Origin of the sequence: Streptomyces sp. NBC_01306 (assembly GCF_026340465.1) — a bacterium.
GTDB lineage: Bacteria > Actinomycetota > Actinomycetes > Streptomycetales > Streptomycetaceae > Streptomyces.
In genome coordinates, this window is the sequence record NZ_JAPEPC010000001.1 from 1,367,501 (window position 1) to 1,482,843 (window position 115,343).

Genomic DNA, 115,343 nt, shown 5'->3' on the forward strand with positions numbered 1-115,343 from the left:
GTTTAAAGTTCTACCCCGCCGGCGGCAAGATCGATCTTGAGCTGGGCCGTTTCCTCAGGGGCAAGTTCCACCAGAGGAAGCCGGAGCGGTCCGGCAGGCAGGCCCTGGAGGCCCAGCGCGGCCTTCGTCGTGATCACTCCCTGCGTCCGGAACATGCCGGTGAAGACGGGCAGCAGACGCTGGTGGATCTCGGTCGCCTTCTGGACGTCGCCCGCGAGGTACGCCTCCAGGAGGGCTCGCAGCTCAGGGGTGACGAGATGGCCGACGACGGAGACGAATCCGCACGCGCCCACCGAGAAGAGCGGCAGGTTCAGCATGTCGTCGCCGGAGTACCAGGCCAGGCCGCTGCGCGCGATGGCCCAGCTGGCACGGCCGAGGTCGCCCTTGGCGTCCTTGTTGGCCACGATGCGCGGGTGCTCTGCCAGCCTGACGATCGTCTCGGTGTTGATCGGCACACCGCTGCGGCCCGGAATGTCGTACAGCATGACGGGCAGCCCGGTGGAGTCCGCGATGGCGGTGAAGTGCCGGAGCAGGCCTTCCTGCGGCGGCTTGTTGTAGTACGGCGTCACGGCGAGCAGGCCGTGCGCGCCCGCGGTCTCGGCCGCTCGGGCCAGCTCCAGGCTGTGCCGGGTGTCGTTGGTGCCTACACCCGCGATGACGTGAGCACGGTCTCCGACCGCTTCCCGTACCGCCCGCACGAGGTCGTTTTTCTCCGCGTCGCTGGTGGTCGGGGACTCGCCCGTGGTGCCGTTGACGACCAGGCCGTCATTGCCTGCTTCCACCAGATGGGTGGCAAGCCGCTGCGCGCCGTCGATGTCGAGCGCGCCGTCCGCCGTGAAGGGCGTGACCATGGCGGTGAGGACCCGCCCGAAGGGGGTCTGCGGAGTGGAGATCGGAGCCATGGGTACCACGCTACTCGCTGCTCAGTGCGGCGCGTCCCCTCGGGGGACGGGAGCTACGGAGCCCGGCACTGCCTGCTCGGGGGTTCAAGCAGTGCCGGGTCCGTTTGATCAGCCTAGATGAACTTCACCAAAGGGTGCAATCCGGACACCTCACGCGGCCCAGTCGCACATCCGTGCACTACGGGGCGACCCGTCCGTTGGCATTGAAGGCCGCATGAGTCAGCGGCATGAGCTTGTTCCAGTGCTCTTCCATCTGCTCCCCGACCATCTCGATCTCCCGCTGCGGGAAGGACGGCGTCCGCGCCAGCTCGTGCTGCGTGCGCAGGCCGAGGAAGTGCATCAGCGACCGGGCATTGCACGTCGCGTACATCGACGAGAACAGGCCGACGGGCAGCACCGCCCTGGCCACCTCGCGGGCCACGCCGGCGGCCAGCATCTCCTGGTAGGCGTCGTAGGCCTGCCGGTAGGAGTCCTCCATGACGCGACCGGTGAGCTCCTGCTGGGCCGCGGTGCCCTCGACGAACTCGTACTTGCCGGGACGGCCCTGCTGGACCAGCTTGCGGGACTCGCCCGGTACGTAGAAGACCGACTCCAGCTCCCTGTAGCGGCCGGATTCCTCGTTGTACGACCAGCCGACGCGGTGCCGCATGAACTCACGGAACACGAAGATCGGGGCGCTGATGAAGAAGGTCATCGAGTTGTGCTCGAAGGGGCTGCCGTGCCGGTCCCGCATCAGATAGTTGATGAGCCCCTTGGAGCGCTCGGGGTCCTTCCGGAGCTCTTCGAGCGACTGCTCACCCGCCGTGGAGACTCGGGCCGCCCACAGCACGTCCGAATCGCTCGCGCTGTGCTTCACCAGCTCGACGGTGACGTCGCTGCGGAAGCTCGGCTTGGGGTCTGAGGTGGGAGTGTCACTCACCGGCGGGTCCTTCCAGTTGCATCGCTCGGGCGGCGCCCACTCTACGGCGCGGCACCGACAACCAGGACCGGACGAACCGTCAGCAGAAAAGTTCTGCCCATTCGTGGAAATCGGGCACCGATCGGCTGCTTTGGACGTCTGAATCAGTGGAACCAGAGTGGAACCGAAAGTCTCGTGATCCAAGGAGAAGTGCCCCTATGTTCCGCCGGCGAGAGGCCGTCCCGTTCGCATTCGTCGCTGACGCAGACCGCTTCCGTAGCAACATCGAACCGCCGCCCCGTCAACGCCCCACCGCATCCCAGCTCGCAGGCCGTGCGCTCGTCGGCCTCACCGTCGTCGCAGGGATCGCGGGCTCGCTGCTGTTCGGTCTGCCTGCTCTGGCAGCCGATCAGACGCCCGCACAGACACATCAGTCCGAAGCAGCCCACGACCACTGACTCGTCCGGACCCCTGGGGTGGTCGGGCGATGATCTCATCGGTAGCCTCACCGGGCACAGCCAATCGAGCGTGCTTGTGAGTGAGGATCAGTCGTGCCCCTGCCTTTCCTGACGGCCGACCGCGCGTTTGACGCAGCCGCCGAGAATGCCGACGACATCGCGTTGCCGTTCGACGACCACGACCAGTGGCGCCGCCCCTACCGCCCAGGACCCTGGCGGGTCGGGGCGGCGGCCGTGTTGCTGCTGCTCGCCTCGTTCATCCTGCTGGCGGCGATGATCATCGCTTTCGCCGGCGCGGTGTCGGGTGCGGGCGTCACCCTCGCCCTCGGCCTCGTGGTCGTGGCCTGCGCCCTGCGGCTGCTGCGGATGGGCACCTGGGTGAGCAGGCACGGAGTGCGGCGGGTGGGCTTCTTCAAGACGGTCACCGTGCCGTGGGGCCGTACCGCGGCCGTACGCACGGTGCAGCAGCCGGTCCGCTGGCTCGGGCTGCCGCGCACGGTGCAGGGCGAGGCGCTCCTGCTCGTACAGCGCAGCGGTGAGCAGCTGCCGCCGCTGCTCACCGACCACAGTGCCGACTTCCTGGCACGCCACGAGGCCTTCGACCGCGCGGCGGACACGGTCGAGGCCTGGGGTGCGGAGTACCGGCTCGGCTGAGCGGGTCGCCGGGATCAGCAGCCCGGCCGGGCGGATGCCCCCGGCGACACGCAGGCCCGTCAGATCACGCAGGCCCGTCAGATACTGACGGGCCTGCCCGCATGCAGGGCAATGGCACGCTGCATGGCCTTGCGGGCGCGCGGGGTGTCCCTGGCATCCTGGTAGGCGACCGCGAGACGGAACCAGCAGCGCCAGTCGTCCGGGCTGTCCTCGGTCTCCTCCTTGCGGCGGACGAAGACCTGGTCGGCCGAGTCGCGGTCGATCCGGCCGCTGGGCGTACGCACCAACTCGTCGACGGGCAGGCCGCCTTCGGCGTCCAGTTCGGCGGCGAGCCGGTTGGCCCGCCGGACGAACTGGGTGTTCTTCCACAGGAACCAGATGCCGATCAGCGGCAGGATCAGCACGGCCACGCCGAAGGTGACCGTGAGCAGCGTGCCGTTCTCGATGAGCAGCACGCCCCGGCTGCCGACCAGGACGAAGTAGAAGACCAGGACGGCGGCCGTGACGAGGTAGGTGATCTTTGCGCGCATCGGGTCAGCTCAGATCGAGGAAGTGTTCCAGGCCGAAGGTGAGGCCGGGGGTGGTGACCACGCGGCGCGTGCCGAGCAGGATGCCCGGCATGAAGCTGCTGTGGTGCAGGGAGTCGTGCCGGATGGTGAGGGTCTCGCCCTCACCGCCCAGGAGCACCTCCTGGTGGGCCAGGAGGCCGCGCAGCCGTACGGAGTGCACCGGGACGCCGTCGACATCGGCGCCACGGGCACCGTCCAGTGCGGTGCTCGTGGCGTCCGGCTGCGGGGCGCAGCCGGCCATCTCCCGGGCGGCCGCGATGAGCTGAGCGGTGCGCTGCGCGGTGCCCGACGGGGCGTCCGCCTTGTTCGGGTGGTGCAGCTCGATCACTTCGACGGACTCGAAGAAGCGCGCTGCCGCCTGGGCGAACGTCATGGTGAGCACGGCACCGATGGAGAAGTTCGGGGCGATGAGGACGCCCGTCTCCGGGGAGGCGTCGAGCCAGGAGCGGAGCTGCGCGACGCGGTCGTCGGTCCAGCCCGTGGTGCCGACGACGCCGTGGATTCCGTTGCGTACGCAGAATTCCAGATTGCTCATCACCGAGTCGGGATGCGTCAGGTCGATGGCCACCTGGGCACCGGACACGGTGAGCGCGTCGAGCTCGTCGTCGCGGTCGAGGGCGGCGACCAGTTCCAGGTCGTCGGCGGCGTCGACGGCCCGTGCGGCTTCGGAGCCGATACGGCCCCGGGCGCCGAGGACCGCGACGCGCAGCTTGCTGCTCATGCTTGCTCTTCCTTCATCGCTCGCGTTTCACACGTCATGGCTGACGCGTTTCACAGACGGTTCGGCTCAGGAGACCGCTTCGTGGAGGCGGTCCGCCTGCTTGTCCTTCAGCGGCCCGATCACCGACAGCGAGGGGCGCTGTCCCAATATGTCGTGGGCGACCGCGCGGACTTCATCCGGGGTGACCGCGGTGATCCGCTCCAGCATCTCGTCGACCGACATCTGGGTGCCCCAGCACAGTTCGCTCTTGCCTATGCGGTTCATCAGCGCCCCGGTGTCCTCCATGCCGAGCACCGTGGAACCGGCGAGCTGGCCGACCGCGCGGCGGATCTCCTCGTCGGTCACCCCTTCGTTCGCGGCCCGGTCGAGCTCGTCCCGGCAGATCTTCAGGACGTCGTGGACCTGGTTGGGGCGGCAGCCGGCGTAGATGCCGAAGAGACCGCAGTCGGCGAAGCCCGAGGTGTACGAGTACACGCTGTAGGCGAGGCCGCGCTTCTCCCGTACCTCCTGGAAGAGGCGGGAGCTCATGCCGCCGCCGAGCGCGGTGTTGAGGACGCCGAGCGCCCACCGCCGGTCGTCGGTCCTGGCCAGGCCCGGCATCCCGAGGACGATGTGCGCCTGCTCGGTCTTGCGGTTCAGCAGGTCGACGCCGCCCGCGGAGCGCAGGATGCGGGAGCCGGAGCGCGGGTCCACCGGTACGGCGTCGGTACGGGACAGCGCGCCCGCGCGCTCGAACGCCTCGCTGACCTGGCGTACCACCGTGTCGTGGTCGATGTTGCCGGCGGCGGCGACGACGAGGTGCGTCGGGTCGTAGTGCTTCTTGTAGAAGCGGGCGATCTGGCTGCGGCTGAGCCCGTTGACGGTGTCGACGGTGCCGAGGACCGGGCGGCCGAGCGGGGTGTCGCCGAACATCGTCTGTGCGAAGAGGTCGTGGACGACGTCGCCGGGGTCGTCCTCGGTCATCGCGATCTCTTCGAGGATGACGCCGCGCTCGGCCTCGACGTCCTCGGCGGTGATCAGCGAACCGGTCAGCATGTCGCAGACGACGTCTATGGCCAGCGGCAGATCACTGTCCAGGACCCGGGCGTAGTAGCAGGTGTACTCCTTCGCCGTGAAGGCGTTCATCTCGCCGCCGACCGCGTCGATCGTGGCGGAGATGTCGAGGGCGCTGCGCTTCTCGGTGCCCTTGAAGAGGAGGTGTTCCAGGTAGTGGGTGGCTCCGTTGAGGGACGGCGTCTCGTCCCGGGATCCGACGTTCGCCCAGATCCCGAATGTCGCCGAGCGCACTGAGGGGACGGTCTCGGTGACGATGCGCAGACCGCCGGGGAGGACGGTCCTGCGGACCGTGTCGCTGGGTGCTCCGGCGTTGCTCACGTTTCCGTCCTTGAATGCACTGCTGCCGTTCTCGTCCGTGAGGTGGCTCTGGGTACGGGCGACGGCCCGCGCCTCCGATGAGGTGCGGGCCGTCGTCACGGAACTACGGGACGTCACTTGTCGGCGTCGTCCTTCTTCTCGTCTTCTTCGCCCTCGATGACGGGGACGAGGGAGAGCTTGCCGCGGGAGTCGATCTCGCCGATCTCGACCTGGACCTTGGAGCCGACCGCGAGCACGTCCTCGACGTTCTCCACGCGCTTGCCACCGGCGAGCTTGCGGATCTGCGAGATGTGCAGCAGGCCGTCCTTGCCCGGCATGAGCGACACGAACGCACCGAAGGTCGTGGTCTTGACGACCGTGCCCAGGTAACGCTCGCCGACCTCCGGCATGGTCGGGTTGGCGATCGAGTTGATCGTGGTGCGCGCGGCCTCGGCCTGCGAACCCTGCTGGGCACCGATGTAGATGGTGCCGTCGTCCTCGATCGTGATGTCGGCGCCGGTGTCCTCCTGGATCTGGTTGATCATCTTGCCCTTGGGGCCGATGACCTCACCGATCTTGTCCACCGGGATCTTGACGGTGATGATCCGCGGGGCGTTCGGGGACATCTCGTCCGGGACGTCGATGGCCTCGTTCATCACGTCGAGGATGTGGAGGCGTGCGTCACGGGCCTGCTTCAGCGCGGCGGCCAGGACCGAGGCGGGGATGCCGTCGAGCTTGGTGTCGAGCTGGAGCGCGGTCACGAACTGCTTCGTGCCGGCGACCTTGAAGTCCATGTCGCCGTAGGCGTCCTCCGCACCGAGGATGTCGGTGAGGGCGACGTAGTGCGTCTTGCCGTCGATCTCCTGCGAGATGAGGCCCATGGCGATACCGGCGACGGCGGCCTTGAGGGGCACACCGGCGTTCAGCAGGGACATGGTGGAGGCGCAGACCGAGCCCATGGACGTCGAGCCGTTGGAGCCCAGCGCCTCGGAGACCTGGCGGATCGCGTACGGGAACTCCTCGCGCGTCGGCAGCACCGGCACGATGGCGCGCTCGGCGAGCGCTCCGTGGCCGATCTCGCGGCGCTTGGGCGAGCCCACGCGGCCGGTCTCACCGACGGAGTACGGCGGGAAGTTGTAGTTGTGCATGTAGCGCTTGCGGGTCACCGGGGAGAGGGTGTCCAGCTGCTGCTCCATGCGGAGCATGTTGAGGGTGGTGACGCCCAGGATCTGGGTCTCGCCACGCTCGAAGAGCGCCGAGCCGTGCACGCGCGGGATGGCCTCGACCTCGGCGGCGAGCGTACGGATGTCCGTGACGCCGCGGCCGTCGATGCGGACCTTGTCCTTGATGACGCGCTCACGCACGACGGACTTGGTCAGCGCGCGGTACGCGCCGGAGATCTCCTTCTCGCGGCCCTCGAACTTCGGGAGCAGCTTCTCGACGGCGATCTCCTTGACGCGGTCCAGCTCGGCCTCGCGCTCCTGCTTGCCGGCGATGGTGAGCGCCTTGGCGAGCTCGGTCCTGACCGCGGCGGTGAGCGCCTCCAGGACGTCGTCCTGGTAGTCGAGGAAGACCGGGAACTCGCCGGTGGGCTTGGCGGCCTTGGCGGCGAGGTCGGACTGGGCCTTGCAGAGCGCCTTGATGAAGGGCTTCGCGGCTTCGAGACCGGCGGCGACGACCTCTTCGGTCGGAGCCTCGGCGCCGTCCTTGACGAGCTGGATGGTCTTCTCGGTGGCCTCGGCCTCGACCATCATGATCGCGACGTCGCCGTCATCGAGCACGCGGCCCGCGACGACCATGTCGAAGACGGCGTCCTCAAGCTCGGTGTGCGTCGGGAAGGCGACCCACTGGCCCTTGATCAGAGCGACGCGGGTGCCGCCGATCGGGCCGGAGAAGGGCAGGCCGGCCAGCATCGTGGAGCAGGAGGCGGCGTTGATCGCGACCACGTCGTACAGGTGGTCGGGGTTGAGCGCCATGATCGTCTCGACGATCTGGATCTCGTTGCGCAGGCCCTTCTTGAAGGAGGGGCGCAGCGGCCGGTCGATCAGGCGGCAGGTGAGGATCGCGTCCTCGGAGGGGCGGCCCTCGCGGCGGAAGAAGGAGCCGGGGATCTTGCCGGCCGCGTACTGCCGCTCCTCGACGTCCACCGTGAGGGGGAAGAAGTCGAGCTGGTCCTTGGGCTTCTTGGAAGCGCTGGTGGCCGACAGCACCATGGTGTCGTCGTCCAGGTACGCCACGGCGGAGCCGGCGGCCTGCTTGGCCAGGCGGCCCGTCTCGAAGCGGATGGTGCGGGTGCCGAAGGTTCCGTTGTCAATAACGGCCTCGGCGTAGTGGGTCTCGTTCTCCACTAGCGTTTTCTCCATACTCGTCGTCTTTCGTCCCCCAGCCCGTGTGGCGGGGAACGGGGCGGAGAAGCGCTCCATGGTTGCGGGGCCGGTCTTCGATCGAAGCACCCGGGTGATGTTCCCGGGGGCCACTACCGAGGACCGGCGGCGGCTGGAGGGCGCTTCCCCTCGTTCGGTACTGCAGCATTCGGTACTGCGGTTCTACGTACTCGGTACTGCCGTGCACACCCAGGTTACTGAGCCAGGTCCGGGTTCCGCACGTACAGCGGCCGCACGTACGGCAAAGGGAGCGGTCCCCAGGAAATGGGGCCCGCTCCCTCGCACAACGTTCTTACTTGGCGCCGCCGGCCGCACCACGGCGGATGCCGAGGCGGTCGACCAGCGCACGGAAGCGCTGGATGTCCTTCTTGGCCAGGTACTGGAGAAGGCGGCGACGCTGGCCGACCAGGATCAGCAGACCCCGGCGGGAGTGGTGGTCGTGCTTGTGCATCTTGAGGTGCTCAGTCAGGTCCGAGATGCGGCGCGAGAGCATGGCGACCTGAACCTCGGGGGAACCGGTGTCGCCTTCCTTCTGGCCGAACTCGGTCATGATCTGCTTCTTCGTAGCGGCGTCGAGCGACACGCGTACTCCTCGTGAGTCTTCAGGCCACCGAGTGCCCCAGGTCGAATACTCTGGGGAGCTTCCGTAACTCGGGAGGCGGGGATCCGCTGGGCGCAGCCTCCAGGTCATCCGGAGGCGCGTACACAGACGGCCGTCACACAGCGTATCAGCCTTTCCGAGTCGGCCGGCCCGGCCCCCGGGCCCCGTCCGTAGACCCGAACGGCTCAAGCCGCGCGCCACGCCACACCGCCTCAGAACCCTTCGGCGTGAGCTGCGCCATGCTCCTGTGCTGTCCAGCCCGTCAGGGCGCGACCACAGCAGCAGGAGCACCGCAGTGACGACGAGGGCCACCGAGGATTCACCCACGTCCGATGACGATTACGACAGCGAGGTACCGGTACGCCGCAGGCGTCCCGGAAGCATCATCGTCAGCTGGGCGACCACGACCGATCACAAGACGATCGGCACGATGTATCTGGCCACATCGTTCGCCTTCTTCTGCATCGGCGGCGTGATGGCGCTCCTGATGCGTGCCGAGCTGGCGCGGCCCGGTACGCAGATCGTGTCGAACGAGCAGTTCAACCAGGCGTTCACGATGCACGGCACGATCATGCTGCTGATGTTCGCGACGCCGCTGTTCATCGGCTTCACCAACTGGATCATGCCGTTGCAGATCGGGGCGCCCGATGTGGCGTTCCCCCGGCTGAACCTCTTCGCCTACTGGCTGTATCTGCTGGGCGCACTGATCGTGATGGGCGGCTTCCTCACCCCGGACGGGGCGGCCGACTTCGGCTGGTTCGCGTACTCGCCACTGACCAGCACGGTCCACTCCCCCGGGGTCGGCGCGGATCTGTGGATCATGGGGCTGGCCTTCCAGGGCTTCGGCACGATCCTCGGTTCGGTCAACTTCATCACCACGATCATCTGTATGCGCGCACCCGGCATGACGATGTTCCGTATGCCGATCTTCGTGTGGAACGCGCTGCTGACCGCCGTGCTCGTGCTGCTGGCCTTCCCCGTACTGGCCGCCGCGCTGCTCGTGCTGGAGGCGGACCGGAAGTTCGGCGCCCATGTCTTCGACGCGGCCAATGGCGGGGCCCTGCTGTGGCAGCACCTCTTCTGGTTCTTCGGGCATCCGGAGGTGTACATCATCGCGTTGCCGTTCTTCGGGATCGTCACCGAGATCATTCCGGTGTTCTCCCGCAAGCCGGTCTTCGGTTACATCGGCCTGGTCGGGGCCACGATCTCCATCGCCGGGCTCTCGGTGACGGTGTGGGCCCACCACATGTTCGTCACCGGCGGTGTGCTCCTGCCGTTCTTCTCCTTCATGACCTTCCTGATCGCGGTGCCGACCGGTGTGAAGTTCTTCAACTGGATCGGCACGATGTGGAAGGGGTCGTTGTCCTTCGAGACACCGATGCTCTGGTCCATCGGCTTCCTGGTCACGTTCCTCTTCGGTGGTCTGACCGGTGTCATCCTGGCTTCGCCCCCGATGGACTTCCACGTGTCCGACTCGTACTTCGTGGTCGCGCACTTCCATTACGTGGTGTTCGGGACCGTGGTCTTCGCGATGTTCGCCGGCTTCTATTTCTGGTGGCCGAAGTTCACCGGCAAGATGCTGGACGAGCGGCTCGGCAAGATCAACTTCTGGACGCTGTTCGTGGGCTTCCACGGCACGTTCCTGGTACAGCACTGGCTGGGCGCCGAGGGTATGCCCCGGCGTTACGCGGACTACCTCGCCGCTGACGGCTTCACCACGCTGAACACCATTTCGAGCATCAGCTCCTTCCTGCTGGGGCTTTCGCTGCTGCCGTTCTTCTACAACGTCTGGAAGACGGCCAAGTACGGCAAGCCGGTCATGGTCGACGACCCGTGGGGCTACGGCCGTTCGCTCGAATGGGCGACGTCCTGCCCGCCGCCCCGGCACAACTTCACGACCCTCCCGAGGATCCGCTCCGAGGGCCCGGCGTTCGACCTCCACTACCCCGCGATCAACGCTCTCGAAGCTGCGGGGCACGCGGCGGCCTCCTCCCCCTCGTCAGCCACGGGCGCCGGAGACGAGTAGCCCGGCGGAGAAGAGCGGAAGAGAAGAAGAGAAGCGGAAGCGACGGCGAGGAGAAGGCGTGGCAACCGACGAGGACACCGCGCGCGGTCTCGTGCGGATCGAGGGGTACCTGCTGTGGAGCGCGGAGCTGGAGGAGGCCCGACGGCAGGCGGCCCGCTTCGCGGGCCAGTTGCCCTGGCTGACCACCGCCCAGCGGGACGATGTGGAACGCGTCTACACGGCCGACCGGGTGGCCGTCTCCCGGGCCGTGCTCGTACGGATCTCCGACCGGGCGGCCGAACTGCGCGGCGAGTACACGGCGCGCTATGAGCAGTTGAAGCGGCGCTGTGTGTCGGTGACAGTGATGGCAGTCGGTGCGGTGAGCGGCACATATACGGCGATCACGCTGCTCAGCCGGTGATCGCCCAGCACCCTTTACCATCCCGGATCCACGTCACCCGGAACCCATGAGCGGGACCGGTCCCGCCAAGTAGGGTGAGCGAACAGCTTGTTCGTACGTGGTGAAGGGACCGGGCAGCCATGGCTGACGCACACGACAAGGACCGCAAGGAACGCGAGAAGGAAGAGCTCTACGCCCTCGACATCTCCGGTGTCGAGTGGCAGGGCGCACCCGGCACCTCGGAGCACGAGGAGCGGGTCGAGATCGCGTACCTGCCGGACGGGGCCGTGGCCATGAGGTCGTCCATCGACCACGGAACAGTGCTGCGGTACACGGAAGCGGAATGGCGCGCCTTCGTGCTGGGCGCCCGCGACGGCGAATTCGACCTGGAGCCCGCACCGCACAACGGCGGGACCACGAGCGCCGCCGCGGAGTAGGCGAGGGGCGTCGGGGCGACTGCGGCAGATCGATTTTGGGTGGATTTTGGCGCCTTCTTTCCGTTATCGCCGCTGCCTTGTGGCGTAACAGGGCCTGATTCGGGCGCCCCTTGACGGAAAGGTCACGCCCGACGGTGCACTCCGTCATGCCGTCCCGGTACGAATGGTGATTAGGCTGGGACGGGGGCACGGGCCAGAACCCGCAAGCGGGGTGTTCGCGTCCTCACGGGGAGAGCCAGGCGGATCGGACGACAACGGTCGCCCCCCATCCACTACGGCACGAGGGTGCTAGAGCACACCAGCGGGAGGCATTGTGAACAGCGATCGGGACGAGATTCGCGGGGGACCGAACACACCCGTCGACGATCAGTCCGACGCGGATCCCGCCGAGACGGGTGAGTTCACCATCGACTACACCCCTCCCGCCTGGTACACGCAGAACGCTTCGGACGCTCAGGCCAAGGAGCCGGCACCGGCCACTCCGCCGCCCGCGCCCGCTCCGGCCCCCACTCCCCCGCCGCCCGCTCCGCCGGTGCCTCAGACGCCTCCGGTGTCTCAGGTGCCTCCGGTGTCTCAGGTGCCTCCGGTGCAGCCCACCGGTCCGGTCGGTGGGCCTGCCGCTGTGCCGGGGCTGCCGCTGACGGGAGGGTTCCAGCCGAACTGGGGCCCGACGCCGGCCGCCGCGGAGAAGGACGAGCCGGAGACGGGAGCCGGACGTCCGGCGGAGCTGGGTGCCGGCTCGGTGCCCGGAGCCGACCCGGTGTCCGAGCCCGAACAGGAGCCGGAGTACGGGGCGGAGCAGGTTCAGGAGTCGGAGTCCGAGCCAGTGTCGGTTCTGGCTTCCGAAGGTGAGCCGGCGGACGACGCCGATGCGGAATCCGGCCCGAAGCCATTCGGTGATTCCGCGTCCGAGGCCGGAGATGAGCCTGAGCCCGCGTCCGAGCCCGTCGCACCGGTCGTTCATGACCAGGAACCGGAACCGGTAGCAGCGGAACAGCCCCCGAAGGCTGTGCCCGAGAAGGCAGCCGAGTCGTTCGGTGGGGGTGAGGTGCGGAGCGCGGACACCATGAAGTTCTCCCCCGCCGCGCTGAAGCGTGAGTTCGAGAAGCTCGAAGCGGCCGCGAAGGCCGCGCGGGAGCGGCCCGAGGCCCCTCCGGCCCCCGAGCAGAAGAGCACCCCGCCCGCCCCCGCTCCGACGGCCGGAACGTCCGGTGGGGCCTCCGGTCCCTACCGGTCCGACGCGTTCGCGGATCTCGCCGCCTCGTTCGGCATGCCCGGTGCTCCGCGCGGCACTGACAGCCGGAGTGACTTCGGAGCAGAGTCCGGCGCGGAGTCCGGACCGGCGGCCGGATCCGTTGGAGAGCCCGCCGATGCCGTGCCCGTGCCCACCGACGCGGTCGCGGACGCGGTGCCGCCGCACGTTCCGGACGCCCCGGAGCCGCAGGACGCGCCTCCGGCGGCGCCCGCCCAGCCCTGGGCGCCCGCGCCTTCCGCGTCGCCGCAGAGTGAACTGCCGCCGCTGCCGCCCGCGTTCCAGCCCGCCGCGCCGCCGCCCGCTCCGCAGTGGCCGGTCAGCACGCCGAGCGCCGAACAGTCACAGCCGTACCCCGGGCCGCCCCAGCAGCAGCCGGGTCCGCCGCCCGCGGTCGGTCCGGCGGCTCCCCCGGCCCAGCCGTCCTGGCCCGCGCAGAGCGCCGAGCCGGCCGGCGAGCAGGGTGGTTACGGCTTCCCGCGGCCCGCCGAGCCTGCCCCCCAGCAGGTACAGCAGCCACAGCAGCAGACGCCGGGCACGCCTCCCCCGGCTCAGGCTCCGCAGGGACAGGCCGGTTACGGATTCCCGCAGCCGGCCCCCAACCTGCCCGCACCGCAGCAGCACCAGCCCGGTTACGGGTTCCCGCAGCAGCCCCGGCCTGCGGAGTCCGCGCAGCAGCCTCTGCCGCCGCAGGCACCTCAGAACCCCCAGGCCACTCAGCCACCGCACAGCGGCTATGGGTTCCCGCAGCAGGCGCCGCAGGGACAGGCCGGTTACGGGTTCCCGCAGCCGACTCCCCATCTCCCCGCACCGCAGCAGCCACAGGCACCCCAGGCACAACAGCCACCGCAGCAGCACCCCGAATCCGGCTACGGCTTCCCGCAGCCCGGTGCCCCTGCCCCGAACCTGCCCGCGCAGCAGAACCCGCAGGCCCAGGACCCCCAGCAGGCACAGCAGCAGCCCGGCGCCCCCGTCGACCCCCGTACCGGAGCCGGCTGGCCGCAGCCCGTTGCCCATGATCAGCGGGAGCGTTCCGTTCCCGGTGCGCCGCTGGGGTACACGGCGGCCGTCGAGCTGTCGTCCGACCGGCTGATCCGCAACAAGCAGAAGACGAAGAGCAGTCGCAGCGGCCCGGCCGGTGCCTCGCGCTTCAAGATCGGCGGCAAGAAGGAGGAGGCCGAGCGGCAGCGCAAGCTCGAACTCATCCGGACGCCGGTCCTCTCCTGCTACCGGATCGCCGTCATCAGCCTCAAGGGCGGTGTCGGAAAGACCACCACGACGACCGCGCTGGGCGCCACGCTCGCGACCGAACGGCAGGACAAGATCCTGGCGATCGACGCCAACCCGGACGCGGGAACGCTCGGCAGGCGGGTGCGGCGTGAGACCGGGGCCACCATCCGCGACCTGGTCCAGGCGATCCCGTACCTCAACTCGTACATGGACATCCGCCGGTTCACCTCGCAGGCGCCCTCCGGGCTGGAGATCATCGCCAACGACGTGGACCCCGCCGTCTCCACCACGTTCAACGACGAGGACTACCGCCGGGCCATCGACGTCCTGGGCAAGCAGTACCCGGTCATCCTGACCGACTCCGGTACGGGTCTGCTCTACAGCGCGATGCGGGGCGTACTCGACCTCGCCGACCAGTTGATCATCGTCTCCACCCCGTCCGTCGACGGCGCGTCCAGCGCGAGCACCACGCTCGACTGGCTCTCGGCGCACGGCTATTCGGAGCTGGTCGCGCGGTCCCTCACAGTGATCTCCGGGGTCCGCGAGACCGGAAAGATGATCAAGGTCGATGACATCGTGCAGCACTTCGAGACCCGCTGCCGTGCGGTCGTCGTAGTGCCGTTCGACGAGCATCTGTCGGCGGGTGCCGAGGTCGACCTGGACATGATGCGGCCGAAGACCCGTGAGGCGTACTTCAACCTCTCCGCCCTGGTCGCCGAGGACTTCCAACGCGCCCAGCAGGCACAGGGGTTGTGGACCGGCAGCGGCCAGGCACCCCCTCCGCACATGGCCCCGCCGATGCCCGGCCAGCAGCAGCCCTATCCGCCCCAGGGCCCGCAGGCACCTCAGGGACCGCAAGGGCCGCAACAGCCCTACGGAGGTCAGCAGCCCCCGCAGGGCCAGCCCCCGCAACAGCCCTATCCGCCGCAGCAGCAGGGCTGGCAGCAGCAGCCGGTGCAGCCCGGCCGGCAGGGGCCGGGCCAGCAGGGACAGGGGCATCCCGGACAGCCGGTGCAGCCTCCCGCGCAGGGGCAGCCGTGGCAGCAGCAGCCGGGACAGCCGCTCCCCCAGCCGCAGCAGCAGGGCCCCTCGGATCAGCCCGGCCGGCCCGGTCAAGCAGGTCAGGCAGGTCAGCCGGAGTTGCAGGGGCCCGTGCCGCCCGCCGGGTGGCCTCAGCAGCAGCCCCCGCAGGCACCGCCGGCCCCTCAGCAGTAAGGCGATAAGGGTATAGACCACTGAAGGCCCACACCGTGCGAACGGTGTGGGCCTTCAGACATTTGTGCAGACCAGGCACGGTCTTGACGACCGTTGACATGTCTAAACCAGCGCTGATAAACCTTCGCTTCACCAGCTGGCGACTCCATGATTCACCCTGACGCGAGGTCAACGCCCATGGACAGAAGAGTTCCGACCGGCACAATCCGGCACCGATCCCGTTCCCGTCTGCTTCTGGCCACCGGTGCGACCGCCTTCGCCCTGGTGGCCGCCGCCGCGACCCCGCTGAATCCTGCTCCCCAGCAGGCACACGCCGCAACAGCCAAGTCCACCTCCGCCGCTGACGCCGACTCAGGCTCCGGCTCCGGCTCCGGCTCCGGCTCCGGCTCCGGCTCCGGTGGCAAGAAGGTCCTCACCGTCGCCGTCAATCAGAGCGTCGACTCGATGAGTCCGTTCCTCGCCACGCGTCTGGTGTCCACCACCGCGCTGCGCCTGATGTACGACTACCTGACCAACTACGACGTCAAGGACGGCCACACCGTCCCGGGCCTCGCCACCGCGTGGAAGCCGTCGGCCGACAAGCTGACGTGGACCTTCACCATCCGTAAGAACTCCAAGTGGTCCGACGGGCAGCAGGCCACCGCCGACGACGCGGCCTGGACGTTCAACAAGATGATGACCGACGGCGCGGCCGCCACCGCCAACGGCAGCTTCACCGCGAACTTCAAGAAGGTCACGGCCCCCGATCCGCAGACGCTGGTCGTGCAGCTGAAGAAGCCGCAGGCCACGATGACCGCGCTCGACGTGCCGATCGTGCCGAAGCACGTCTGGGAGAAGGTCGGGGACTTCTCGAAGTTCAACAACGACAAGCAGTTCCCGGTCGTCGGCAACGGCCCCTTCATCCTCACCGACTACAAGGTCGACCAGTATCTGAAGTTCAAGCCGAACAAGACGTTCTGGCGTGGCGCCCCCAAGTTCGACGAGCTGGACTTCAAGTACTACAAGGACAACGACGCCGCCGTCGCCGCCCTGGAGAAGGGCGAGGTCTCCTTCGTCCAGGACCTCACACCTGCTCAGGCCGCAGCCCTGAAGACCGAGAAGAACATCAAGGTCAACGACGCCCCCGGCCGCCGCTTCTACGCGCTCGCCACCAACCCGGGCGCCAAGGCCAAGAACGGCCAGAAGATCGGCAACGGCAACCCGGCGCTGCTCGACCCCCGGGTCCGCCGGGCGCTGTTCGCCGCGACCGACACCAAGACCATCATCGACAAGGTCTTCCAGGGCCATGCCGTCCAGGGCGCCGGCTACATCCCGCCGCGCTTCGCCGGCTACTTCTGGAAGCCGTCCGCGAGCCAGCAGGTCGCCTACGACCCGGCCAAGGCCGCAGCCCTGCTGGACCAGGCGGGCTACAAGAAGAACAGCGACGGAAAACGCGTCGGCAAGAACGGCAAGCCGCTGAGCTTCCGGCTGCTCTGCCACGCCACCGACCCGAATGACAAGGCCATCGGCCAGTACATGAAGGAGTGGTGGGGCAAGCTGGGCATCGGGCTGCAGATGAGCTGTCTCGACAACGTCTCCGACCCCTGGCTGGCCGGCCAGTACGACCTGGCCTTCGACGGGTACTCGGTCAATCCCGACCCGGACTACGTCCTCTCCATCCACACCTGTGCGGCGCTGCCCGACACGCCCAAGGACACCGGTTCCACCGACAACTTCATCTGCGACAAGAAGTTCGACACCCTCTACGCCAAGCAGGCCGCCGAGTACAACCCGGCCAAGCGCGCCGATCTGGTGAAGCAGATGGAGTCACGGCTGTACGACACCGGGTACATGAATGTCATGGCCTATCCGAACGCGGTCGAGGCGTACCGTACCGACCAGATCAAGTCCATCGACACGATGCCCCAGGCAGCGGGCAACATCTGGGGCCAGGACGGCTACTGGAGCTGGTGGTCGGCGGTCCCCGCCGACCACAGCGCCTCGAAGTCGTCGGGTTCCTCGACGGGGCTCATCATCGGCATCGTGGCAGCAGTCATCGTCATCGGGCTCGGAGGCTTCGTCGCCCTGCGCCGCCGTTCCACCGCGGAAGACCGTGAATAACCCATGAGCGCTGCTAGCACCACTCCGCTCGCGGAGGGTGCGGCCGACGGCCCGGTCCAGGTCAAGACCGGGCCGTCCGGCCCCCGCACCCGTAACGCGACCGCGTATCTGCTGTACGTCGCGGGCAAGCTGGGCGGCGCGGCCGTCTCGCTGTTCGCTGTCCTGGTCACCAGCTTCTTCCTGTTCCGGATCATCCCGGGCGACCCCGTCCGTACGATGACGCACGGCCGTCCGGTCACCCATCAGCAGCTGCTCGCCCTCCGCAAGCAGCTGGGGCTCGATCTGCCGGTCTGGCACCAGTTCACCCAGTACTGCACCAAGGCGCTCAGCGGCGATCTGGGTACCTCGTACCAGTTCCACGCCCCCGTCGGTCAGCTGATCGCGCAGAAACTGCCCGCGACACTGCTGCTCACCGGCGTCGCCGTGGTGATCTACTCCGCGCTCGGCCTCTGGCTCGGCACCCGCTCCGCGTGGGGGCACGGCGGGCTCGGCGACAGGCTCTCGACCGGGGTGGCGCTGACTCTGTGGTCGGTGCCCGCCTTCTGGCTCGGGCTGCTGCTGATCATCGTGTTCTCGGTGGGTATCGGCCCGATCCCGGGGATGTTCCCGACCGGCGGCATGGAGTCCGGCGGTCTGTCGGGCTTCGCGTACGTCACCGATGTGGCGCATCACATGGTGCTGCCGGTCATCACCCTCGTCGCGGTCGGTTACGCGCAGACCCTCCTGGTGATGCGCTCCTCGCTGCTGGACGAGATGGGCAGCGACTATCTGACGACGGCGCGGGCCAAGGGGCTGCGCGACGTTCTCGTGCGCCGCCGGCACGCGGTGCCCAACGCCATGCTGCCGACCATGACCATGGTCTTCATCAACTTCGGGCATGTGGCGGCCGGTTCGATCCTGGTCGAGACGGTGTTCTCCTGGCCCGGTATCGGCGGTCTCTTCTACTCGGCGCTGAGCGTGCCCGATCTGCCGCTGGTGCAGGGGCTGTTCGTGGTCTTCGCGGGCGCGATGATCGTGATGAACCTGCTCGCCGATCTGCTCTATCCGCTGCTCGATCCCAGGGTGGGCCGATGACGACCGCACAACCGACGGCGGGCTCGCTCGCCCGGGCCAGGCAGCGCGACTCCCTGGCCCGCTTCTGGCAGCAGTACCGCACCCACCGGGCCGGAGTCTTCGGGCTGGCCGGTCTCGTCCTCATCGCGGCCATCGCGCTGGCCGCGCCCCTGCTGGTCGGCAGCGACGTGCAGAGTGTGACGAAGGCGCCCGGCACGGCGCTGGAGGATCCGAGCGGGAGGTTCCCCCTCGGCACCGACCAGTTCGGGCGGTCCGTGCTCGCCCTGCTGGTCTGGGGCGCCCGGATCTCGCTCACCGTGGGGCTGCTGGCCGCCGCTCTCTCGGTGGCCATCGGCACCCTGGTCGGGATCATCGCGGGCCACTTCGGCGGCTGGTTCGCGACGGTACTGATGCGGATCACCGACTGGTTCCTGGTGATGCCGACGCTGGTGCTGGCCATCGTGCTGGCGACCGTGCTCGACCACTCGGTCTGGACGGTGATCCTGGCGATCGGCGTCACCTCATGGCCGACCACGGCGCGGCTCGTGCGGGCGCAGACCATCGCCGTGGAGTCCCGTCCGTACATCGAACGGGCCAGGGCGCTCGGCGGCGGCCACCGCCATGTGATGACCCGGCACGTGCTGCCCAACGTCACCCCGCTGGTGCTCGCGCAGACCACTCTGGGCATCTCGGCCGCCATCCTCACCGAGGCGACCCTGGCCTTCCTCGGACTCGGCGACCCGACGGTGATCTCCTGGGGCGGCATGCTGCAGGACGCCCGCGAGGCGGGCGCGGTGTCCTCGGGGCACTTCTGGTATCTGGCGCCCCCCGGTATCGCCATCGCACTGGTGGCGCTCTCCTTCACCCTCTGCGGCCGCGCCGTGGAGGCCGTGCTCAACCCGAAGCTGGGGGTGGGACGTTGAGCCTCCTCGAAATCAAGGACCTGCACGTGACCTACGGGTCAGGGCCGGCCGCCGTGCCCGCCGTGCGCGGGGTGGACCTGACCGTCGGGGCCGGGCAGAAGCTCGGGATCGCCGGGGAGTCGGGGTGCGGGAAGTCGACTCTGGCGCTGGCGCTGCTGCGGCTGCTGCCCGCGTCGGCGACGCTGAGCGGCGAGATCCTGCTCGACGGCGAGGACGTCCTCACCATGAAGTGGGGGCGGCTGCGGGCCGTCCGCTGGGCAGGCGCCTCCATCGTCTTCCAGGGCGCGATGCACTCCCTCAACGCGGTGCACCGGATCGGCGACCAGATCGCGGAGCCGCTGCTCGTACACCACCAGGCGACCCCGGCCGCAGCTCACGGGCGCGCCCGTGAGCTGCTGGAGCAGGTCGGGCTGCCCGCGGCGCGGGCCGATGCCTATCCGCACGAGCTCTCCGGCGGGCAGCGGCAGCGCGTGATGATCGCTATGGCGCTGGCGTGCGGCCCGCAGGTGATCGTCGCCGACGAGCCGACCACCGCGCTGGACGTGATGATCCAGGCCCAGATCCTGCGGCTGATCGAGCAGTTGGTCACGGACCAGGACATCAGCCTGCTGATGATCAGCCACGATCTGGCGGTGCTCGCCGACACCTGCGACCGGCTGGCCGTGATGTACGCGGGCCGGGTGGTCGAGGAGGGACCGGCGCAGCAGGTGTTCACCGCTGCGGCGCACCCGTACGGCACCGCGCTGTCCGGGTCCTTCCCGCGCATCGGCGATCCCGCGTCCCGGCGTGCCCCGCGCGGACTGCCGGGTGACCCGCCGGACCCGGCCGCGCTGCCGTCGGGCTGTACGTTCCATCCGCGCTGCCCGGTGGCCCTGGACGAGTGCGCGACCAGCGAGCAGGAGCTGCGGGACGCCGGGCCGGGGCGGCAGGCGGCCTGTCTGCTCGTGAAGCCGGGCGTCGGCGCGGTCGCGGAGCCGGGTGACGGCGCGGTCGCCGGGCCGGTCGGCGGCACGATCGCGGAGCCCGGCGCAGAGGAAGCAAGGAGCACCTCATGACCACCCCTCCCCTGCTCAGCACCACCGCGCTGGAGGTCGCCTTCCCCGGCAGGCGCGGAGCCTCCCCGGCGCGCGCCGTCGACGGGGTGGACCTCCATATCGGGCCCGGCGAGATCGTGGCCCTGGTCGGAGAGTCGGGGTGCGGCAAGACGACGCTCGCCCGCACGCTGCTCGGACTCGTACGGCCGACGTCCGGTGAGGTCAGCTTCGCCGGCGAGCCGCTGGACCTCTCCGCCCGCGCCCTCAAGGCGTACCGCAAGCGCGTCCAGCTGGTGCTCCAGGACCCGAGCGGTTCACTCAACCCCCGGCACACCGTGTACGAGGCGGTGGCCGAGGGCCTGCGGATCCACGGGTTCACGGGCGACGAGCGGTCCAAGGTGTCCGAGGCGCTGTCCCGGGCGGGGCTGCGGCCCCCCGAGCGGTTCTTCCTGAAGTATCCGCACGAGCTGTCGGGCGGCCAGCGCCAGCGGGTGGTGATCGCGGGGGCGCTGGTGCTCGATCCCGAACTGATCGTGGCGGACGAGCCGGTGGCGTCCCTGGACGCGTCGGTGCGCGGTGAGATCCTCGCCCTGCTGCTGCGGCTGCGGGACGAGCTGGGTCTCTCGGCCCTGGTCGTCACCCACGATCTGGGGCTCGCGTGGAATATCGCCGACCGGGTCGCGGTGATGTATCTCGGCCGGATCGTGGAGATGGGTGACGTCGACCGGATCCTCACGGCGCCCCAACACCCGTACACCCAGGCGCTGCTGTCGGTGATGCCGGACGCCCCGACCGATCCGGTGGTCCTCAGCGGTGAGCCGCCGGACCCGTCCAGGGTGCCGTCCGGGTGCCGGTTCCACGCCCGCTGCCACATCCTCGCCTCGGGCGAGGCGGAGCGTGCGGGGGTCGCCGACGCCTGCCGTACGAAGGACCTTCCGGTGCTGGCGGGCGGCGGGGCGGACGCGGTGGCGTGCCACTGGGCCGCGGCGTCGAAGACCGCGGGGCCGGTTCCGGCCTCCTGAGGCGGTGTCGCCGGGGCGGTAATTCCGGCGTGCCGCCGAGGTGAGCACGGCAGGGTGCGGAGGTGTTGCAGCAGACCCCGACCCGGCCGGCACCGCCCGCGACCCGGCCGCATCCGGCGCGGACGTGCCCGCACGCCGACAGGTGACGAGTCAGGGAACTGGCACCGCGGTCGCCGGTGCCCGCGTCCGCAGCCCCGGTGTCAGGGCCAGTGTTACGGCGACGGACGCCGCGGCCATCACCGCCATGGCCGTCGCGGCGGAGGTGTGCTGGGCCACTGCGCCGGCCAGGGCGGCGCCCACGCCCTGGAGTGTGAGCATCCCCGAGGTGTGCAGACCGAGCGACTGGCCCTGGATGTCGTCCGGCGTCAGCTCCACCAGACGCTCCATCAGGACCAGGCTCGCCGCGTATCCGGCCGAGGCGAGCACGATGGCGGACACCGCGAGCGGCGGCCCCGGCCGGAGGGCGAACAGCAGATAGGGCGCAGCGAGCAGGAGCAGCAGCGGGGTGGCGAGCCGGGGCCGCCATCGGGGCGGCACGAACCGGCCGACGGCCACGTCCCCGGCCAGCATCCCGGACGCGGCGGCCGCCAGCAGCAGCCCCGCGTGCCCGGGCGCGTACGGCACGAAGACCGACTCGCAGCCCACGATCAGGCCGTTGGGCACCCAGAGCGCGAGGTAGACGTACCGGCGCGGCGCGGACGACCAGATCAGCCGGTTGACGCGCCAGGTCTCCCGGACCGATGGGCGGCCCGCCGACCGGGCCGGCCGGCTGCTGAGGCCGCCGAGCGCGACGGCCGCGGCGGACAGGGCGAGAGCGGCGGCGACGAGGAGCGCGCCACGCGGGGACAGTGCGGCGACGAGCACACCGCCGACCGCGAACCCGGCGATCTGCGTGACCCCGGCCACCATGTTCAGCGCCGAACGCCCCAGGACGTACGCCTCCTTGGGGAGGATCTCGGCCAGCAGGCCGTACCGCACTCCGCCGCCCACCGAGCCCGCAAGGCCGAGGCCGAACAGCACCGCGAAGGCGGCCCGGAGCGGCAGTCCCGGGAGCGCGAGGACGGCGGCGCCCGCGCCGGTGATCGCCGCGAGGACGGTCTCGGCGGCCCGGGGCGGCAGCCGGTCGGCGGCGGAGAGCAGCGCCACCGCGCCGAGGGCCTGGGCGAAGGAGCCGCCGAACATGCTCAGCGCGGCGAACAGCGGTGAGTGGGTGGCGGAGTAGACCAGCGAGGCCAGTGCGATGCCGCTGACGGTCGACCCCACGCCCAGAAGCGAGACGGAGACGAAGAGGGGCGTGAACTCCGGTACTCCGAAGAGCTGTCGGTAGGTGCGCATGCGCCGGATTCTGACCGGGTGCCAGGGGCGGAGGTTAATGTTTCGCCGGGGGGCGAAACATGGGGCTGTGGGTCATCGACGCGGACACGCTGGCGCGCAGCCGGTTTGTGATCTCGCAGTTCAGCGAGGCTTTCGCCTGTCTGGTGATGCTGGAGTCCGGGCAGACCGGGCACCCCGGTGAGCAGTCCTGGCTGGCCGTGCACCGGCCCGCCTACCGGGAGTTGCTGGACGCCGACCCGGTGACCCGGCTGCTGGTACGGACGGGTCTGCGGCCGCACTGGATCGCCGACTTCCTGTCGCCCACGCCCCCGTCCGATGACGAGTCGGACTTCCACTGCGAGCTGGCCGGGGTCCGCGCCACCCCGCCGGCCGAGGCCCGCCACGACCTGGCCTTCGGGGCGGGCGGCCGGCTGCCCGCCGCCCTGCACCGGGACGATCTGCCGGACCGCGCGGCCGACCTGCTGGAGTGGGTGTGGACGGAGACCGTGCTGCCGTACTGGCCCCGGCGGCGACGCCTCTTCGAGGCGGACATCCTGGCGCGCACCCGGCTGCTCACCAAGGGCGGCTGGGCGGCGGCGCTCGACGACATCCGGCCGGGGATGCGCTGGCTGGGCGAGGGGCGGCTGCGGGTCAACCACGGTGCCTATGAGCCGCAGGAGCTCTCGGGCGCGCAGCTGCTGTTCGTGCCGGCGAGCGGGCGCAGCGGCTGGGTCTCGTGGGAGAGGCCGCACCGCTTCTCCGCCGTCTACCCCTGTACGGGACAGCTGTCGGAGCCCGCGCCGACGGCTGCGCCCGCTGATGCCCTCGGCAGGCTGCTGGGCAGTGGCCGGGCGGGTGTTCTGCTGCTGCTCGACACCCCCAAGAGCACCACGCAGCTGGTCGCGCTCTCGGGCCAGGCCCTGGGATCGGTGGGCCGCCATCTCAAGGTCCTGCTGGACGCCGGTCTGGTGTTCAGGCGGCGGGCCGGGCGGTCGGTGCTCTACTGCCGGACGACGGCCGGGGATGTGCTGGTGGCGGCGGAGCGCTGAGCGCGCGCCCCGGCCGGGGCGCCGCCGTCAGTGCGACTCGTACGCCTCGATCAGCGTCCGGCAGCGCTTCACATCGTCCGCCATCGCCACGAGCAGGGCGTCGATCGAGTCGAACTTCTCCATGCCGCGCACATAGGCGAGGAAGTCGACGGCGACGTGCATCCCGTACAGGTCGAGGCCGACGCGGTCGATGGCGTACGCCTCGACGGTGCGCTCGCTGCCGTCGAACTGGGGGTTGCTGCCCACCGAGATCGCCGCGGGCATCCGTTCGCCGTCCGCGGTCAGCCACCCCGCGTACACCCCGTCCACCGGGACCGCGGTGTGCGGCAGCGTCTCGACGTTCGCCGTGGGGAAGCCCAGCTCGCGGCCGCGCTGCGCGCCACGGACCACCACGCCCTCGACGCGGTGCGGGCGGCCAAGGATCTCGGCCGCGCCCGTCATGTCGCCCTCGGCGACCAGGCGGCGGGTCAGGGTGGACGAGAACGGCTCGCCGCCGCCCGCCTCCCCGCTCACCGAGAGGTCGATGATGTCGACCTCGTAGTCGTACGTCGCGCCCAGCTCGGCGAGGAAACCGACGTTTCCGGCCGCCTTGTGGCCGAAGCGGAAGTTGGGGCCCTCGATGACGGCGCGCGCATGCAACTTGTCGACCAGGACCTTCACGATGAAGTCGGCGGGCGACAGCTTCGAGAACTCGCTGGTGAAGGGGAGGATCAGCTGCGCGTCCACGCCCAGCTCCGCCATCAGTTCGGCGCGGCGGTGGTGCGGCGCGAGCAGCGGCGGGTGGCTGCCGGGGCGTACGACCTCGCTGGGGTGCGGGTCGAAGGTGACGACCACCGAGGGAACGCCCAGCTCACGCGCGCGCCGCACGGCCCGCCCGATGATCAGCTGATGGCCGCGGTGCACCCCGTCGTAGGAGCCGATGGTGACGACGCTGCGTCCCCAGTCCTGGGGAATGTCCTCCAAGCCACGCCAGCGCTGCACTGAGACCGCTCCTCGCCCGAACCCGTGTACATGATCAATGCCCTGCAGTTACGCAGGTCTAAGACTGCCATGTCCGGCGCTCGCGGCGTGCATCGGCATCGGGGCACCCGGCTTCCCGACCGTGCGGCGGGTGTCCGGGCCGACGACCGCGGCCCACTCCTGCGGCGCGCAGGCCAGCCAGTCGGCGAGCTGTCCGGCGAAGACGGGCCACTGTGTGGACAGTTCGGCCAGGAGCCGGTCGAGGACGGCCGCTCCGTCGGGCGTACGGACCAGCAGCAGTCCGGCGCGGTGGACCAGATCGCGGGTCCGGGGCTCCGCGCGGCGGCCCGCACCCTGCGCCGCGGCCCGCACCAGGGCCTCAAGGGCGGCGAGTCCGTCCCTGGCCTCGTACCGCTCGTACTCCAGGAGTACGTCGAGCAGCTCGGCCCGCATCGCGCGCGATCCCTGGCCCCCCGGCGCGGCGAGCACCGGGGCGAGCGCCGCGCGCACGGAGCTCGGACGGCCCCGCAGCAGACTGGTGACCAGCGGGAAGATGACGGCGCGGGCGGCCGGGCCGTCCTCCAGGCGGCGGTCGACGAACGCGGCGGCATGCCCGGCGCCCGCCGGGTGACGGTCGATGTACTCGTGGACGAGCGCGGCGGCGCGGCGGGCCGGGGCGGGGGTGCTGATCCCGGCGAGCGCGCTCAGCACCGGGCCCGCGCTGTCCGGCCGCGCCCGCAGGACGGCCTCGAAGGCGGCGAACACCGGCTCGGGATGGGTGGGCAGGGCGGCGGCGAGCGCCGCGGCGGGCAGCTGCGTCCCGCCGGACTCGAACAGGGCCAGGGCACGCGGCAGATGCCGGGCACGGGTGTGCGGGTCGCCGACGAGCAGGGCCAGTGCGGGGCCGTGCAGCGCGCTGTCGTCGGGGCGGGCGAGCAGGGCCAGTGCGGCGTACCGCAGCAGCTCGCGGTCGGCGGCGGTCGTGGCGTGCACTGCGGCGCGCACGGCCTGGCGGGCTGCGGTCGCCCGGCGCTCGGGCCGGTCGTCGTGCGCCCAGCGGTCCACGGCACGGCAGAGCGCGGACGTCTCGTCCTCGGCGAGCGCGGCGAGCAGTTCGTCGGCGCGGGGGTGATCGGTGGCGGCGAGCGCTTCGGCGAGGTCGTCGACGGCCAGCCCGCGCCGGGCGTACAGCAGCGCCTGTGCGGCCCCCGCGACGGTGGGCCGCAGCTCGGCGCTGTCGTCGGACGGCAGCAGCCGTTCGTCGCCGAACCAGAGGCACAGTAGCGGCTGTACGGTCCTGGGCTCGGCGGCGAGTCGCCGGGCTGCGGCGTCCAGATAGCGGTCGGCGGTCCGCGCGCCGGGGGCTCCGTCGGCGGGCACCAGCCGCCGCAGGAGGTCGATGCGCCGGCTCTCGCCGAGCCGCAGCCGCTCCCAGAACGCACTGTCGAAAGCGCGGAACCCGCCGAGCCCGCGCGGTCCGCCCGCGCGGACCGACAGGAGGGTGATCCGGTCGGCGAGCAGCCGCAGTACGCCGATGTACGGGCCGGCGTCGGGGACGCGGAGCAGCACATCGGCGAGCAGCCGCGCGGCCCACCACTCCGGGTCGGCGAGCGGCACGGGCTCCGCCCCGGTGCCCGCCTCCCGGCTCGGTCGCGGCACGCGCGGCTCAGCGGGCACGTCCTGCATCCGGTCCAGCGCCTCGATCAACTCGCGCAGCCGGCGGCCCAGTTCGTGGTGGCCGTGCCGGCGCCCGAGCAGCAGCAGCGCCTGGACCACCGGCCCGGCCCGGTGCCGGGGCACGGTCGGCGGAGGCCGCACAGCGGCGGCTTCGGTGCGCTCCGGGAGCCTGGTGGCGGTCCCGGGCGGTTCCGCCGCTCGGCGGTGCACCAGCGCGTACAGGGCGCCGTCCACGTCGAGGTGCTCGCCCTGCACCCAGTCGGCGAGCTCGCCGTGCGCGAAGCGGTATCCGGCGCCCGCCGGGGTGAGCAGCCCCTCGGTGAGCACGGCCGAAGCCCAGCCGGTACGCCACGGGAAGAGCTCCTCGAAGGAGGCCCGGTCCAGCTCGCCCTGCCCGGGGCCCAGGCAGCGCCGCGCCGCCTCGTGCACCCGGCCCGAGACCCCGGCGGCGAGGCGCCGCACCGCCGTGCCCCGGGGCGCGGGGCGCCGGTCGGCCGCGATCCGTACGGCGGTCCGCAGACAGAGCAGATCCAGGTACGCGGTGAACACGTCCTCACGGGCCGGCCTGCCGTCCACCCCGTCGGGGAGCGCGGCCCGCACCTCGGCGAGCATCCGCAGTGTGAGCGGATGGCCCGCGTCCTCCGGGGCGAGCATCTCCTCGGGGATGCCGTAGCGCTGCCGGGCCCGCTCGGCCTCGTGCGGCGGCAGGTCCCCGATCCGCACGCAGTCCGCACCCCGGGGGCCGAGGAGCCCGGCCGCCTGCTCCCAGTACTCGGGGCGGCAGGCGACCACCATCCGCACCCCGTGCGCGCCCAGCCAGCGCGTGGTGGCCGCGGCCCACTCCGGCAGCGCGCCGGCCGGCAGCGGTGCCATCTCCTCCGGGCCGTCCAGCAGGATGAGCAGGGGCTGACCGGCGGCGGCCGCGAGGCGGGCGATCCGCTCCGGGGTGGCACGGTCCAGTCCGCCACTTCGATCGGCGCCCACGATCCGCCCGGCCTGCCGGACCGTACGGGCCACCGCGTCGGCGACCGAGACATCGGCGGCGCGCAGATCGGCGCCGCGCAGCCAGACCGTGGGGGCGGGCTGCGCGCCACGGGCCCGGCGGGCCGCGAGGGCGGTCAGCTCCGTCGTCCGTCCCGTGCCGGGGGCGCCGACCAGGCCGAGCACGGGTCCGCCGGCCGACTGGAAGGCGTCCAGCGGGGCGGCGATGCCGGGCCGCTCGACCGGGTCGTGCCACAGCTCGGCGGAGCCGGCGGCGCCGACCGAGGTGGCGGTCAGCTCCAGGACGCCGGCGAGGTTGAGGTCCTGGCCGTAGCCGGGGACCGTCGCGGCGTTGCGCCGCAGCAGCGGGGCGAGCGCGGCGCCGCGCAGCGGAACGGCGAGGCCGGCCACCGGGTGATCACCCCGGAGAGCGGTGCCGACGACTCCGAGCACGGCACCGGTCGACGCGTCCACGACGGGCCCGCCGGCCGCCGCGCTGCCCGGCCGGAGCGCGTCGCTGCCCTGCGTGCCGAGCGCCAGTTCCAGGGCGGCGGCGAGCCGGTGGTGGTGGCCGTCCGCCGCGTAGGTCACGGCGGTCTCGCCCAGGACGCGCGCGGCGCGCCAGCCGAGTGCGGCGACGCGGACATAGGTGCCGGTGCCGACCGTGTCCCGGACGGCCAGCGGCAGGGGTGGTACGCCGAGGTCCTCGCCGCTGAGCAGGGCGAGGCCCAGTTCGGGCAGGGCGGTGATCGCTTCGGACCCGGCACGGCACGTCCGGCCGTCCGCTCCGTGCAGCACGGCTCCGGTGAGGCCGGCGACCACCTCATGGCTGGTCACCACCGTGCCCCGGTCGTCGGCGACGAAGCCGGTGCCCCTCTGCCGTCCCGCCGGATCGCAGATGCGTACCAGCGTCTCCCGGTCCCCGCTTCCCACCCCGCTTCCCATGGTCCGACCGTAGGCGCGCGGTGATCGCCGGGAGAAGGACACCGGCCGAAAGCGCCCCCTTGCGCTCCGGGCATTCACTCCGAGCGCCTGGCCGAACGAGTGAATCCCGGGGCCACGATGGACAGACCCCTTGCGAGGGGGATCGTGGAGCGGGCAAGCGGCCCTGCCCGCTCCACGGTGGGCCGGACGAAGACGGGCCGGCCGGCCGAAGAGGTCAGCCGAAGACGGCAAGGCTCTTCGCCTTGCCGTTCTCCTCCTCGACCAGGGCGAGAAGGCGATCGTCGGGACCGAAGGCGGCCACGGCCCCGGCCGGGTAGCCGGGCATGTCGAGCCGGACGCCGTTGAGCAGCAGCCTGGCCCGCCTCTCGTCCACGTCCCAGCGGGGGAACGCGGCAGCTGCGGCGTCGGCGGCCGGCATGACGGTCAGCTCCTCCTGGAGCTGGTCCAGCGTCCGGGCCGTGTCGAGCCCGTACGGGCCGACCCGGGTCCGGCGCAGCGCCGTCAGATGGCCGCCGACCCCGGTAGCGGTGCCGAGGTCGCGGGCGATGGCGCGGATGTACGTACCGGAGGAGCAGACCACCGAGACGACCAGGTCGACGACGGGCGTCCCGTCATCGGCGACGGCCGGGCGGACGTCGTACACCCGGAACGAGGAGACCGTCACCGGGCGGGCCGGGATGTCGAACTCCTCGCCGCCGCGCACCCGCGCGTACGAACGCTTTCCGTCGATCTTGATGGCGCTGACCTTGGACGGCACCTGCATGATGGCGCCGGTCTGCTCGGCCACCCCGGCGTCGATGGCCTCACGGGTCACCGCAGATGCGTCGGTGGACGAGGTGATCTCGCCCTCGGCGTCGTCGGTGACGGTGTTCTGGCCGAGCCGGATCGTACCGAGGTACTCCTTCTCGGTCAGCGCCAGATGGCCGAGCATCTTGGTGGCCTTCTCGACGCCGAGGACGAGGACGCCCGTGGCCATCGGGTCGAGGGTGCCCGCGTGGCCGACCCGGCGGGTCTTCGCGATCCCGCGCATCTTGGCCACGACGTCGTGCGAAGTGAAGCCGGACGGCTTGTCGACGATGACAAGGCCGTCCGGCACGGTGTTCTGCTGTGTCATGCGGAGGCGTTGTCCCCGTCGTCGTCGCTGGATCCGGTGGCCTCGTCGGTCTCGTCCTCCGGCTTGCGGTACGGGTCGGCGCCGCCGGCGTACGTGGCGCCGGACGACGCCTCGCGCACCTTGGCGTCCGACGCCCTGGCCCGGTCGAGGAGATCCTCGATCGCCTTGGCGTTCTCCGGCAGGGCGTCCGCCACGAAGGCGAGGGTGGGGGTGAACTTCGTCCCCGCCGCGGCGCCGACCGCCGAGCGCAGGATGCCCTTGGCACTCTCCAGACCGGCTGCCGCGCTCGCCCGCTCCTCGTCGTCCCCGTAGACCGTGTAGAAGACCGTGGCCTCCCGCAGGTCACCGGTGACGCGGGTGTCCGTGATGGTCACGTGCGTGCCCAGCCGGGGGTCCTTGATGCCGCGCTGCAGTTTCTCGGCGACCACCTCCTGGATGAGGTCCGCCAGCTTCTTCGCCCGCGCGTTGTCGGCCACTGGTCCGTCTCCTTCTAGAGCCTTGCTCAATCGTCTTCGTCGCCGTGCAGCCGCCGTCGTACGGACAGCAGCTCCACCTCGGGCCGGGCGGCGACAAGCCGCTCGCACCGGTCGAGTACATCAGTGAGGTGCTCCGTCCCGCCGGACACCACAGCGAGGCCGATCCTGGCTCTGCGGTGCAGATCCTGGTCGCCGACCTCAGCCGCGCTCACCGCGAACTTGCGCTGGAGTTCGGCCACGATGGGCCGGACGACGGAGCGTTTCTCCTTCAGCGACCGTACGTCGCCGAGCAGGAGATCGAAGGACAGTGTCCCTACATACATGCATGTCCGGATGTCCCGCCGGTTCGGGGTCGCGCCCCGCCAACCGCTTGGCGGGGACATCCAGAACCGTACACGCAACGGCCGGGGCCGCTCGACGGATATAACTCCCGCCGAGCGGCCCCGACTGACGCTGCACGGATCAACCGCGATACGGATCAGCCGCGGGGCTTCTCGCGCATCTCGTACGTCGCGATGACGTCGTCGATCTTGATGTCGTTGAAGTTGCCGAGGTTGATACCACCCTCGAACCCTTCGCGGATCTCGGTGACGTCGTCCTTGAAGCGGCGCAGACCGGAGATGTTGAGGTTCTCCGCGATGACCTTGCCATCGCGCAGCAGGCGCGCCTTCGTGTTGCGCTTGACCTCGCCGGAGCGGACCAGCACACCGGCGATGTTGCCCAGCTTGGACGAGCGGAAGATCTCGCGGATCTCCGCCGTACCGAGCTCGACCTCTTCGTACTCCGGCTTGAGCATGCCCTTGAGGGCCGCTTCGATCTCTTCGATCGCCTGGTAGATGACCGAGTAGTACCGGACGTCCACACCTTCGCGCTCGGCCATCTGCGCGGCACGCCCTGCGGCGCGCACGTTGAAGCCGATGACGATGGCGTCGGAGCCGGTCGCCAGGTCGATGTCCGACTCGGTGACCGCACCCACACCGCGGTGCAGGATCCGGATGTCGACCTCTTCGCCGACGTCGAGCTGGAGCAGCGAGGATTCGAGAGCCTCCACCGAACCGGACGCGTCGCCCTTGATGATGAGGTTGAGCTCCTGGACCAGACCGGCCTTGAGCGCCTCGTCCAGGTTCTCCAGGGAGAACCTGACGCCCTTGCGGGCGAAGTTGGCGTTGCGCTCACGGGCGGCACGCTTCTCGGCGATCTGACGGGCCGTACGGTCCTCGTCGACCACCAGGAAGTTGTCGCCGGCACCCGGGACGTTGGTGAGACCCAGTACGAGGACGGGGGTCGAGGGACCCGCTTCCTCAAGGTTGTTGCCGTTGTCGTCGAGCATCGCCCGGACCCGGCCGTACGCGTCGCCGACGACCATGGTGTCGCCGATGCGCAGCGTGCCGCGCTGGACCAGGACGGTCGAGACAGCACCGCGGCCCTTGTCCAGGTGGGACTCGATCGCAATACCCTGCGCGTCCTGCTCCGGGTTGGCCCGCAGGTCGAGCGAGGCGTCGGCGGTGAGGACGACGGCCTCCAGGAGGGAATCGATGTGGAGACCCTGCTTGGCGGAGATGTCGACGAACATCGTGTCGCCGCCGTACTCCTCGGCCACCAGACCGAACTCGGTGAGCTGACCGCGCACCTTGGTCGGGTCGGCACCCTCGACGTCGATCTTGTTGACCGCGACGACGATCGGCACACCGGCCGCCTTGACGTGGTTCAGCGCCTCGATCGTCTGGGGCATCACACCGTCGTTCGCCGCCACCACGAGGATCGCGATGTCGGTCGACTTCGCACCACGGGCACGCATGGCGGTGAACGCCTCGTGACCCGGGGTGTCGATGAAGGTGATACGGCGGTCCTCGCCGTTGACCTCGGAGGAGACCTGGTAGGCACCGATGTGCTGGGTGATGCCGCCGGCCTCGCCCGCGATGACGTTCGTCTTGCGGATCGCGTCGAGCAGCCGGGTCTTACCGTGGTCGACGTGACCCATGACGGTGACGACCGGCGGGCGCGAGACGAGAGCCTCTTCGCCGCCCTCGTCCTCGCCGAACTCGATGTCGAAGGACTCGAGCAGCTCGCGGTCCTCCTCCTCCGGGCTGACGATCTCCAGGACGTAGTTCATCTCGTCCGCGAGGAGCTTCAGCGTCTCGTCGGAGACGGACTGCGTGGCCGTGACCATCTCGCCGAGGTTCATCATCACGGCGACGAGCGACGCCGGGTTGGCGTTGATCTTCTCCGCGAAGTCGGTGAGGGAGGCACCGCGCGACAGCCGGACGGCCTGTCCGTTGCCGCGGGGCAGCATGACGCCGCCCACCGACGGGGCCTGCATGGCCTCGTACTCCTGGCGCCTCTGCCTCTTCGACTTGCGGCCTCGGCGGGCGGGCCCGCCGGGACGGCCGAAGGCACCCTGTGTGCCACCGCGGCCACCGGGGCCGCCGGGACGGCCCGCGAATCCGGGACGTCCACCGAAGCCACCGCCGGGAGCACCGCCGCCGGGACGGCCGCCGAAGCCACCGCCGCCGCCGGGACGACCGCCGCCGCCGGGACCTGCCGGACGACCGGCGAAGCCGCCGCCGCCGGGACGGGCGCCGCCGCCGGGACGGCCTGCGCCGCCGCCGGGACCACGACCGCCACCGCCGGGACCGCCACCGGGACGGGGGCTGGCAGCCGGACGCTGCGGCATCATGCCGGGGTTGGGACGGTTACCGCCGGGGGCGCCGCCAGGCCGCGGGGCGCCGCCCTGCGGACGGGGCATACCACCGGGGCTGGGACGGGCGCCGCCCTGACCCTGGCCCTGGGGACGCGGAGCGCCACCGGGACCACCCTGCGGGCGCGGGCCGCCGGGGCGGTCCTGGCCGCCGCCGGGACGCGGGGCGCCACCGGGACGGGGTGCCTGCGGGCGGGCCATACCGGTGGAGCCACCGGAGGTGAACGGGTTGTTGCCCGGGCGGGGACCGGACGGACGGTTGCCGCCGGGGCGCGGGGCGCCCTGACCGGCCGGCCGTGCCGGACGCTCGCCACCGCGGCCACCGTCACGCTGACCGCCGGCCGGGGCCGGACGGGCGTTCGTGGGACGGGGGCCGGGGGTGGCACCCGAGGGACGCGGGGTCTGCGGCGCCGTCGGCTGGGCCGGTGCGGGCGCCGAGAACTCGGCTGCCGGGACCGGAGCCGCCGGAGCGGGCTTGGCCGCGGGCTTGGGGCCCGGACGCGGACCGGCCGGAGCCGGCGCCGATGGGGTGCTGGGGGCGCTGCTCTGCGGAGCCTCGGCGGCGGCCGGCTTGGGGGCCGGGGCACCGGGCTTCGGGGCAGCAGGACGGGCCGCGGCGGCCGGGGACGGCGCCGCGGGCGTGGAACCCGCACGGGGTGCGGGAGAGGGCGCGGCCTTGCGGGGCGCGCCGGGCTTGGCAGCGGACTTGCCGGCGTTGCCGCCGGGCCCCTGCAAAGCGTCAGTCAACTTGCGTACAACCGGCGCCTCGATCGTCGAGGACGCCGAACGTACGAATTCACCGAGTTCTTGGAGCTTGGCCATGACGACCTTGCTCTCAACTCCGAACTCCTTGGCGAGTTCGTATACCCGGACCTTAGCCACTTCGCTCCTTTTAGGTCCGGGTTACCGCCGGACCGTCGCTACTTCATGGGCGTACTCATCGCGTACTCATCGAGTGCTCATCGCAATCTCGACCTACTTCCAACTCGCGAGGTACCTGACCGCACGGGGACCCGTGCCGTTCACTTATTACGGTGCTGCCTGCCCGACATACTGGTTCAGTTCCGCGCTGTCGAGCGGACCCCTGACCTTGAAGGCCCTGGAGAACGCCCGCCGGCGGACCGCCAGGTCGAGGCAGACCGAGGCGGGGTGCAGATACGCACCCCGGCCGGGCAGCGTACCGCGCGGATCAGGGGCGCATTTGCCCTCAACCACGACGATGCGCAGCAGTTCGCTCTTGGCCGTCCGCTCCCGGCATCCCACGCAGGTTCGCTCAGGGCACGCTCGGTCGACTGTCCGGCCAGACACGTTTAAGTCTACCTCCCCGTAACGACCCCACCCGATTGGGGCAGGAATCGAACGGATGTTGTCTTGAAGTTTTCCGGAATCGTGCAGTTACGGTCCCGGCCGCGCAGCCGGGACCGGCGGCTCAGGCCTCGCCGTCCCGGCTGTCGGACGGACCGCCGTCCGGCTCGGTGTCCGGGCGGATGTCGATGCGCCAGCCGGTCAGCCGGGCGGCGAGGCGGGCGTTCTGCCCCTCCTTGCCGATGGCCAGCGAGAGCTGGTAGTCCGGGACCGTGACCCGCGCCGAGCGGGCGGCGAGGTCGACGATCTCGACCTTGCTGACCCGGGCCGGCGAGAGCGCGCTGGCGACCATCTCGGCCGGATCGTCCGACCAGTCCACGATGTCGATCTTCTCGCCGAGCAGCTCCGCCATGACGTTGCGGACGCGGCTGCCCATCGGGCCGATGCAGGCGCCCTTCGGGTTGAGCCCCGACCGGGTCGACCGTACGGCGATCTTGCTCCGGTGACCGGCCTCGCGGGCGATGGCCTCGATGACGACCGAGCCGTCCGCGATCTCCGGGACCTCCAGCGCGAAGAGCTTCTTCACCAGGTTGGGGTGGGTGCGGGAGAGGGTCACCGACGGGCCGCGGACGCCCTTGGCCACCCGGACCACGTACGTACGCAGCCGCAGCCCGTGCGAGTAGGTCTCCCCGGGCACCTGCTCCTGCACCGGCAGGATCGCTTCCAGCTTGCCGATGTCGACCAGCACGTTCCGCGGGTCCTTGCCCTGCTGGACGACCCCGGCGACGACATCGCCCTCGCGCCCGGCGTACTCGCCGAAGGTCAGATCGTCCTCCGCGTCCCGCAGCCGCTGCAGGATGACCTGCTTGGCCGTGGTCGCGGCGATCCGGCCGAAGTCGGACGGGGTGTCGTCGAACTCCCGGGCCTCCTGGCCCTCTTCGAGGTCGGCCGGGTCCTCTTTCGCCCAGACCGTCACATGACCGTTGTCGTGGTCGAGGCGCACGCGGGCGAGGCGGCGGCTTCCCTCCGTGCGGTGGTAGGCGATGAGGAGGGCCGACTCGATCGCCTCGACCAGCAGGTCGAAGGAAATCTCCTTCTCCTTCGCCAAGCCCTTCAGAAGCTTTACGTCGATGTCCATGGCTACGCCTCCTCTTCCTTCTTGTCCTTGCGGTTGAATTCCAGCTCCACACGTGCCTTGGCGATCTCCGCGAAGTCCACCCGGCGGGCGGTCGGCTTGCGCCCCTTCACGCCCGGCACTTCGAGGTCGAGGCCGTCGGCGTCCACCGCGAGGATGCGCGCGACCACCTCGTCGCCCCCGGTCAGCGTCAGCTTGGCCAGGCGGCCGGTGGCCCGTACGTAGTGGCGGTGCTCCGTCAGCGGTCGGTCGGCGCCCGGCGAGCTGACTTCGAGTACGTACTCGCCGTCGCCCATCACGTCGCTCTCGTCGAGCTTCTCGGAGATGGCCCGGCTCAGCTCGGCGCAGGTGTCGAGCTCGACGCCGTCGTCGGAGTCCACGGTGATCCTCAGTACGCCACGCCGGCCGGCCCGGGAGACTTCGATCTCTTCCAGATCCAGGTCCTTGGCGGCGACGAGCGGTTCCAGCAGCCCGCGCAGCCTCTCGCTCTGGGTGGTGCTCATCCGGGTGACTCCTCGGCCGCGTGTGCTGTTGTGGGATCGTCGCGTTTCTCGATCGCCGCGTGTCTGATCGTCGCGTGTCAGATCAAAGGGTATCCGGTCGCCAGGGGTGTTGCCGTCCTCGCTGTGTTGACCCGCAGGTACGCTCGCCTGCGCTGATCACTTCGGGCCGAGGGAGAGACACGTGCTGGGCACGGGGACCACACGCAGGAGTGTGCTGGGCGCGACGGCGGCTGCCGGCGCCGCACTCCTGACCGGCTGTTCGGAGCGGTCCGCCGCCCACCGTACACACGGCGCGGCCGCCCCCGGCACCGGGACGGTGCTCAGGCAGCGCTCCGCGCGGACCAGCGGCGCCCTGCTCGCGCTGTACGACACGGTGCTCGCCCAGCACCGGGACGCGGCGACGGAGAAGCTGGCGGGCCCGCTGCGGGACGCCGTGGCGCTGCATGTGAAGGCGCTGGCACCGCCCGCCGGGGCCACGCCGTCCGGCGCCTCCCGCAAGGCGTCGCCCGCGCCGGCGCCGCCCGCGGTGCCTGCCGACCGCAAGGCCGCTCTGAAGGCTCTCGCGGCGGCCGAGCGGCGGGCCACCGATGCCCACACCGCGGCACTCGCCGACGCCCCGCCGGAGCTGGCCAGGCTGCTGGCCTCGGTCGCGGCCGCTTCCGCCGTCCACGCGTATCTGCTGACCCAGGGGGAGCACTGATGAGCGCACGCGAAGCGGCGCAGGCCGCACTGGCCGCCGAGCACGCGGCCGTGTACGGGTACGGCGTCGTCGGCGGCCGGGTCGCTCCGGCGCGCAGGACCGAGGCGCGCCAGGCGTACGACGCCCACCGCGCCCGGCGCGACGCGCTGGTCAGGACCGTGCAGGACCTGGGCGGGAAGCCGGTCGCGGCGTCGGCGGCCTACGCGCTGCCCTTCGAGGTGGCGGGGCAGGACGACGCGGTCCGGCTCGCCGCCGTTCTGGAGGACCGGGTGGCCGATGTCTACTCCGACCTGGTGCGGGCCGCACAGGGGCCGCTGCGGCACGAGGCGGCGCTGGCCCTGCGGGAGGCCGCCGTGCGGGCTGCGCGGTGGCGCGGCGACGGCAGCGTAGCCTTTCCGGGGCTCGCCGAGCGGGCCGCAGGGGCTGCCGGAAAGGGAACCACGCACGCATGACTTTCGAACCGCCGCAGCGGCTTGTCCGGGCGCTCGGCGAGACGTACGGGGACGCCGCCGCCACCGACTGGCTCGGCCGGATTCAGACTGATATGCAAGGGGCCCTCGACGTACGGGAGTTGACTGCCGAGCGGGTGCAGGCCCCGGGCGGCCGGAGCGCCCTGATCGTGCTGGTGCGCCGCGCCGACGGGACCCATGCGGTACTGAAACTGGCTCCGCCCTTCGCCCGGCCCGATCTGGAGCGGGCCGCGCTGGCGCACTGGAACGGCTGGGGCGCCGCGCAACTGCTCGACGACGCTTCCCCGGGCGACACCGCTCTGCTGCTGGAGCGTCTGCACCCCGAGGTCTCGCTGCACTCGCTCCCGGAGGCCAAGGCTCTGCTGGAGGCCGCGGGCACGGTGCGCAAGCTCTGGGTGGCGCCGCCGGACGGGCACGGTTTCGAGACGGTGGCCGAGCGGACCGCCCGGCAGGCCGAGGCGATGCGCGCGACGGCCGAGCCGCTGGTCGTCCCACTGGTCGACGCGGCGCTCACGGCACGCGACGAACTGCTCGCTTCGGCTCCCGAGAGCGTGCTGCTGCACGGCAATTTCCGCCAGAGCAAGGTGCTCGCGGGCGAGCGCAACCCGTGGCTGGCGGTGGGCCCCGACCCCGTGGTCGGCGAGCGGGCGTACGACCTGGCCCGGCTGGTGCGCGACCGGGTCGACGACCTGGTCGCCGCCGCTGTCGGCCCCTCCACGGTGCGGCGCCGGGTGAACCGGCTGGCGGACTCGCTGGAGGTCGAGCACGCGCGGCTGCACGGCTGGACACTGTTCCGGGCGGTGGAGTCGGGGGTGCGGGCGGTCGCGGCGGGACGCCGGCAGGACGGCGAGCTGCTGCTGGAGTTCGCGGGCTGGCTCTGAGCCGCTCCGCCGGGTACGGGGCCGGGCGGTCCTGAGCTTCCGCCCCGGCCCGCCCGGTCCCGTACCTTCCAGCTGCTCGTACTCAGAACTCCGGTGACTCAGCCGGCCAGCCGCTCGATCGCCTCGGCGACCGTGAGCTCCTCGCGCTCGCCCGTGCGCCGGTCCTTGAGTTCGAGGACGCCGTCCGCAGCCCGGCGGCCGGCGACCAGGATCTGCGGGACGCCGATCAGCTCGGAGTCGGTGAACTTCACCCCGGGAGAGACCCCGGCGCGGTCGTCGACCAGCACCCGTACACCGGCCGCACCCAGCTTCTCGGCGACGTCCAGGGCCAGTTCGGTCTGGAGTGCCTTGCCCGCCGCGACGACGTGCACGTCGGCCGGTGCGACCTCCTTGGACCAGCACAGCCCCTTGTCGTCCGCGGACTGCTCGGCGAGTGCCGCCACGGCGCGGGAGACGCCGATGCCGTACGAGCCCATGGTGACCCGGACCGGCTTGCCCTGCTGGCCCAGCACGTCGAGCTGGAAGGTGTCCGCGTACTTGCGGCCCAGCTGGAAGATGTGGCCGATCTCGATCGCACGGTCCAGCTTGAGACCCGTGCCGCAGGACGGGCAGGGGTCGCCGGGCTCGACGACCACCACGTCGAGGTAGTCGTCCACCTCGAAGTCGCGTCCGGCGACCACGTTGCGCGCGTGCTTGCCGGGCTTGTTGGCGCCGGTGATCCAGGCCGTACCGGCCGCGACCCGCGGATCGGCGATGTAGCGGACCTTTTCGAGACCCTGCGGGCCGACATAACCGCGTACCAGGTCGGGGCGGTCCTCGAAGTCCTCGGCGGTGACCAGCTCGACCACGGCGGGGGCCAGGTGCTCGCCCAGCTTGCCGAGGTCCACCTCGCGGTGGCCGGGCACGCCGACGGCGACGATCTCGCCGTCGACCTTCACCAGGAGGTTCTTCAGAGTCGCGGACGCGGGTACGCCGAGGTGCGCGGCCAGCGTCTCGATCGTCGGGGTGTCGGGGGTGTCCAGCTCCTCGACGGCGCCGTGCTCGGTGGCGTCCACCGCGGGGGCGGTGAAGGTGACCGCCTCGGTGTTGGCCGCGTAGTCGCACTGCGGGCAGTCCACGAAGGTGTCCTCACCGGCGGCGGCCGGGGCCAGGAACTCCTCGGAGGCCGAGCCGCCCATGGCACCGGAGACGGCCGAGACGATCCGGTGGTCGAGACCGAGGCGCTCGAAGATCCTGATGTACGCCTCGCGGTGCAGCCGGTAGGACTCGGCCAGGCCCTGGTCCGTGGTGTCGAAGGAGTACGAGTCCTTCATCTGGAACTCACGGCCGCGCAGCACGCCGGAGCGCGGACGCGCCTCGTCCCGGTACTTCGTCTGGATCTGGTACAGCATCACCGGCAGGTCCTTGTAGGACGTGCACTGGTCCTTGACGGTCTGGGTGAAGATCTCCTCGTGCGTCGGGCCGAGGAGGTAGTCGGCGCCCTTGCGGTCCTTGAGGCGGAAGAGCAGGTCGCCGTACTCCTCCCAGCGGCCGGACGCCTCGTAGGGCTCCCTGGGCAGCAGCGCGGGGAGCAGGACCTCCTGCGCGCCGATGCCGTCCATCTCCTCGCGCACCACGCGGGAGACGTTGTCGAGGACCTTCTTGCCCAGCGGCAGCCAGGTCCAGATCCCGGCCGCGTTGCGGCGTACGTAACCGGCGCGGACCAGGAGCTTGTGGCTGAGCGTCTCCGCGTCCGCCGGGTCGTCGCGCAAGGTCTTGACCATCAACCGGGACATGCGCTGGACCTGGGCCATGGTGACTCTCCTGCTTGGCTGTGTTTTCCGGGGGACGCCCCCCGGACCCCCGTAAGTGATGTCAGGAGGTTAACCGGGCCCGGCGGGCGGGCGGAAATCGGTTACGGGGGCGGGCCCGGGGCGGAGCAGCGGGAGCGGGGCGCCCATCACCGCGTACGGCATTCCCGCGCTGGGGAAGTGGACCTGCCGCGCGAGGTCCGTGTACCCCAGCGAGCGGTAGAGACCGCGGGCCGGGGACTCCCGGTCGATGGCGGAGAGGATCGAGCGCGGTTCGGCGGCGCTGTCGGTGATCGCGGTGATCAGCGCGCGGCCGGTGCCCCGGCCCTGGAAGCCGGGGTGGACGTGCAGTTCGGTGATCACGAAGGAGTCGTCGAGCCAGAAGTCGGTGCCGGTGGAGCGCAGATACGGCTCGACCACCGTGGACCACCAGTGGGCGCGGCTGTTGGGCATCCCGTACACGAAGCCGACCAGGCTGCCGTCGGGCGCCGTCGCGCCGAGTGCGCGGGCGCCGGGGTTCTGCAGATGGCGCAGCACGATGTGGCGGCGTACGGCGACCTCCGCCTCGCTGAGGCCGAACGCGAGGGCCTGTACGGCCAGCGCTTCGTCCACTCGTCCGGCGAGATCGACCGGCCCGACCACTGCGTCATCCATGGTCGGCACCCTAACCTCAGAACTCCGGTGTCAGAACAGGACGCTCATGAAGGCCCCGACCTCACGGAAGCCGACCCTGCGGTAGGCGGCGCGCGCCGCGGAGTTGAAGTCGTTGACGTACAGGCTGACCACGGGGGCCACATCGGCGAGCGCGTAGCGCAGGACGGCGGCCATGCCCGTCTCGGAGAGACCGCGGCCGCGGAACTCGGGGGCGACCCAGACGCCCTGGATCTGGCAGGCCAGTGAAGTGGCGGCGCCGATCTCGGCCTTGAAGACGACCTGGCCGTTCTCGATCCGGGCGAAGGAGCGGCCGGAGCCGACCAGTTCGGCGACGCGTGCCTGGTAGAGCAGTCCGCCGTCCCCCGCCATCGGGGAGACCCCGACCTCCTCGGTGAACATGGCCACACAGGCGGGCATGATCACTTCCAGCTCGTCCTTGCGGATGCGGCGGACGAGCGGGTCGGGCGCGATGTCGGGCGAGGGCTGCTCGGTGACCATCATGGGCTGGTGGGCGCGGACGTCGCGGGCGGGGCCCCAGCTCGGTTCGAGCAGCCGCCACAGCAGCGCGGTGGAGTCGGCGGGGCCCACGATGGAGGAGCAGCGACGGCCGGCCCGGCGGGCGCGTTCGGCGAAGGCGCGTACGGCGTCGGGGCCCGCGCAGATCGGGACGAGGTTGGCGCCGGAGTAGCAGAGCGAGCGGAGCCGGCCCCCGGTGTACCAGCCCCACATCTCGCCGCCGAGCCGCCACGGGTCGAGTCCGGCGACCTGGACGCGGGACGTCACGAAGGCGTTGACGACGGGATCGCTGTGCAGGATCTCAAGCGCCGCGTCGAGTTCGCCGGGTTCGAGGACCCGGGTGGTGGTCTGCGTCAACACAAGGGTCGCTCCAACGCTCCTTCGGGGCAATGTCACGGCATCGCGCTTCTTGCTAGCGTTGCAGCGCGTCTGTCCGGCGTCGGTCACGGCTCGACCGTCGCGTCACCGCGAGAAGCCCATCGGGGCGTAGTCACACGGTATGGCTATCTGCTGGTCTCCGAACTGTACCCGGAGATGGATCGCAGCACCGCTCGCGCGGGAGAGGCCCTGCCTGCGGAGGGTCCTGTCCCGCGCGCCGCCGGAGCGGTTCGGCCGACATGGTGGTTCAGCTCATGAGCGGCTCAGCCGGGAGAGCTTTCAGCTGACGGAGACCGCGGGCTCGCCGGAGGCGATGCCGTCGCGTTCCATCTGCTCGGCGATCTTCATGGCCTCCTCGATGAGGGTCTCGACGATCTTCGACTCCGGGACGGTCTTGATGACCTCGCCCTTCACGAAGATCTGGCCCTTGCCGTTGCCGGACGCCACACCCAGATCGGCTTCGCGCGCCTCGCCCGGACCGTTGACGACACAGCCCATCACGGCGACGCGCAGCGGGACCTCCATGCCTTCGAGTCCGGCGGACACCTGGTCGGCCAGCTTGTACACATCGACCTGGGCCCGGCCGCAGGAGGGGCAGGAGACGATCTCCAGGCGGCGCTGCCTGAGGTTGAGCGACTCAAGGATCTGGATGCCGACCTTGACCTCCTCGGCGGGCGGCGCCGAGAGCGAGACCCGGATGGTGTCGCCGATGCCCTCACTGAGCAGCGCGCCGAAGGCCACGGCGGACTTGATGGTCCCCTGGAAGGCCGGGCCCGCCTCGGTCACACCGAGGTGGAGCGGGTAGTCGGACTGTGCGGCCAGCTGCCGGTAGGCGTTGACCATGACCACCGGGTCGTTGTGCTTCACCGAGATCTTGATGTCGCGGAAACCGTGCTCCTCGAAGAGCGAGGCCTCCCACAGCGCCGACTCGACGAGCGCCTCGGGCGTCGCCTTGCCGTACTTCTTCAGCAGCCGCGCGTCCAGCGAGCCCGCGTTCACGCCGATCCGGATCGGCGTCCCGGCGTCGGAGGCCGCGAGCGCGATCTCCTTCACCTTGTCGTCGAACTGCTTGATGTTGCCCGGGTTCACCCGCACCGCGGCGCAGCCGGCGTCGATCGCCGCGAAGACGTACTTCGGCTGGAAGTGGATATCGGCGATGACCGGGATCTGCGACTTCTTCGCGATGGTCGCCAGCGCGTCCGCGTCGTCCTGCGTCGGGCACGCCACCCGCACGATCTGGCAGCCGGAAGCTGTCAGCTCCGCGATCTGCTGAAGCGTCGCCCCGATGTCGGAGGTCCGCGTCGTGGTCATCGACTGCACGGAGACGGGTGCGTCTCCTCCGACGGCCACCGTGCCGACCTGAATCTTGCGGCTGATCCTCCGGTCGGCGAGCTTGGTCGGAACGTCCGGCATTCCGAGAGAAATCGCAGTCATGCGCAGTGCATCCCCAAGGTGTGGATCGAGGTCCCGGAATCTACGGGCTTCGGCCACCGAGATTACGTCACCCGGGGCGGCACACGAACATCCGCGCTCATAAACCACCCAAAGGTGAGCGGCCGCACACCAAGGGTGCGCGGCCGCTGTTTTCCGGCTGTTCTCAGGTGATTTTGACCGGGTTGACGATGTCGGCCACCAGCACGAGCAGCGTGAAGCAGACGAAGACCCCGGCGACGACGTACGCGACGGGCATCAGCTTCGCGACATCGAACGGGCCCGGGTCGGGCCGCTTGAAGACCTTGGCCAGATTGCGCCGCAGCGCCTCCCACAGGGCCCCCGCGATGTGCCCGCCGTCCAGCGGCAGCAGCGGCAGCATGTTGAAGAGGAAGAGCGAGAGGTTGAAGCCGGCCAGCAGGAACAGCATCATCGCCAGCTGGTTCTGCGCGGGCACGTGCAGCGTCATGACCTCGCCGCCGATCCGGGCCGCGCCGACCACGCCGACCGGTGAGTCGGCCTTGCGCTGACCCCCGTCGAAGGCCGCGTTCCAGAGATCCGGGATCTTGGACGGCAGGGCGACGATCGAGTCGACGCCGTTGCCCACCATGTCGCCCATCCGGCCCACCGACGCGCCGAAGGACAGCGGCTTGATCTCGGTCTGCGCGGCGAAGCCGAGGTAGCCGGCCGGTACGTACTTGTCGGGGACGACGTCCCCGTTCGAGTCCTTGCGGGCCACCATGTTCTTGGCGAGCTTGGCGTGCAGTGTCTGCTGCTTGCCGTCGCGTACGACGGTGATGGTGGCCGGGCCGATGGTGTCGCGGATGTGGTCGGACAGCTGGGCCCAGGTGGAGACCTTCGCACCGTCGAAGGCGACGATCTTGTCGCCCTCCTTCAGGCCCGCCGCCCTGGCGGGCGAGACCGGGTCGCCCTTCTCGCAGGTCTGGCGCTTCTCGCTCTGCGAGATGACGCACTTCTGCACGCCGGCCACCTGCGTGGTCTGCGTCTCGAAGCCGAAGGACATCGCGACGCCCATGAAGATCACGACCGCGAGGATCAGATTCATGAAGGGGCCCGCGAACATCACGATCATGCGCTTCCACGGCTTGCGGGTGTAGAACAGCCGCTCCTCGTCGCCCTCCTCCAGCTCCTCGAAGGCCGCGGACCGCGCGTCCTCGACCATGGAGCGCCAGGGGGAGGTGGACCGGGACTCGATCCTGCCGTCGGGTCCCGGCGGGAACATGCCGATCATGCGGATGTAGCCGCCCGCCGGGATCGCCTTGAAGCCGTACTCCGTGTCGCCCTTCTTCCGCGACCAGATGGTCGGGCCGAATCCGACCATGTACTGCGGGACGCGGATACCGAACAGCTTCGCCGTCGAGAGGTGGCCCAGCTCGTGCCAGGCGATGGAGAAGAGCAGCCCGAAGACAAAGATGACGATCCCGATGACCGTCAACACGATCGTGGTCATGCGCGAGCCTCCGCTGTGGCCTTCTGGGCGAGTTCACGGGCCCGGGCGCGTGCCCAGGTCTCCGCTTGCAGGACGTCCGCGACCGTCAGAGAAGTTCCCGTACGGGGCTCGCCATGCTCGGCCACGACTGCCGTGACCGTATCCATAATCCCGTTGAAGGGCAGCTTTCCGGCCAGGAAGGCGTCGACGCACTCCTCGTTCGCCGCGTTGAAGACCGCGGGGGCCGTGCCGCCCAGGGCTCCGACGTGCCGGGCAAGTCCGACGGACGGGAAGGCCTCGGTGTCCAGCGGGAAGAACTCCCAGCTGGACGCCTTCGTCCAATCGAAGGCGGGAGCGGCGTCCGGGATCCGCTGCGGCCAGCCGATACCGACGGCGATCGGGCCGCTCATGTCGGGCGGTGTGGCCTGCGCGAGCGTCGAGCCGTCGGTGAACTCGACCATGGAGTGGACGTACGACTGGGGGTGCACGACGACCTCGATGCGGTCGAACGGGACGTCGTACAGCAGATGCGCCTCGATGACCTCAAGGCCCTTGTTGACCAGGGTCGCCGAGTTCACCGTGATGACGGGCCCCATGGCCCAGGTCGGGTGGGCCAGCGCCGCGTCGGGTGTGACGTCCGCCAGCTCGGCCCTGGTCCGGCCCCTGAAGGGTCCGCCGGACGCGGTGACGATCAGCTTGCGCACATCGGCGCGCTTGCCGGACGCCAGCGCCTGGAAGAGCGCGGCGTGCTCGGAGTCGACCGGGATGATCTGGCCGGGCTTCGCCAGCGCCTTCACCAGCGGGCCGCCGACGATCAGCGACTCCTTGTTGGCGAGAGCCAGCGTGCGGCCCGCGGTCAGGGCCGCGAGGGTGGGCGCGAGGCCGATCGAGCCGGTGATGCCGTTGAGCACGGTGTGGCAGTCGGACGCGGCGAGTTCGCTCGCGGCCTCGGGCCCCGCCAGGATCTCCGGGAGCGGCTCCGTGCCGTACTGCGCGCCCAGCGCCTCACGCAGCGCGGGCACGGCGTCCGCCCGGGCGACAGCGACGGTGCGGACACCGAGCCGGCGCGCCTGCTCGGCGAGCAGGGCGACCCGCCCGCCGGCGGCGGAGAGCGCCGTCACCCGGAAGCGGTCGGGGTTGCGCAGCACCAGGTCGATGGCCTGGGTGCCGATGGACCCGGTCGAGCCGAGGACGACGATGTCCCGGCGTCCTTCGACGGGGTCGAAGACGATGTGCGGGTCGGCGAGGATGGCAGGGCTGTCGCTCATGCCCCCCATTGTTGCCGCATAAGGCGGGCGTCAGGACAGTGAGCCCCGGTTCTGGCGCGCGGGAGTTGTCCGGGCGGTCGGGCCGTCGGTACCCCTCCGCCGCGGCGCGGGCGCTTCACCAGGAGCGCCGCAGCTCCGCGAAGGCCTCGTGGAAGCCGGGGAAGGTCTTCCGTACACAGCCGGGGTCGTCGAAGGTGATGCCGGGCGTGCGCAGGCCGGTGACCGCGAACGACATCACGATGCGGTGGTCGCCGTGCGTACGGATCCGGGCGGGCCGCGGCGCGCCCGGCCGGATCTCGATCCAGTCGGGTCCGGTGGCGGCCTCGATGCCGAGCGCGCGGAGGTTCTCCGCGCACGCCTCCAGCCGGTCGCACTCCTTCACCCGGGTGTTGCCGACGTCCTCGATCCGGACCGGCCCGGACGCGTAGGGGGCGATCGCGGCCAGGGTCGGCATGGTGTCGGAGATGTCACGCATGTTCACGGTGAGCCCGCCGAGCGTGCCGGGCCCGGTGACCGTGGTGCCGCTCGCGGTCGTACGGACGTCGGCGCCCATCCGGCCGAGCACCTCGACGAAGCGCAGATCGCCCTGGAGCGCGCCCGCGCCGAGGCCGGGCACGGTCACCGTGTGTCCGGTGACGGCGGCCGCGGCGAAGACGTAGCTGGCTGTGGAGGCGTCGGGCTCGATGGCGTACTCGGTGGCGCGGTAGCCGCCGGCCGGCACCGTAAACACGTTTCCCTCCCGGGCCACCGTGACGCCGAAGTCACGCATCATCGCGAGCGTGATGTCGATGTACGGGGCGGAGACGAGGTCCGTGACGGTGATGCGCAGCCCCGTCCGGGTGAGCGGGCCGAGCATCAGCAGCGCGGTGAGGTACTGCGACGACTGGCCCGCGTCCAGGGTCAGTTCGCCGCCCTCGATGCCGCGGGCCACGATCCGCAGCGGGTGGTGGCCCGCCGCCCCGTCGTGGCGGAGGTCGACGCCCAGCTCCTGGAGTGCGCGGGTGAGCGGGGCGAGCGGGCGGCGGCGCATCTGTTCCGACGCGTCGAAGCGGTACGTGCCTCCCCCTGTGCCCGAAGGGCCGGATATGTGCCCCCGGCCGGCGGCGGCGAGGGCGGGCAGGAAGCGGGCCGTGGTGGCACCGTCCCGGCAGTAGACATCGGCGTCGGCGGCTCCGGGCCCGGCCGGGCGGCCCTCGACGCGCCAGGCGTCCGGACCGCGCTCCACCGCGTATCCGAGCCGGGTCAGGCCCTCGGCGAACCCCTCGGTGTCGTCGGAGACGAGGGGGCGCAGGAGCGTGGTGGTGCCGTCGGCCGCGGCGGCCAGGAACAGGGCGCGGGCGGTCACGGACTTGGAGCCGGGGATCTGGGTCACGGTCACGTGCGGACATTCTGCCGTGCGCACGTGACCGGGGTGGGGGCGGTCCACGATCCGGCCGTGGACCGCCCCCGGCGCCGCTCACGGCGCGGTGTGCCGCCCGGTTCAGCGAATGCGGCGGTGGACGTTGTCCGCGGTGGAGGGTCCCGGGGCCGCGTCGGCGATCCAGGGCCCTTCGCCCGAGGCGTCGACGATGCCCTGTTCCAGCCAGGTGTACGTCCCGGAGAGGACACCGGACACGACCTTGCGGTCCAGTTCGTCGGTGTTCACCCAGAGCCGGCCGAAGAGCTCGTCGACGCGGATACGGGCCTGCCGGCAGAAGGCGTCGGCCAGTTGGTACGCCTCCCGGCCGTGGTCGTCCGACGAGCGCAGCAGTTCGGCGCGTACGCACGCGGCGCTCATCGCGAAGAGCTCGGCGCCGATGTCGACGATGCGGCCCAGGAATCCCTGCTTCGTCTCCATCTTCCCCTGCCAGCGCGACATGGCGTAGAAGGTCGAGCGGGCCAGCTTCCGGGCGGAGCGCTCGACGTACCGCAGCTGGGCGGAGAGGTCAGGGTGCCCGTACGGATGGAACGCCGCGTAGCTGCCGGGCAGTTGCCCGGGGCCGGCGACGAGCTTCGGCAGCCAGCGGGCGTAGAACGCGGTGGCCTGCGCACCCGCCTTCGCCTTGTCCTGCAGGGTGGTGTCGGGGTCGATCAGACCGCCGGCGACGGAGAGATGGGCGTCGACGGCCTCCCGGGCGATCAGCAGGTGCATGATCTCCGTCGAGCCCTCGAAGATCCGGTTGATGCGCATGTCCCTGAGCATCTGCTCGGCGGGCACCGGCCGTTCGCCGCGGGCCGCCAGGGAGTCGGCCGTCTCGAAGCCGCGGCCGCCGCGGATCTGGACGAGTTCGTCGGCGATCAGCCAGCCCATCTCGGACCCGTACAGCTTGGCGAGCGCCGCCTCGATCCGGATGTCGTTGCGGTCCTCGTCGGCCATCTGGGACGAGAGGTCCACGACCGCTTCGAGCGCGAAGGTGGTCGCGGCGATGAAGGAGATCTTGGCGCCGACGGCTTCGTGGCGGCCGACGGGCCTGCCCCACTGCTCCCGCTCGGACGACCACTCGCGGGCGATTTTCAGACACCACTTGCCGGCGCCGACACACATCGCGGGCAGCGAGAGCCGGCCGGTGTTGAGGGTGGTGAGGGCGATCTTGAGGCCGGCGCCCTCGGGTCCGATCCGGTTCGCTGCCGGGACGCGGACCTGGTGGAAGCGGGTGACCCCGTTCTCCAGGCCGCGCAGCCCCATGAAGGCGTTGCGGTTCTCGACGGTGATGCCCGGCGAGTCGGCCTCGACGATGAAGGCGGTGATGCCGCCCTTGCTCTCCGCCGTCCTGGGCACCCGCGCCATCACGACGAGCAGGTCCGCGACGACGCCGTTGGTCGTCCAGAGCTTCACGCCGTCGAGGACGTACGAGTCACCGTCCCGGACCGCCGATGTGGCCAGCCGGGCAGGGTCGGAGCCGACGTCCGGCTCGGTGAGCAGGAAGGCCGAGATGTCGGTGCGGGCCAGCCGGGGCAGGAAGGTGTCCTTCTGCTCCTGGGTGCCGAACTGCTTCAGCGGCTGCGGGACCCCGATCGACTGGTGGGCCGAGAGCAGCGCGCCGACGGCCGGGCTGGCCGAACCGACAAGCGAGAGCGCCCTGTTGTAGTACACCTGGGTGAGGCCGAGGCCGCCGTACCTGGTGTCGATCTTCATGCCGAGCGCGCCGAGTTCCTTGAGCCCGTTGACCGTCTCGTCGGGGATCCGGGCCTCGCGCTCGATCAGCGCGCCGTCGATCCCGGTCTCGCAGAAGGCGCGCAGCTTCGCGAGGAATGCCTCGCCGCGCCGGGCGTCCTCGGCGTCGGGCAGGGGATGCGGATGGATCAGATCGAGCCGGAAGCGGCCGAGGAACAGCTCCTTGGCGAAGCTCGGTTTCCGCCAGTCCTGTTCACGGGCGGCCTCGGCGACCTGGCGCGCCTCGCGCTCGGTGACCCTGGGCTTGTCGAGTGGTGCGGTCATGAGGGGTACTCCTCACCGCGGATGTCGGGTGGACACACCTGCCCGCAACGAGGCGGTGCTAGTCGTCGCTACTCTCCGTGTGTACCCCATTACCCGCACCACGGCCACCCCTCGCGTGCGTGAGGGGTGGCCGGCCGGGGGCGAGTGCGTCCGATCGGGTCGGATCGGTTCCGCCGGTCCGGATCAGCTCCGTGGGCCGATCCGGATCAGTCCGCCCGGTTCAGAGGGCGAGGCCCGTTCAGAGGGCGAGGCCCGTGAAGACCATGACCCGCTCGTAGGTGTAGTCCTCCATCGCGAAGCGCACGCCCTCACGGCCGACGCCGGACTGCTTGGCGCCGCCGTACGGCATCTGGTCCGCGCGGTACGAGGGCACGTCGCCGACGATCACACCGCCGACCTCCAGAGCGCTGTGGGCGCGGAACGCCGTCTGCACGTCGTGCGTGAACACGCCGGCCTGCAGGCCGTACTTCGAGTCGTTGACGGCGGCGAACGCCTCCGCCTCGCCCTCGACCCTGGTGAGCGTCAGGACCGGGCCGAAGATCTCCTCGCAGGCGACCGTGGTGTCCGCGGGCACGTCGGCGAGCACGGTCGGCGCATAGCTGGCGCCGTCCCTGGAGCCGCCCGCGAGCAGCTTGGCGCCCGCCTGTACCGCCTCGTCGACCCAGGACTCGACCCGCCTGGCCGCGTCCTCGCTGACCAGCGGGCCGACGTCGGTGGCCGCGTCGGCAGGGTCGCCGGTGGCCTGCTGGGCGACGGCGTCGACGATCTTCGGGACGAGCCGGTCGTACACCGAGGCGTCGGCGATCACCCGCTGGACCGAGATGCAGGACTGGCCGCCCTGGTAGTTCGAGAAGGTCGCGATGCGCGCGGCGGCCCAGTCGAGGTCCTTCTCGGACGCGTAGTCGGCCAGGACCACGGCAGCGCCGTTCCCGCCGAGCTCCAGGGTGATGTGCTTGCGCGGGACCGAGTCCATGATCGCGAAGCCGACCTTGTCGGAGCCGGTGAAGGAGATGACCGGGAGCCGCTCGTCCTGGACGAGGGCGGGCATCTTGTCGTTGGCGACCGGCAGGACCGACCAGGAGCCCGCGGGCAGCTCGGTCTCGGCCAGCAGCTCGCCGAGGATGAGACCCGAGAGCGGGGTCGCCGGGGCGGGCTTGAGGATGATCGGCGCGCCGACCGCGATGGCGGGGGCGATCTTGTGGGCGCAGAGGTTCAGCGGGAAGTTGAACGGCGCGACACCCAGGACCGCGCCGCGCGGGAAGCGGCGCGTCAGCGCGAGGCGGCCGGCGCCGCCCGCGTCGGTGTCGAGGCGCTGCGCCTCGCCGCCGTTGTAGCGGCGGGCCTCCTCGGCGGCGAACCGGAACACCGATACGGCGCGGCCGACTTCGCCGCGGGCCCACTTGATGGGCTTGCCGTTCTCGGCGGTGATCAGCTGGGCGATCTCCTCCGTGCGCTCGACCAGGCGGCGGGAGACGTGGTCCAGGGCGGCGGCGCGGACGTGGGCGGGCGTCGCGGCGAACTCGTCCCGGACGGCGTGCGCGGCGGCGACGGCCTCCTCGACCTGGGCGTCGGTCGGGACGGCGACCGTACCGACGTGCCGGCCGTCCCAGGGGGAGGTGACATCGAAGGTGTCATCGCCGGTGGCCTGGCGGCCGGCGAGCCAGAAGGCGTGGGTGGAGGTCATGTGTTCCGGCCCTTCCGTGGTGTTGGTTGGTGTCCCCACGGTAGGGGTGCGGGGGCGGCGCTGTGTTTGTCCGGCGTGGAGTACTGCCGGCCTCCGGTGTGCCGGAATGTCGTGGGGCTGGGCGGCGCGTTCCGGGCGGCGCCCCGGCGCACGACAGGGCGCGCTCCGGGAGCCGCCCCCGTACCGCGACAGCGCGCGCCGGGAGCCGGGAGCCGGTCCAGCCGCCCGTCCGGCAAGCCCGTGCGCCGGCCCGGCCGCCCGTCTCAGGGCATGCTCGTGGCCTTCAGCGCCAGCCAGAGCTCCATCCGTACGTCCGGATCGTCCAGCGACCGCCCCAGGATCTCCTCCACCCGCCGCATCCGGTACCGCAGCGTGTGCCGGTGCACCCCCAGGTCCGCGGCGGCCGCGTCCCACTGGCCGTGGTGCGCGAGCCAGGCGCGCAGGGACGCCACGAGGTCGCCGCGGCCGGTCGCGTCGTGCTCGTGCAGCGGGCGCAGCATCCCGTCGGCGAAGGCCCGTACCGCGTCGTCGGCGAGCAGCGGCACCACGGATCCGGTGGCCAGTTCCTCGTGTTCGACCAGGACCCGGCCGCGCCGGCGGGCGACCGACAGCGCCTGTTCGGCCTGGCGGTACGCGGAGGCGGCGGCGATCGTGCCGGCCGGGGCGGACTGGCCGATGACGACCTGGTCGTCGTCGGCCGCGGAGCCCGCGGCGCCCGCGGCGCCCGCGGGGTGCAGGGCCTCCGCCTGGGCCTGGCCGGCTTCGATCCGCTGGGCGTAGGCCGTGCAGGCCGTGACCGCGGCCCCGCCGTCGGTGGCGAGCACGACGAGACGCTCACCCTCGGGCACGACGAGCACCATCTCGCCCGCGCGGGAGGCACCGGCCTCCAGCGACTCGGCCAGTTCCTGGAGCGCGCCGGACGTGCCCTCGGCGATGAGCAGCCGGTACGGGGCGTCGAGCAGACCGTTGTAGAGGTCCCCCGCGACCGTGCGCGCGTGGTCGGGCTCCCCGGCGAGCAGCATCCGCAGCACGGCCGCGCCCAGCCGGTCCTCGGCCGCCCGCAGGGACCGGGAACGTTCGGTGGTCAGGGTGAGCAGGGCGATGGCCGAGTGCACCGCGTACCGCTCGGCGGTGCCCAGCGGGGCGCCCGTGCCGACGGCCAGCGCGCCGTGCGGGCGGCGGCCGGTGCCGAGGGACTGGAGTTCCACGCGGTCGTCGGAACCGCCGACGACGGCGCTCGCGGGCGCCGGGCGCTCGCCGAGCCTGGCGACGTCCGATGTGAGCCGTGCGGCGCGGCGGGCGGCCCACTCGGGGGCGACGGCCACGACGGTGCCGGCCGCGTCGTACAGGGCGGCCCAGCCGTTGACGTGCGACGCGAGCCGCACCAGCAGGTCACCGGGGCCGTCGCCGCTCAGCGCGGCCCGGGTCAGCTCGCGCTGGGCCTCGAAGCCCGCGGTGACCGAGCGGTACTGGTCGGCGGCGATGGCGGCCGACACCGCCTTGCTGATGGCCAGGAACGGCGTGCGCCGGGGCACCTCCAGGAGCGGCAGGCCCTCCTCCTCGGCAGCGGCGACCAGCAGGGGCGGGATGTCCTCGTAGTGGACGCCGACGGCGAACCCGAGCCCGACGACTCCGGCCTTGGCGAGCCGCCGCACGTACCGCCGCATCGCCTCCTGGTCCCCGGTGTCCAGCGTCATCGCGGTGATGAGGAGGAGCTCGCCGCCCTCCATGTACGGGACAGGGTCGGCCAATTCGCTGACGTGGGCCCAGCGCACCGGCGTCTCAAGATGGCCCTCCCCCGCACGCACGGTGAGCTTGAGCGTGGAGTGGTGGACGAGCGAGGCAAGGGTGGGCGGCATGGGGGGACCGTAGGACCTTCGGCTGAAGAATGAGTGAGAACTACGCCGCCCCGTATGAACGGCTACACCAATTCTGCCAGGGCGTACGGGTCCCCGCGCCGGATCAGCCCCGCAGATCCACCAGAAGGGGCGGCGCGTGCTCGCCGCGCACCGTCCTCAGCGAGAGCACCGCGTGGCCCGCGGGCACCGAATGGGCCAGGTCGGAGGCCGACCAGCGCTCCCGTTCGACCCTCCGTACGGTGACCGCGTCCGTCGTCACCGCCTTTCCTGTGACGAGTTTGCGGAAGGAGTGGATCGCCCGGGTCAGCGGCTGGTCGGCGAAGACCGTGCGCTGGGTGACGTCCCTGGTCTCCACCCATTCGGTGCCCCAGGCCTCGGCGAAGGACCTGCCCTCCCAGGTGGTCACCCCGGAGAACGCCATCCGGCAGCCGACCGCGCCGAGCAGCGCGGTGTGCAGGTCGTCCGGGACGTCGCTCAGGCTGCGCAGGGCGAGGACGGCTCCGGCGTGCGCGGAGCGCAGCCGCTGGATGGAGCGGACCGAGTCCGCCGTGACGGTGCGGGTGGCGTCGTCGAGGACGAGGCAGGCGAAGAGCGAGCGGTCGGCGCGGGCCGCCGCGCTCGCGGTGAACTGGGCGAGGACGAGCCGGGCGAGGACCCGGGACGCCTCCGCGTGCGCCCGTTCCGGGAGGTCGATCCGGACCCGTACGGGGTGTTCGAGCGAGCGCAGCGAGAAGGGCCGGGACGTGCCCGAGGTGTTGAAGAACCCGGCGAAGGCGGGCCGGTCGAGGGAGGCGACGCGGTCGGCGAGCGCCGGGCCCGGGTCACCGGGCGTCCCCGACTGCCGTGCGCGGGCGTCGAGTTCGCGCTGCAGGCCGAAGTGGCCGCCCGCGTCGAGCGCCTCGCGCAGGGTGGCCAGCGCGGCCGGCACCCCGTCGAGGAGTTCCCGCAGGTCGGGCACCGACGGGAAGCGGCCGTGGGCCGCCAGGTAGGGGCCGAGCAGCTGGGCGAGCGCGGTGGCCGCGCGCCGGCTGTCGACCTCGGGGAGGTCGCCGGTGAACGCCTCGGCGAGTACGGCGGCGGCCTCGTCGGGGTCGGTCGCACCGCCGTAGAGGTCGAAGTCATGGACGGACGAGGGGTCGCCGGGTTTGACCACGACGTCGTACGCGTCGTCGGGACCGAGCTGGGTGCCGGCCGCCGCCACCGCGATGACGGCGGCCTGGCCCGCGAGTGCCTGGAGGGCGAGGGACTCCACCACGGGCCGCACCAGGTCGCGGGTCTTGCCCGCGCCGGGCGGGCCGACGGCCAGCAGCGAGGTGCCGAGCAGTTCCGGTTCGAGCGCGAGACCGCTGCCGCGCCTGGCGTACGGGTTGCGCTCGCCGGGGTCGACCGTGCCGAGCCTGACCTGGCGCACGAACAGGTCGTGCCGGGCCGCGCGCACCGGCAGGTCGCGGGCGCCCGAGGGGTGCACGCACGCGGCGGCGCCGCTCCGGCGCACCGCTTCGGTGAAGGACCCGAGCCGGCCCGGGTCGGCCTGGACCGAGCGCCAGGCGCGCCGGACCCGGGTGTAGTCGACGTCGTTCATCCGCCCGGAGCGCACCTCGTCGGAGAGCCGGTCGGCGAGTTCGGTCAGCCCCTGGGCACGCAGCTCGGGCCAGTCGGCGAGCGCGGGGGCCGAGGGGTCCTGGGCCGCTGTCCGACCGGTGTCCGCCGGCGCGTGCTCCTGCGGTGTGCGCTGCTGCGGCAGCTGTCCCGGGCGCAGCAGGGTGCGCCAGCGGCCGAGCCGGGCGAACGGCCAGACGACGGCCAGGGTGATCAGTCCGTACAGCGTGTACTGCATGGCGGCCGCCGCGAAGCGGTCGCCGCCACCGGCCAGCCAGGACTGCGGGAGCAGCCAGACGATCATGGTGAGCCCGGGCAGAGTGTCCGTCCAGACGAGAATGCAGACGAGGAGGGCGAGGGCGGCGGCGGCCGTCGCACGGGCACGCGGGCCGCGACCCTCGACGGCGCGCTCGAAGGCCCCGTGCCAGTTCCCGAGCCGACCGAAGCCGTAGAGGAGCACACACGCGATCAGAAAGCGGTAGACCCTCAGCGCGTTCTCGGCGCCCTGCGGAGCCGGTTCGCCCATCCGCTGGCGGCTCCACCAGTCCCCCGGTGTGAACAGCTCCAGCGGGACGCGCCAGTAGGGGATGTAGCCGTTGTTCCAGAGCGACCAGACCAGGATGCAGGCGAGCAGCGAGATGACCGCCCCGCTGAGCAGCGTGCGGCCGGGTACGTGCTGGGACTCCGGGGGGCGCTCGACATGGCCGTACGCCCAGACGCCCGGCCCTTCCCGGTGGCGCGGGGCCGCCAGCCAGTCGGTGAGCACCGGTCCTGTCGCAGGTGCGTAGCTGGGCGGTGGCGGGACGGCCGGCGGCCCGGCAGGGCGCGGCACGGGACCGGCCCCCCGGGTGCCGCGTGCGTCGTACGTACCTTCGGTGTCCATGACCCCTGCCCCCTGACCAGCCAGGTCTGCCCTGTGCGGTGCGCCTCGATATCGCGCCTCAATCTAGTGCCACGTGCCCGCTACCGGGTGTCATCACGCTGCTATGTCCGTCGCGGACAACGACACACCCGGACCACTACCGAACGGAGCATGCCGCCCTCCGGGACGCACCCCTAGCCTGCTTGAGAGGAAGCGTCCGATTTCGTCCCACAGGAGTCCCCCATGACCGCTGTTCCGCAGGAGCGCCGCGTCGTCACCGCCATCCCCGGCCCGAAGTCGCAGGAGCTGCAGGCCCGTCGCAATGCGACGGTCGCCGCGGGTGTCGGCTCCGTGCTGCCGGTCTTCACGACCCGCGCGGGCGGCGGCATCATCGAGGACGTCGACGGCAACCGACTCATCGACTTCGGTTCCGGCATCGCCGTGACCTCCGTGGGCGCGTCCGCCGAGGCCGTCGTGCGCCGGGCGTCCGCGCAGCTCGCCGAGTTCACCCACAGCTGTTTCATGGTGACCCCGTACGAGGGGTACGTCGAGGTCTGTGAGGCGCTCGCCGAGCTGACGCCTGGCGACCACGCCAAGAAGTCGGCGCTCTTCAACTCCGGCGCCGAGGCCGTCGAGAACGCCGTGAAGATCGCCCGTGCGTACACCAAGCGCCAGGCAGTCGTGGTCTTCGACCACGGCTACCACGGCCGCACCAACCTCACGATGGCGCTGACCTCGAAGAACATGCCGTACAAGAACGGCTTCGGCCCGTTCGCGCCCGAGGTCTACCGGGTGCCCGTGGCGTACGGCTACCGCTGGCCGAGCGGCCCGGAGAACGCCGGTGCCGAGGCCTCCGCCCAGGCCATCGACATGATCAACAAGCAGATCGGCGCGGACAACGTCGCCGCGATCATCATCGAGCCGGTCCTCGGCGAGGGCGGCTTCATCGAGCCCGCCAAGGGCTTCCTGCCCGCCGTCGCGCAGTTCGCCAAGGACAACGGCATCGTCTTCGTGGCGGACGAGATCCAGTCCGGCTTCTGCCGCACCGGCCAGTGGTTCGCGTGTGAGGACGAGGGCATCGTCCCCGACCTGATCACCACCGCCAAGGGCATCGCGGGCGGTCTGCCGCTCTCCGCGGTGACCGGCCGCGCCGAGATCATGGACGCCGCGCACTCCGGCGGCCTCGGCGGTACGTACGGCGGCAACCCGGTCGCCTGCGCCGGCGCGCTCGGCTCGATCGAGACGATGAAGGAGCTGGACCTCAACGCGAAGGCCCGGCGCATCGAGGAGATCATGAAGGCACGGCTGACGGCCGTCCAGGAGAAGTACGACATCGTCGGCGACATCCGGGGCCGTGGCGCGATGATCGCGGTCGAGCTGGTCAAGTCGGGCACGAAGGACCCCAACCCGGAGGCGACCGCCGCTCTGGCCAAGGCTTGCCACGCGGTGGGTCTGCTGGTCCTGACCTGCGGCACCTACGGCAACGTGCTGCGTTTCCTGCCCCCGCTGGTCATCGGCGAGGACCTGCTGAACGAGGGCCTGGACCTGCTGGAGCAGGCCTTCGCGGGCGTGTGACCTCCAGTAACGGTCGGGGCATGTGAAGAACGTGTGGGGGGGCGATGGCGGGATGCGATTCCAGCTGTCGGCCCCCTTTTCCCTGCCGTACGGTTCTGACAGATGAGAGAAACACCTCGCTCACGGATGACTGTGAGCGATCCCAGGCAAGGGCCTCCCCAGCTCGCGCCTGGTTGTGCCTTCGCGCACACCACCGGAGCTTCGGGCTCCGGGTCTCCTCACCGATCGGATGGCCGCCCGCCCCACACCCCCCGGGGCGCGCGGCACACCGGTCCAGGCGGCCGCCCCGGAACTACCCCCCCTGTTCCCGGGCGGCCGGCTACTCTCTCCCGGCTGCGACGCGTGCTGTTCTCCGCACTCGGCTGCGTTCTCCTCTTCGCACTCATCACCTGGCAGGTCATGGCCCGCGGGCCGTTGCTGCGGCTGGATGTGCGCGTCGACCACCACATCGTCGGCACGGGCCCCGGGTGGCTCAGCGGCGGACTCTCCGACCTGGGCAACACCGAGGTGGCCCTGCCGGTCCTGGTGCTGGCGATGGCGTATGCCCTGTGGCGCGGCAGCAGAAGGGACGTCCTGGTGGCCGCCCTGGCGATGGCCGCGGTGCCGGCCCTGGTGGTACCGCTGAAGCTCTGGACGGCACGGTCGGGGCCGCTCGACCCGTCCACCGGGTACTTCCCCTCGGGCCACTCGGCCACCGCGATGGTGGCGTACGGAGGGGCCGCGCTGCTCCTCATGCCGTACGTCCGGCGGAACTGGCCGGTGCCCGTCGCCGTAATCCTGACGGTGGCGACGGGCACCGGTCTTCTCCTGCACGGCTACCACTGGCCTCTCGACGTGCTGGCGAGCTGGCTGCTGTGCGGGGCCCTGCTGCTGGTCACTGCCAGCTGTATGCGTCGAAGTTCTTCGCGAACTCCTGGTTGTTGAACAGGTCCCAGTTGACGGACCAGGCCATCAGCCCGCGCAGGCCAGGCCAGCTGCCGTGGGGGGTGTAGGAGCCGCAGTCGGTCTTCTTCGTCAGACAGTTGAGCGCCGCGTCCACATCGGCGGTCGAGGTGAAGCCGTTGCCCGCGTTCACCGAGGCCGGCAGGCCGATGGCCACCTGGTCGGGTCGGAGCGGGGCGAACATCTTGGTGGTGTCGCCCGCGACCGGGAAGCCGGTGAGCAGCATGTCCGTCATGGCGATGTGGAAATCGGCGCCGCCCATGGTGTGGTACTGGTTGTCGAGGCCCATGATCGGGCCCGAGTTGTAGTCCTGGACGTGCAGCAGCGTCAGGTCGTCGCGCAGGGCGTTGATCACCGGCAGATAGGCGCCGGCGCGCGGGTCCTGGCCGCCGAACGGGCCCGATCCGTAGAACTGGTACCCGAGCTGCACGAAGAAGGTCTCCGGCGCCATCGTCAGTACGAACGTGTCGCCGTACTTGGCCTTGAGCGTCTTCAGCGCGGAGATCAGATTGACGACGACCGGGGTGGTGGGGTTCCGGAAGTCCGTGTCGCCGGTGTCCAGGGAGAGCGAGTGGCCCTCGAAGTCGATGTCCAGGCCGTCCAGGCCGTACTCGTCGATGATCTTGGAGACGGAGGCGACGAAGGCGTCGCGGGCCGCCGTGGTGGTGAGCTGCACCTGGCCGTTCTGGCCGCCGATGGAGATCAGCACCTTCTTGCCGGCCGCCTGTTTGGCCTTGATCTCGGCCTTGAACTCGTCGGCCGACTCGACACCGGGACACTCACTGACCGGGCACAGGTTGAAGCGGATGTCGCCGGACGTGGGGGACGTCGGCTCGCCGAAGGCCAGGTCGATCACATCCCAGGAGTCGGGTACGTCGGCCAGCTTCGTGTAGCCGGAACCGTTGGCGAAGCTGGAGTGCAGATAGCCGACCAGGGCGTGCGCGGGCAGGCCGGCGGCCGCCACTCCGGGGCCGGCGGCCTGGGAGGTCTGCGCCGTACCGACGAGTGCGCTCAGCGCGAGTGCGGCCGTGGCGAGCATGGCTGAGCCGAGTCTTGGGCGTTTCACAACTGCCTCCGGACATGGGGGGATTGAGGTGCGAAGCGCGCCCAACATGGTCCAGACCAATTGGACTGTCAAGGCTTCACACACCCGCCGGCGGTGGTTCAGACCAGTCCGTCACCAATGTCGCCCGCCCGGAGCGCGGCGGCCTCGTGCATCGCCATCTCCAGCAGCGCCGGATCGGTGAGCGTCCCCTCGGCGTCCGGCGGGACGAGCCAGCGCACCCCGCCGGACGCCCGGCCGGGCTGCGGCACCACGATCCAGGTGCCGTTGCCGACGCCCCGCACGCCGGTGCCGATCCAGCGCGCGGCCGTTCCCGGCGGCACGAAGAAGCCCATACTGGACTCCCCGAAATCCGCCAGCACCGGTCCCGGCCGGTCGATGAGACGGGACAGCACGTCCAGGGTCGGATAACCCAGCTCCCCCGGAACGATGAGCACATCCCAGCGCACCCCTGCAGGCAGGAGCGCCACCCCGTGCGGGTCGCGCTCCCACGCCCGCCGGCACGCGCCGGGATCCGGCGCCACCGAAGCGAGCCACTCCACTGCGGTCCTTGCCCCCGAGCCAGCCATCGCCCGGCCTCCATTCGTGTACGCGGTTTCCTGCGTGCACGGGGAGAGAGCGGGGGCGGGGCACTTCATTACGCGGGTTCGGGCACCCAATGGCAGTGAGCTGGGTCACAGTCAGGGCGGTCGGGCCGGGGCCGTGGGACCGGCCGGATCAGGAGTCGAATCCGAGGCCGAGCCGGTCCATCGACTTGAGCCAGAGATTGCGCCGGCCGCCGTTCTCGTCAGCCCGCGCCAGCGACCACTTCGTCAGCCCGATCCCCGCCCAGGCGAACGGCTCGGGCGGGAACGGCAGCGGCTTGCTCCGCACCATCTCCAGACGGGTGCGCTCCGTCTCGGCCCCCGAGAGGAGGTCGAGCATCACATCGCCGCCGAACCGGGTGGCTCCGACACCGAGACCGGTGAAGCCCGCCGCATAGGCGACGCGGCCGCCGTGCGCCGTACCGAAGAAGGCCGAGAACCGCGAGCAGGTGTCGATCGCGCCGCCCCACGCATGGCTGAAGCGGACCCCTTCGAGCTGCGGGAAGCAGGTGAAGAAGTGCTCGGCGAGGGTCAGATAGGTGGCAGGGCGCTGGTCGAGTTCGGCGCTCAGCCTGCCGCCGTACGGATAGATCGCGTCGTAGCCGCCCCACAGGATGCGGTGGTCGGCGGTCAGCCGGAAGTAGTGGAACTGGTTGGCGCTGTCGCCGAGCCCCTGCCTGCCCCGCCAGCCGATCGACGCCAGTTGCTCGTCGGAGAGCGGCTCGGTCATCAGCGCGTAGTCGTAGACCGGGACGGTGTACGGGCGTACCCGCTTGACCAGCGAGGGGAAGATGTTCGTACCCAGCGCCACCTGCCCGGCGAAGACCCTGCCGTACGGGGTACGGACGGCCATCCCCGGTCCTGAGCGCACCAGGTCGAGACCTCGGGTGCGCTCGTACATCCGGACGCCGAGGTCCACGCAGGCCCGCTTGAGCCCCCAGGCCAGCTTGGCCGGATGCAGCATCGCGACGCCGCGCCGGTCCCAGAGCCCGGCGAGGAAGGTCGGGGAGTCCACTTCGGCCCGCAGGGCGTCCTGGTCGAGGAACTCCAGTCCCTCGAAGCCGAGTTCGGCGGTCTCCCGGTGCCAGTCGCGCAGCTCGTCGGCCTGGTGCGGCCGGGTGGCGACATCGATCTCGCCGGTGCGCTCGAAGTCGCAGTCGATCCCGTACCGGGCGACGGCGTCCTCGATGGCGTCGAGGTTGCGTGCGCCCAGCTGCTCCAGCTGCTTGATCTCGCCGGGCCAGCGTTCGAGACCGTTGGCCAGGCCGTGGGTCAGCGATGCGGCGCAGAAGCCGCCGTTGCGGCCCGAGGCGGCCCAGCCCACCTCGTGGCCCTCGATGAGGACCACGTCGAGGCCGGGGTCGCGCTCCTTCGCGAGGAGTGCGGTCCACAGACCGCTGTAGCCGCCCCCCACGACGAGGAGGTCGCAGCTGACGTCCCCGGTGAGGGCCGGCAGGACGGCGGGCTTGCCGGGGTCCTCCAGCCAGAACGACACCGGCTCGGCGTCGGCGAGCGATGCGGCAAGGGCACGGGTCATGGCAGCTGGGGCCATGGGTTCCACTCCTTCGGGTCCTGCTCGGTGCGGGTCCTGCTCAGCACGCTGTGCTGTTCAGTGCGTTGTGCTGTTCAGTGCGCTGTGCTGTTCAGTGCGCTGTGCTGTTCTTCCGGCGGTTGCTGATGAGCTGGCCGCCGAGTACCACCAGCACCGCGATGACGAACATCGCCGTGCCGATGACGTTGATCTGTACAGGGGTACCGCGCTGCGCCGATCCCCAGACGTACATGGGGAAGGTCACGGTCGACCCCGCATTGAAGTTGGTGATGATGAAGTCGTCGAAGGACAGCGAGAAGGCGAGCAGCGCGCCCGCCGCGATCCCGGGTGACACGATCGGCAGGGTGACCCGCAGGAAGGTCTGCACCGGGCTCGCGTAGAGGTCGCGCGCGGCTTCTTCCAGCCGCGGGTCCATGGACATCACCCGGGCCTTGACGGCCGTGACCACGAAGCTCAGGCAGAACATGATGTGCGCGATGAGGATGGTCCAGAAGCCCAGCTGGGCACCCATGTTGAGGAACAGGGTGAGCAGCGAGGCGGCCATCACGACCTCGGGCATGGCCATCGGCAGGAAGATCAGCGAGTTGATCGCGCCGCGCGCCCGGAACCGGTAGCGGACCAGCGCGAAGGCGATCATCGTGCCGAGCACGGTGGAGCCGATCGTGGCCCAGACGGCGATCTCCAGCGAGAGATTCAGCGAGCCGCAGATGTCGGCGACCCCGCAGGGGTCCTTCCAGGCGTCCAGCGAGAACCGCTGCCAGCTGATGTTGAAGCGCCCGTTGGGCTTGTTGAAGGAGAAGACCATCACGACGACGTTGGGCAGGATCAGATACGCGAGGGTGATCAGCCCGGCGACGGTGATGAGATTGCGGCGCAGCCACCGCGTGGAGTTCCTCAGCATCAGACCAGGTCCTCCGTGCCGGCTCGGCGGATGTAGACGGTGACCATGATCAGCACGATCGCCATGAGGATGAAGGAGAGCGCGGCCGCCGTCGGATAGTCGAGCACCCGCAGGAACTGCGACTGGATGACGCTGCCGACCATCTTGGTGTCGGTCGAGCCGAGCAGTTCGGAGTTGACGTAGTCACCGGCGGCCGGGATGAAGGTGAGCAGGGTGCCGGAGACGACGCCCGGCATGGAGAGCGGGAAGGTCACCTTGCGGAAGGTGGTGGCCGGGGTGGCGTAGAGGTCGCCCGCTGCTTCGTGCAGCCGCCCGTCGATCCGCTCCAGCGAGGTGTAGAGCGGCAGGATCATGAACGGCAGGAAGTTGTAGGTGAGTCCGCAGACCACTGCCATGGGGGTGGCCAGCACCCGGCTGCCGTCGGTCCAGCCGAGCCAGCTGGTCACATCGAGGATGTGCAGGGTGTTCAGGACGCCCACGACCGGGCCGCCGTCGGCGAGGATCGTCTTCCAGGCGAGCGTGCGGATCAGGAAGCTGGTGAAGAACGGCGCGATGACCAGGATCAGCACCACATTGCGCCAGCGGCCCGCCTTGAAGGCGATGAGGTACGAGAGCGGGTAGCCGAGCAGCAGACAGAGGATCGTCGCCGTGCCCGCGTACAGCAGGGAGCGGATGAACTGCGGGTAGTACTCGTGCAGCGCGTCCCAGTACGTCTGGAAGTGCCAGGTGACCTGGAAGCCGTCCTCCAGCGAACCGGTCTGCACCGACGTCGACGCCTGGTAGATCATCGGCAGCGCGAAGAAGACCACCAGCCAGATGATGCCGGGCAGCAGCAGCCAGTACGGTACGAGCCGCTTGCGGACCGGGGGCTTGCGTACGGCGCCGGCCTCCTCCGCGGGGGCCTCGGCGAGCGGGGCCTCGGTGACGGTCACGCGGCCTCCTCCGTACCGGCGCCCGCCTTGCCGGCGTCGACCGCCTGGTCGGCGTCGAGGCCGAAGGAGTGCCCGGGGTTCCAGTGCAGGACGACGTCCGCGCCCGGCGAAAGACGGGAGTCGCGCTCGACGTTCTGTACGTAGACCTCAAGACCGGGGCAGACCGGGCTGTCGATGACGTACTGCGTGGAGACGCCGATGAAGCTGGAGTCGGCTATGCGTCCGCTGATGCGGTTGCGGCCGTCGGCTATCTCCGCCGCGTCGTCCGCGTGCACCAGGGCGATCTTCTCGGGCCGCACCCCGACGAGCAGCTTGTCACCGGCGCTGGTGGCGGCCTTGCACCGGTCGGCGGGCAGCCGGAGCTCGGCCCCCGACGCCAGGACGGTGATGTCGGCCCCTGCCTCGGCGACTTCGGCCTCGATGAGGTTCGAGGTGCCGAGGAAGTTCGCGACGAAGGTGGTGTTCGGATTCTCGTACAGCTCGGCGGGGGCGCCCAGTTGCTCGACCCGGCCGCCGTTCATCACCGCGACGGTGTCGGCCATGGTCATGGCCTCCTCCTGGTCGTGGGTGACATGGACGAAGGTGATGCCGACCTCGGTCTGGATGCGCTTGAGTTCCAGCTGCATCTGGCGGCGCAGCTTGAGGTCGAGAGCGCCGAGCGGCTCGTCGAGCAGCAGCACCTGCGGGTGGTTGATGAGCGCCCGTGCGACGGCGACGCGCTGCTGCTGGCCGCCGGAGAGCTGGTGCGGTTTGCGGTGCGCGAAGTCCCCGAGCTGGACGAGGTCGAGCATGTCGCCGACCTGCTTCTTGACGGACTTGATGCCGCGCCTGCGCAGCCCGAAGGCGATGTTCTCGGTCACGTCGAGGTGCGGGAAGAGCGCGTACGACTGGAAGACTGTGTTGACCGGGCGCTTGTACGGGGGCAGGTCGGTGACGTCCCGGTCGCCGAGCCGGACGGTGCCGGTGGTCGGGTCCTCCAGGCCGGCGATCATCCGCAGGGTGGTGGTCTTCCCGCAGCCGGAGGCGCCGAGGAGCGCGAAGAAGGAGCCCTGCGGGACGGTCAGGTCCAGTGGGTGCACCGCGGTGAAGGACCCGTAGGTCTTGCTGATCCCGGCGAGGCGGACGTCGCCGCCTTCATTCGTCTGTGTCATGGATACGGTCCCGGGGGGTTCGTGGGAACAGAGGGAGAGCTGAGGGAACAGAGGGAGAACTGGGGGTGGTCGCGCGGGCCGGGGTCAGGCCCCGATGAGCCGGGAGAACTTCTCCTCGTACGCCGCGTCCTCCTTGCTGGAGAGCGAGCGGAAGACGTGCGACCGGGCGGCCATCGCCTTGTCGGGGAGGATCAGCTGGTTGGCCGCCAGCTTGGGGTCGATCTTCGCGAGCTCCGGGCGGATACCGTCCACCGGGGAGAGGTAGTTGGTGTACGCGGTGAGCTTGGCGGCGACGGCGGGCTCGTAGTAGTAGTCCATCAGCCGCTCGGCGTTGGAGGTGTGGCGGGCCTTGGCCGGAACCAGCATGTTGTCGCTGGATGTCAGGTAACCGGCTGCGGGGATCGCGTACTTGACGTGCGGATTGTCGTTCTGGAGCTGGGTGATGTCACCGCCCCAGGCGACACAGGCCGCGATGTCGCCCTTGTCCAGGTCGCTGATGTAGTCGTTACCGGTGAAGCGGCGTATCTGCTTGGTGTCGACGCCCTTCTGGAGACGGCCGATCGCGGCGTCGAAGTCGGCGTCGGTGACCTTCGCCGGGTCCTTGCCCATGTCGAGCAGCGTCATCCCGACCGAGTCACGCATCTCCGAGAGGAAACCCACCCGCCCCTTGAGCTTGGGGTCGTCGAGGAGCTGGGTGATGGAGTCGACCTTGCGGCCGCCGGTCGCCTTCGTGTTGTAGGCGATGACGGTGGGGACACCGGCCCAGGGGTACGAGTAGACGCGGCCGGGGTCCCAGTCGGGGTTGCGGAACTGTTCCGAGAGGTTCGTGTACGCGTGCGGGAGCAGCGACGCGTCGAGCCGTTCCACCCAGCCGAACCGGATCAGCCTGGCGGCCAGCCAGTCGGTGAGGATGATGATGTCCCGTCCGGTGTCCTGGCCGGCCGCGAGCTGTGGCTTGATCTTGCCGAAGAACTCGACGTTGTCGTTGATGTCCTCGGTGTAGTTGACCTTGATCCCGGTGCGCTTGGTGAACGCCTCCAGGGTGGGCCGGTGCTTCCCGTCGTCGGAGACGTCCACGTACTCGGTCCAGTTGGAGAAGTTGATCACCTTCTCCTTGGCCGAGTGGTCGGTGGAGGCCGGGGCCCCGCCGTCGCGTTTGGCCGCGGGGATGCCGCAGCCGGTGAGAGCGGCGAGGCCACCGAGGGTGAGAGCGCCGGCGCCGGTGGCGCGCAGCAGCGACCTGCGGGCGACGGACCCCCCGCCGCGGGCCAGGGTGCGGCGCGCGGCGGCCAACTGGGCCGGGGAGAGACGGTCTGGCTCGAACTGCTCCATGGGCTCGGTGCCCTTTCTTTATCGGTCCCCGAAGATCGTGCGGTGCCAGTCCTTGCGGGCCACCGCGGTGTTGTCGTACATGACGTGCTTGACCTGTGTGTACTCCTCGAACGAGTACACGGACATGTCCTTGCCGAAGCCGCTTGCCTTGTAACCGCCGTGCGGCATCTCGCTGATGATCGGAATGTGGTCGTTGACCCACACGCAGCCGGCCTGGATCTCGCGGGTCGCCCGGTTCGCCCGGAAGACGTCCCGGGTCCAGGCGGACGAGGCCAGTCCGTAGGGGGTGTCGTTGGCGAGGGCGATGCCCTCGTCGTCGGAGTCGAAGGGCAGGACGACCAGGACCGGGCCGAAGATCTCGGCCTGGACGATCTCGCTGTCCTGGGCGGCGTCGGCGATCAGGGTCGGCAGGTAGTAGGCGCCGTCGTTCTCGGGCGCCCGGCCGCCGGTGACCACGCGCGCGGTGTCCCTGGCCCGGTCCACGAAGGCCGCGACCCGGTCGCGCTGGGCGTAGCTGATCAGCGGGCCGATGTCGGTCGACTCGTCGAAGGGGTCGCCGAGGCGGAGGGTGCCCATCAGTTCGGCGACGCCCTCGACGAAGGCGTCGTACAGCGGGCGCTGGACATAGGCGCGGGTGGCGGCCGTGCAGTCCTGGCCGGTGTTGATGAGCGAGCCCGCGACCGCGCCGTGCACGGCGGCTTCCAGATCGGCGTCGTCGAAGACCAGGAAGGGGGCCTTGCCGCCGAGTTCGAGGTGGATCCGCTTGACGGTCGCGGTGGCGATCTCGGCGACGCGCTTGCCGACCGGCGTCGATCCGGTGAACGAGGTCATGACCACGTCCGGGTGGCCCACCAGGTGTTCGCCCGCCTCGGCGCCGAGGCCGTTGACGATGTTGACGACCCCGTCGGGGATGCCCGCTTCGGTCGCGGCCTGCGCGAACATCAGCGAGGTGAGCGGGGTGATCTCGGCGGGCTTCAGCACGATGGTGTTGCCCGCAGCGATGGCCGGGAGGACCTTCCAGGCGGCCATCTGGAGCGGGTAGTTCCAGGGGGCGATGGAGCCGACGACGCCGATCGCCTCGCGGCGGACGTACGAGGTGTGGTCGCCGCTGTACTCACCGGCCGACTGGCCCTGGAGGTGGCGGGCGGCGCCCGCGAAGAAGGAGGCGTTGTCGACGGTGCCCGGCACGTCGAACTCGCGGCTCAGCTTGATCGGCTTGCCGCACTGGAGGGACTCCGCGTACGCGAACTCCTCGGCGCGCTCGGCGAGAACGGCCGCGAAGCGGTGCAGCGCGTCGGAGCGCTCTCCCGGGGTGGCGCCGGACCAGCCGGGGAAGGCCGCGCGGGCCGCGGCGACTGCGGCGTCGACATCGGCGGTGCCTGCGAGGGCGTAGCTGAGGACCACCTCACCGGTGGCGGGGTTCACGACGTCCTGGGTCCGCCCTGAGGTACCGGGGCGCAGCTGCCCGTCGATGTACTGTGCGCCGGCCGCGAAGCGGTCCCGCACCTGGAAGCTGTTGACCATCGTGCTCTCTCCGTAGCTCAAGCTCGAATTGAGTGCCGATCCTGGCAGAGCGATAGTTCATCAACAAGTGATTCCGTTGTTTCCTTTTGGTTACGCAACGGAATCGGTCGACCATGTGTCGCGTGGGCCGGAAAATCCACGACGGAGTGTCAGTGGCGGCTGCCAGACTCCCGTGCATGGAACGCATCGAGGCGCTGGCCAGGCAGGCGGCCAACGGGGAGCGGATCAAGTTCCTGCACTTCTGGGGGCACACCGCGCGGCGGGACGGCAGCATCGGGCCGAGCTGTCTGAGCCAGTGGTGGCCGTCACCCTTCGTGGTCGACGGCGTGCGGTATGCCACGGCCGAGCACTGGATGATGGCGGCCAAGGCACGGCTCTTCGGCGACGCGGAGGCGGAGCAGGCCGCGCTGACGGCGACGAACCCCGCACTGGCCAAGAAGGCGGGGCGGCTGGTGCGCGGTTTCGACGACGGGACATGGCAGCGCGAGCGGTACGGGATCGTGGTCGAGGGCAGCGTGCACAAGTTCGGCGCGGACGCGGCGCTGCGCGAGTTTCTGCTGGCCACCGGGGACCGGGTGCTGGTCGAGGCCAGCCCGATGGACCGGGTGTGGGGCATAGGGCTCGCGGCGGACGACGAGCGGGCCGGGCAGCCGGACCGCTGGCGCGGGCTCAATCTGCTGGGGTTCGCGCTGATGGACGCCAGGGAGCGGCTGCGTACGGCCGTCGCTGCGGGCTGACGGCGCGGCCTGTGCCTGACGCTGCGGGCTGCCGGCCGGCAGCGGGGCTGCGTGCCGCCGTCGGCGCTGCCCGGGCGAGTGGGGCCGCCCGGGACAGATCTTCAGTACCCCGTGTCTCCGTGACCCCTGTGTCTCCGTGACCAGGTCCCGGTGGCCGTGTGTCAGTGGCCAGGCCTCAGTGACCAGGCCTCAGTGGTCGGCGCCGACGATCAGCGAGCTCGGGTAGGTGCTGCCGTCGCTGCCGTAGTCGGGGGTGGTGTGCGGGCTCTGCGAGATGCCCCAGATCACCACGCTGAGAAATGCGGCGCTGACCACGATGCCGATGGGTCCCAGGATGATCCCGGCGAGCGCCATCCCCCCGTTGTTCGCCTCACCGCGGTTGGCCCGCTTGCGGCCGAGGATGCCGAAGATCAGGGCGAGCGTCCCCAGGATGATGCCGAGTCCCCAGGCGCAGAAGATGACCACGCTGAGGATGCCGAGCACCAGCGCGGCCACCCCGTAACCGTTGGCGGGGGCCTGTTGCATGGTGTTCCAGCCGCCCTGTCCGCCGTACCCCGGGTACCCGGGGTAGCCATAGGCGGCGGGTCCCTGCGGGCCGGGCGCGGCACCCGGATAGGACGGGTAGCCGTACAGCCCGGGGGCACCCTGCCCCGGCCCGTTCGGCGCGACCGGCGGGGGCGGTACGGATCCGGGGGGCGGATATCCGGGCGGCGCGAACCCCGGAGGCACGGAGCCCTGCGGCCCCGGGCCCGGCGCCTGCTGCCCGGCGCTCTGCTGACCGGAGCCGAACTGGCCGGGTCCCTGCTGCCCCGGGATGTGCGGGCCCGGCGTCTGCTGCCCTGGAGCCGGCTGCACGGAGCCGGGTTGTCCGATGCCCCCGGCCCCCGGCAGGTCCGTGACTGTCTGCTGATCGTGCACCGGGCTGCTCGGCGCCTTCGGCTGGTCCGTCTGCTTGTCCAGCGGCACTTTCGGCCCGGGCGGCGCCCATGGGTCTCTCGGCGGCTCGGGGTCCCCCGAAGGGCGTGGTGCGTTGTCTGACATGGGCCTCCCCCATCCTCAGCTCGTCATGCTAGAGCCTGTGTGCGAGGCACGGTTCCCCGCCTACGATGTTCTCCGACCAGCAGAACTCGCCGTACCCGGAGGACCTCGATGCCCGACCTGCGCCCCTTCATCGCGGGACTGCCCAAGGCGGAACTGCATGTGCACCATGTCGGGTCCGCGTCGCCCCGCATCGTCGCCGAACTCGCCGCGCGCCACCCGGACTCCATAGTTCCGGCGGACCCCGAGGCGCTCGCCGACTACTTCACCTTCACTGACTTCGGGCACTTCATCCAGGTCTACCTCTCGGTGGTGGACCTGATCCGCACCCCCGAGGACGTACGGCTGCTGACCTTCGAGGTCGCACGGGACATGGCCCGCCAGAACATCCGGTACGCGGAGCTGACCATCACCCCGTTCTCCTCCACCCGCCGGGGCATCCCCGAGCAGGCCTTCATGGAGGCGATCGAGGACGCCCGCAAGGCGGCCGAGGCCGAACTCGGCACCGTGCTGCGCTGGTGCTTCGACATCCCGGGCGAGGCCGGACTCGACTCGGCGGCCGAGACGACCCGGCTCGCACTCGATCTGCGTCCCGAGGGGCTTGTCTCCTTCGGGCTCGGCGGTCCCGAGATCGGTGTGGCCCGCCCGCAGTTCAAGCCCTACTTCGACCGGGCCCGCGCGGCCGGACTGCACTCGGTGCCGCACGCCGGTGAGACGACCGGCCCGGAGACCGTCTGGGACGCGCTGCACCACCTGGGCGCCGAGCGCATCGGCCACGGCACCAGCTCGGTCCAGGACCCGAAGCTCCTCGCCCACCTGGCAGAACAGGGCATCGCGCTGGAGGTCTGCCCGACCTCCAACATCGCGACCCGGGCCGTCCGCACCCTCGATGAGCACCCGCTCAAGGAGATGGTGGACGCCGGGGTGCTGGTGACCATCAACAGCGACGACCCGCCGATGTTCGGCACCGATCTCAACAACGAGTACCTGGTCGCGGCCCGCCTGCTCGGGCTGGACGAGCGCGGCACCGCCGAGCTCGCGAAGAACGCCGTCACGGCGTCGTTCCTCGACGCGCCGGGCAAGGCGAAGCTGGTCGCCGAGATCGACTCGTACACCGCGGAGTGGCTCGCCCGGTAGCCGCCCGCGGCGGCGGTCGGCGAGGATGACCCCATGCGTACCGTCACTGCCGTGGGTCATCGCGGCGATCCCTACCTCTTCCGTGAGAACACCCTGCCGTCCGTCCGCTCGGCGCTCGAACGGGGCGCCGACGCGGTGGAGATCGACGTCCGGCTGACCCGGGACGGTGTGCCGGTCCTGCTGCACGACGCGACCCTGGAGCGGCTGTGGGGCCACGATCGGCCGCTCGCCCGGGTCACGGCGGACGAGCTGCGGGGGCTGACGGCCGGCAGGGTGCCGACGCTCCGCGAAGCGCTGATGGCGGTCGGCAGCCACCGCCTCATGATCGATCTGCCGGGCGCCACTCCGGAGGCGGTGCGCGCGGTCGTCGGTGTGGTCCACGAGTGCGGGGCGGGCGACCGTACGTACTACTGCGCGGGGCCCTCCACCATGCTGGCCGTGCGCGAGGCGGACCCGGCCGCCGAGATCGCCATGACCTGGACGACGCTCACCCCGCCGCGTCCCGCCCTGCTCGACACGGTGAAGCCCCGCTGGCTCAACTACCGCTTCGGGCTGCTGAGTCCGGAACTCTGCGAGCGCGTACACCGCGACGGGCTGCTGGTCTCCGCGTGGACCCCGGACACCGGGCGGTCGATGCGCCGGCTGATCGGCTTCGGCGTCGATTCGATCACCACCAACCGCATCGACGCCCTCCGCACGGTCCGCCGCCGGACGCGCACCGGGCGGCCCTGACCCCTACGGAACCCTCTCCCGGCGCACCGTACTGGCGATGCCCGGGCCGTACGTTCCGGGAGCGGCCGCCGCACCACGTGCGAACCCCCTGCGACCTGAAGGGGCCGCCTACAGACCCACGATCTCGTTCCAGCGCTTCGCGTACTTGACCCGCTCCGCCGATGTGAGGTCCCGGGCGATGGCGAGGCGCTTGCGCATCTTGTCGTCGGGGAAGATCAGCGGGTCCTCGGCGAGGTCCGCCAGTTCCTTGTCCTTCGACGAGGCCAGCACCTCGCGTGCGGCGGGGACCGGGCACACGTAGTTGACCCAGGCGGCCAGCTTCGCCGCCACCGCGGGCTCGTAGTAGTAGTCGATCAGCTTCTCGGCATTGGCTTTGTGACGCGCGAGGTTGGGGATCATCATGGACTCCGCCCACAGCTCGCCGCCCTCCTCGGGCACCACGAACTCGATGTCCGGGCTGTCGGCCTGGAGCTGGATCACATCGCCCGAGTACGCCTGGCAGGCGAGCACATCGCCGGTGGACAGGTCCTTGATGTAGTCGTTGCCGGTGAAGCGCCGGATCTGCTTCTGCCGTACGAGCTTCTCGACCTGGTCGCACATGGTGTCGAAGTCATGGGCGGTCCAGCGGGTGATGTCGGCGCCGTTGCCCTGCATGAGCAGGGCGAACGCCTCGTCGAGCCCGGAGAACAGGGTGACCTTGCCGCGCAGGTCGGGGGCCCAGAGGTCGCTCAGGTGCTTGATCTCGTGGCCGACCTTGCGCCGGTTGTACGCGATGCCGGTGATCCCGGACTGCCAGGGCACGCTCTGCTTGCGCCCCTTGTCGAAAGCGGGTGAGCGAAGCTGCGGGTCGAGGTACTTGGCGACGTTCGGCTGCTTGGCCCGGTCCATCTCCTCGACCCAGCCGAGCCGCACGAACCGGGCGGCCATCCAGTCGCTGATGACGATCAGGTCCCGGCCGGTCTGCTGGTGGTTCATCAGCGCCGGGCTGATCTTCCCGAAGAACTCGTCGTTGTCGTTGATCTCCTCGGTGTAGGTGACCTTGATCCCGGTCCGCTTCTCGAAGGTGTCCAGCGTGGGCCGCTTGGACGGATCGTGGTCGTCGGTGTCGATGTAGAGCGGCCAGTTGGCGAAGACCAGGCTCCTGTCCTGCGCCGATGTGTCGCGTCCCGCCCGCTCCCCCGGCTTCACATACGCCGCGGGGACCCCGCATCCGGTGAGCGCGGCCAGCGCGCCCACCGCGCCGGAACCACGGAGGAGGGAACGCCGGGAAACACCAAGATCTGCCATGCGCCCACCTTCACCTCCGGCAGCGGCGGCGGGCAATGGACGCTGCGTACGGAGCACCGGCCCCGGCCGCGACACCTTGTCGGGGCCCGGCGCCCGAGGGACGTACGGACGCACGCCGCCCCCGTACGGCGGACCGTACGGGGGCGGCGCGAAAGGGACGGAACAGCGGCGGAACAGGCGGTGGAAACGGGGGTGTTCAGCCGTCCAGCGACGTCATCACGTGCTTGATGCGCGTGTAGTCCTCGAAGCCGTAGGCCGAGAGGTCCTTGCCGTAGCCGGACTTCTTGAACCCGCCGTGCGGCATCTCGGCGACGAGCGGGATGTGGGTGTTGATCCACACACAGCCGAAGTCGAGGTTCTTGGACATCCGCATGGCGCGGGCGTGGTCCTTGGTCCACACCGAGGAAGCCAGCGCGTACTCCACGCCGTTGGCGTGTGCGAGGGCCTCCGCCTCGTCCTGGAACGACTGCACGGTGATGACCGGGCCGAAGACCTCCTGCTGGATGATCTCGTCGTCCTGCTTCAGGCCGGACACGACGGTCGGGGCGTAGAAGTACCCCCGGTCGCCGACCCGGTGGCCGCCGGCCTCGACCTTGGCGTGTGCGGGCAGCCGGTCGATGAAGCCGCTGACCTGGGCCAGCTGGTTGGCGTTGTTGAGCGGCCCGTACAGCACGTCATCGTCGTCCGGCTGTCCGGTCTTCGTGTCGGCCGCGGCCTTGGCGAGCGCCGTGACGAACTCGTCGTGGACCGAGGCGTGGACCAGCACCCGGGTGGCCGCCGTACAGTCCTGCCCGGCGTTGAAGTACCCCGCGACCGAGATGTCCTCGACGGCCTTCGCGATGTCCGCGTCCTCGAAGACGACGACGGGGGCCTTGCCGCCCAGCTCCAGGTGGACCCGCTTGACGTCCTTGGCCGCGGACTCGGCGACCTGCACGCCGGCCCGTACCGACCCGGTGATGGAGGCCATCGCGGGCACGTTGTGCTCGACCATCGTGCGGCCGGTGTCACGGTCGCCGCAGACGACGTTGAAGATGCCCTTGGGTGCGACGGCCCCGATGATCTCGGCCATCAGCACCGTGGAGGCGGGCGTGGTGTCGGAGGGCTTGAGGACGACGGTGTTGCCCGCGGCGAGCGCCGGGGCGAACTTCCACACGGCCATCATCATCGGGTAGTTCCACGGCGCGACCTGGGCGCAGACACCGACCGGCTCGCGCCGGACGATGGAGGTCAGCCCCTCCATGTACTCACCGGCCGAGCGGCCTTCCAGGAGCCGTGCGGCGCCCGCGAAGAAGCGGATCTGGTCCACCATCGGCGGGATTTCCTCGGTGCGGGTCAGCCCGAGCGGCTTGCCCGTGTTCTCGCTCTCGGCCGCGATCAGGTCCTCGGCCCGCTCCTCGAAGGCGTCGGCGATCTTCAGCAGTACGCGCTGGCGCTCCGAAGGCGTGGAGTCGCGCCAGGCGGGGAACGCCGCGGCCGCGGCCTCCATGGCGGCGTCGACATCCGCCTGTCCCGAGAGCGGGGAGGTCGCGTAGACCTCGCCCGTGGCCGGGTTGACCACGTCGATGGTCCGGCCGTCAGCGGCGTCCCGGAACTCCCCGTTGATGTAGTTACGCAGCCGGCGCAGCTCGGTGGTCACAGTGGTTCTCCCTCTCCGATGCCCGATGGATAGAGCCTGATGGTCCTGGCCCCACGGATGGTGCCCGGTCGATGTCCGGTTGATGCCCGACTGGATGCCCGGTGGATGTTCCGAAGGGTGTCCCGATGGGTGAGACACCACCCTAATCGCAAGGACGACGCTTTCGACATACCCAGGCACTCGGAACTTCGGATTCAGTTCCCAAAATGGGTTTCGACAACGAATTACATCGCTCTGGGGCTTGCATGACGGGCGAGACCTCATGCACAGTGTGGGCGTGGCCAGTCGCAGCGCAGATTCCAGAAACGGGAACGGCACCCCTCCGATCGACGCCGTCTCCCTGGCGATCATCGAACAGCTCCAGCAGGACGGCCGGCGGCCCTACGCCGCGATCGGGAAGGCCGTCGGCCTCTCCGAGGCGGCGGTCCGCCAGCGAGTGCAGAAACTCCAGGACCAGGGCGTCATGCAGATCGTCGCCGTCACCGACCCGCTCACCGTGGGGTTCCGGCGGCAGGCGATGGTCGGCATCACGGTCGAGGGCGACCTCGACCCGGTGGCCGACGCGCTGGCCACCATGAACGAGGTCGACTACGTGGTGATGACCGCGGGCTCCTTCGACCTCATGGTGGAGGTCGTCTGCGAGGACGACAACCACCTGCTCGAACTGATCAACAAGCGGATCCGCGCGCTCCCTGGCGTGCGGGCGACCGAGAGCTTCGTCTACCTCAAGCTGAAAAAACAGACCTACCAGTGGGGCACCCGATAGTCATGAGCAAGGACCTGAGCCAGACCGCGTACGACCACCTGTGGATGCACTTCACGGACATGTCGTCGTACGAGAACGCGCCCGTTCCCACCATCGTGCGTGGCGAGGGCACCTACATCTACGACGACAAGGGCAAGCGCTACCTCGACGGCCTCTCCGGCCTGTTCGTGGTCAACGCCGGCCACGGCCGCCACGAGCTGGCGGAGACCGCGTACAAGCAGGCGCAGGAGCTGGCCTTCTTCCCGATCTGGTCGTACGCCCACCCGAAGGCCGTCGAGCTGGCCGAGCGCCTCGCGAACTACGCGCCCGGCGACCTCAACAAGGTCTTCTTCACCACGGGCGGCGGCGAGGCCGTCGAGACCGCCTGGAAGCTGGCGAAGCAGTACCACAAGCTCACCGGCAACCACCAGAAGTACAAGGTCATCTCCCGCGCGGTCGCCTACCACGGCACCCCGGCGGGCGCCCTGTCCATCACCGGGCTGCCCGGCCTGAAGGCCCCCTTCGAGCCGCTGGTCCCCGGTGCGCACAAGGTCCCCAACACCAACATCTACCGCGCCCCGATCCACGGCGACGACCCGGTGGCGTACGGCCGCTGGGCCGCCGACCAGATCGAGCAGGAGATCCTCTTCGAGGGCCCCGAGACGGTCGCCGCCGTCTTCCTGGAGCCGGTGCAGAACGCCGGTGGCTGCTTCCCGCCGCCGCCCGGCTACTTCCAGCGCGTGCGCGAGATCTGCGACAAGTACAACGTGCTGCTCGTCTCCGACGAGGTCATCTGCGCCTTCGGCCGCCTCGGCACGATGTTCGCGTGCGACAAGTTCGACTACGTGCCGGACATGATCACCTGCGCCAAGGGCATGACGTCGGGCTACTCCCCGATAGGCGCGTGCATCATCTCCGACCGGCTGGCCGAGCCGTTCTACCGCGACGGCAACACCTTCCTGCACGGCTACACGTTCGGTGGGCACCCGGTCTCGGCCGCCGTCGGCATCGCCAACCTCGACATCTTCGAGCGTGAGGGCCTCAACCAGCACGTCCTCGACAACGAGGGTGCCTTCTACTCGACGCTGCAGAAGCTGAACGACCTGCCGATCGTCGGCGACGTCCGCGGCAACGGCTTCTTCTACGGCATCGAACTGGTCAAGGACAAGGCGACCAAGGAGACCTTCAACGAGGACGAGACCGAGCGCATCCTCTACAACGCCGTCTCCAAGGGCCTGTACGAGGCCGGTCTGTACTGCCGGGCCGACGACCGCGGCGACCCGGTCGTCCAGCTCGCGCCGCCGCTGATCTCCGACCAGTCGACGTTCGACGAGATCGAGTCGATCCTGCGCACGGTCCTCACCGAGGCCTGGGCGAAGATCTGACCCCGCACCGGCCCCTTCCGTCCGGATCACCCCGCTCCCTGGCCGGCTGATCCGGACGGAAGACCCCGTGTGACACCGCGGCCCGGCCGCACCCGTACGAGTGGATACGGGTGCCGCCGGGCCGCGTGCTGTCCGCACACCCCGGTCCCGAGTCCCTACGGTGCCCAGTGACCTATCGGCTCCGCCCGCCGTTTTTCGTGCGGGAACCGACATCAGATCTGAACCGAGGTGTGCTCGCCATGGTGGCCCCACCGGACAACGACGTGCTCTGGGCGCGCTCCGCGCACTACTCCCACAGCGGCTCGCCCGCGATCACCGGTGTCTCGCTCGGTGTGCGTGACGCGGAGATCCTCGCGGTGCTCGGCCCGCGCGGCAGCGGCAAGACCACGCTGCTGCGCTGCCTCTCGGGCCAGCTCGTCCCGCAGCAGGGCGAGGTGTGGTTCAACAGCAGCCCCGTGCACACCCTGGGCCGGGTGGCACGCGAGCGGCTGCGGGTCACCCGGTTCGGCTGGATCGACCCCGAACCCCGGCTCGTACCCGAACTGACGGTCTGGGAGAACACGGCCCTGCCGCTGCTGCTGAACGGCGCTTCGCAACGCGCCGCGAAGCAGACGGCCCTCCAGTGGCTGGACCGCCTCGACCTGGGGCCGTACGCCGGCAAGCGCCCGCACGCCCTGCTCCAGGCACAGCGCCAGCGGGTGGCCGTCGCCCGCGCGCTGGCCGCAGGGCCCGCGGTGCTCTTCGCCGACGAGCCCACGGCCGTCCTGCACGGCGCGGAGGGCACCCAGCTGCTGCGCATGCTCGTCACCGCGGCCCGTTCGCACGGGATCACCGCGGTGCTCGCCACCCATGACCCCGAGGTCGCCGCCTGCGCCGACCGCACGGTCCTGCTCAAGGACGGCCGCCGCACCGCATCGCTCAGCGGCATGGGCGCGACCAGTGACGAGGGGCGCTCCGCGTGCTCGCTCTCCGTCTAGCCCGCGGCTCCGGACCGCTCGTCCTGCTGCGGAGACTGCTGGTCGCGGTGGCCTCGGCCGGTGTCGGGCTGCTGCTGCTCCGTGTGCTCGATTACGCGGTGGGGCACCCGGCGCGGCCGTCCGGCGCCGGACTGCGGCTGCTCTGCTGCCTGGTCCCGCTGGCGGCGACGGTGCGTCTCGCGGCGGCGGTGGCCCGCACCGATCCGAGCATCCGCCCGAGCGACGGGGCCACGGCCGCGGGGCTCGGCCCTGCCGGGCGCGCCGTGCTCTCAGCAGTGTCCGCCGCGCTCACCTGCGCTCTGGGCAGCGGGGCGGCGCTGCTGCTCTTCCTCCATCTGCACGGCGGCGCCGCCCGGCTGCCGGGAGCGGCCGGCCCGCTCCCGATGCCGGCGGCTCTGCTCCTGCTGGCGTCGGCCCCCATCGCCGCCGCCGTGTGCAGCGCCTGGGCCGTGCGGCACCGCAGGCCCGTCCGGGAGGGCACCGCCCCGCGGGGGCTGGCCCGGGGCGTGGTGCTGGTCGCTGCGGGGCTGGCGGCCGAGGCGTACGGACGCAGCCGGGCAGGGGGCCACGAGCTGTCCGGCCGTTTCGGTGGCAGCTCGGCGGTCCTGGCGGCCGGCTGGTCCCTGACCGCGCTGGGGCTCGCCGTCGTGGCCCCCGCCCTGACCCAGGTGTGCGGGCTGCTCCTGCAGTCCGTACGGCCCGGGGTGGTGCGCCTCCTCGCGGGCCGGGTGCTCCAGGCGGAAGCCCACCGGATCGGCCGGCCGCTCGGCGTGTGCTGCGCGGTGGCCTCGGGGATCGTCGCCGCTTCCGCGCTGCACGGTGCGGGCACCCGGCTCGCGGGTCCGCTGACCCTGCTGGGCGCCGCGCTCGTCGTGGCCTGCTCGGCCGCCACCCTGCTCAGCGCCGCCGTCGAGGCCCGGCAGGACCGCGCGGCCACGACGGCTGCCCTGCTGCGCGGATGCGCCCCGGCGGGGGTGCTGCGGTCGGCCGCCGTGCTGCGCCCGGCCGTCCTGCTGGCGGTGTTCACCCCGGTGACCTGGGGGGTCGCGGTGCTCGCCGCGACGCCCCTGTCCCGGTGAAGGCGGACCCTGTCCCGGTGAGAGGGGGCAGGGCCGCCCCCCTACGATGACCGGATGCCCACCACACCTGAGCGTGACCGCGAGATCGAGACGCTGGACGAGTTCGACCGGGCCGTCGCCCGGGGCCCCCTCGGCGGCTGCCGCGTCCAGGCCGTCGACCTGACGGACCGCACCGACGCGCTGCTCTCCGCGGACACATCGGGCGCCGTCTTCCTGGGCTGTCCCATGCACCCCGAGGCCGAGTCCGCGGTGGGCGCGGCGGGCGCACTCGTCTTCCCGCCGGTCCCCGGCCTGCCCTTCGCCCCGTACCGCGGGCTGCTGTACTCGGCGGACGAACTGTTCGCGGGCCTGTCCGACGGCCGGTACGAGGACACCCCGGACGCCCGCGCGTACGCCTGGTTCCGGCGGACCGCGAACAACGGCGACATATTCGCGTCGATGCTGCGCTCCATCCATGACGACGCGATCTCGGACGCGCTCGACGAACACCTCGACAGCGCCCGGGTGGTGGGCGTGATGGGCGGCCACGCCATGGCCCGCGGCACGGCGGAGTACGCGGGGGCGGCACGGCTGGGCCGTACGCTCGCCCGCACCGGTCTGACCGTCGCCACCGGCGGCGGCCCCGGTGCCATGGAGGCCGCCAACCTCGGAGCGTACGCCGCGCCCTTCCGCGACGGAATGCTGGACGAGGCGCTCGAACTCCTGGGCAAGACACCGTCGTTCAGCCCGTCCGTCTCCGAGTGGGCGAGCGCGGCCTTCGAGGTGCGCGGCCGCTGGCCGGACGGTGGGGACTCGGTGGGCATCCCCACCTGGTTCTACGGCCATGAGCCGCCGAACGCCTTCGCCGGGCACATCGCCAAGTACTTCGCCAACGCCACCCGCGAGGACGGCCTGCTGGCCCGCTCGACCGCGGGCGTCGTCTTCCTGCCCGGCGCGGCCGGGACCGTCCAGGAGATCTTCGACAACGCGACCCCGAACTACTACGGATCGCGCGGCGAACCGTCCCCGATGGTCCTGGTGGACCGCGCCCACTGGACCTCGGAACTGCCTGCCTGGCCGCTGCTCCGGGCGCTGGCGAAGGGCCGGGCGATGGAGTCCCGTATCGCTCTGGTCGACACGGTGGACGAGGCGCCCGAAGCCCTGGCCCGGATGGGCTTCTGACGCCGGGGTTCAGCCCCTGTCCGGCCCGGCCAGCACCTGGGCGAGGGAGTCGAAGAAGATCTCCCAGCCGCCTCGCGCGTTCTGGTACTGCTCCGCGCTGAGGTTGCCGCCGCCCTGGTGGAAGACCATCTCGGTCCGGCCGCCCAGATCGGCGAAGGTGACAGTGACGATCTCGCCCTCGACGTCCTCGGGCGCTCCCGCGTCCTTCAGGGTGAGGACCAGCCGCTCGGGGGCGCCGATCTCGCGGTAGACGCCGTGGAACGGCATCTCGCCGTGATCCGGCACGACCAGCACCAGGCTCCATTTGCCGCCGGGGCGGACGTCCATGGTGACCCGGTCGATGGGGGCCTCCGCGTCACCGCCGTACCAGGCGGCGAACTGCTCGGGCGTGGTCCAGGCCCGGAAGGCCTGCTCGCGCGGTGCGTCCAGGACGCGGGTGATGGTGATGCCGTCGGCCGCCCCGCCCGCGGTGTTCTTCTCGGTGCTCATGGTGTCCTTCCAGTGCCCATGGTGTCCTCGCCTTCGGAGGTCACTCAGATGTTCTCCCGGGCGGCCGGAGCTGTCCTGCCGGAGCTGTGCCGCCGGAACACCCGGCCCGGTGAGCGCCGCGGATGAGACGCCCCGGACGGGCCCTCAGTCCTGGTCCTGTGCGGCCAGCAGGACCACATCCGCCGCCTCGAAGACCGCGCCCACCGTCTCACCCACGCCGGGCGCCGTCAGCAGCGGACACTCGGCCTCCAGCTGCGGTCCGTGCTCCGGGCTGAGGAGTACGGCCACGTGGCTGCCCCGGAACGTGCGCGCCTCCACCGTGCAGCGCAGCCCCTCCTGCGGCGCCGCGAACCGCACACCGCCGGGCCGCACCAGCAGCCGGCCCTCCCCCTGCGGAGTTCCCTCCGGCACCGGAATCTTGCCCCAGGGGGTGTCGGCCGCCCGGCCGGTGACCGTCGCGGCCACCACGTTGTCGAAGCCGAGGAACCGCGCGACGAACTCCGAAGCCGGCCGCTGCCAGACCTCCAGCGGGGTGCCGGCCTGGGCGATCCGCCCGTCCCGCATCACCACGACCCGGTCGGCCAGCGCGAAGGCCTCACCCTGGTCATGGGTGACGGCGAGCACGGTCGTACCCAGCCGGCCGAAAAGCCCGCGCAGTTCCACGACGAGTCGCTCGCGCAGGCTGCGGTCGAGCTGGCCGAGCGGCTCGTCGAGCATCAGCAGTTTGGGGCGCGGGGCCAGCGCCCGGGCGAGCGCGACGCGCTGCTGCTCCCCGCCGGAGAGCGCGCCCACCGCCCGCCGCCCGGCGCCGGGCAGACCGACCAGCTTCAGCAACTCCTCGACCCGGTCGGCCTGTTCGGCCCGGGGTACGGAGCGCATCCGCAACCCGAAGGCCACATTGCTCGCGACGTCACGCTGCGGAAAGAGCTGGTGGTCCTGGAACATCAGGCCGACACCGCGCCGGTGCACCGGCACCCCGCTCTGCTCCGCCCCGTCCAGCAGTACCCGCCCGGCGGAAGCGGGCTGGAGACCCGCCACCACCCGCAGCAGCGTCGACTTGCCGCTTCCGCTGGGGCCGAGCACACAGACCGTCTCGTGCTCGGCGACCGTCAGATCCACCGCGTCCAGCGCCACCCGCTGCCCGAAGCGGACCGTCACACCGTCCAGTTGCAGCATCAGAACTCTCCAGAGCGGTCGGTACGAATGCGTTCGAGCACCAGCAGCGACACGGCGCACACCAGCATCAGAATCGTGGAAAGCGCCATCGCCTGCCCGTAGTTGAGCTCACCGGCCCGCCCCAGCAGCCGTGCCACCGCCACCGGGAGCGTCGGGTTGTCGGGCCTGGCGATGAAGACCGTCGCCCCGAACTCGCCCAGTGACACGGCGAACGCGAACCCGGCGGCGACCAGCAGCGCCCGCCGCACCATCGGCAGGTCCACCTCGCGCCAGGCCCGCAGCGGCGAGGCGCCGAGTACCGCCGCGGCCTCCCGCAGCCGCCCGTCCACCGCGCGCAGCACCGGCAGCATCGTCCGTACGACGAAGGGCACGCCCACCAGCGCCTGGGCCAGCGGCACCAGGATCCAGGACGACCGCAGATCCAGTGGCGGCTTGTCGAGGGTGATCAGGAACCCGAAGCCGACGGTGACCGCGGACACCCCGAGCGGGAGCATCAGCAGGGCGTCGAACCCGCGCACCAGCCGTCCCGCCCGCCGGGTGAGCGCCGCGGCCGCGAGTCCGCCGACAACCAGGGCGATCCCGGTCGCGGCCAGGGCGTACTGCACGGAGTTCCAGATCGCGTCGACCGGCGGAACCAGGAACGTACCGCCGCCGGCCCCCTGCGACTGGAGCGCCCGGTAGAACGTGAAGCCGTAGCCGCCGGGGCCGTCCAGCGAACGCGCGACCAGGACCCCGAGGGGCAGCAGGATCAGTACGGCGATCACCGCGAGCACCCCGCCGACCAGCGCCCACTGGCCCGCGCCCCGCGGACGTCGCGAGGTCTGCGCCGGGTCCACCAGGCTCAGCGCGGTCTCCCGGCGCCGCACGGTCCAGGCGTGCAGCGCCAGGATCGCTCCGACCGCGGCGAACTGCACCAGCGTCAGCACGGCCGCCGTCGGCAGGTCGAGCAGTTCGGCGGTCTCCCGGTAGATCTCCACCTCCAGCGTGGAGAAGGTGGGTCCGCCGAGGATCTGCACCACACCGAAGGAGGTGAAGGTGAAGAGGAAGACCATCAGTGAGGCCGCGGCCACCGCAGGCGTCAGCGCCGGCAGGGTCACCCGCCGCCAGGCGGCGAACCGGGAGGCGCCGAGCACCCGCGCGGCCTCCTCCTGACGCGGGTCGAGCTGCGACCAGAGGCCGCCCACGGTCCGTACGACCACCGCGTAGTTGAAGAAGACATGCGCGAGCAGGATCGCCCAGACGGTCGTGTCCAGGCGTACGCCCCACAGCTCGTCGAGCAGCCCACCGCGCCCGAGCAGGGCGAGGAACGCCGTCCCGACGACGACGGTGGGCAGCACGAAGGGCACCGTCGCCACCGCGCGCAACAACTGCTTGCCGGGGAAGTCGAAGCGGGCGAAGACATACGCGCCCGGGAGCGCGATCAGCAGCGTCAGCCCGGTGGACGCGCACGCCTGCCAGGTGGTGAACCACAGGACATGCAGGATGTCGGGCTGGCTCAGCACCTCGCCGATCCGCCCGAACTGCCAGCTGCCGCCCGCCTTGAGGCCGCGGCCGACGATGGCTGTCACCGGGTACGCGAAGAAGACCGCGAAGAACGCGAAGGGCACGGCCATCAACGCGAGCCGCACCGCCGTCCGGCGCCGGGCCGCCCCGGTCGCGGGCGGCGGCCCGGCCTGCACCGCGGGTGCTACTTCAGGACGATCGAGGACCACGACTTGACCCACTGATCACGGTTCTTGGCGATCGTGCCGGGTGCGACGGTCTCGGGCGCGGTGACCTTCGCACCGAACTTCGTGAACACCGCGGGCTCCTTCGCGCCCTTGACCACCGGGTCCACGAACATGTTGAGCGGCATGTCCTCCTGGAACTTCTTGCTGATCAGGAAGTCGATCAGGGCCTTGCCGCCCGCCTCGTTCTTCGCGCCGTCCAGCAGCCCGGCGAACTCGATCTGCCGGAAGCAGGTGGAGGTGGCGACGCCGGTCGGGGCGGTCTTCGGCTGCGGCTTGGCGTACAGCACCTCGGCGGGCGGGCTCGACGCGTACGAGACGACGAGCGGCCGGTCGCCCTTGGCCTTCTTGCCGCCCGCCGAGCCGGAGAAGTCGTTGTTGTACGCCTGCTCCCAGCCGTCGTCGACCTTGACGCCGTTGGCCCGGAGCTTCTTCCAGTACGCCTGCCAGCCGTCGTTCCCGTACTTCGCGACCGTGCCGAGCATGAAGCCGAGCCCGGGTGAGGACGTGGCCACGTTCTCGGTGACCAGCAGGTTCTTGTACTGCGGCTTGATCAGGTCGTCGAAGCTGCGGGGCGGGGCGATCTTGTGGTCGGCGAAGTACTTCTTGTCGTAGTTGACGCAGAGGTCGCCGCTGTCGATGGGGGTGACCCGGTGCTTCGCCGCGTCAAGCTGTACCCCGGAAGCGACCTGGTCCAGGCCCTTCGCCCGGTACGGCGTGAAGAGGTTGTTGTCGAGCGCCCGCGACAGCAGGGTGTTGTCGACGCCGAAGAAGACGTCGCCGCGGGGGGAGCCCTTGCTGAGGATCTCCTGGTTGAGCGCGGCGCCGGCGTCCCCGCTCTTGAGGACGTGGACGGTGTAGCCGGTCTCCTTCGTGAACTCCTTGAGCACGGCGGGAGATGCGGCGAAAGAGTCGTGGCTGACCAGCGTCACGACCTTGGAGTTCTCGGCGCCCGAACCGGAGTCGTCGGAACCTCCGCAGGCGGCGAGCGTCGAGACGCCCAGCGCGGCGGCCAGCGCGGTGACGGTCAGCTTCCGGGTGGTCAGCGTTCTGCCGGACGTACGCGCTCGCTTGGTGGTGCTCACTGATTCCTCCTGGGATGGCATCCAGGAAGAGACGCGGCCCTGCCCGCGGGAGAGCGGGCAGGGCTGAACAGCTTGAGTAGAGACCGAACTTCCTACCCGGAATGACCCGGGCAAGGTCCAGAGGGTCTGCGGCATGGCCGCACTCTCAGCGCTGTGGCGCTCCCCTGTCGGAATATGAAAATGTGCGACCCACGTTACACGGGCCCTGCAACGGCCGGACGGGCCCTGCCGCTGATGCCCCGGTGGTCCTACCGCTCGGCGGCCGCCAGCTGCCCGCACGCTCCGTCGATCTCCTGGCCACGGGTGTCCCGTACGGTCACGGGGACACCGTGCGCGGCGATGGCGGCGACGAACGCCTTCTCGTCCTCCGGCCGGGACGCGGTCCACTTGGAGCCCGGTGTCGGGTTGAGCGGGATCAGGTTGACATGGACCGGCTTGCCCTTGAGCAGCCGTCCGAGCCGGTCGCCCCGCCAGGCGTGGTCGTTGATGTCGCGGATGAGCGCGTACTCGATGGAAACTCGGCGGCCGGACTTCGCGGCGTACTCCCAGGCCGCGTCCAGCACCTCACGGACCTTCCACCGGGTGTTCACCGGGACGAGGGTGTCGCGCAGCTCGTCGTCGGGCGCGTGCAGCGAGACCGCGAGGCGGCACTTGAAGCCCTCGTCGGCGAAGCGCAGCATCGCGGGCACCAGGCCGACCGTGGACACGGTGATCCCGCGCTGCGAGAGGCCGAGGCCGTCGGGCTCGGGGTCGGTCAGCCGGCGGATCGAGCCGACCACCCGCTTGTAGTTGGCGAGGGGCTCGCCCATGCCCATGAAGACGATGTTGGAGAGCCGCGCGGGCCCGCCGGGCACCTCGCCGTCGCGCAGGGCACGCATACCGTCGACGATCTGGTGGACGATCTCGGCCGTCGACAGATTGCGGTCGAGGCCCGCCTGTCCGGTGGCGCAGAAGGGACAGTTCATGCCGCAGCCGGCCTGCGAGGAGATGCACATCGTCACCCGGTCCGGGTAGCGCATCAGGACGGACTCGACCAGCGTGCCGTCGTGCAGCTTCCAGAGCGTCTTACGGGTGGTGTCGTCGTCACAGCTGATGTGGCGCACCACACTCATCAGGTCGGGGAGCAGCGCCTCCCGCAGCTTCTCGCGCGAAGCGGCCGGGATGTCGGTCCACTCGGCGGGGTCGTGGGCGTACCGCGCGAAGTAGTGCTGCGACAGCTGCTTGGCGCGGAACGGCTTCTCGCCGGTCTCGGCCACGGCGTCCTTGCGCTCGGCGGGCGTGAGGTCGGCGAGGTGGAGCGGGGGCTTCTTGGCTCCGCGGGGCGCGACGAAAGTGAGTTCTCCGGGCTTAGGCATGGTCCATCCAGTGTCGCAGACACTCAGTGGTCCGCCGGGCCGTCGCCCGGAGGCTGTGCAATGGTCGGCGGAGCCGGTCGTCAGGGGCGGTGCCGGTGGGCGCCTCCCGGCCGGAGGGCGCCTGTCACTGCCCCATCAGCTCTCTGACCGCTTGTTCCGTCCAGTGGCCGGCCGCCCCGGGCGCCGACGCCACATAGGCAGCCACCGTGCCCGCGTCCCAGGCACCGGCCTCCAGCAGGCCGGAGGCGATGTAGCGCACATACGCCGGAGACGGCTCGGTCACCGGCAGATCGCCCGAGCCCCAGGGGGCGGTGAAGGTGAGCACGGGCAGCCCGTCCACCTGGCCGGGGTGGATGAGCGTCTCGTACCGGCCATTGCCCAGCCTTGCCACGCCGCAGGCGAGCACCTGCGCCAGGTCGAGATCCTTGGCCGGCTCCTTGCCCATCTCCTGAGCGGCGATGTCCGAGAACTGGGACGCCGAGACGAGATGGGCACGGCCGAGCACCCGCCCCTCCCCCTGTGGGTCGTAGAAGGCCCGGCCGCCGCCCCAGACAGGTGACCGGGTCGCGAAGTACAGGGTCCCCGGCAGCTCTACCGGGACCGATCGTCCGGGCAGGGACCGATCCCGGCACCCCGGATACTCCGCGCCCGTTCCGGGCAGCCGGCCGCCCTTGATGTAGTACGAGAGCCGGTCCAGGTGCATGTTCGAGCCGTACGAGGCGTACCAGACCCGCGACGGCGACCGGTCGTCCGTGCGGCCCGGCTCAATGGGGTGTGCGGTCGTCATACGCGCCACTCCTGAAGGTGATGGGCAGACACCGGAGGGAGGGCCCGCCGTCCTGTGGACGACGCCCCTCCCTCCGGTGAAGACACAGGTGAAGACGTAGGTGAAGAGGCAGGCAGAAGAGCCGTACCGCCGGTCTCAGGAGCCGACGAAGAGCACCATCAGCAGCCAGACGACGGGTGCGGTGGGCAGCAGGGAGTCCAGCCGGTCCATGATCCCGCCGTGGCCCGGCAGCAGCGTTCCCATGTCCTTGATCCCGAGATCCCTCTTGATCATGGACTCGCCCAGGTCGCCCAGGGTGGCGGTGGCCGCGACGGCGAGGCCGAGCAGCAGACCCTGCCACCACTGCCCGTCGTCGATCAGGAACTGCATACACAGGGCGCCCGCCACCATCGCGAAGCTGACCGCCCCGAACAGACCCTCCCTGGTCTTTCCGGGGCTGATGCGCGGCGCGAGCTTGTGCTTGCCGAAGCGCCAGCCGATCGCGTACGCACCCGTGTCGCTGACGACGGTCAGCAGCAGGAACGTGAGCACCCGCCAGGGCCCGTCGTCGGCGGTCAGCAGCAGCGCCACGAACGTCGCGAGGAACGGCACGTAGAACGCGGCGAACACACCCGCCGTGACGTCCCTGAGGTAGCCGTCGGGCGACTCGGTCATCCGCCAGACCAGAACGGCGAGCGCCGTGAGCGCCATGGCGATCCAGGCGCCCTCGGTCCCGCGCACGTACCCGGCGACGACCATGGCGGCGCCGCCCACCGCGAGCGGAATCAGCGGCGCCTTGATGCCCTTGCGCTCGCCGAGCCGGGAGGTGAGCTCCCAGAGGCCGACGACCACGGCGACCGCGATCACGATGACGAAGGCGGCCTTCCAGATGAAGAGGGAGGCGGCCACCACCACGCCGAGGCCGAGGCCGACCCCTATCGCCGACCGCAGATCGCGGCCGGCCTTCTTCTTCTCCGGAGGCGGCGGGGCTGGCATGGGCTCCTGCGGCATCTCGTCACGGAACGGGGGGCCACTCGGGCGAGCGGCCCCCCGTTCATGGTCGGCACGGCCGTGCTCGTGACGGCCACCGTCTTCGGCGTCTCTGCCTGCGTCGGGCACGATGGGCATGGGCCGAGTCTGCTCAACTTCATGCTCGCCGTATGCGGGACCCGCCGGGACAGCGTCCTGGTCGGGGGCGGGTCGCCGTTCCCCGACGGGGTGGCCGCTCTGCGGAGCACCCCAGGAAGAGTCGTTCATCAGACCTCGAGCAGCTCGGCTTCCTTGTGCTTGAGCAGCTCGTCCACCTGCGCGACGTACTTCGCGGTGGTGTCGTCGAGCTCCTTCTCGGCACGGCGGCCCTCGTCCTCGCCAACCTCGCCGTCCTTGATCATCTTGTCGATCGTCTCCTTGGCCTTGCGGCGGACGGAGCGGATCGAGATCTTGGAGTCCTCGGCCTTGGTCCTGGCGACCTTGATGTACTCCTTGCGGCGCTCACCGGTCAGTTCGGGGAACGTCACCCGGATGATGTTGCCGTCGTTGCTCGGGTTGACGCCGAGGTCCGAGTCGCGGATGGCCTGCTCGATGTTGCGCAGCGAGGTCTTGTCGAACGGGGTCACCACGGCCATCCGGGCCTCCGGCACGGAGAACGAGGCGAGCTGGTTGATCGGGGTCAGCGCGCCGTAGTACTCCGCCACGATCTTGTTGAACATCGCCGGGTGCGCACGGCCGGTGCGGATCGCGGCGAAGTCCTCCTTGGCGACGACGACGGCCTTCTCCATCTTCTCCTCGGCCTCGAGGAGGGTCTCTTCGATCACCACTTGCTCCTGCATGTCTTGAGTGGGCCCGCGTTCTCAGGCCCTGGAGTAAACCCGCGTCTTGCCCTGCACGGTGTCCGACCGGCAGGTTCTTGTCGGTCCTGTTGGCCTCTCGGCCTCTCGGCCTCGTGACCGCGTGGCCCCTTGGCTCTCCTGAGCGGCCGTCCCCCGGTTCTCAGGCCCGGGTGCCCTGGTCGTTCACAAGAGTCCCGATCTTCTCACCCTTGACGGCCCGCGCGATATTGCCCGAAGCCAGCAGCTCGAAGACGAGGATCGGCAGACTGTTGTCACGGCAGAGGGTGATGGCGGTCGCGTCGGCGACCTTGAGGTTGCGGTTCAGTACCTCGCTGTACTCCAGCGCGTCGTACTTCACCGCGTCGGGGTTCTTCTTCGGGTCGGAGTCGTAGACCCCGTCCACCCCGTTCTTGCCCATGAGCAGCGCCTCGGCGTCGATCTCCAGGGCGCGCTGCGCGGCGGTGGTGTCGGTGGAGAAGTACGGCATGCCCATGCCCGCACCGAAGATGACGACGCGTCCCTTCTCCAGGTGACGGACGGCGCGCAGCGGGATGTACGGCTCCGCGACCTGCCCCATGGTGATGGCGGTCTGGACGCGGGAGTCGATCCCCTCCTTCTCCAGGAAGTCCTGGAGGGCGAGGCAGTTCATGACCGTACCGAGCATGCCCATGTAGTCGGAGCGGGCCCGGTCCATGCCGCGCTGCTGGAGCTCGGCGCCGCGGAAGAAGTTGCCGCCGCCGATGACGACGGCGATCTCGGCGCCGTCACGGACGACCGCCGCGATCTCGCGGGCGATGGCGTGCACGACGTCGGGGTCGACACCGAGGCCACCACCGCCGGCGAACGCCTCACCCGACAGCTTCAGCATGAAGCGGCCGTGCCTCTTGACGTCGCCGGTACTGCCGTCGTCGGTCCTGTCGGCGTTTTTGTCGGCCTGTTCCATGGAGATCTCCTCGTGCGCATACGAAGAAGGCCATTGCCGGGGGTCCTTGCGGTTCCCTGTGCGGCAATGGCCTCCTCGTCAGATCTGCGGCCGTCCGGCGCGGACCCGGGCGGCTGCGTCAGACCCTATCGGGGTCTTCGGTGGATCGCGTACAGACTCAGATGCCGACCTTGATGCGCGAGAAGCGCTTCAGGGTGACACCGGCCTCGTCCAGGACCTTCTGGACGGACTTCTTGTTGTCCAGGGCGTACGGCTGACCCAGGAGCGTGGCTTCCTTGAAGAAGCCGTTGACCCGGCCCTCGACGATCTTCGGAAGAGCGGCCTCGGGCTTGCCCTCGGCGCGCGTGGTCTCCTCGGCGACGCGACGCTCGGCCTCCACGACCTCGGCCGGGACGTCCTCGCGGTCCAGGTACTTCGGCGCGAACGCGGCGATGTGCTGCGCGATACCGCGGGCGAGCTCGGCGTCGGCCTTGTCCAGCTCGACCAGGACACCGATCTGCGGGGGCAGGTCGGGCATGGTGCGGTGCATGTACGAGGTCACGTAGGCGCCCGAGAACTGCGCGAAGCGGTCCAGGACGATCTTCTCGCCGAGGTTGGCGTTGGCCTCGTCGACGTACGCCTGGACGGTCTTGCCGGCCTCGATCTCGGACGCGAGGAGCGCCGCGATGTCGGCGGGGGAGGTCGCGGCGACGTGGGCGGCGAGCGCGTTGGCGACAGCCTGGAACTTGTCACCCTTGGCGACGAAGTCCGTCTCGCACTTCAGCTCGACCAGGACACCGGAGGTGTTGTCGTCGGCGATGAGGGAGACGACGGCGCCGTTCTCGGCGGAGCGGCCCTCGCGCTTGGCGACACCCTTCTGGCCCTTGATGCGGAGCGCCTCGACGGCCTTGTCGACACTGCCGTCGGCCTCGTCGAGCGCCTTCTTGCAGTCCATCATGCCGGCGCCGGTGAGCTCACGGAGCTTCTTGACGTCAGCGGCGGTGTAGTTCGCCATGATCGTGAATTTCTCTCTCGAAGTCTGAAAGATCTTACGGGTGAACGGCGGAGGCCCGGAGGCCTCCGCCGTCAACAACCGAACCGGTGAGGGTCAGGCCTGCTCAGCGTCCGCGGCCGGGGCGGCGGGCGCCTCGGCGGCAGGGGCCTCGGCAGCGGGCGCCTCGGTGGCGGCCTCGGCGACCGGAGCCTCGGCGTCGGCGACCTTCTCGGTCTCGGCAGAGGTCTGGACGACCTCGGCGCCGTCCTTCTTCTCACCGTCGAGCAGGTCACGCTCCCACTCGGCGAGCGGCTCGGAAGCAGCCTTCTCGCCCGGCTTCTGGTCGCCGGTCGCAGCGCCGGAGCGGGCGATGAGGCCCTCGGCGACGGCGTCGGCGATCACGCGGGTGAGCAGGGTGACGGAGCGGATCGCGTCGTCGTTGCCCGGGATCTTGTAGTCGACCTCGTCGGGGTCGCAGTTGGTGTCGAGGATCGCGACGACCGGGATGTGGAGCTTGCGCGCCTCACCGACGGCGATGTGCTCCTTCTTGGTGTCGACGATCCAGACGGCGCTGGGCACCTTCTGCATCTCGCGGATACCACCGAGGGTCTTCTCCAGCTTGGCCTTCTCGCGCGAGAGGACCAGGAGCTCCTTCTTGGTGAGGCCGGAGGCGGCCACGTCCTCGAAGTCGATCTGCTCAAGCTCCTTCAGACGCTGAAGGCGCTTGTAGACGGTGGAGAAGTTCGTCAGCATGCCGCCGAGCCAACGCTGGTTGACGTAGGGCATGCCCACGCGCGTCGCCTGCTCGGCGATCGCTTCCTGGGCCTGCTTCTTGGTACCCACGAACATGATGGAGCCGCCGTGCGCGACGGTCTCCTTGACGAACTCGTAGGCGCGGTCGATGTACGACAGCGACTGGAGCAGGTCGATGATGTAGATGCCGTTGCGCTCCGTGAAGATGAAGCGCTTCATCTTCGGGTTCCAACGACGGGTCTGGTGACCGAAGTGGACGCCGCTTTCCAGCAGCTCCCGCATCGTGACGACGGCCATGGCCGTACTCCTTGATGTACTCGGTTGTCGCGACCGCAGGTTTGCTGTCGCGCCTGACGCCCACACGCGCCGTGCCACAAGGGACCGAGAGGCGCGTCCATCGACCGCTGATGGGGTGATGGGGGGCGTGCGAAGTCGACCCGGTGACCCGGATCGCCACCAGAAGTGTACGGGACCCGGTGGGCGCCGGGTGACGGCGATGTCCACAACCGGCTGGTAGTCCACAGATACCGGCCATGATCCCCACGGACCCGCGTACTGGGGGACGGTTTCCCCATGCGCCTGAACAAGACCGCCCCGGGCCACGACGCCCGCGAACCGAACGCCCCGGACCGGAGCACCCCGTACCGGGACGCACGGTTCGCGGGATTACCCGTGGCGGTGTGTGCCGTGCTGCCGGTCGCGGTTGCCGTGGTCTGTGCGGTGGCCGCGCTGTGCGCCGCCACCGGTGCCGGGCTGCTGTTCGCCGGGGGCCCCGCCCTGCCGGCAAGAAGGTCGGCCATGACGGCAGTGACCGCGCCGTGGGCGGTGCCTGCGGCCATGCCCACGCCGGTGCCGACGGCCGGACCGGTGCCGACGGCGGACCGCAGCTGGCCGGTGGGCGGCCGACCACGGATCGTCCACGGCTGGGACCCGCCCGCCTCTCCGTACGGACCGGGGCACCGCGGAGTCGACCTGGCCGCCGCACCCGGCACACCGGTACTGGCAGCGGCCTCCGGCCGGGTCACGTTCGCGGGCCGGGTGGCCGGGCACGGTGTGCTCACCATCGCGGTGTCGGGCACACCCCTGCGCACCACGTACGAACCGGTGCGGGCACTCGTCGGGACAGGGGACGAGGTCACGACCGGCCGGCCGGTCGCGGTACGGGAGGACGCGCCGTCCCACTGCCCGTCGGGCTGTCTGCACTGGGGGCTGCTGCGCGGGGAGGTCTATCTGAACCCGCTGTCCCTGCTCCCGCCCGGGCTGCTGCACCGGGGACCGTCCAGGCTGCTGCCGGTGTTCGGGGTACCGGAGATCACCGGCGACGCGCCCGGCGCGGGATACGCGGATCACGCAACGGCGGAGGAGCACGGAGCCCGTACGGGAAGGCGTACCGGGCGGACGCACCGCACCGGCGGGCGTCAGCCCTGGACACCGCCCAGAGCCATCGCGACGGCCGCGTCGGCCACCACGGCGGGGTCCTCGGCCGAACCCGTCTCGATACGCCGCACCGCCGCGTCCACCACCCCCTGGAGCAGCATCGCCGCGAGTCTCGGCTGGTCGTGGTGCAGAGCTTCGAGCGCCTCGACGATCATCGCGATGAGACCGCCGTGCGCGGCACGGATCTTCTCGCGGGCACCCGTATCGAGCTCGCCTGCGGAGATGGCGACCACGGCCCGGTGTCGCTGGTCCCCGACCAGCGCCAGCTGCTGGCGCACATAGGCCTCGACCTTGCCCGCCGGATCGGGGGCCCGCTCCATCGCGGACTCGATCTCAGCCGCCCAGACCGGGAAGTCGACCGCACAGAGCTCTTCCACCACAGCGGCGCGTGAGCGGAAGTACTCGTACACGGAGGAGCGCGCGAGGCCGGTGCGCTCGGCGAGGGCGGGGAAGGTCAGCGCCTCCGTGCCGCCTTCGGAGAGGAGGGTGCGGGCGGCGTCCAGCAGGGCGCTGCGCTGCATGGTTCGGTGTTCGGCCACGGAGGCCGCTCGAATCCTGGGCACGGGCCCACTTTACGGAAGCCCTCTTCGCAGGGACGATTCGCCTGCGGAATCAGCGGCCGACGTCCGACAGCTTGGCGCGAAGCTGGAGGACCGATTTGGTGTGGATCTGGCTGACCCGGCTCTCGGTGACCCCGAGGACATGGCCGATCTCGGCCAGCGTGAGGCCTTCGTAGTAGTACAGGGTGACCACGGTCTTCTCCCGGTCGGGGAGCGTGTTGATGGCGCGGGCCAGCAGCCTGCGCAGCTCGCGGCCCTCGGCCAGCTCGACCGGGTTGTCCGCCGCGGTGTCCTCCAGGGTGTCCATCAGGCTGAGCCGGTCGCCGCCCTCACCGCCGACGTGCAGCAGCTCGTCCAGGGCCACCACATTCGCCAGCGACAACTGGCTGAAGACCGCGTGCAGTTCCTCGACGGCGATGCCCATCTCGGCCGCCACCTCGACCTCGGACGGAGTGCGGCGCAGCTGGGCCTCCAGCGTGGCGTACGCGCGCTCGACGGCGCGCGCCTTCTGCCGGACCGAGCGGGGAATCCAGTCGAGCGCGCGGAGTTCGTCGATCATCGCGCCGCGGATCCGGGTGATCGCATAGGTCTCGAACTTGATGGACCGCTCGATGTCGAACTTCTCGATGGCGTCGATCAGCCCGAAGACACCGGAGGACACGAAGTCGGCCTGCTCGACGTTGGGCGGCAGTCCCACGCTGACCCGGCCCGCGACGTACTTCACCAGGGGCGAGTAGTGCAGGATCAGCTGCTCGCGCAGCCGTTTGTCGCCCGTCGACTTGTACGACCGCCACAACTCGTCGAGCGAAGACGGCGCGGGGGGCCGAATGTGGCCACGTGCAGCCGGCGGCGCTGCCGCGCGGTCAGACCCGGACGTGTGCTGGGGCATTCGTTGCCTTGAGCCGTTCTGCTGGGACCTGCGTGGGACTTGTTTTGAGCCGGATTCCTGGTGAGCGTAGCGTGACTGAAGCATCGCAGGGTGCGATGAGTACGTCATAGCACCTGTGTGACGTCAACGCGCGAACCGTGTCCGGGAGGTGCTGCCGGACCGCCCCTGCCGAGGCTGCGACATCACCTTTTCACCCGATTGCCCCAGGTCAAGCATCGCCTCGCCGGGTGTCCGTGATCTGTGGCGCCCTCGGTACCAACTGCCATCCTTCACTTCGCCGTTCAACAAACCCCAACGAGTGGAGTTCGTACAGCCTGGCGAGCGCTTCATCTGCTGTCGTCCCGGCCTCACGGGCCACATACCGCCCGTCAACCGCGCCGTGGCCGGGAAGCGCCTCCAGGACCCGGGCGGCGACGGGCCCGAGGAGGTCCCGGGGCAGGACCGGGCCGTGTCTGCCGGGTGCGAGATCGCCGATGTCCCCCACCAGCTCGGCGACTTCGGCCGCGTCGGTGACCAGCAGGCCCCCGCCGCGCAGCAGTTCGTGCACACCGGCGGAGAGCCCGCTGGTGACCGGTCCGGGGACGCCCATCGTGTACCGGCCGAGCTTCTGCGCGCTGCGCGCGGTGGCCAGTGAGCCACTGCGGTACTCGGCCTCGACGACCACGGTTCCCCTGGTGAGCGCGGCGATCACACGGTTGCGGAGGATGAAGCGGCTGGGCGTGGGATGGGCGCCCGGTGGCAACTCGCCGATGAGGAGCCCCTGTTCGGCGATCCGCCCGATCATCTCGGCGTGACCGCGCGGGTAGGCCGTGTCGACTCCGCACGCCAGCACCGCGATGGTGGCCCCACCCGCGGCGAGCGCCCCGCGGTGCGCGGCCCCGTCGACACCGAACGCGGCACCCGACACGACGACCCAGCCCAGCTCTGCGAGGCCGGAGCCCAGCGCTGCCGCCATGTGCGCCCCGTAGGCCGTACAGGCACGGGCGCCGACCACCGCCACGGAGCGCAATGCCCATATCCGCAGATGGGGCCGGCCCCGCACCCAGAGTCCGACGGGCCGTGCGTCTCCCAGGTCGTCGAGCTGCACCGGCCATTCCTGGTCCCCCGGGCAGATGAACCGGCCGCCGCCCGCGGCCGCGGCCCGCAGATCCTGCTCGGGCCGCGCGGCAGCCGCCCGCAGCCGGTAGCCGCCGAGCCGCTTGGCGCTCACCCCGGGGACCACCGCTTCCCCGCTGTCCGCCAGGGTGCGCAGCCGCCGCCACAGCTCCACGGCCCCCAGTTCGCGCAGCAATCGGCCGGCCAGTTCATCGCCCGGCTCGACGATCCGGGTGAGCGCGGCCCGGGCCAGTCGCTCGTCCCCTCCGGCGTCGGTACTCATCCGGCGTCCTTCCCTGCGGCGAGCAGCGCCCCGCGGTCCACACCGGTACGCAGCTGGAGAGCCAGCCCGACGTCCTGGGCACCAGGCCGGTCCCGGCCCGCCAGATCGGCGACCGTCCAGGCCACCCTCAGCACCCGGTCGAGACCGCGGGCCGTGAGCAGTCCGCGCTCCATGTCCCGCTCGGCCGCGGCGAGCGCACCCGGCGCGGCCGTCCAGCGGGTCCGCAGCTCATGGCCCGGCACCTCGCTGTTGGTGCTCCACGGCGTACCGGCCAGCCGCGCCGCCGCCCGCTCCCGGCCCTCCCGTACCCGTACGGCAACGGCCGCCGACGACTCACCCGCACCGCCCTGTCCCATGAGGTCCGAGCGGCGCACCGGCTCCACCTCGACCCGCAGGTCCACCCGGTCGAGGAGCGGGCCGGAGAGTCTGGACTGGTACCTGCGGACCATCGAGGGCGGGCATTCGCACCCCGAGCCGTTCATCGTGTGTCTGCCGCAGGGACAGGGGTTCGCGGCCAGTGCCATCAGGAATCTGGCAGGCAGCCGCACCACCCCTGCGCTGCGCGCGACCACCACATGTCCGGACTCCAGCGGCTGGCGGAGCGCGTCGAGGACCCGGACGGAGAATTCGGGGGCCTCGTCGAGGAAGAGGACCCCGCGGTGCGCCAGGGAGACGGCCCCCGGCCGGGGCAGGCCGTTACCGCCGCCGATCAGCGACTGCATGGTCGCGGAGTGGTGCGGGGCGCAGTACGGCGCGGTCCCGATCAGTGGCTCCCCCGGCGGGAGGATGCCCGCCACCGAGTGGACCGCCGTCACTTCCAGCGACTCGTGCCTGGTCAGCGGCGGCAGGATCGCCGGAAGCCGCTCGGCCAGCATGGTCTTGCCTGCGCCGGGGGGCCCGTGCAGCAGCAGATGGTGGGCCCCGGTGGCGGCGACCTCCAGCGCCTTCCTGGCGGCCGGCTGCCCCGCCACATCCGCGAGATCGGGCCCCGACCCCATGCCCGGGGCCAGCCCGGTGCCGGCCCCGGCGCCCGGCACCATCAGCCCGGCCAGCATCGGGTCCGGCCGCCCCGCCACCGGAGCCGCCTCTTCGGGGACCGGTTCGCCGGTCAGTACAGCGATGAGCTGCCGCAGGCTCCGCACCCCGAGCACCTGGACCCCGGGCACCAGTGACGCCTCCCCCGCGGTCTGCTCCGGGACCACGACCTGGTGGTACCCCGCTTCGGCCGCGGCCAGCACGGCCGGCAGGATGCCGCGCACCGGCCTGACCCGGCCGTCGAGCCCCAGCTCCCCGATGAGCACCAGATCGGCGATCTCCTTCGGGTCGATGCGCTCGGCCGCCCCCAGAACGGCGCAGGCGACGGCCAGATCGAATCCGCTGCCGCTCTTCGGTACGGACGCCGGGCTCAGCCCGACCGTGAGCTTCTTCTGCGGCCACTCGGCGCCGGAGTTCACCACCGCGGCCCGCACCCGGTCCCGGCTCTCGACCAGGCTCTTGTCCGGCAGCCCCACCAGCGTGAAGGCGGCGATACCCGGTTCGAGATCCGCCTGGACCTCCACCACCACGCCGTCGACCCCGACCAGCGCGACCGAACACGCACGTGCGAAGCCCATCAGGCCACCCCCCGCACATGCTCGACGAGCGGCGCCCCACGCCTGGGCAGCATGATCCCGATCAGGTCGATCCGCACCCCGCCGGGCGGCGCCCCGCCGTTCGCCGCGAGCCAGCACTCGGCGAGGCGTCTGAGCCGCTCGGCCTTGACCGGGGTGACCGCGGCCATCGGATGTTCGAAAGGGCCTTCCCTGCGGGTCTTCACCTCACAGACGACCAGTGCGTCGCCGTCACGCGCCACAATGTCGATCTCGCCCGACCTGCACCGCCAGTTCCGCTCGACGACGGTCATTCCCGACCCGGCCAGCGTCCTCGCCGCCAGCCCCTCGCCGTACCGCCCGAGTGCCCCCCGTGCGTTCATACCGGCACCACCTCCGGTACCGACTGTGCCGCCCGGGCCGCCACCGTGTGGATCTTGGTGGATTACTCGCCGGTTGTGGACAACTCAGCCACCCGGAAGTTCGAGATCGCTCTTGTTGAGCTCCTCGATGTTCACATCCTTGAAGGTCAGTACGCGTACCTGCTTGACGAACCTGGCCGGCCTGTACATGTCCCAGACCCAGGCATCAGCCATCGACACCTCGAAAAAGACCTCGCCCTGTACGGAGTGCACCTGCATCTCGTAGTCGTTGGTGAGGTAGAAGCGTCGCTCGGTCTCGATCACATATTTGAACAGGCCGACAACGTCGCGGTACTCCCGGTAGAGCTTCAGCTCCATCTCGGTCTCGTACTTCTCGAGGTCCTCGGCGCTCATGGCATGTTCCCCTTCAGCCGTGCGTCCCCCTATTGTGCGCCGCTCCCCTGCGCCCTAGACGATTTCCGGGGCCAGGACCACCGGTGCAGCCGGGGGACCCTCGTCGAGCAGCGTGCGCAGCAGCCCGGCGAGCCTGGTCGGATACACCGTCTCACGCGTCGCGGACAGTTCGGCGGAAGTCCACCACCTCAGCCCCGCGACACTGCGCCGCTCCAGTGGGGTCAGCCCGTCCATGGCGGTCGCCGTCTGACTGGTTCGCCCGAGAAAGTACCGTTCATCCTGGTTCCACCGCCGCCCGTCGAACGGGAACGAGCACACCCGGGACCACAGGACCGGGCCGAGTTCCACCGCGTCGATGCCGGTCTCCTCCCGTACCTCACGGAGGGCGGCCTCCTCATGGGTCTCCCCGGCCTCGACACCTCCGCCGGGGGTGAACCACCAGGTGCTCGCCGGATCGGCGGGCTCGAAGCCGTGCATCAGCAGCACCCGGTCGGCCGGATCGAGCAGGATGACGCGTGCGACCTCGCGCAGCTCAGCCGACACCGACCGCCACCTTCTTCCTGCGGCCGAGACGCTGCGCGAGCGGCCCGTAGACGGCCCCGCCCAGGATCAGCACGACTCCGGCCAGCACAGCCGCCACGATCAGCTTCAGCGGCCCTGGCTGCGAGACCCCGCCGGGCAGCGCGGCGAAGCCCTTCGGCCGCTCCATCATTCCGCCGCTCAGCGGCCAGGCGATGGCGTCCACCCGCGAGGACACCGTTGAGCGCGGCACCGAACCGTGGTCCGCGTCCTGGAGGTGGACGCGCGAGTCCATCGAGTTGGTGCGCTCGTCACCGAGCATGAAGAGCCGGCCCTCAGGCACCTTCACGGTGAAGTCCATCGCGGAGGCCCGCCCCTTGGAGAGCGAATCGGTGTTGAGATACGGCTCGTTGATTCCCTTGCCGTTCACGGTGAGCCGGCCCTGGGTGTCGCAGCAGGCGACCTTGTCGCCGCCGACTCCGACGACCCGCTTGACCATCGGCATATCGCCCCAGTCGGGGTCCTTGAAGATCACCACGTCGCCGCGGTGCACCGCACCGCTGTCTATTCGCTGCGCCAGCACCCGGTCCCCCACCTGCACGGTCGGGGTCATCGAGTCGGTCGGCACGGTGTACGGCTTGTACTCCACCGCTCCCCAGGCGAACCCTCCGAGAAAGAGCACGCAGCCAACGGCCACGGCCAGACCCGACAGCGCACTGCCGAGCCGGCCGCCTCCGTCACTCGTACGTACTGTTCCGCTCATCCCAGCGCTCCCCCATATCGGAGATCAACAATCTGGGAGCGCACCTTACCCGGCAGTACCCTCGCGGGTCAGCTTGCGCCTGCGCCGGATCACCAGCGGCAGTGCCCCTGCGAGTCCCAGCGCCCCGGGAGCCACGGCACCTGCGGCGTTGATGCCCTTCTGGTCGAAGGTGCTCGGAACACCCAGCCACGACCAGCGGTTGACCGGCCAGGCCACGACGAAGGCCCGTCCGACGACCTCCTTGGTGGAGACCGTTCCGCCACCCGGCAGTTGCTGGTGGTAACGCGAGTCGAGCGAGTCCTGACGGTGGTCGCCCATCACCCAGATCCGGCCCTTGGGCACATGGATCGGCCCGAACGGCTGGTCGTCGCAAGGGGTGTTGCCCGGGTAGATGAACGACTTCTCGGAGAGCGCCTTGCCGTTGACGACGACCGGGCCCCCCTTCTTGCACGAAACCGTGTCGCCGCCGACCGCGATGACGCGCTTGATCAGGTCCTTCTCCTCGGCGGACGGCATCAGGCCGATGAAGCTGAGGAACTTCTGCGCCACGTTCGGAGTCGGGGTCGGCTCACCTTCGAGCCAGCCGCCCGGGTCGTGGAACACCACGACGTCGCCCCGCTCCGGCTCCGAACCGAACCACGGGGTCAGTTTGTCGACCAGCACCCGGTCACCCCGCTGCAGCGTGTCCTGCATCGAGTCGGAGGGGATCGAGAACGCCTGGACCAGGAAAGTCTTGATCAACAGGGCCAGGACCAGCGCGATACCGATGAGGAGCGGCAGCTCCTTCCAGAAGGAGCGCTGCTTCTTCGGTCCCTTGTTCCTGGTGCTTCCGCCGTCCTCGCCGTCCTCGTCGAAGCCGTCCGGCCCGCCCGGCCCGTCGGGGCCGTTCTGCCGGCCGCCGGCCCTGTGCTGGCCGCCGTCCCTGTCGGAACCGTAGGACCTCCCGCTGTCAGAGGCTTCGGTTCCCGCGCCACCAACGGGCGGCCCGGGCCGGTCCTCTGGTTCTTCGTGTCCGGATCGCGCGCCGACCGCCACGTCCCCCACATCCACTCCTCACTCCGTGCCGTCGCCTGCCTCCGAGGAGACGCAGGCCCACCACTCCCATAACGAGCGGAAGTTCCGCAGGAGTCGGGAGCGGGAAGTTTACGTGCCGATCCTGAGCGGCGAGGCCCGGTGGACCGGAGCCGGGTGGATCCGCGCCGTCCGGACCCGCGGCCCGGGACGCCACCGATGCGAAGGTGGCGGGCTCCTTGAGCCTGCTCCAGTGCCCCACCGGCCAGGCAATGACGACCGCGCGCCCCACCACACCGCTCACCGGCACCGTCCCCTGGTAGGGACCGTCCATGTGGAACCGCGAATCCGCCGAGTTGGACCGGTGGTCGCCCATCACGAAGAGCCGCCCGGCCGGGACCTTCACCTCGAACTTCAGCTGGGAGGGCGGATTTCCCGGATGGAGATACGGCTCGTTCAGCGGGACGCCGTTGACGGTGACCCTGCCGTCCTTGTCGCAGCACTTCACGGTGTCGCCGCCGACCCCGATGACCCGCTTGATCAGGTCCTGTTCGTTGTCCGACGGCAGCAGCCCGATGAAGGTCAGGCCTTCCTTGAGCTGCTTGACGAGGAACGGCGAGCTCTGGGGCTTGCTCTCCTCCGGCGGCAGCCAGTGGCCGGGGTCCTTGAAGACGACGACATCGCCACGCTGCGGTTTTGAACCGAACCAGGGGGTGAGCTTGTCCACCAGCACCCGGTCGCCGATCCGGATCGTCTCCTCCATCGAACCCGACGGGATGACGAACGCCTGCACCAGAAAGGTCTTGAGCACCAGAGCGATCACGACCGCCACGACGATGAGGACCGGTATCTCCACCGCCCTGGACCGGCGCCGCCGCCGCTGGACCTTGCGCGCGAGCCTGCGCCGCTCGGCCCTGGTGGGCAGGGCGCGCTCGCCCGCGGGGGCGCCCGTCTCCGGCGTCCGCTCGCCGCTCTGCCCGCTGCCCCGATTTCTCCCCCGGTTACCCATGGCTGCCACCGGCCGCCGGTACCCGGTCGAAGGCTCGGGTCCGCTCCACCGGGCTCCAGCGGCTGAACGGCCAGCCGATCCGGGCGGCCCGCCCGATCACCTGGTCCACCGGGACCATCCCGCCACCGGGATCCCCGAGATGGTCACGGGAGTCGCTGGAGCGGGAGCGGTGGTCGCCCATCACCCAGAGGGTTCCGGCCGGCACCACGATGTCGAAGGGCACCTGGGAGGGCGGGTTGCCGGGATAGACATACGTCTCGTCCACCGGCTGCCCGTTCACCTTGATCCGCCCGCGCTTGTCGCAGCAGACGACATGGTCGCCCCCCACCCCCACCACACGCTTGACGTAGTCGGTACCGGTGGGCGCGGCAAGACCCAGCGCCGCCGCCGCACCGTGCACCACGCGGGCCACGGGGTTCTGCGCGGGCGCCTCCTGCACGAAGGAGCCCGTGCCGTCGAAGACCACGACGTCCCCGCGCTGCGGCACGTCGCCGAACCGGTACGCCAGCTTGTCGACCAGCACCCGGTCCCCCACCTGGAGCGTGGGCTCCATGGAGCCGCTGGGGATGAGGAACGGCTGCATCACATACGTACTGAGCAGGAGCAGGAACACCATGCAGACCAGGGCCAGCAGCCCGGCCTTGCGCCAGGGCCCCTCGGTCAGCGCGGCGAGACGCACAGAGCGCGACCGCTCTCCCTCCCCGGACGTATCCGGTTCGGGTGAGCGGTCGCGCTCCTTGTGCTGTGCTTCGGTGTCCATCGGGGCCAGAGCTTATCCGGCCGCCCTGTGGACTCAGTGGTCGCGCTTCTCCTTGATCTTCGCGGCCTTGCCGCGCAGCTCACGGAGGTAGTACAGCTTCGCGCGACGGACGTCACCGCGGGTCACGAGCTCGATCTTCTCGAAGATCGGGCTGTGCACCGGGAAGGTACGCTCGACGCCGACCGAGAAGGAGACCTTGCGAACCGTGAAGGTCTCGCTGACGCCCGCACCCTGGCGGCGGATGACGACACCCTTGAACTGCTGGATACGCGAGCGGTTGCCCTCGATGACACGGACGTGGACGTTGACCGTGTCACCGGCGCGGAAGGCCGGAAGGTCGGACCGCAGCGAAGCGGCCTTGACGTCGTTGAGCAGGCTGGACATGATCTTCTGCTTTCTTCGCCGATGCCACAGGTCATCGACGGAATCATCGTGATGAGTTTCGGGAGCTGATCGCGTCGGACGGTCGTCGTTCCCCCTGTGGCAGGGGCGCACGCCGGACGTGCAGCAGCGGCCTATTCTTCCACGTCCCCGGGCTCTCGCCCAAATCGCCCTCCGGGCCCCTGCTTCCAGCCCAGGATCGAGAGCATTTCGCGGTCCTTCTTGTCGAAGGACGCGGGGTCGCTGCGCTCCAGCAGGTCCGGCCTGTTGAGATCCGTACGCCGGAACGCCTCGTCCCGGCGCCAGCGCGCGATCTTCCCGTGGTGACCGCTCAGCAGGACGTCCGGAATGCCACGCCCGCGCCACTCGGGCGGCTTCGTGTAGACCGGGCCTTCGAGGAGGTCGGCCATCGCGCCGGTGGCAAAGGAGTCGTCACGGTGCGATTCGGCGTTGCCGAGCACGCCGGGCAGCAGCCGGGCCACGGCTTCCGTGATGACCAGGACCGCGGCCTCGCCGCCGGCCAGGACGTAATCCCCGATGGAGACCTCGTACACCGGCATCCGGGTCGCGTATTCGTCGACGACCCGACGGTCGATGCCCTCGTACCTGGCGGGCGTGAAGACCAGCCAGGGCCGCTCGGAGAGTTCGACCGCGACCTGCTGGGTGAAGGGGCGGCCGCTGGGTGTGGGCACGACCAGGACGGGGCCGGACGCCCCCGACTCGTAACCGGCGGCCAGCACCTCGTCCAGCGCCTCGCCCCAGGGCTCGGTCTTCATGACCATGCCGGGGCCGCCGCCGTAGGGGGTGTCGTCGACCGTGTTGTGCCGGTCGTACGTCCAGTCGCGCAGGTCGTGGACCTGTACGTCGAGCCGGCCGCGGGCGCGCGCCTTGCCGACCAGCGAGACATTCAGCGGTTCGAGGTACTCGGGGAAGATCGTGACGACGTCGAGCCGCATCAGTCGTCGTCCCGGGCGCCGGCGACCTCGGCCCTGCTGTCGTCGATCAGGCCGGGCGGCGGGTCGATGACGGCCCGCTGCTCCTCCAGGTCGATCTCGGTGACGATCTCCTCGACGAAGGGGATCATGACCTCGCTGCCGTCGGGCCGCTCCACGATGAAGAGGTCCTGCGAGGGCAGGTGGGTGATCTCGGTGATCCGGCCGATCTCGGTGCCGTCGGACAGCACCACGTCGAGGTCCATCAGCTGGTGGTCGTAGAACTCCTCGGGGTCCTCCGGAGTCTGCTGCGGGTCGACGTCGGCGATCAGCAGGGTGTTCCGGAGCGCCTCGGCGGCCGTCCGGTCCGTGACCCCCGCGAAGCGCAGCAGCAGCCTCCCGCTGTGCACCCGGCCTGTCTCGATCGTCAGCGGCCCGGTGGCCGCAGGGTCGGTGGCGAGCACCGCGCCGGGACCGAGCCGCAGCTCGGGCTCGTCCGTGCGCACCTCCACGGTGACTTCGCCCTTGATCCCGTGGGCGCGCCCGATCCGTGCGACTACCAGTTGCACGCTTCGCTCCTCATTCTGATGATTCTGCTGGTTCCAGTGTTGCCGCGCGCACCGCGGACGACAAAGGCCGGGGACGGCTTCTCAGCCCTCCCCGGCCCGAGCCGGTGTTCAGCTACTTCTCAGCGGACCTGGTCCACGTCGACGAGGTCGACCCGGATGCCACGGCCGCCGATGGCGCCCACGATGGTGCGCAGGGCGCGCGCGGTGCGGCCGTTGCGGCCGATCACCTTACCGAGGTCGTCGGGATGCACCCGGACCTCCAGCACCTGCCCGCGACGGAGGTTGCGCGAAGCGACCTGTACGTCGTCGGGATTGTCGACGATGCCCTTCACGAGGTGCTCGAGAGCCTCCTCGAGCATGCTCAGGCCTCGGTCGACTCGGTGGAGTCAGCGGCCGGAGCCGCCTCGTCCGCCTTCTTGTCGGCCTTCTTCGCCTTCGGGGTGATGGCCTCACCCTTCGGCTCGTCGCCCTCGATGGACTTGGCGAACGCCTCGAACGCGGCGCGCTTGTCGGCCTTCGGCTCCGGCTGCAGCAGCGGCGCGGGGGCCGGGAGGCCCTTGTGCGCCTGCCAGTCACCGGTGAGCTTCAGGATCGCCATGACCGGCTCGGTCGGCTGGGCGCCGACGGACAGCCAGTACTGCGCACGCTCCGAGTTGACCTCGATGCGCGAAGGGTTCTGCACCGGGTGGTACAGGCCGATCTCCTCGATGGCCCGGCCATCACGGCGGGTACGGGAGTCGGCGACGACGATGCGGTAGTGAGGCGAACGGATCTTGCCCAGACGCTTCAGCTTGATCTTGACTGCCACGGAAGTGGTGTCTCCTGGTCTTGACGTGGTTGGGCACAACGAGATGCCACGTGGGGTTGCGGTACTCGGGTGCCCGATGGACGCGTCAGCCGGAGGACGAGAGGGTTCCTGTGCGGCTGTCGAGTACAGCTAGCCATTGTGCCATACGTTGCGGCACCCCGGGTCAGCCGGCTGCTGCGACCACTTCCGGGATACGGAAAGCCTTTCCGCAGCCACCGCAGACGATGGGCGCCTGGGCCAGCACGGACGGGACGACCCTGACGTTGCGGCCGCAGTCGCAGACCGCCTTCACCCGCACTCCGCCGCCGGAGGAACCGTGCCGTGCGGCAGGTCCGCGGAAGGAGCGTTTGGTGTCGGCGGCCGTCGCCGCGGTGTGCGCCTTGAGCGCACGCTGCAGTCTTTCGATCGTCTGCCGGTACCTGCGCTTCGCCTCGGGGTTGAGCGAGACCAGCGAGAAGCCGCTGCTGGGATGCGGCTCCTCGGGGTGGTCGAGCCCCATCTCCTCGGCGATCGCCAGGAACCTGCGGTTGTGGTAGCGGCCGGCGCGCGAGGTGTCGCGGACACCTCGCGCGGCGGCGATGCCGTGGACTGCCTCATGGAGCAGTCGCTCGAAGGAGAGTTCAGCGCCGCAGGCGGACGAGGACTCGCCGATCAGGGACTCGGGCGCGGCTAGATCCGGCAGCTCGGGGTGGTACCGCTGAATATCGGCCCACGCCTGCGCCAGCTCTGCGGCGAGGACAGTTGGTGTCGTGCTCACGTCGTGACAACGAGCCGGGGTGCCGCTGTGTTCCTATTCCGGGGCATCCCAAATAATTTGCACCTACCCGTCAGTTGCCCTTGATGCGTCCGGACGAGGGCGGGTGCGCTGATCTGCGGAGAAGCCTCACAGCTCACACCAAGGTGGTACTTAGGGTCCCGTACGCCCCGGCGCGCAGCCATGGGTCCCACGCCGGTTCGCACTTCACCGGCGGGCGCGCAAGGGGCGTTTCGGCCGATTCGCCGGCGCCCAGGCAGTACGCACGGCCAGTACGAGCGGCTAGGTCCTGTCCGGCCGATCTCCGTGGGCCGGACAGGACCTAGTACGCACGAGCGACCAGAGCGACGTTACCGGGAGCGTCGTCCGACTCCGGCACCGACCCGTCCTCGGCGACCAGACACCGTACGGAGGCCGAGTGCCCGGCGAGTGCGGCCTCCCCCTCGGGGCCGAGGAGGGCCCACGGAATCCTGGCCCAGCCACCCGCGGCCGCCACCTCGGCGGCCTCACCGGCCGTCCGCACGTCGCTGGTACGGGACTCCCGGCGCTCCCGCGACTCCAGCAGCAACCGGCTCTGCGCCTCTTCGAGCACCGCGGGCAGCAGCCGGGGCAGTTCATCCAGCCGTACGGACTCCTTGCCGCCGTGACCGTCTGAGGCGTCGGTGGCGTGCGGGTCCACCACCCGGCGGACCAGTACCGCCGTCCCCTCCGCCAGGTCCCGCGGGCCGATCTCGATCCGTACCGGGACGCCCTTGAGCTCCCAGTCGACGGCCCGCCGGCCGAAGGGGATGTCGGTGCGGTCGTCGACGCGGACCCTGATCCCCGCCGCCTCCAGCCGCGCGCCGGTCTCGCGGGCCTTCGCCACCGCCTCGTCCCCCTTGATGGCGACCACCACGGCCTGCACGGCCGCGAGCCGGGGCGGCACCCGCAGGCCGCTGTCGTCGCCGTGCGACATGATCAGCCCGCCGACCAGCCGGGTCGTGGCGCCCCAGGAGGTCTGCCAGACCAGTTCCCGGTCGCCGTCCTTCGACAGGTACTCGGTGTGGAACGCCTTGGCGAAGTTGGTGCCCAGTTCATGGCTCGTGCCCATCTGGAGGGCCTTGCCGTCCCCCATCATGGCTTCGAGCGTCAGGGTGTTGATGGCGCCCGCGAACCGTTCAGCGGCGGTCTTGCGGCCGGGCACGACATCGATACCGAGCACATTGACCATGAAATCCGCGTAGACGTCCCGGTGGATGTACGCAGCGTAGTCATGGGCCTCTTCGCGGCTCGCGTGGGCGGTGTGCCCCTCCTGCCACAGGAATTCCGTGGTGCGCAGGAACACCCTGGGCCGCATCTCCCAACGGACCACATTCGCCCACTGATTGATCAGCAGCGGCAGATCGCGATAGCTCTGCACCCATTTCGAGAAGTATTCGTTGACGATCGTCTCGGATGTGGGCCTCACGACCACCGGCTCTTCGAGCTCCTTACCGCCGGCGTGGGTGACCAGGGCGAGCTCCGGTGCGAATCCCTCGACATGCTCAGCTTCGCGAGTCAGGTAAGACTGGGGGATGAAGAGCGGGAAGTAGGCGTTCTGAGCGCCCGCGGCCTTGATGCGGGCGTCCAGCTCCTGCTGCATCCGCTCCCACAGCCCGTAGCCGTACGGGCGGATGACCATGGTGCCCCGCACCGGGCCGTTGTCCGCGAGTTCGGCCTTGTTGATCAAGTCCTGGTACCAGCGGGGAAAGTCGTCCGCCCGGGGCGTGAGAACGGGAGTCTTTTTCATGGCGCGAATCGTACGGCGAGTACCTCCGGAAGCGTGATTGATTTTTGCGCCCGGAGGCGCACGGTCGGGATGCATATTCCGGGAACGCAAGCATTGCCTCACCACCCCTGGACTTGCGCGCGGATGCGGAGTTCTCTGGCAAAGGGACAGTGCGCGCACATCTGCACGGGGGTTTTGCACACAGGGCACAACTGATCTCTCGGCGAATTGGGGCGCTTCGATGTCATCAACGCTCGTCCGGAACCACCGGTCCGCGGCTGCGACTCCCACTGAGGAAGCGGTCGCCCGTGCCCGCGACTGGGCCGAGATCCAGGAACGGATGCTGGTGCCGCTGTACGAAGCGGTCTACAAGCGGCTGGACGCGGGCAGTGCCACCCGGCTGCTCGGCATCGGCTGCGGCTCGGGGCTCGCCCTGCTCATGGCCGCCGCCCGCGGCGCGAGCGTCACGGGCGTGGACACGCACGCCGAGCGCATAGCGCTGGCCCGGGAGCGGCTGCTCCCCGACGGCCCGGACAGTGCGCCGGGCGCACGGCGCGGTCGGCCCCGGCTGGTGCACGGCAGCCCTGCCGACGCCTCGGCGGTCACGGCGGCGCCGTACAACCTGCTGACCGCTTTCGAGCCGCTGGGCGGCGTCGCGGGTGACCCTGACGGGCTGACCCCCGCCGTCGAGGACGCGGTGCCGCTGCTGGAGCGCGGCAGTGCGGTGGTCCTGACCGGCTGGGGGCCGCCCGAGCGCTGCTCGGCGTCGGCCGTACTGCGGGTCGCCACCCGACTGGCCGATGCCGTGCGCCAGCCGCGCAGGGACGATCTGGAGGAGGTCGCGGCGCGGGCCGGGCTGAAGCTCGACGGGTCGGGGCGGGTCGCCTGCCCGTTCGGCTACGCGGACCTGCGGAGCGCGGTGCGGGGGCTGCTCTCGACCGGACTCTTCGACGCGGCGATACGGGCGACGGACCGGGACCAGGTGAAGAAGGAGGTCGCCGAGGCGCTCCATCCCCATCTGCGGCGCGACGGCACGGTGTGGATGCCGAACATCTTCCGTTATGTGGTCGCCCGGACGGCCTGATCCCCCTGACCGCCCGGCTCCCCCGACCGACGCGAAGCGGCCCGTGCCTCCCGGATGTCGGGGAGGCACGGGCCGCTTCGCCGTACGCACGGGTGCGTGCCGCGCGGGTGTCGGTCAGCCCATGAACTTCTTGAACTCGTCCGGGAGCTCGAAGTTCTTCGCGTCCTGACCGGCCGGCAGGCCCGGCGCACCGCCCTGCTCGCGGCGGGCGGCGGCGGCCTCTTCGTCCGCCTTGCGCTTCATCGGGTTACCGCTCTTGCGCTTGCCCTTGGCCTGCTTCTGCTGCTTCTTCTGCCGGCCGGGGCCGCCACCCATGCCGGGCATACCCGGCATGCCCGGCATACCGCCGCCCTGAGCCATCCGCGACATCATCTTGCGCGCCTCGAAGAACCGCTCCACCAGGCTCTTCACGGCGCTGACCTCGACGCCCGACCCCTTGGCGACCCGGGCCCGGCGTGAGCCGTTGATGATCGTCGGGTCCTGGCGCTCGGCCGGGGTCATCGACTTGATGATCGCGGCGGTGCGGTCCACGTCCCGCTCGTCGATGTTGTTGATCTGCTCCTTCATCTGCCCCATACCGGGCAGCATCCCGAGCAGCTTGGAGATGCTGCCCATCTTCCTGACCTGCTCCATCTGAGCCAGGAAGTCGTCGAGCGTGAAGTCCTTGCCGCCCTTGCTGCTCGCCAGCTTGGAGGCCATCTGCTCGGCCTCGGCCTGGCTGAAGGTCTGCTCGGCCTTCTCGATGAGGCTGAGCATGTCGCCCATGCCGAGGATCCGGGACGCCATGCGGTCCGGGTGGAACGTGTCGAACTCGTCCAGCTTCTCGCCGTTGGAGGCGAACATGATCTGCCGGCCGGTGACGTGCGCGATCGAGAGGGCCGCACCACCGCGTGCGTCACCGTCGAGCTTGGAGAGCACCACTCCGTCGAAGCCGACGCCGTCGCGGAACGCCTCGGCGGTGTTGACCGCGTCCTGGCCGATCATCGCGTCGACGACGAAGAGGACCTCGTCGGGGCTGACGGCGTCGCGGATGTCCGCGGCCTGCTGCATCAGCTCCTGGTCGATGCCCAGACGGCCCGCGGTGTCGACCACGACGACGTCGTACTGCTTGGACTTGGCGAACTCGATCGAGTCCTGGGCGACCTTGACCGGGTCGCCGACGCCGTTGCCCGGCTCGGGGGCGTACACGGCGACGCCCGCGCGCTCGGCGACCACGCTCAGCTGGTTCACGGCGTTGGGACGCTGGAGGTCGCACGCCACGAGCAGCGGGGTGTGGCCCTGGCCCTTGAGCCAGAGACCGAGCTTTCCGGCGAGGGTCGTCTTGCCCGCGCCCTGGAGGCCCGCGAGCATGATCACGGTCGGCGGCTGCTTGGCGAAGCGGAGGCGGCGGGTCTCGCCACCGAGGATGCCGATGAGCTCCTCGTTGACGATCTTGATGACCTGCTGGGCCGGGTTCAGCGCCTGGGAGACCTCGGCGCCGGCCGCGCGCTCCTTGACCTGCTTGATGAAGGCGCGGACGACGGGCAGCGCGACGTCCGCCTCAAGGAGGGCGATACGGATTTCGCGCGCGGTGGCATCGATGTCCGCCTCGCTGAGGCGCCCTTTGCCCCGGAGGTTCTTGAAAGTCGCGGCAAGGCGGTCGGAGAGGGTATCGAACACGGCGGTCGCGGATCCTCGGGTCGGGGGCGGGGGGACGGTTGGACCCCAGGGTATCCGGACCGGGTGGGTCGGGTCTGCCCCTGCCCCCGACAGAGGGCAGGGGCAGGGCGCGGGACCCGGCCGGCCGGCGCGCGGGACCCGCTCTCGCTCACTCCCGCAGCCCGGCCTCCAGCTCCCTGGCCAGCCCGGCCGCCTCCTCCGCCGGGAGCGGTTCCCCGTCCTGTCCCGTCACATAGAACGCGTCCACCGCGTTGGCCCCGAGCGTGGAGGCGTGAGCGCTGCGTACCGCCACCCCGGCCGTCTCCAGCGCCAGGCCGATCCGGTACAGCAGCCCCGGTGCGTCCTGCGCGCGGACCTCGATCACGGTGGCCAGCCGGGAGCCGGCGGGGGCCACCTTCACCCGGGGCGGCGGCGCCTTGACCCCGCGTCGGCGCGGGTAGGCCGCCTCCCGTTCGGCCAGTCTGGCGCGGACGTCCAGCGATCCGTCCAGCGCCCGGACGAGATCGGCGCGCAGCCTCGTGGCCTGCGGGAGCGATCCGTACTCGGCCGCCACCCGCCAGGTCAGCAGCAGCACCGCCACCTCCGGGCCCAGTTCGGTGGGCAGCTCGACGGCGCGCAGGTCGGCCGCGCGCACGGTCAGCCGGTGCAGCGCCAGCACCCCGGTGACGGCGGGCAGGACGCCGGGCCGGTCGCGGAGCGCGATGAGCAGTTCCACGCCCACCGGTTCCGGGGCGCCGTCCTCCTGCGGTTCCCCGGTCCTGGCATGCAGGGCCAGGACCGGGCCGCCGGTGCGCACCGCCTCGACGGCCAACCGCTCGTGCTCGGCGCCAGGCGCGCCCGCCTCCGGCTCTTCGGGCACCTCGCCCGCCAGTACCGCGGCGACCCGGCCGACCAGGTCGTCCACGAGCGACGCCCGCCAGGAGGACCAGGCCGCGGGCCCGGTCGCCAGCGCGTCGGCCTCGGTCAGCGCGTGCAGCAGCTCCAGCGTGGCGGCGGATTTCACCGCTCCGGCGACCGAGGTCACGGTCGCCGGGTCGTCCAGGTCGCGCCGGGTCGCCGTCTCCACGAGCAGCAGGTGGTGGCGTACGAGCACGGCGAGCACCTCGGCGTCCGCCTGGTCGAAGCCGATCCGGGTGGCCACGTCCCGGGCGATGACTTCGCCCGCCACCGAGTGGTCGCCCGGCCAGCCCTTGCCGATGTCGTGCAGCAGGGCCGCGACGAGCAGCAGGTCGGGCCGGCCCACCCGGCGGGTCAGCGAGGACGCCCGTACGGCGGTCTCGACGAGATGCCGGTCGACGGTCCAGGTGTGCACGGCGTTCCGCTGCGGCCTGCACCGCACCCGCTCCCAGTCCGGCAGCAGCCCGCTGATCAGTCCCTCCGCCTCCAGCGCCTCCCAGACCGGCACCGTGGACTCGCCCGCGCCGAGCAGGGTGACCAGCTGTTCGCGGGCCTCGGCGGGCCAGGGCACCGGGAGCGGGCGTGCGCCGGCCGCCAGCCGGCGCACGGCATGCAGGGAGACCGGCAGCCCGGCCTGCGCCGCCGCGGCTGCCGCCCGCAGCGGCAGTACGGGGTCGCGCTCGGGCCGGGCGGTGCGGGCCAGCACCACCTCGCCCTCCTGCTCCACCACGCCTTCCGCGAGCGGGGTCCGTTCCGCCGCGGCTGTCCTGCCGCCGCCACCGCCGAGCAGGGAGCGCAGCCGGGGGCGTGCGGAGCGCGCGCGCAGCACCCGGTTGACCTCGCGCCAGGTGACGTCACCGGCGTACGAGATGGTGCGCGCGGCTTCGTACACCTCGCGCAGCAGCACGTCGGCGTCCAGGAGTCCGAGTTCGGCGGCGACCTGGTCCTGTTCCTGGAGCGCGAGCCGTTCGCCGGCGCGCCCGGTCACCAGGTGCAGCGCGTCCCGTACGTCGAGGAGCCGCCTGCGGGCGCCGTCGAGCCCTTCGCGGGGTGCGTCGGCCAGCCAGGACGCGGCGACGGCGCGCAGCGCGGTGGCGTCCCGCAGCCCGCCCCTGGCCTCCTTGATGTCGGGTTCGAGGAGGAACTGCAGCTCGCCCTGGCGCTCGGCGCGCTCCTGGCACAGCTCGTACAGCTCGGGCAGCCGCTTCGGCGCCTGGTTGCGCCAGTCGGCGAGTACCGCCGTCCGCAGCCCGGTGATCAGCCCCTGGTCACCGGCGACGTGCCGGGCGTCGAGCAGCCCGAGCTGGACCTTGAGGTCGTCGCCCGCCGTCCTGCGCGCCTCACCCGGTGTCCGTACGGAGTGGTCGAGGTCGAGCCCCAGGTCCCACACCGGGTACCAGACCCGGTCGGCGAGCGAGGCGATGGCGCCCTGGTCCGCCTTGCCGTCGTGCAGCAGGAGCAGGTCCAGGTCGCTGCGCGGTGACAGCTCGCCGCGGCCGTATCCCCCGACGGCCACCAGGGCCGCGCCGTGCACCCCCGTGGCCTCGGCGGCCGAGGTGAAGAGCGCGCTCATCCACGCGTCGGTCAGCCGGGCCAGGGCCGAACGGCGCGGCGGCCCGGGGTCCGTCTTCTCCTGGAGGAGGGACAGCCGGGCCGCCGCATAGCCGCTGGGTCCGGGGTCGTCGGTCTGACCGGTCATCTCGTCGGCACTCGTCACCCGGCAGTTCCCGTCTCTCGTCGTTCAGAGCGCGTCAGGACCGCGTTCGCCGGTCCTGACCCGGATCGCTGTCTCGACCGGAACGCTCCAGACCTTGCCGTCACCGATCTTGCCGGTCCTGGCGGCTTTCACCACCACGTCGATGAGCTGTTCGGCGTTCGCGTCCTCGGCCAGGACCTCGATCCGGATCTTCGGCACCAGGTCCACGGTGTACTCGGCTCCGCGGTAGACCTCGGTGTGGCCGCGCTGGCGGCCGTAGCCGCTGGCCTCGGTGACCGTGAGGCCCTGGACGCCGAAGGCCTGGAGGGCCTCCTTGATCTCGTCCAGCCGGTGCGGCTTCACGACCGCGGTGATGAGCTTCATACGTCCACCTTCTTGTTCGCCGGACCTGCCTTGCCCGTCTTGGCTGCGGTGCCCGCCTTGACCGCGGTGCCCGCCGCGTCGCCCGGGGCGGTCGCGGACGTCCGGGAGCCGCCGCCCGCCCCGCTGTAGTCGTATGCCGTCTCGGCGTGTTCGTCCTGGTCGATCCCCGCGACCTCGACGTCCTCGGTGACCCGCATCCCCATGGTCCGGTCGATCAGGAAGGCCAGGCCGGCCGACACGACCAGCGAGTAGCCGAGGACCGAGAAGACCCCGATGGCCTGGATGCCGAGCTGGTGGAAGCCTCCGCCGTAGAAGACGCCCGCCACGTCGGACTGCACCCCGCCGGTCGCGAAGAACCCGATGAGCAGGGAGCCGACGATGCCGCCGACCATGTGGACGCCGACGACATCGAGCGAGTCGTCGAAACCGAAGCGGTACTTGAGGCCGACGGCCATGGCACACAGCACACCGGCGATGGCGCCGACGGCGATGGCGCCGAGCGGGCTGACCGCGCCGCCGGACGGGGTGATGGCGACCAGCCCGGCCACGGCGCCGGATGCCGCGCCGAGCGTGGTGAAGGAGCCGTGGCGGAACTTCTCGTACGCGAGCCAGGCGAGCATCGCGGCCGCGGTGGCCACCTGGGTGTTGATGAACATCACCGCGCCCACGCCGTCGTCGTTGCCCAGCCACGATCCGGCGTTGAAACCGAACCAGCCGAACCACAGCAGGGCCGCGCCGAGCATCACCAGCGGCAGGCTGTGCGGGCGCATCGGGTCCTTCCTGAAGCCGACGCGCCTGCCGGTCACCAGGATCACGCCGAGTGCCGCAGCGCCCGCGTTGATGTGGACCGCCGTACCGCCGGCGAAGTCGATCACGCCCTTCTTGAAGAGCCAGCCGTCGGACGCCCAGACCCAGTGCGCGACCGGGAAGTAGACGACCGTGACCCAGCCCACGATGAACAGCGCCCATGCGGTGAACTTCACGCGGTCGGCCAGCGCACCGCTGATCAGCGCCGGGGTGATGATCGCGAACATCAGCTGGAAGACGGCGAAGACATAGACCGGGATGGTGTAGCCCGGCCAGAGCTGGGTGAGTCCGATGCCGCTGAGTCCGAGGTAGTCCTTGGACCAGCCGAAGAATCCGTTGCTCGATCCGAAGGCGACGCTGAATCCGTAGAGCACCCAGAGGATCGTGACGATCCCGAGGCTGATGAAGCTCATCATCAGCATGTTCAGGGTGGATTTGACCCGGACCATGCCTCCGTAGAAGAAGGCGAGGCCCGGAGTCATGACCATCACCAGGGCAGAGCAGATGAGCATGAACCCGGTGTTGGCGGACGACAGCTTCGGGGCTTCTGCAGCAAGGGTCATGATGCCTGTGGGCATCGGCGTCTCCTCGTCGTCGGTGCGGCCACCTGCGGGCGGGGGCTGTGGAGAGCGGCGGAACAGCGGCCTGTCATGCGTCAGAGACTGGCGCCGCGCCGTTTCCGCCGATGCCGCGTGATGTTTCACCGCAGTGACGAAGAGGTGGTGCGTGTTACGCCCGGATGACGTGGAGGGCGGGCCCGGGGTCCGGCTCCGCCCCCGCGCACACCACCGGGCGGGTCGAAAACCGGCCACGACGGTCACCCTGTTGACCTGGCGTGGGGGAGCCGAGTCGGGCATCACGGGGTGACTGTCGTGGCCGGGGCCTTTGTTTACTGCTGTCTGTTCACTGCTGTCTGTCTACTGCTGTCTGTTCACTGGCGCTGTGTATCTGTGAGCGGAGCGGCTGGGGCCTCAGACCGCTTCGGCCGTCTCGGGCAGCTGCTCGGCGAGACGTTCGGTGAGGTCGGTGACCGCGGGGACGTCGCCGAAGTCCCTGACCGCCGTGTGGACGGTCTTGCGGAGCCTGGTGTTGACGCGCTCGGAGCGGACGCGTTTGGCGATGTGCAGGGCCTTGGTGGCGAAGCAGGTGGACTGCTCGGGTTCCCGCTTCAGCAGATGGACGGTGGCCATCCCGACGAGGTTCAGCGCGTAGGAACGCTGGTGTTCGTCGTCCTTCTCGAAGAGCGCGACCGCGTTGTCGATGACCGGCTCCGCGAGCGAGGCGTAGGTGGGGCTGCGGCCGGCCACATAGGCGAGATCCCGGTACGAGTGGCCGTTCTCGCCGTTCAGTTCGGCCTCCGAGAAGAAGCGGATCCAGTCGGGCTCCGGCTCGCCGTCGAAGCCCGCGTCGGAGAAGGTGTCCTCGGCCATCCGCACGGCCCGTTTGCACTTGCTCGGCTGGCCCATGTTGGCGTAGGCGCGGGCCTCCATCGCATACAGCATCGCCTGGGTGCGGGGGGTGGCGCACTCGCGACTGCCGTACTGGGCGAGATGGACGAGTTCCAGGGCGTCGTCGGGGCGGCCGAGATGGATCATCTGCCGGCTCATCGAGGACAGGATGTACGAGCCGAGTGGCTTGTCCCCGGCCTCCTTGGCCGCGTGCAGCGCGAGCACGAAGTACTTCTGGGCGGTGGGCTGGAGACCGACGTCGTAACTCATCCACCCGGCCAGCTCGGCCAGTTCGGCCGCGCACCGGAACAGCCGCTTCGATGTGGCTCCCGGCTGGGGCTCCTGCAACAGGTCGGTCACCTCGTGCAGCTGGCCGACGACCGCCTTGCGGCGCAGCCCGCCACCGCACTGGGCGTCCCACTGGCGGAACATCGCCGTGGTGGACTCCAGCAGTTCGAGCTCGGGCCGCGAGAGCCTGGACGGTCGCCGTGCGTGGTCGGCGGGCAGTTCCGCGGTGGGCTCGCCCGCGGGCGTGGGCACCAGCCAGCGCTGCATCGGCTCGATGAGCGTCGGGCCCGCGGCCAGGGCGAGCGAGGCGCCGAGGAAGCCGCGCCGCGCGAGCATCAGGTCGCTGCGGGAGAACTCACTGAGCAGCGAGACCGTCTGCGGGCCCGCCCAGGGCATGTCGACTCCGGACACCGAGGGTGACTGGTGCGCCGCGCGCAGCCCCAGGTCCTCGATGGCGACCACGCTGCCGAAGCGTTCGGAGAACAGCTCCGAGAGGATGCGCGGAATGGGCTCACGCGGCTGCTCGCCGTCGAGCCAGCGCCGCACCCGCGAGGTGTCGGTGCTGATGTGGTGCGCGCCCATCTGCCGCGCCCTGCGGTTCACCTGGCGCGCCAGCTCGCCCTTCGACCAGCCGCTGCGCACGAACCACGATCCGAGCCGCTCGTTCGGGCGTTTGCCGGCACCCGTCTCGCCGTCGCCACTGCCGCCCACTGGAACGCCCCCATCCCGCTGAAGCCTCATTACGCCAACCCATATCAGAATGCCGCGAGTTGAGGTTCGCTGTCCGGCGCTTGCGCCCCTTCGAACAGAAAACCGGCTTGCCCCCGGCATACCCGTGAGTGCATCCGACCCGAGGGTTCGTGCACTGAAAGTAATCCTACGATCACGCACCCGGCGAGGGCGATCCCGGAAACGCCACCATTCGCCACCCCTTCGAATGAACGCGCCTGCCGCCAGGCGCGATTGACTTGACACTCGACGATCAGGATCGGGTGGAGCGGTGCACGCCGGGGCGCGTGAATCGTTCCGCACCACCCCCAACGTCACCCCGCACCTCCCCGATCAGGGTGTTTGCAACTCAGGGTGACGGAGAGGCTCCAGGTCGTAACCACCGGCGCGCACGACCCGTTGGAGGGGGCATGGGCTTCACTATCGGCGGCATCCGGGACATCCGCTCCGGCACCCGGCGTCGCGGCCGCACACCGCAGAGCACGGCGGTGGCCGAGTTCACCGGACTCTGGGGCTGGGACGTGGTTCCCGGCGCGCGCGCCGCCGCGGGCAACTGCTCCTGCGGAGAGGCCGGATGCGCGTCACCGGGCGCCCATCCCCTCGGGTTCGCGCCCGAGGTGCCCGCGGGGGCCACCCTCGGTGAAGCGACGAGAGCCTGGTCCCTGACGCCGGGCGCCGCGGTGCTGCTGCCCGTCGGCCGCTGCTTCGACATCATCGACGTCGCCGAGCCCGCGGGGCACACGGCCCTGATCCGGATGGAGCGCATGGGGCTCCCGCTGGGCCCCGTGAGCGCGACCCCGGACGGCCGGGCCCAGTTCTTCGTCGCCCCGGGCGCCGCCCGCGAACTCCCCGAACTGCTCTACCGGATGGGCTGGGACGATGCGGACCTGGATCTGCACGGCCTGGGTCCCGGCGAGCACATCACCGCCCCGCCGTCGAACCACGCGGGCCTGGGCCCGGCCCGCTGGCTGCGCCCCCCGTCCCTGGAGACGGCGAGCGGCCCGCCCCAGGCCCGGCTGCTGCTCGGCACCCTCGCGTACATCTGCCACCGCCACGTCCCCGCCTGACACGCCTCCCGTGCCGGCCGGCGCCGGCGCGGGACAGCGCGAAGGGCCCCGCCACATCTGCACCGTGTGGCGGGGCCCTTCGCGGTTCTTCCTGCTTCGGACGCCGGGTCCTGGGACACCGCGGCGTCGTACGGCCGGGTCTTCGGACACTGCGGCTTCGGACTCTGTGTCGTCGGCCACCGTGCCTTCGGACAGCCGGGGCTTCAGGCGGCCCGGTTCACTCCCCGACCAGCGCGTCCACGAACGCCTCGGGCTCGAACGGGGCCAGGTCGTCCGGGCCCTCGCCGAGGCCGACCAGCTTGACCGGTACGCCCAGTTCGCGCTGGACGGCGATCACGATGCCGCCCTTGGCCGTACCGTCCAGCTTGGTCAGCACGATGCCGGTGATGTCCACCACCTCGGCGAACACCCGCGCCTGCACCAGGCCGTTCTGCCCGGTCGTCGCGTCCAGTACGAGCAGCACCTCGTCCAGCGGTCCGTGCTTCTCCACGACCCGCTTGACCTTGCC

100 protein-coding genes, 2 pseudogenes and 1 riboswitch (1 of these 103 cut by a window edge) are annotated in these 115,343 nt (G+C 70.7%); of the genes and pseudogenes, 28 read left to right on the forward strand and 74 right to left on the reverse strand.

The genetic code is table 11. The annotated features are described in order from the left end of the window. Positions 1–2 precede the first annotated feature (2 nt). The gene (gene dapA / locus OG385_RS05705; RefSeq protein WP_266852397.1) at positions 3–902 is read right to left on the reverse strand and encodes a 4-hydroxy-tetrahydrodipicolinate synthase; all 900 of its coding nucleotides are present in this window, start codon (positions 900–902) and stop codon (positions 3–5) included. Positions 903–1,080: 178 nt separating this feature from the next. Then, on the reverse strand, positions 1,081–1,821 hold the full coding sequence (gene thyX / locus OG385_RS05710) for an FAD-dependent thymidylate synthase (RefSeq protein WP_266852398.1): 741 nt from the start codon (positions 1,819–1,821) through the stop codon (positions 1,081–1,083). A 197-nt stretch (positions 1,822–2,018) separates the two neighbouring features. Between thyX and OG385_RS05715 the strand changes: the two genes are divergently transcribed. Beyond that, the gene (locus OG385_RS05715; protein ID WP_266852399.1) at positions 2,019–2,258 is read left to right on the forward strand and encodes a hypothetical protein; all 240 of its coding nucleotides are present in this window, start codon (positions 2,019–2,021) and stop codon (positions 2,256–2,258) included. A 93-nt stretch (positions 2,259–2,351) separates the two neighbouring features. Further along, positions 2,352–2,912, forward strand: coding sequence for a hypothetical protein (locus tag OG385_RS05720; protein ID WP_266852400.1), 561 nt, complete (start codon positions 2,352–2,354; stop codon positions 2,910–2,912). A gap of 77 nt (positions 2,913–2,989) precedes the next feature. Here OG385_RS05720 and OG385_RS05725 read toward each other — a convergent pair whose 3' ends face one another. The 5 genes from OG385_RS05725 to rpsO form a co-directional block, all read right to left on the reverse strand. Beyond that, positions 2,990–3,442 carry a tetratricopeptide repeat protein gene (locus OG385_RS05725; protein ID WP_266852401.1) on the reverse strand — a complete coding sequence of 151 codons (453 nt, stop codon included), beginning with the start codon at positions 3,440–3,442 and terminating at the stop codon, positions 2,990–2,992. A 4-nt stretch (positions 3,443–3,446) separates the two neighbouring features. Then, entirely contained in the window at positions 3,447–4,202 is a 756-nt protein-coding gene (gene dapB, locus OG385_RS05730; protein ID WP_266852402.1) for a 4-hydroxy-tetrahydrodipicolinate reductase, read from the reverse strand. Between the two features lie 66 nt (positions 4,203–4,268). After that, positions 4,269–5,693, reverse strand: a complete 1,425-nt coding sequence (locus tag OG385_RS05735) for a pitrilysin family protein (RefSeq protein WP_266852403.1) — start codon at positions 5,691–5,693, stop codon at positions 4,269–4,271. Further along, on the reverse strand, positions 5,690–7,903 hold the full coding sequence (locus tag OG385_RS05740; RefSeq protein WP_266860655.1) for a polyribonucleotide nucleotidyltransferase: 2,214 nt from the start codon (positions 7,901–7,903) through the stop codon (positions 5,690–5,692). Before OG385_RS05740 ends, OG385_RS05735 begins: the two co-directional genes overlap by 4 nt. A gap of 328 nt (positions 7,904–8,231) precedes the next feature. Then, positions 8,232–8,522, reverse strand: a complete 291-nt coding sequence (gene rpsO / locus OG385_RS05745; protein WP_250297433.1) for a 30S ribosomal protein S15 — start codon at positions 8,520–8,522, stop codon at positions 8,232–8,234. A gap of 313 nt (positions 8,523–8,835) precedes the next feature. Here rpsO and ctaD point away from each other — a divergent pair, with 313 nt between their 5' ends. The 9 genes from ctaD (at position 8,836) to OG385_RS05790 (ending at position 21,211) form a co-directional block, all read left to right on the forward strand. Further along, positions 8,836–10,566, forward strand: a complete 1,731-nt coding sequence (gene ctaD, locus OG385_RS05750) for a cytochrome c oxidase subunit I (protein WP_266852404.1) — start codon at positions 8,836–8,838, stop codon at positions 10,564–10,566. A 58-nt stretch (positions 10,567–10,624) separates the two neighbouring features. After that, complete coding sequence (locus OG385_RS05755) at positions 10,625–10,966, forward strand: hypothetical protein (protein ID WP_266852405.1); 342 nt, start codon at positions 10,625–10,627, stop codon at positions 10,964–10,966. A gap of 119 nt (positions 10,967–11,085) precedes the next feature. Beyond that, complete coding sequence (locus tag OG385_RS05760) at positions 11,086–11,382, forward strand: DUF397 domain-containing protein (protein ID WP_266852406.1); 297 nt, start codon at positions 11,086–11,088, stop codon at positions 11,380–11,382. Between the two features lie 313 nt (positions 11,383–11,695). Beyond that, complete coding sequence (locus tag OG385_RS05765) at positions 11,696–15,079, forward strand: SCO5717 family growth-regulating ATPase (RefSeq protein WP_266852407.1); 3,384 nt, start codon at positions 11,696–11,698, stop codon at positions 15,077–15,079. 177 nt (positions 15,080–15,256) lie between these two features. Beyond that, entirely contained in the window at positions 15,257–17,179 is a 1,923-nt protein-coding gene (locus tag OG385_RS05770) for an ABC transporter substrate-binding protein (RefSeq protein WP_266852408.1), read from the forward strand. Between the two features lie 3 nt (positions 17,180–17,182). Next, the gene (locus tag OG385_RS05775) at positions 17,183–18,253 is read left to right on the forward strand and encodes an ABC transporter permease (protein ID WP_266852409.1); all 1,071 of its coding nucleotides are present in this window, start codon (positions 17,183–17,185) and stop codon (positions 18,251–18,253) included. Next, the gene (locus OG385_RS05780; RefSeq protein ID WP_266852410.1) at positions 18,250–19,155 is read left to right on the forward strand and encodes an ABC transporter permease; all 906 of its coding nucleotides are present in this window, start codon (positions 18,250–18,252) and stop codon (positions 19,153–19,155) included. The genes OG385_RS05775 and OG385_RS05780 overlap by 4 nt, the downstream gene beginning before the upstream one ends. Continuing rightward, complete coding sequence (locus OG385_RS05785; protein WP_266860657.1) at positions 19,101–20,210, forward strand: ABC transporter ATP-binding protein; 1,110 nt, start codon at positions 19,101–19,103, stop codon at positions 20,208–20,210. Before OG385_RS05780 ends, OG385_RS05785 begins: the two co-directional genes overlap by 55 nt. After that, positions 20,207–21,211 carry an ABC transporter ATP-binding protein gene (locus OG385_RS05790; protein WP_266852411.1) on the forward strand — a complete coding sequence of 335 codons (1,005 nt, stop codon included), beginning with the start codon at positions 20,207–20,209 and terminating at the stop codon, positions 21,209–21,211. Before OG385_RS05785 ends, OG385_RS05790 begins: the two co-directional genes overlap by 4 nt. Before the next feature lie 150 nt (positions 21,212–21,361). On the opposite strand, the gene OG385_RS05795 is transcribed toward OG385_RS05790, so the two are convergent. Beyond that, positions 21,362–22,546 (reverse strand): MFS transporter, encoded by a 1,185-nt coding sequence (locus tag OG385_RS05795; RefSeq protein WP_266852412.1) that lies wholly within the window; start codon positions 22,544–22,546, stop codon positions 21,362–21,364. A gap of 59 nt (positions 22,547–22,605) precedes the next feature. Here OG385_RS05795 and OG385_RS05800 point away from each other — a divergent pair, with 59 nt between their 5' ends. Next, on the forward strand, positions 22,606–23,574 hold the full coding sequence (locus tag OG385_RS05800) for a helix-turn-helix transcriptional regulator (protein ID WP_266852413.1): 969 nt from the start codon (positions 22,606–22,608) through the stop codon (positions 23,572–23,574). Between the two features lie 27 nt (positions 23,575–23,601). Here OG385_RS05800 and OG385_RS05805 read toward each other — a convergent pair whose 3' ends face one another. The 9 genes from OG385_RS05805 to rimP all read right to left on the reverse strand — a co-directional run bounded on the left by OG385_RS05805 (position 23,602) and on the right by rimP (position 35,368). Next, complete coding sequence (locus OG385_RS05805; RefSeq protein WP_266852414.1) at positions 23,602–24,555, reverse strand: bifunctional riboflavin kinase/FAD synthetase; 954 nt, start codon at positions 24,553–24,555, stop codon at positions 23,602–23,604. 48 nt (positions 24,556–24,603) lie between these two features. Further along, positions 24,604–28,125 carry a serine protease gene (locus tag OG385_RS05810; RefSeq protein ID WP_266860659.1) on the reverse strand — a complete coding sequence of 1,174 codons (3,522 nt, stop codon included), beginning with the start codon at positions 28,123–28,125 and terminating at the stop codon, positions 24,604–24,606. A gap of 226 nt (positions 28,126–28,351) precedes the next feature. After that, entirely contained in the window at positions 28,352–29,251 is a 900-nt protein-coding gene (truB, locus tag OG385_RS05815; RefSeq protein ID WP_266852415.1) for a tRNA pseudouridine(55) synthase TruB, read from the reverse strand. Continuing rightward, positions 29,248–29,727: a 30S ribosome-binding factor RbfA gene (gene rbfA, locus OG385_RS05820; RefSeq protein WP_266852416.1), complete on the reverse strand. Its 480-nt coding sequence runs from the start codon at positions 29,725–29,727 to the stop codon at positions 29,248–29,250. Before rbfA ends, truB begins: the two co-directional genes overlap by 4 nt. 26 nt (positions 29,728–29,753) lie before the next feature. Beyond that, positions 29,754–30,050, reverse strand: coding sequence for a DUF503 domain-containing protein (locus tag OG385_RS05825; RefSeq protein WP_266852417.1), 297 nt, complete (start codon positions 30,048–30,050; stop codon positions 29,754–29,756). Positions 30,051–30,205: 155 nt separating this feature from the next. Further along, positions 30,206–33,307 (reverse strand): translation initiation factor IF-2, encoded by a 3,102-nt coding sequence (infB, locus tag OG385_RS05830; protein ID WP_266852419.1) that lies wholly within the window; start codon positions 33,305–33,307, stop codon positions 30,206–30,208. A 147-nt stretch (positions 33,308–33,454) separates the two neighbouring features. Next, positions 33,455–33,733: a YlxR family protein gene (locus OG385_RS05835; protein ID WP_266852421.1), complete on the reverse strand. Its 279-nt coding sequence runs from the start codon at positions 33,731–33,733 to the stop codon at positions 33,455–33,457. A gap of 121 nt (positions 33,734–33,854) precedes the next feature. After that, entirely contained in the window at positions 33,855–34,868 is a 1,014-nt protein-coding gene (gene nusA / locus OG385_RS05840) for a transcription termination factor NusA (RefSeq protein ID WP_266852423.1), read from the reverse strand. A 2-nt stretch (positions 34,869–34,870) separates the two neighbouring features. Further along, positions 34,871–35,368, reverse strand: a complete 498-nt coding sequence (rimP, locus tag OG385_RS05845; RefSeq protein WP_266852425.1) for a ribosome maturation factor RimP — start codon at positions 35,366–35,368, stop codon at positions 34,871–34,873. 181 nt (positions 35,369–35,549) lie between these two features. On the opposite strand from rimP, the gene OG385_RS05850 reads away from it, so the two are divergent. Genes OG385_RS05850 through OG385_RS05860 form a run of 3 tightly spaced genes read left to right on the forward strand, consistent with a single transcriptional unit; the run spans position 35,550 to position 37,419 of the window. Continuing rightward, positions 35,550–36,068 carry a hypothetical protein gene (locus OG385_RS05850; RefSeq protein ID WP_266852426.1) on the forward strand — a complete coding sequence of 173 codons (519 nt, stop codon included), beginning with the start codon at positions 35,550–35,552 and terminating at the stop codon, positions 36,066–36,068. Continuing rightward, positions 36,068–36,520, forward strand: a complete 453-nt coding sequence (locus tag OG385_RS05855) for a ferritin-like domain-containing protein (protein ID WP_266852427.1) — start codon at positions 36,068–36,070, stop codon at positions 36,518–36,520. Before OG385_RS05850 ends, OG385_RS05855 begins: the two co-directional genes overlap by 1 nt. Further along, positions 36,517–37,419 carry an aminoglycoside phosphotransferase family protein gene (locus OG385_RS05860; protein WP_266852429.1) on the forward strand — a complete coding sequence of 301 codons (903 nt, stop codon included), beginning with the start codon at positions 36,517–36,519 and terminating at the stop codon, positions 37,417–37,419. The genes OG385_RS05855 and OG385_RS05860 overlap by 4 nt, the downstream gene beginning before the upstream one ends. A gap of 98 nt (positions 37,420–37,517) precedes the next feature. Here the strand turns inward: OG385_RS05860 and OG385_RS05865 are convergent, their stop codons facing one another. The 11 genes from OG385_RS05865 to OG385_RS05915 form a co-directional block, all read right to left on the reverse strand. Continuing rightward, positions 37,518–39,212: a proline--tRNA ligase gene (locus OG385_RS05865; protein ID WP_266852431.1), complete on the reverse strand. Its 1,695-nt coding sequence runs from the start codon at positions 39,210–39,212 to the stop codon at positions 37,518–37,520. A 69-nt stretch (positions 39,213–39,281) separates the two neighbouring features. Next, entirely contained in the window at positions 39,282–39,863 is a 582-nt protein-coding gene (locus OG385_RS05870) for a GNAT family N-acetyltransferase (protein WP_266852433.1), read from the reverse strand. Positions 39,864–39,893: 30 nt separating this feature from the next. Then, the gene (locus tag OG385_RS05875) at positions 39,894–40,739 is read right to left on the reverse strand and encodes a GNAT family N-acetyltransferase (RefSeq protein WP_266852435.1); all 846 of its coding nucleotides are present in this window, start codon (positions 40,737–40,739) and stop codon (positions 39,894–39,896) included. 297 nt (positions 40,740–41,036) lie between these two features. Further along, entirely contained in the window at positions 41,037–42,191 is a 1,155-nt protein-coding gene (ispG, locus tag OG385_RS05880; protein WP_266852437.1) for a flavodoxin-dependent (E)-4-hydroxy-3-methylbut-2-enyl-diphosphate synthase, read from the reverse strand. Positions 42,192–42,354: 163 nt separating this feature from the next. After that, the gene (locus OG385_RS05885; protein ID WP_266852439.1) at positions 42,355–43,659 is read right to left on the reverse strand and encodes an RIP metalloprotease; all 1,305 of its coding nucleotides are present in this window, start codon (positions 43,657–43,659) and stop codon (positions 42,355–42,357) included. Next, positions 43,656–44,915 (reverse strand): 1-deoxy-D-xylulose-5-phosphate reductoisomerase, encoded by a 1,260-nt coding sequence (dxr, locus tag OG385_RS05890; RefSeq protein WP_266852441.1) that lies wholly within the window; start codon positions 44,913–44,915, stop codon positions 43,656–43,658. Before dxr ends, OG385_RS05885 begins: the two co-directional genes overlap by 4 nt. Positions 44,916–45,021: 106 nt before the next feature. Beyond that, positions 45,022–46,284: a 3-phosphoshikimate 1-carboxyvinyltransferase gene (gene aroA / locus OG385_RS05895; protein ID WP_266852443.1), complete on the reverse strand. Its 1,263-nt coding sequence runs from the start codon at positions 46,282–46,284 to the stop codon at positions 45,022–45,024. A gap of 102 nt (positions 46,285–46,386) precedes the next feature. Beyond that, positions 46,387–48,324, reverse strand: a complete 1,938-nt coding sequence (locus OG385_RS05900) for an acyl-CoA dehydrogenase family protein (RefSeq protein WP_266852445.1) — start codon at positions 48,322–48,324, stop codon at positions 46,387–46,389. Positions 48,325–48,562: 238 nt separating this feature from the next. After that, positions 48,563–50,008 carry an aldehyde dehydrogenase family protein gene (locus OG385_RS05905; protein ID WP_266852447.1) on the reverse strand — a complete coding sequence of 482 codons (1,446 nt, stop codon included), beginning with the start codon at positions 50,006–50,008 and terminating at the stop codon, positions 48,563–48,565. Between the two features lie 263 nt (positions 50,009–50,271). Further along, a complete protein-coding gene (locus OG385_RS05910) occupies positions 50,272–51,867 on the reverse strand; it encodes a PucR family transcriptional regulator (protein WP_266852449.1) in 1,596 nt (531 codons plus the stop codon). Positions 51,868–51,970: 103 nt separating this feature from the next. Continuing rightward, the gene (locus tag OG385_RS05915; protein WP_266852451.1) at positions 51,971–54,349 is read right to left on the reverse strand and encodes an ATP/GTP-binding protein; all 2,379 of its coding nucleotides are present in this window, start codon (positions 54,347–54,349) and stop codon (positions 51,971–51,973) included. 222 nt (positions 54,350–54,571) lie between these two features. Here OG385_RS05915 and gabT point away from each other — a divergent pair, with 222 nt between their 5' ends. Continuing rightward, the gene (gene gabT, locus OG385_RS05920; protein ID WP_266852453.1) at positions 54,572–55,903 is read left to right on the forward strand and encodes a 4-aminobutyrate--2-oxoglutarate transaminase; all 1,332 of its coding nucleotides are present in this window, start codon (positions 54,572–54,574) and stop codon (positions 55,901–55,903) included. Positions 55,904–56,245: 342 nt separating this feature from the next. Continuing rightward, the gene (locus OG385_RS05925) at positions 56,246–56,827 is read left to right on the forward strand and encodes a phosphatase PAP2 family protein (protein WP_323183636.1); all 582 of its coding nucleotides are present in this window, start codon (positions 56,246–56,248) and stop codon (positions 56,825–56,827) included. Here the strand turns inward: OG385_RS05925 and OG385_RS05930 are convergent. The 8 genes and pseudogenes from OG385_RS05930 to OG385_RS05965 form a co-directional block, all read right to left on the reverse strand. Beyond that, positions 56,778–57,797 (reverse strand): annotated as a pseudogene (locus OG385_RS05930) (chitinase); the annotation flags it as partial. The gene OG385_RS05925 and the pseudogene OG385_RS05930 overlap by 50 nt on opposite strands. Positions 57,798–58,009: 212 nt before the next feature. Next, positions 58,010–58,477, reverse strand: coding sequence for a hypothetical protein (locus OG385_RS05935; protein ID WP_266852457.1), 468 nt, complete (start codon positions 58,475–58,477; stop codon positions 58,010–58,012). A gap of 148 nt (positions 58,478–58,625) precedes the next feature. Further along, the gene (locus tag OG385_RS05940) at positions 58,626–60,044 is read right to left on the reverse strand and encodes an FAD-binding oxidoreductase (protein ID WP_266852459.1); all 1,419 of its coding nucleotides are present in this window, start codon (positions 60,042–60,044) and stop codon (positions 58,626–58,628) included. A 91-nt stretch (positions 60,045–60,135) separates the two neighbouring features. Then, positions 60,136–60,945: an ABC transporter permease gene (locus OG385_RS05945; protein ID WP_266852461.1), complete on the reverse strand. Its 810-nt coding sequence runs from the start codon at positions 60,943–60,945 to the stop codon at positions 60,136–60,138. Continuing rightward, positions 60,945–61,877 carry an ABC transporter permease gene (locus OG385_RS05950; RefSeq protein WP_266852463.1) on the reverse strand — a complete coding sequence of 311 codons (933 nt, stop codon included), beginning with the start codon at positions 61,875–61,877 and terminating at the stop codon, positions 60,945–60,947. The genes OG385_RS05945 and OG385_RS05950 overlap by 1 nt, the downstream gene beginning before the upstream one ends. Further along, on the reverse strand, positions 61,874–63,028 hold the full coding sequence (locus OG385_RS05955; RefSeq protein ID WP_266852465.1) for an ABC transporter ATP-binding protein: 1,155 nt from the start codon (positions 63,026–63,028) through the stop codon (positions 61,874–61,876). The genes OG385_RS05950 and OG385_RS05955 overlap by 4 nt, the downstream gene beginning before the upstream one ends. Positions 63,029–63,112: 84 nt before the next feature. Continuing rightward, entirely contained in the window at positions 63,113–64,360 is a 1,248-nt protein-coding gene (locus OG385_RS05960; protein WP_266852467.1) for a PotD/PotF family extracellular solute-binding protein, read from the reverse strand. Between the two features lie 18 nt (positions 64,361–64,378). Continuing rightward, the gene (locus OG385_RS05965; protein ID WP_266860661.1) at positions 64,379–65,884 is read right to left on the reverse strand and encodes a gamma-aminobutyraldehyde dehydrogenase; all 1,506 of its coding nucleotides are present in this window, start codon (positions 65,882–65,884) and stop codon (positions 64,379–64,381) included. 176 nt (positions 65,885–66,060) lie between these two features. Between OG385_RS05965 and OG385_RS05970 the strand changes: the two genes are divergently transcribed. Then, positions 66,061–66,621 (forward strand): NADAR family protein, encoded by a 561-nt coding sequence (locus OG385_RS05970; protein ID WP_266852469.1) that lies wholly within the window; start codon positions 66,061–66,063, stop codon positions 66,619–66,621. A gap of 189 nt (positions 66,622–66,810) precedes the next feature. On the opposite strand, the gene OG385_RS05975 is transcribed toward OG385_RS05970, so the two are convergent. After that, positions 66,811–67,662 (reverse strand): DUF4190 domain-containing protein, encoded by an 852-nt coding sequence (locus OG385_RS05975; RefSeq protein WP_266852471.1) that lies wholly within the window; start codon positions 67,660–67,662, stop codon positions 66,811–66,813. 108 nt (positions 67,663–67,770) lie between these two features. Here OG385_RS05975 and OG385_RS05980 point away from each other — a divergent pair, with 108 nt between their 5' ends. Next, positions 67,771–68,796, forward strand: coding sequence for an adenosine deaminase (locus OG385_RS05980; protein ID WP_266852473.1), 1,026 nt, complete (start codon positions 67,771–67,773; stop codon positions 68,794–68,796). 33 nt (positions 68,797–68,829) lie between these two features. Next, positions 68,830–69,528 carry a glycerophosphodiester phosphodiesterase gene (locus OG385_RS05985; RefSeq protein WP_266852475.1) on the forward strand — a complete coding sequence of 233 codons (699 nt, stop codon included), beginning with the start codon at positions 68,830–68,832 and terminating at the stop codon, positions 69,526–69,528. Positions 69,529–69,636: 108 nt separating this feature from the next. Here OG385_RS05985 and OG385_RS05990 read toward each other — a convergent pair whose 3' ends face one another. Beyond that, entirely contained in the window at positions 69,637–70,815 is a 1,179-nt protein-coding gene (locus OG385_RS05990) for a PotD/PotF family extracellular solute-binding protein (RefSeq protein ID WP_266852477.1), read from the reverse strand. 196 nt (positions 70,816–71,011) lie between these two features. Continuing rightward, a complete protein-coding gene (locus OG385_RS05995; protein WP_266852479.1) occupies positions 71,012–72,451 on the reverse strand; it encodes a gamma-aminobutyraldehyde dehydrogenase in 1,440 nt (479 codons plus the stop codon). Positions 72,452–72,713: 262 nt separating this feature from the next. Between OG385_RS05995 and OG385_RS06000 the strand changes: the two genes are divergently transcribed. The 5 genes from OG385_RS06000 to OG385_RS06020 all read left to right on the forward strand — a co-directional run bounded on the left by OG385_RS06000 (position 72,714) and on the right by OG385_RS06020 (position 77,798). Next, on the forward strand, positions 72,714–73,217 hold the full coding sequence (locus OG385_RS06000; RefSeq protein ID WP_266852481.1) for an Lrp/AsnC family transcriptional regulator: 504 nt from the start codon (positions 72,714–72,716) through the stop codon (positions 73,215–73,217). A 2-nt stretch (positions 73,218–73,219) separates the two neighbouring features. Next, the gene (locus tag OG385_RS06005; RefSeq protein WP_266852483.1) at positions 73,220–74,581 is read left to right on the forward strand and encodes an aspartate aminotransferase family protein; all 1,362 of its coding nucleotides are present in this window, start codon (positions 73,220–73,222) and stop codon (positions 74,579–74,581) included. 239 nt (positions 74,582–74,820) lie between these two features. Next, positions 74,821–75,558, forward strand: a complete 738-nt coding sequence (locus tag OG385_RS06010; RefSeq protein WP_266852485.1) for an ABC transporter ATP-binding protein — start codon at positions 74,821–74,823, stop codon at positions 75,556–75,558. After that, positions 75,540–76,637, forward strand: a complete 1,098-nt coding sequence (locus tag OG385_RS06015; protein ID WP_266852487.1) for a hypothetical protein — start codon at positions 75,540–75,542, stop codon at positions 76,635–76,637. Before OG385_RS06010 ends, OG385_RS06015 begins: the two co-directional genes overlap by 19 nt. A 54-nt stretch (positions 76,638–76,691) precedes the next feature. Continuing rightward, positions 76,692–77,798 (forward strand): LOG family protein, encoded by a 1,107-nt coding sequence (locus OG385_RS06020; protein WP_266852489.1) that lies wholly within the window; start codon positions 76,692–76,694, stop codon positions 77,796–77,798. 9 nt (positions 77,799–77,807) lie between these two features. Here OG385_RS06020 and OG385_RS06025 read toward each other — a convergent pair whose 3' ends face one another. From OG385_RS06025 to rpsB, 11 genes are all read right to left on the reverse strand, one after another. Continuing rightward, positions 77,808–78,287 carry an SRPBCC domain-containing protein gene (locus tag OG385_RS06025; protein ID WP_266852491.1) on the reverse strand — a complete coding sequence of 160 codons (480 nt, stop codon included), beginning with the start codon at positions 78,285–78,287 and terminating at the stop codon, positions 77,808–77,810. 144 nt (positions 78,288–78,431) lie between these two features. After that, the gene (locus tag OG385_RS06030; RefSeq protein ID WP_266852493.1) at positions 78,432–79,463 is read right to left on the reverse strand and encodes an ABC transporter ATP-binding protein; all 1,032 of its coding nucleotides are present in this window, start codon (positions 79,461–79,463) and stop codon (positions 78,432–78,434) included. Then, positions 79,463–81,076, reverse strand: a complete 1,614-nt coding sequence (locus tag OG385_RS06035; RefSeq protein WP_266860663.1) for an iron ABC transporter permease — start codon at positions 81,074–81,076, stop codon at positions 79,463–79,465. Before OG385_RS06035 ends, OG385_RS06030 begins: the two co-directional genes overlap by 1 nt. A gap of 74 nt (positions 81,077–81,150) precedes the next feature. Continuing rightward, positions 81,151–82,236, reverse strand: coding sequence for a thiamine ABC transporter substrate binding subunit (locus OG385_RS06040; RefSeq protein WP_266860665.1), 1,086 nt, complete (start codon positions 82,234–82,236; stop codon positions 81,151–81,153). Between the two features lie 110 nt (positions 82,237–82,346). Further along, positions 82,347–82,451, reverse strand: a riboswitch (TPP riboswitch). Positions 82,452–82,523: 72 nt separating this feature from the next. Continuing rightward, the gene (gene rlmN, locus OG385_RS06045; RefSeq protein ID WP_164266819.1) at positions 82,524–83,630 is read right to left on the reverse strand and encodes a 23S rRNA (adenine(2503)-C(2))-methyltransferase RlmN; all 1,107 of its coding nucleotides are present in this window, start codon (positions 83,628–83,630) and stop codon (positions 82,524–82,526) included. Between the two features lie 124 nt (positions 83,631–83,754). Next, positions 83,755–84,417 (reverse strand): histone deacetylase, encoded by a 663-nt coding sequence (locus tag OG385_RS06050; RefSeq protein ID WP_266852496.1) that lies wholly within the window; start codon positions 84,415–84,417, stop codon positions 83,755–83,757. A 135-nt stretch (positions 84,418–84,552) separates the two neighbouring features. Beyond that, the gene (locus OG385_RS06055) at positions 84,553–85,653 is read right to left on the reverse strand and encodes a phosphatidate cytidylyltransferase (RefSeq protein WP_266852498.1); all 1,101 of its coding nucleotides are present in this window, start codon (positions 85,651–85,653) and stop codon (positions 84,553–84,555) included. After that, a complete protein-coding gene (gene frr / locus OG385_RS06060) occupies positions 85,653–86,210 on the reverse strand; it encodes a ribosome recycling factor (protein ID WP_164266826.1) in 558 nt (185 codons plus the stop codon). The genes OG385_RS06055 and frr overlap by 1 nt, the downstream gene beginning before the upstream one ends. A gap of 175 nt (positions 86,211–86,385) precedes the next feature. Further along, entirely contained in the window at positions 86,386–87,168 is a 783-nt protein-coding gene (gene pyrH, locus OG385_RS06065) for a UMP kinase (RefSeq protein WP_266852500.1), read from the reverse strand. Between the two features lie 157 nt (positions 87,169–87,325). Beyond that, positions 87,326–88,162 carry a translation elongation factor Ts gene (tsf, locus tag OG385_RS06070; protein WP_266852502.1) on the reverse strand — a complete coding sequence of 279 codons (837 nt, stop codon included), beginning with the start codon at positions 88,160–88,162 and terminating at the stop codon, positions 87,326–87,328. A gap of 93 nt (positions 88,163–88,255) precedes the next feature. Next, positions 88,256–89,191, reverse strand: coding sequence for a 30S ribosomal protein S2 (gene rpsB / locus OG385_RS06075; RefSeq protein ID WP_266852504.1), 936 nt, complete (start codon positions 89,189–89,191; stop codon positions 88,256–88,258). A 585-nt stretch (positions 89,192–89,776) separates the two neighbouring features. Here rpsB and OG385_RS06080 point away from each other — a divergent pair. Then, positions 89,777–90,202, forward strand: a pseudogene (locus tag OG385_RS06080) (peptidoglycan DD-metalloendopeptidase family protein); the annotation flags it as partial. A 110-nt stretch (positions 90,203–90,312) separates the two neighbouring features. Here the strand turns inward: OG385_RS06080 and OG385_RS06085 are convergent. The 18 genes from OG385_RS06085 to proS all read right to left on the reverse strand — a co-directional run bounded on the left by OG385_RS06085 (position 90,313) and on the right by proS (position 104,797). Next, entirely contained in the window at positions 90,313–90,870 is a 558-nt protein-coding gene (locus OG385_RS06085) for a TetR/AcrR family transcriptional regulator (RefSeq protein WP_266860667.1), read from the reverse strand. A gap of 73 nt (positions 90,871–90,943) precedes the next feature. Beyond that, positions 90,944–91,780 carry an RNA polymerase sigma factor WhiG gene (whiG, locus tag OG385_RS06090; RefSeq protein WP_266852506.1) on the reverse strand — a complete coding sequence of 279 codons (837 nt, stop codon included), beginning with the start codon at positions 91,778–91,780 and terminating at the stop codon, positions 90,944–90,946. Between the two features lie 208 nt (positions 91,781–91,988). Then, positions 91,989–93,158 (reverse strand): DNA-processing protein DprA, encoded by a 1,170-nt coding sequence (gene dprA / locus OG385_RS06095; protein WP_266852508.1) that lies wholly within the window; start codon positions 93,156–93,158, stop codon positions 91,989–91,991. Beyond that, entirely contained in the window at positions 93,155–94,771 is a 1,617-nt protein-coding gene (locus OG385_RS06100; RefSeq protein ID WP_266852510.1) for a YifB family Mg chelatase-like AAA ATPase, read from the reverse strand. Before OG385_RS06100 ends, dprA begins: the two co-directional genes overlap by 4 nt. Further along, positions 94,771–95,130, reverse strand: coding sequence for a YraN family protein (locus OG385_RS06105; protein WP_266852512.1), 360 nt, complete (start codon positions 95,128–95,130; stop codon positions 94,771–94,773). Before OG385_RS06105 ends, OG385_RS06100 begins: the two co-directional genes overlap by 1 nt. 84 nt (positions 95,131–95,214) lie before the next feature. Further along, on the reverse strand, positions 95,215–95,523 hold the full coding sequence (locus OG385_RS06110; RefSeq protein WP_003965949.1) for a DUF2469 domain-containing protein: 309 nt from the start codon (positions 95,521–95,523) through the stop codon (positions 95,215–95,217). 54 nt (positions 95,524–95,577) lie between these two features. After that, positions 95,578–96,066, reverse strand: a complete 489-nt coding sequence (locus OG385_RS06115; RefSeq protein WP_266852514.1) for an NUDIX hydrolase — start codon at positions 96,064–96,066, stop codon at positions 95,578–95,580. Continuing rightward, on the reverse strand, positions 96,056–96,805 hold the full coding sequence (lepB, locus tag OG385_RS06120; protein ID WP_266852516.1) for a signal peptidase I: 750 nt from the start codon (positions 96,803–96,805) through the stop codon (positions 96,056–96,058). Before lepB (OG385_RS06120) ends, OG385_RS06115 begins: the two co-directional genes overlap by 11 nt. A 45-nt stretch (positions 96,806–96,850) precedes the next feature. Then, positions 96,851–97,840: a signal peptidase I gene (gene lepB, locus OG385_RS06125; protein ID WP_266860669.1), complete on the reverse strand. Its 990-nt coding sequence runs from the start codon at positions 97,838–97,840 to the stop codon at positions 96,851–96,853. Continuing rightward, positions 97,755–98,825: a signal peptidase I gene (gene lepB, locus OG385_RS06130; RefSeq protein WP_266852518.1), complete on the reverse strand. Its 1,071-nt coding sequence runs from the start codon at positions 98,823–98,825 to the stop codon at positions 97,755–97,757. The genes lepB (OG385_RS06125) and lepB (OG385_RS06130) overlap by 86 nt, the downstream gene beginning before the upstream one ends. Then, on the reverse strand, positions 98,818–99,585 hold the full coding sequence (gene lepB / locus OG385_RS06135) for a signal peptidase I (protein ID WP_266852520.1): 768 nt from the start codon (positions 99,583–99,585) through the stop codon (positions 98,818–98,820). Before lepB (OG385_RS06135) ends, lepB (OG385_RS06130) begins: the two co-directional genes overlap by 8 nt. Positions 99,586–99,618: 33 nt before the next feature. Further along, entirely contained in the window at positions 99,619–99,969 is a 351-nt protein-coding gene (rplS, locus tag OG385_RS06140) for a 50S ribosomal protein L19 (protein ID WP_164265897.1), read from the reverse strand. Between the two features lie 131 nt (positions 99,970–100,100). Then, positions 100,101–100,922, reverse strand: coding sequence for a tRNA (guanosine(37)-N1)-methyltransferase TrmD (gene trmD / locus OG385_RS06145; protein WP_266852523.1), 822 nt, complete (start codon positions 100,920–100,922; stop codon positions 100,101–100,103). Further along, positions 100,922–101,467 carry a ribosome maturation factor RimM gene (rimM, locus tag OG385_RS06150; protein WP_266852525.1) on the reverse strand — a complete coding sequence of 182 codons (546 nt, stop codon included), beginning with the start codon at positions 101,465–101,467 and terminating at the stop codon, positions 100,922–100,924. The genes trmD and rimM overlap by 1 nt, the downstream gene beginning before the upstream one ends. 119 nt (positions 101,468–101,586) lie before the next feature. Further along, positions 101,587–101,826: an RNA-binding protein gene (locus OG385_RS06155; protein WP_164265900.1), complete on the reverse strand. Its 240-nt coding sequence runs from the start codon at positions 101,824–101,826 to the stop codon at positions 101,587–101,589. Positions 101,827–101,828: 2 nt separating this feature from the next. Then, positions 101,829–102,275 carry a 30S ribosomal protein S16 gene (gene rpsP / locus OG385_RS06160; RefSeq protein ID WP_266852527.1) on the reverse strand — a complete coding sequence of 149 codons (447 nt, stop codon included), beginning with the start codon at positions 102,273–102,275 and terminating at the stop codon, positions 101,829–101,831. A gap of 163 nt (positions 102,276–102,438) precedes the next feature. Beyond that, positions 102,439–103,032: a hypothetical protein gene (locus tag OG385_RS06165; protein ID WP_266852529.1), complete on the reverse strand. Its 594-nt coding sequence runs from the start codon at positions 103,030–103,032 to the stop codon at positions 102,439–102,441. A 319-nt stretch (positions 103,033–103,351) separates the two neighbouring features. Then, the gene (gene proS, locus OG385_RS06170; RefSeq protein WP_266852531.1) at positions 103,352–104,797 is read right to left on the reverse strand and encodes a proline--tRNA ligase; all 1,446 of its coding nucleotides are present in this window, start codon (positions 104,795–104,797) and stop codon (positions 103,352–103,354) included. Positions 104,798–105,017: 220 nt separating this feature from the next. On the opposite strand from proS, the gene OG385_RS06175 reads away from it, so the two are divergent. Then, the gene (locus OG385_RS06175) at positions 105,018–105,860 is read left to right on the forward strand and encodes a methyltransferase domain-containing protein (protein WP_266852533.1); all 843 of its coding nucleotides are present in this window, start codon (positions 105,018–105,020) and stop codon (positions 105,858–105,860) included. 114 nt (positions 105,861–105,974) lie between these two features. Here OG385_RS06175 and ffh read toward each other — a convergent pair whose 3' ends face one another. From ffh to OG385_RS06200, 5 genes are all read right to left on the reverse strand, one after another. Then, the gene (gene ffh / locus OG385_RS06180; protein WP_266852535.1) at positions 105,975–107,519 is read right to left on the reverse strand and encodes a signal recognition particle protein; all 1,545 of its coding nucleotides are present in this window, start codon (positions 107,517–107,519) and stop codon (positions 105,975–105,977) included. Between the two features lie 148 nt (positions 107,520–107,667). Next, the gene (locus OG385_RS06185; RefSeq protein WP_266860671.1) at positions 107,668–110,115 is read right to left on the reverse strand and encodes a [protein-PII] uridylyltransferase; all 2,448 of its coding nucleotides are present in this window, start codon (positions 110,113–110,115) and stop codon (positions 107,668–107,670) included. A gap of 42 nt (positions 110,116–110,157) precedes the next feature. Then, positions 110,158–110,496 carry a P-II family nitrogen regulator gene (locus OG385_RS06190; protein WP_266852537.1) on the reverse strand — a complete coding sequence of 113 codons (339 nt, stop codon included), beginning with the start codon at positions 110,494–110,496 and terminating at the stop codon, positions 110,158–110,160. Further along, positions 110,493–111,881 (reverse strand): ammonium transporter, encoded by a 1,389-nt coding sequence (locus OG385_RS06195; protein WP_266852539.1) that lies wholly within the window; start codon positions 111,879–111,881, stop codon positions 110,493–110,495. Before OG385_RS06195 ends, OG385_RS06190 begins: the two co-directional genes overlap by 4 nt. 393 nt (positions 111,882–112,274) lie before the next feature. Further along, positions 112,275–113,750, reverse strand: a complete 1,476-nt coding sequence (locus tag OG385_RS06200; protein WP_266852541.1) for a hypothetical protein — start codon at positions 113,748–113,750, stop codon at positions 112,275–112,277. Between the two features lie 428 nt (positions 113,751–114,178). Here OG385_RS06200 and OG385_RS06205 point away from each other — a divergent pair, with 428 nt between their 5' ends. Further along, the gene (locus tag OG385_RS06205; protein WP_266852543.1) at positions 114,179–114,835 is read left to right on the forward strand and encodes a bifunctional DNA primase/polymerase; all 657 of its coding nucleotides are present in this window, start codon (positions 114,179–114,181) and stop codon (positions 114,833–114,835) included. A 217-nt stretch (positions 114,836–115,052) separates the two neighbouring features. On the opposite strand, the gene ftsY is transcribed toward OG385_RS06205, so the two are convergent. Then, positions 115,053–115,343, reverse strand: partial view of a signal recognition particle-docking protein FtsY gene (ftsY, locus tag OG385_RS06210; protein WP_266852545.1) — the 3' portion only. Its footprint extends 930 nt past the window's final position; the window shows 291 of its 1,221 coding nt (coding positions 931–1,221); its start codon lies beyond the right edge, outside the window; the stop codon is at positions 115,053–115,055.

Bases quoted from the DNA above. Each gene is read 5' to 3' on its own strand.
- OG385_RS05865 (WP_266852431.1), bottom strand. From the start codon at position 39,212: ATGGCCCAGGTCCAGCGCATGTCCCGGTTGATGGTCAAGACCTTGCGC.
- OG385_RS05965 (WP_266860661.1), bottom strand. From the start codon at position 65,884: ATGGTCAACAGCTTCCAGGTGCGGGACCGCTTCGCGGCCGGCGCACAG.
- OG385_RS06175 (WP_266852533.1), top strand. From the start codon at position 105,018: ATGTCATCAACGCTCGTCCGGAACCACCGGTCCGCGGCTGCGACTCCC.
- rpsB (WP_266852504.1), bottom strand. From the start codon at position 89,191: ATGGCCGTCGTCACGATGCGGGAGCTGCTGGAAAGCGGCGTCCACTTC.
- lepB (WP_266852516.1), bottom strand. From the start codon at position 96,805: ATGAGCGGAACAGTACGTACGAGTGACGGAGGCGGCCGGCTCGGCAGT.
- OG385_RS05985 (WP_266852475.1), top strand. From the start codon at position 68,830: ATGCGTACCGTCACTGCCGTGGGTCATCGCGGCGATCCCTACCTCTTC.
- pyrH (WP_266852500.1), bottom strand. From the start codon at position 87,168: ATGGAACAGGCCGACAAAAACGCCGACAGGACCGACGACGGCAGTACC.
- OG385_RS06005 (WP_266852483.1), top strand. From the start codon at position 73,220: ATGAGCAAGGACCTGAGCCAGACCGCGTACGACCACCTGTGGATGCAC.
- OG385_RS06030 (WP_266852493.1), bottom strand. From the start codon at position 79,463: ATGCTGCAACTGGACGGTGTGACGGTCCGCTTCGGGCAGCGGGTGGCG.
- nusA (WP_266852423.1), bottom strand. From the start codon at position 34,868: ATGGACATCGACGTAAAGCTTCTGAAGGGCTTGGCGAAGGAGAAGGAG.
- OG385_RS05800 (WP_266852413.1), top strand. From the start codon at position 22,606: ATGGGGCTGTGGGTCATCGACGCGGACACGCTGGCGCGCAGCCGGTTT.
- OG385_RS05915 (WP_266852451.1), bottom strand. From the start codon at position 54,349: ATGGACACCGAAGGTACGTACGACGCACGCGGCACCCGGGGGGCCGGT.
- OG385_RS05825 (WP_266852417.1), bottom strand. From the start codon at position 30,050: ATGTATGTAGGGACACTGTCCTTCGATCTCCTGCTCGGCGACGTACGG.
- OG385_RS05795 (WP_266852412.1), bottom strand. From the start codon at position 22,546: ATGCGCACCTACCGACAGCTCTTCGGAGTACCGGAGTTCACGCCCCTC.
- rplS (WP_164265897.1), bottom strand. From the start codon at position 99,969: ATGTCCAGCCTGCTCAACGACGTCAAGGCCGCTTCGCTGCGGTCCGAC.
- OG385_RS05870 (WP_266852433.1), bottom strand. From the start codon at position 39,863: ATGGATGACGCAGTGGTCGGGCCGGTCGATCTCGCCGGACGAGTGGAC.
- OG385_RS06035 (WP_266860663.1), bottom strand. From the start codon at position 81,076: ATGGCCGTGCCCTTCGCGTTCTTCGCGGTCTTCTTCGCGTACCCGGTG.
- proS (WP_266852531.1), bottom strand. From the start codon at position 104,797: ATGAAAAAGACTCCCGTTCTCACGCCCCGGGCGGACGACTTTCCCCGC.
- OG385_RS05775 (WP_266852409.1), top strand. From the start codon at position 17,183: ATGAGCGCTGCTAGCACCACTCCGCTCGCGGAGGGTGCGGCCGACGGC.
- OG385_RS05900 (WP_266852445.1), bottom strand. From the start codon at position 48,324: ATGACCGCACCACTCGACAAGCCCAGGGTCACCGAGCGCGAGGCGCGC.
- gabT (WP_266852453.1), top strand. From the start codon at position 54,572: ATGACCGCTGTTCCGCAGGAGCGCCGCGTCGTCACCGCCATCCCCGGC.
- OG385_RS06110 (WP_003965949.1), bottom strand. From the start codon at position 95,523: ATGAGCGCCGAGGACCTCGAGAAGTACGAGACCGAGATGGAGCTGAAG.
- OG385_RS05970 (WP_266852469.1), top strand. From the start codon at position 66,061: ATGGAACGCATCGAGGCGCTGGCCAGGCAGGCGGCCAACGGGGAGCGG.
- whiG (WP_266852506.1), bottom strand. From the start codon at position 91,780: ATGCCCCAGCACACGTCCGGGTCTGACCGCGCGGCAGCGCCGCCGGCT.
- OG385_RS05715 (WP_266852399.1), top strand. From the start codon at position 2,019: ATGTTCCGCCGGCGAGAGGCCGTCCCGTTCGCATTCGTCGCTGACGCA.
- OG385_RS06025 (WP_266852491.1), bottom strand. From the start codon at position 78,287: ATGAGCACCGAGAAGAACACCGCGGGCGGGGCGGCCGACGGCATCACC.
- OG385_RS05725 (WP_266852401.1), bottom strand. From the start codon at position 3,442: ATGCGCGCAAAGATCACCTACCTCGTCACGGCCGCCGTCCTGGTCTTC.
- dapA (WP_266852397.1), bottom strand. From the start codon at position 902: ATGGCTCCGATCTCCACTCCGCAGACCCCCTTCGGGCGGGTCCTCACC.
- OG385_RS05935 (WP_266852457.1), bottom strand. From the start codon at position 58,477: ATGGCTGGCTCGGGGGCAAGGACCGCAGTGGAGTGGCTCGCTTCGGTG.
- OG385_RS06195 (WP_266852539.1), bottom strand. From the start codon at position 111,881: ATGCCCACAGGCATCATGACCCTTGCTGCAGAAGCCCCGAAGCTGTCG.
- OG385_RS05975 (WP_266852471.1), bottom strand. From the start codon at position 67,662: ATGTCAGACAACGCACCACGCCCTTCGGGGGACCCCGAGCCGCCGAGA.
- OG385_RS05905 (WP_266852447.1), bottom strand. From the start codon at position 50,008: ATGACCTCCACCCACGCCTTCTGGCTCGCCGGCCGCCAGGCCACCGGC.
- dprA (WP_266852508.1), bottom strand. From the start codon at position 93,158: ATGAGTACCGACGCCGGAGGGGACGAGCGACTGGCCCGGGCCGCGCTC.
- rlmN (WP_164266819.1), bottom strand. From the start codon at position 83,630: ATGCCTAAGCCCGGAGAACTCACTTTCGTCGCGCCCCGCGGAGCCAAG.
- OG385_RS06010 (WP_266852485.1), top strand. From the start codon at position 74,821: ATGGTGGCCCCACCGGACAACGACGTGCTCTGGGCGCGCTCCGCGCAC.
- OG385_RS05945 (WP_266852461.1), bottom strand. From the start codon at position 60,945: ATGCTGAGGAACTCCACGCGGTGGCTGCGCCGCAATCTCATCACCGTC.
- OG385_RS06205 (WP_266852543.1), top strand. From the start codon at position 114,179: ATGGGCTTCACTATCGGCGGCATCCGGGACATCCGCTCCGGCACCCGG.
- tsf (WP_266852502.1), bottom strand. From the start codon at position 88,162: ATGGCGAACTACACCGCCGCTGACGTCAAGAAGCTCCGTGAGCTCACC.
- OG385_RS05960 (WP_266852467.1), bottom strand. From the start codon at position 64,360: ATGGAGCAGTTCGAGCCAGACCGTCTCTCCCCGGCCCAGTTGGCCGCC.
- OG385_RS05855 (WP_266852427.1), top strand. From the start codon at position 36,068: ATGAGCGCACGCGAAGCGGCGCAGGCCGCACTGGCCGCCGAGCACGCG.
- dapB (WP_266852402.1), bottom strand. From the start codon at position 4,202: ATGAGCAGCAAGCTGCGCGTCGCGGTCCTCGGCGCCCGGGGCCGTATC.
- OG385_RS06020 (WP_266852489.1), top strand. From the start codon at position 76,692: ATGCCCACCACACCTGAGCGTGACCGCGAGATCGAGACGCTGGACGAG.
- OG385_RS06185 (WP_266860671.1), bottom strand. From the start codon at position 110,115: ATGACCGGTCAGACCGACGACCCCGGACCCAGCGGCTATGCGGCGGCC.
- OG385_RS05770 (WP_266852408.1), top strand. From the start codon at position 15,257: ATGGACAGAAGAGTTCCGACCGGCACAATCCGGCACCGATCCCGTTCC.
- OG385_RS05885 (WP_266852439.1), bottom strand. From the start codon at position 43,659: ATGACCACGATCGTGTTGACGGTCATCGGGATCGTCATCTTTGTCTTC.
- OG385_RS05940 (WP_266852459.1), bottom strand. From the start codon at position 60,044: ATGGCCCCAGCTGCCATGACCCGTGCCCTTGCCGCATCGCTCGCCGAC.
- truB (WP_266852415.1), bottom strand. From the start codon at position 29,251: ATGACACAGCAGAACACCGTGCCGGACGGCCTTGTCATCGTCGACAAG.
- OG385_RS05955 (WP_266852465.1), bottom strand. From the start codon at position 63,028: ATGACACAGACGAATGAAGGCGGCGACGTCCGCCTCGCCGGGATCAGC.
- OG385_RS05860 (WP_266852429.1), top strand. From the start codon at position 36,517: ATGACTTTCGAACCGCCGCAGCGGCTTGTCCGGGCGCTCGGCGAGACG.
- OG385_RS06100 (WP_266852510.1), bottom strand. From the start codon at position 94,771: ATGGGCTTCGCACGTGCGTGTTCGGTCGCGCTGGTCGGGGTCGACGGC.
- rimP (WP_266852425.1), bottom strand. From the start codon at position 35,368: ATGAGCACCACCCAGAGCGAGAGGCTGCGCGGGCTGCTGGAACCGCTC.
- OG385_RS06000 (WP_266852481.1), top strand. From the start codon at position 72,714: ATGCACAGTGTGGGCGTGGCCAGTCGCAGCGCAGATTCCAGAAACGGG.
- OG385_RS05910 (WP_266852449.1), bottom strand. From the start codon at position 51,867: ATGCCGCCCACCCTTGCCTCGCTCGTCCACCACTCCACGCTCAAGCTC.
- lepB (WP_266852518.1), bottom strand. From the start codon at position 98,825: ATGGGTAACCGGGGGAGAAATCGGGGCAGCGGGCAGAGCGGCGAGCGG.
- dxr (WP_266852441.1), bottom strand. From the start codon at position 44,915: ATGGGGGGCATGAGCGACAGCCCTGCCATCCTCGCCGACCCGCACATC.
- OG385_RS05790 (WP_266852411.1), top strand. From the start codon at position 20,207: ATGACCACCCCTCCCCTGCTCAGCACCACCGCGCTGGAGGTCGCCTTC.
- trmD (WP_266852523.1), bottom strand. From the start codon at position 100,922: ATGCGGCTCGACGTCGTCACGATCTTCCCCGAGTACCTCGAACCGCTG.
- lepB (WP_266852520.1), bottom strand. From the start codon at position 99,585: ATGGACACCGAAGCACAGCACAAGGAGCGCGACCGCTCACCCGAACCG.
- ispG (WP_266852437.1), bottom strand. From the start codon at position 42,191: ATGACTGCGATTTCTCTCGGAATGCCGGACGTTCCGACCAAGCTCGCC.
- OG385_RS05780 (WP_266852410.1), top strand. From the start codon at position 18,250: ATGACGACCGCACAACCGACGGCGGGCTCGCTCGCCCGGGCCAGGCAG.
- OG385_RS06105 (WP_266852512.1), bottom strand. From the start codon at position 95,130: ATGAACGCACGGGGGGCACTCGGGCGGTACGGCGAGGGGCTGGCGGCG.
- OG385_RS05760 (WP_266852406.1), top strand. From the start codon at position 11,086: ATGGCTGACGCACACGACAAGGACCGCAAGGAACGCGAGAAGGAAGAG.
- OG385_RS05990 (WP_266852477.1), bottom strand. From the start codon at position 70,815: ATGGCAGATCTTGGTGTTTCCCGGCGTTCCCTCCTCCGTGGTTCCGGC.
- OG385_RS06050 (WP_266852496.1), bottom strand. From the start codon at position 84,417: ATGACGACCGCACACCCCATTGAGCCGGGCCGCACGGACGACCGGTCG.
- OG385_RS05980 (WP_266852473.1), top strand. From the start codon at position 67,771: ATGCCCGACCTGCGCCCCTTCATCGCGGGACTGCCCAAGGCGGAACTG.
- OG385_RS06155 (WP_164265900.1), bottom strand. From the start codon at position 101,826: ATGCTCGAGGAGGCTCTCGAGCACCTCGTGAAGGGCATCGTCGACAAT.
- OG385_RS06190 (WP_266852537.1), bottom strand. From the start codon at position 110,496: ATGAAGCTCATCACCGCGGTCGTGAAGCCGCACCGGCTGGACGAGATC.
- OG385_RS06055 (WP_266852498.1), bottom strand. From the start codon at position 85,653: ATGAACGACTCTTCCTGGGGTGCTCCGCAGAGCGGCCACCCCGTCGGG.